At 73.1% G+C, this 111,752-nt stretch carries 105 protein-coding genes and 2 pseudogenes (2 of these 107 only partly in view); 60 read left to right on the plus strand and 47 right to left on the minus strand.

Going from position 1 to position 111,752, the window contains the following annotated elements; translation table 11 throughout:
* Window positions 1-383: the 5' portion of a nitric oxide-sensing transcriptional repressor NsrR gene (gene nsrR / locus AC0VYN_RS19380; RefSeq protein WP_475531943.1), read on the minus strand. Its footprint begins 64 nt before the window's first position; only the first 383 of its 447 coding nucleotides appear in the window; the start codon lies at window positions 381-383; the stop codon falls past the left edge of the window.
* A 148-nt stretch (window positions 384-531) separates the two neighbouring features.
* On the opposite strand from nsrR, the gene AC0VYN_RS19385 reads away from it, so the two are divergent.
* On the plus strand, window positions 532-963 hold the full coding sequence (locus AC0VYN_RS19385; RefSeq protein WP_475531944.1) for a hypothetical protein: 432 nt from the start codon (window positions 532-534) through the stop codon (window positions 961-963).
* A 12-nt stretch (window positions 964-975) separates the two neighbouring features.
* On the opposite strand, the gene AC0VYN_RS19390 is transcribed toward AC0VYN_RS19385, so the two are convergent.
* Together AC0VYN_RS19390 and AC0VYN_RS19395 are read right to left on the minus strand one after the other, a co-directional pair.
* A complete protein-coding gene (locus AC0VYN_RS19390; protein ID WP_475531945.1) occupies window positions 976-1,659 on the minus strand; it encodes an ABC transporter ATP-binding protein in 684 nt (227 codons plus the stop codon).
* Window positions 1,656-2,744 carry an ABC transporter permease gene (locus AC0VYN_RS19395; protein WP_475531946.1) on the minus strand — a complete coding sequence of 363 codons (1,089 nt, stop codon included), beginning with the start codon at window positions 2,742-2,744 and terminating at the stop codon, window positions 1,656-1,658. The genes AC0VYN_RS19390 and AC0VYN_RS19395 overlap by 4 nt, the downstream gene beginning before the upstream one ends.
* Before the next feature lie 242 nt (window positions 2,745-2,986).
* On the opposite strand from AC0VYN_RS19395, the gene AC0VYN_RS19400 reads away from it, so the two are divergent.
* On the plus strand, window positions 2,987-4,153 hold the full coding sequence (locus tag AC0VYN_RS19400) for a sensor histidine kinase (protein ID WP_475536933.1): 1,167 nt from the start codon (window positions 2,987-2,989) through the stop codon (window positions 4,151-4,153).
* A gap of 5 nt (window positions 4,154-4,158) precedes the next feature.
* Complete coding sequence (locus AC0VYN_RS19405; protein ID WP_475536934.1) at window positions 4,159-4,794, plus strand: response regulator; 636 nt, start codon at window positions 4,159-4,161, stop codon at window positions 4,792-4,794.
* An 11-nt stretch (window positions 4,795-4,805) separates the two neighbouring features.
* On the opposite strand, the gene AC0VYN_RS19410 is transcribed toward AC0VYN_RS19405, so the two are convergent.
* Both AC0VYN_RS19410 and AC0VYN_RS19415 read right to left on the minus strand, forming a co-directional pair.
* On the minus strand, window positions 4,806-6,527 hold the full coding sequence (locus AC0VYN_RS19410) for an MFS transporter (RefSeq protein ID WP_475531947.1): 1,722 nt from the start codon (window positions 6,525-6,527) through the stop codon (window positions 4,806-4,808).
* Between the two features lie 63 nt (window positions 6,528-6,590).
* Window positions 6,591-7,049 carry a MarR family winged helix-turn-helix transcriptional regulator gene (locus AC0VYN_RS19415; protein ID WP_475531948.1) on the minus strand — a complete coding sequence of 153 codons (459 nt, stop codon included), beginning with the start codon at window positions 7,047-7,049 and terminating at the stop codon, window positions 6,591-6,593.
* Between the two features lie 129 nt (window positions 7,050-7,178).
* Here AC0VYN_RS19415 and AC0VYN_RS19420 point away from each other — a divergent pair, with 129 nt between their 5' ends.
* Together AC0VYN_RS19420 and AC0VYN_RS19425 are read left to right on the plus strand one after the other, a co-directional pair.
* A complete protein-coding gene (locus AC0VYN_RS19420) occupies window positions 7,179-7,868 on the plus strand; it encodes a GAF and ANTAR domain-containing protein (RefSeq protein WP_475531949.1) in 690 nt (229 codons plus the stop codon).
* A 146-nt stretch (window positions 7,869-8,014) separates the two neighbouring features.
* Window positions 8,015-8,416, plus strand: coding sequence for a hypothetical protein (locus AC0VYN_RS19425; RefSeq protein WP_451689136.1), 402 nt, complete (start codon window positions 8,015-8,017; stop codon window positions 8,414-8,416).
* A gap of 83 nt (window positions 8,417-8,499) precedes the next feature.
* On the opposite strand, the gene AC0VYN_RS19430 is transcribed toward AC0VYN_RS19425, so the two are convergent.
* The 6 genes and pseudogenes from AC0VYN_RS19430 to AC0VYN_RS19455 all read right to left on the minus strand — a co-directional run bounded on the left by AC0VYN_RS19430 (window position 8,500) and on the right by AC0VYN_RS19455 (window position 14,316).
* Window positions 8,500-9,648 (minus strand): enolase C-terminal domain-like protein, encoded by a 1,149-nt coding sequence (locus AC0VYN_RS19430; protein ID WP_475531950.1) that lies wholly within the window; start codon window positions 9,646-9,648, stop codon window positions 8,500-8,502.
* A gap of 113 nt (window positions 9,649-9,761) precedes the next feature.
* Window positions 9,762-10,781 (minus strand): PP2C family protein-serine/threonine phosphatase, encoded by a 1,020-nt coding sequence (locus tag AC0VYN_RS19435; RefSeq protein WP_475531951.1) that lies wholly within the window; start codon window positions 10,779-10,781, stop codon window positions 9,762-9,764.
* 611 nt (window positions 10,782-11,392) lie between these two features.
* Window positions 11,393-12,255: pseudogene (locus AC0VYN_RS19440) on the minus strand (exo-alpha-sialidase); the annotation flags it as partial.
* A 23-nt stretch (window positions 12,256-12,278) separates the two neighbouring features.
* On the minus strand, window positions 12,279-12,941 hold the full coding sequence (locus tag AC0VYN_RS19445) for a hypothetical protein (RefSeq protein WP_475531952.1): 663 nt from the start codon (window positions 12,939-12,941) through the stop codon (window positions 12,279-12,281).
* Window positions 12,942-13,020: 79 nt separating this feature from the next.
* Window positions 13,021-13,290, minus strand: a complete 270-nt coding sequence (locus AC0VYN_RS19450; RefSeq protein WP_475531953.1) for a hypothetical protein — start codon at window positions 13,288-13,290, stop codon at window positions 13,021-13,023.
* A 120-nt stretch (window positions 13,291-13,410) separates the two neighbouring features.
* Window positions 13,411-14,316: a helix-turn-helix transcriptional regulator gene (locus AC0VYN_RS19455; protein WP_475531954.1), complete on the minus strand. Its 906-nt coding sequence runs from the start codon at window positions 14,314-14,316 to the stop codon at window positions 13,411-13,413.
* A 134-nt stretch (window positions 14,317-14,450) separates the two neighbouring features.
* On the opposite strand from AC0VYN_RS19455, the gene AC0VYN_RS19460 reads away from it, so the two are divergent.
* A complete protein-coding gene (locus tag AC0VYN_RS19460; RefSeq protein ID WP_475531955.1) occupies window positions 14,451-15,725 on the plus strand; it encodes an MFS transporter in 1,275 nt (424 codons plus the stop codon).
* 129 nt (window positions 15,726-15,854) lie between these two features.
* Window positions 15,855-16,898, plus strand: coding sequence for a zinc-dependent alcohol dehydrogenase family protein (locus AC0VYN_RS19465; RefSeq protein WP_475531956.1), 1,044 nt, complete (start codon window positions 15,855-15,857; stop codon window positions 16,896-16,898).
* Window positions 16,899-17,066: 168 nt separating this feature from the next.
* Here AC0VYN_RS19465 and AC0VYN_RS19470 read toward each other — a convergent pair whose 3' ends face one another.
* Entirely contained in the window at window positions 17,067-17,951 is an 885-nt protein-coding gene (locus AC0VYN_RS19470) for a DUF1963 domain-containing protein (RefSeq protein WP_475531957.1), read from the minus strand.
* 66 nt (window positions 17,952-18,017) lie between these two features.
* Here AC0VYN_RS19470 and AC0VYN_RS19475 point away from each other — a divergent pair, with 66 nt between their 5' ends.
* From AC0VYN_RS19475 to AC0VYN_RS19490, 4 genes are all read left to right on the plus strand, one after another.
* Complete coding sequence (locus tag AC0VYN_RS19475; RefSeq protein WP_475531958.1) at window positions 18,018-18,995, plus strand: M12 family metallopeptidase; 978 nt, start codon at window positions 18,018-18,020, stop codon at window positions 18,993-18,995.
* An 8-nt stretch (window positions 18,996-19,003) separates the two neighbouring features.
* Window positions 19,004-19,984, plus strand: a complete 981-nt coding sequence (locus AC0VYN_RS19480) for an MvdC/MvdD family ATP grasp protein (protein ID WP_475531959.1) — start codon at window positions 19,004-19,006, stop codon at window positions 19,982-19,984.
* On the plus strand, window positions 19,981-20,322 hold the full coding sequence (locus AC0VYN_RS19485; protein ID WP_475531960.1) for a YbaY family lipoprotein: 342 nt from the start codon (window positions 19,981-19,983) through the stop codon (window positions 20,320-20,322). The genes AC0VYN_RS19480 and AC0VYN_RS19485 overlap by 4 nt, the downstream gene beginning before the upstream one ends.
* Before the next feature lie 277 nt (window positions 20,323-20,599).
* On the plus strand, window positions 20,600-20,839 hold the full coding sequence (locus AC0VYN_RS19490) for a hypothetical protein (protein WP_475531961.1): 240 nt from the start codon (window positions 20,600-20,602) through the stop codon (window positions 20,837-20,839).
* Window positions 20,840-20,875: 36 nt separating this feature from the next.
* Here AC0VYN_RS19490 and AC0VYN_RS19495 read toward each other — a convergent pair whose 3' ends face one another.
* Window positions 20,876-24,226 carry an NACHT domain-containing protein gene (locus tag AC0VYN_RS19495; protein ID WP_475531962.1) on the minus strand — a complete coding sequence of 1,117 codons (3,351 nt, stop codon included), beginning with the start codon at window positions 24,224-24,226 and terminating at the stop codon, window positions 20,876-20,878.
* A gap of 419 nt (window positions 24,227-24,645) precedes the next feature.
* Between AC0VYN_RS19495 and AC0VYN_RS19500 the strand changes: the two genes are divergently transcribed.
* On the plus strand, window positions 24,646-25,446 hold the full coding sequence (locus AC0VYN_RS19500) for a ribonuclease BN (RefSeq protein WP_475531963.1): 801 nt from the start codon (window positions 24,646-24,648) through the stop codon (window positions 25,444-25,446).
* A gap of 21 nt (window positions 25,447-25,467) precedes the next feature.
* Here AC0VYN_RS19500 and AC0VYN_RS19505 read toward each other — a convergent pair whose 3' ends face one another.
* The 5 genes from AC0VYN_RS19505 to AC0VYN_RS19525 form a co-directional block, all read right to left on the minus strand.
* Window positions 25,468-26,502: an SDR family oxidoreductase gene (locus AC0VYN_RS19505; RefSeq protein WP_475531964.1), complete on the minus strand. Its 1,035-nt coding sequence runs from the start codon at window positions 26,500-26,502 to the stop codon at window positions 25,468-25,470.
* A gap of 65 nt (window positions 26,503-26,567) precedes the next feature.
* Window positions 26,568-26,699, minus strand: a complete 132-nt coding sequence (locus tag AC0VYN_RS19510; RefSeq protein ID WP_475531965.1) for a hypothetical protein — start codon at window positions 26,697-26,699, stop codon at window positions 26,568-26,570.
* An 84-nt stretch (window positions 26,700-26,783) separates the two neighbouring features.
* The gene (locus AC0VYN_RS19515) at window positions 26,784-27,950 is read right to left on the minus strand and encodes a helix-turn-helix transcriptional regulator (RefSeq protein ID WP_475531966.1); all 1,167 of its coding nucleotides are present in this window, start codon (window positions 27,948-27,950) and stop codon (window positions 26,784-26,786) included.
* Between the two features lie 121 nt (window positions 27,951-28,071).
* Window positions 28,072-28,593: a hypothetical protein gene (locus AC0VYN_RS19520; protein WP_475531967.1), complete on the minus strand. Its 522-nt coding sequence runs from the start codon at window positions 28,591-28,593 to the stop codon at window positions 28,072-28,074.
* Window positions 28,594-28,762: 169 nt separating this feature from the next.
* Complete coding sequence (locus AC0VYN_RS19525) at window positions 28,763-29,881, minus strand: FAD-dependent oxidoreductase (protein WP_475531968.1); 1,119 nt, start codon at window positions 29,879-29,881, stop codon at window positions 28,763-28,765.
* Window positions 29,882-29,934: 53 nt separating this feature from the next.
* On the opposite strand from AC0VYN_RS19525, the gene AC0VYN_RS19530 reads away from it, so the two are divergent.
* On the plus strand, window positions 29,935-30,627 hold the full coding sequence (locus tag AC0VYN_RS19530; protein ID WP_475531969.1) for a TetR/AcrR family transcriptional regulator: 693 nt from the start codon (window positions 29,935-29,937) through the stop codon (window positions 30,625-30,627).
* 88 nt (window positions 30,628-30,715) lie between these two features.
* Here the strand turns inward: AC0VYN_RS19530 and AC0VYN_RS19535 are convergent, their stop codons facing one another.
* Window positions 30,716-31,783: a LacI family DNA-binding transcriptional regulator gene (locus AC0VYN_RS19535; RefSeq protein ID WP_475531970.1), complete on the minus strand. Its 1,068-nt coding sequence runs from the start codon at window positions 31,781-31,783 to the stop codon at window positions 30,716-30,718.
* A 190-nt stretch (window positions 31,784-31,973) separates the two neighbouring features.
* Between AC0VYN_RS19535 and AC0VYN_RS19540 the strand changes: the two genes are divergently transcribed.
* The 6 genes from AC0VYN_RS19540 to AC0VYN_RS19565 all read left to right on the plus strand — a co-directional run bounded on the left by AC0VYN_RS19540 (window position 31,974) and on the right by AC0VYN_RS19565 (window position 40,588).
* Window positions 31,974-32,900: a carbohydrate ABC transporter permease gene (locus AC0VYN_RS19540; RefSeq protein ID WP_475531971.1), complete on the plus strand. Its 927-nt coding sequence runs from the start codon at window positions 31,974-31,976 to the stop codon at window positions 32,898-32,900.
* 7 nt (window positions 32,901-32,907) lie between these two features.
* On the plus strand, window positions 32,908-33,858 hold the full coding sequence (locus tag AC0VYN_RS19545; RefSeq protein ID WP_475531972.1) for a carbohydrate ABC transporter permease: 951 nt from the start codon (window positions 32,908-32,910) through the stop codon (window positions 33,856-33,858).
* A 105-nt stretch (window positions 33,859-33,963) separates the two neighbouring features.
* Entirely contained in the window at window positions 33,964-35,304 is a 1,341-nt protein-coding gene (locus AC0VYN_RS19550; protein WP_475531973.1) for an ABC transporter substrate-binding protein, read from the plus strand.
* 89 nt (window positions 35,305-35,393) lie between these two features.
* Window positions 35,394-37,439, plus strand: coding sequence for a beta-galactosidase (locus AC0VYN_RS19555; RefSeq protein WP_475531974.1), 2,046 nt, complete (start codon window positions 35,394-35,396; stop codon window positions 37,437-37,439).
* Between the two features lie 129 nt (window positions 37,440-37,568).
* Window positions 37,569-39,608, plus strand: coding sequence for an RICIN domain-containing protein (locus AC0VYN_RS19560; RefSeq protein WP_475531975.1), 2,040 nt, complete (start codon window positions 37,569-37,571; stop codon window positions 39,606-39,608).
* 188 nt (window positions 39,609-39,796) lie between these two features.
* Window positions 39,797-40,588 (plus strand): SAM-dependent methyltransferase, encoded by a 792-nt coding sequence (locus AC0VYN_RS19565; RefSeq protein WP_475531976.1) that lies wholly within the window; start codon window positions 39,797-39,799, stop codon window positions 40,586-40,588.
* A gap of 51 nt (window positions 40,589-40,639) precedes the next feature.
* Here the strand turns inward: AC0VYN_RS19565 and AC0VYN_RS19570 are convergent, their stop codons facing one another.
* The gene (locus tag AC0VYN_RS19570) at window positions 40,640-40,816 is read right to left on the minus strand and encodes a hypothetical protein (protein ID WP_385468670.1); all 177 of its coding nucleotides are present in this window, start codon (window positions 40,814-40,816) and stop codon (window positions 40,640-40,642) included.
* A 169-nt stretch (window positions 40,817-40,985) separates the two neighbouring features.
* On the opposite strand from AC0VYN_RS19570, the gene AC0VYN_RS19575 reads away from it, so the two are divergent.
* From AC0VYN_RS19575 to AC0VYN_RS19605, 7 genes are all read left to right on the plus strand, one after another.
* A complete protein-coding gene (locus tag AC0VYN_RS19575) occupies window positions 40,986-42,179 on the plus strand; it encodes a spore photoproduct lyase family protein (protein WP_475531977.1) in 1,194 nt (397 codons plus the stop codon).
* A 91-nt stretch (window positions 42,180-42,270) separates the two neighbouring features.
* Window positions 42,271-42,834, plus strand: coding sequence for an MSMEG_1061 family FMN-dependent PPOX-type flavoprotein (locus tag AC0VYN_RS19580; RefSeq protein WP_475531978.1), 564 nt, complete (start codon window positions 42,271-42,273; stop codon window positions 42,832-42,834).
* Between the two features lie 103 nt (window positions 42,835-42,937).
* Entirely contained in the window at window positions 42,938-43,798 is an 861-nt protein-coding gene (locus AC0VYN_RS19585) for an ABC transporter ATP-binding protein (protein ID WP_475531979.1), read from the plus strand.
* Complete coding sequence (locus AC0VYN_RS19590) at window positions 43,795-44,778, plus strand: iron-siderophore ABC transporter substrate-binding protein (protein WP_475531980.1); 984 nt, start codon at window positions 43,795-43,797, stop codon at window positions 44,776-44,778. Before AC0VYN_RS19585 ends, AC0VYN_RS19590 begins: the two co-directional genes overlap by 4 nt.
* Window positions 44,779-44,785: 7 nt before the next feature.
* On the plus strand, window positions 44,786-46,855 hold the full coding sequence (locus AC0VYN_RS19595; protein ID WP_475531981.1) for an iron ABC transporter permease: 2,070 nt from the start codon (window positions 44,786-44,788) through the stop codon (window positions 46,853-46,855).
* A 294-nt stretch (window positions 46,856-47,149) separates the two neighbouring features.
* Window positions 47,150-48,475: a lipase family protein gene (locus AC0VYN_RS19600; RefSeq protein ID WP_475531982.1), complete on the plus strand. Its 1,326-nt coding sequence runs from the start codon at window positions 47,150-47,152 to the stop codon at window positions 48,473-48,475.
* Window positions 48,476-48,719: 244 nt separating this feature from the next.
* Window positions 48,720-50,258 (plus strand): MFS transporter, encoded by a 1,539-nt coding sequence (locus tag AC0VYN_RS19605; protein WP_475531983.1) that lies wholly within the window; start codon window positions 48,720-48,722, stop codon window positions 50,256-50,258.
* On the opposite strand, the gene AC0VYN_RS19610 is transcribed toward AC0VYN_RS19605, so the two are convergent.
* Complete coding sequence (locus AC0VYN_RS19610) at window positions 50,222-51,157, minus strand: EamA family transporter (protein ID WP_475531984.1); 936 nt, start codon at window positions 51,155-51,157, stop codon at window positions 50,222-50,224. The genes AC0VYN_RS19605 and AC0VYN_RS19610 overlap by 37 nt on opposite strands.
* A gap of 205 nt (window positions 51,158-51,362) precedes the next feature.
* Between AC0VYN_RS19610 and AC0VYN_RS19615 the strand changes: the two genes are divergently transcribed.
* Window positions 51,363-52,112 carry a hypothetical protein gene (locus tag AC0VYN_RS19615; RefSeq protein WP_475531985.1) on the plus strand — a complete coding sequence of 250 codons (750 nt, stop codon included), beginning with the start codon at window positions 51,363-51,365 and terminating at the stop codon, window positions 52,110-52,112.
* Between the two features lie 5 nt (window positions 52,113-52,117).
* Here the strand turns inward: AC0VYN_RS19615 and AC0VYN_RS19620 are convergent, their stop codons facing one another.
* From AC0VYN_RS19620 to AC0VYN_RS19635, 4 genes are all read right to left on the minus strand, one after another.
* Window positions 52,118-52,606: an MSMEG_6728 family protein gene (locus tag AC0VYN_RS19620; protein ID WP_475531986.1), complete on the minus strand. Its 489-nt coding sequence runs from the start codon at window positions 52,604-52,606 to the stop codon at window positions 52,118-52,120.
* Window positions 52,607-52,734: 128 nt separating this feature from the next.
* A complete protein-coding gene (locus tag AC0VYN_RS19625; RefSeq protein ID WP_475531987.1) occupies window positions 52,735-53,616 on the minus strand; it encodes an SDR family oxidoreductase in 882 nt (293 codons plus the stop codon).
* 31 nt (window positions 53,617-53,647) lie between these two features.
* Window positions 53,648-55,267 (minus strand): phytoene desaturase family protein, encoded by a 1,620-nt coding sequence (locus tag AC0VYN_RS19630; protein ID WP_475531988.1) that lies wholly within the window; start codon window positions 55,265-55,267, stop codon window positions 53,648-53,650.
* Window positions 55,260-55,751 carry an SRPBCC family protein gene (locus tag AC0VYN_RS19635; protein WP_475531989.1) on the minus strand — a complete coding sequence of 164 codons (492 nt, stop codon included), beginning with the start codon at window positions 55,749-55,751 and terminating at the stop codon, window positions 55,260-55,262. The genes AC0VYN_RS19630 and AC0VYN_RS19635 overlap by 8 nt, the downstream gene beginning before the upstream one ends.
* 215 nt (window positions 55,752-55,966) lie before the next feature.
* Here AC0VYN_RS19635 and AC0VYN_RS19640 point away from each other — a divergent pair, with 215 nt between their 5' ends.
* Window positions 55,967-57,121 (plus strand): S1 family peptidase, encoded by a 1,155-nt coding sequence (locus AC0VYN_RS19640; RefSeq protein WP_475531990.1) that lies wholly within the window; start codon window positions 55,967-55,969, stop codon window positions 57,119-57,121.
* A 96-nt stretch (window positions 57,122-57,217) separates the two neighbouring features.
* Here AC0VYN_RS19640 and AC0VYN_RS19645 read toward each other — a convergent pair whose 3' ends face one another.
* Both AC0VYN_RS19645 and AC0VYN_RS19650 read right to left on the minus strand, forming a co-directional pair.
* Window positions 57,218-57,649 (minus strand): hypothetical protein, encoded by a 432-nt coding sequence (locus AC0VYN_RS19645; RefSeq protein ID WP_386926098.1) that lies wholly within the window; start codon window positions 57,647-57,649, stop codon window positions 57,218-57,220.
* Window positions 57,650-58,016: 367 nt separating this feature from the next.
* Complete coding sequence (locus AC0VYN_RS19650) at window positions 58,017-59,294, minus strand: cation:proton antiporter (protein ID WP_475531991.1); 1,278 nt, start codon at window positions 59,292-59,294, stop codon at window positions 58,017-58,019.
* A gap of 1,222 nt (window positions 59,295-60,516) precedes the next feature.
* On the opposite strand from AC0VYN_RS19650, the gene AC0VYN_RS19655 reads away from it, so the two are divergent.
* A complete protein-coding gene (locus AC0VYN_RS19655; RefSeq protein ID WP_475531992.1) occupies window positions 60,517-61,359 on the plus strand; it encodes an MBL fold metallo-hydrolase in 843 nt (280 codons plus the stop codon).
* A gap of 77 nt (window positions 61,360-61,436) precedes the next feature.
* On the opposite strand, the pseudogene AC0VYN_RS19660 reads toward AC0VYN_RS19655, so the two are convergent.
* A pseudogene (locus tag AC0VYN_RS19660) lies at window positions 61,437-61,918 on the minus strand (hypothetical protein); the annotation flags it as partial.
* A 9-nt stretch (window positions 61,919-61,927) separates the two neighbouring features.
* Complete coding sequence (locus AC0VYN_RS19665) at window positions 61,928-62,341, minus strand: SRPBCC family protein (protein ID WP_475531993.1); 414 nt, start codon at window positions 62,339-62,341, stop codon at window positions 61,928-61,930.
* Between the two features lie 108 nt (window positions 62,342-62,449).
* Between AC0VYN_RS19665 and AC0VYN_RS19670 the strand changes: the two genes are divergently transcribed.
* Window positions 62,450-62,716, plus strand: a complete 267-nt coding sequence (locus AC0VYN_RS19670; RefSeq protein ID WP_475531994.1) for a SpoIIE family protein phosphatase — start codon at window positions 62,450-62,452, stop codon at window positions 62,714-62,716.
* A 30-nt stretch (window positions 62,717-62,746) separates the two neighbouring features.
* Here AC0VYN_RS19670 and AC0VYN_RS19675 read toward each other — a convergent pair whose 3' ends face one another.
* Window positions 62,747-63,055, minus strand: a complete 309-nt coding sequence (locus AC0VYN_RS19675; RefSeq protein ID WP_475531995.1) for a hypothetical protein — start codon at window positions 63,053-63,055, stop codon at window positions 62,747-62,749.
* Between the two features lie 139 nt (window positions 63,056-63,194).
* Between AC0VYN_RS19675 and AC0VYN_RS19680 the strand changes: the two genes are divergently transcribed.
* Genes AC0VYN_RS19680 through AC0VYN_RS19690 form a run of 3 tightly spaced genes read left to right on the plus strand, consistent with a single transcriptional unit; the run spans window position 63,195 to window position 64,911 of the window.
* Window positions 63,195-63,893 carry a nucleotidyltransferase family protein gene (locus AC0VYN_RS19680; protein ID WP_475531996.1) on the plus strand — a complete coding sequence of 233 codons (699 nt, stop codon included), beginning with the start codon at window positions 63,195-63,197 and terminating at the stop codon, window positions 63,891-63,893.
* Window positions 63,890-64,186, plus strand: a complete 297-nt coding sequence (locus AC0VYN_RS19685; RefSeq protein ID WP_475531997.1) for a BON domain-containing protein — start codon at window positions 63,890-63,892, stop codon at window positions 64,184-64,186. Before AC0VYN_RS19680 ends, AC0VYN_RS19685 begins: the two co-directional genes overlap by 4 nt.
* Window positions 64,186-64,911 carry a metallophosphoesterase family protein gene (locus tag AC0VYN_RS19690; protein WP_475531998.1) on the plus strand — a complete coding sequence of 242 codons (726 nt, stop codon included), beginning with the start codon at window positions 64,186-64,188 and terminating at the stop codon, window positions 64,909-64,911. Before AC0VYN_RS19685 ends, AC0VYN_RS19690 begins: the two co-directional genes overlap by 1 nt.
* A 12-nt stretch (window positions 64,912-64,923) precedes the next feature.
* Here AC0VYN_RS19690 and AC0VYN_RS19695 read toward each other — a convergent pair whose 3' ends face one another.
* Window positions 64,924-65,565: a GNAT family N-acetyltransferase gene (locus AC0VYN_RS19695; RefSeq protein ID WP_475531999.1), complete on the minus strand. Its 642-nt coding sequence runs from the start codon at window positions 65,563-65,565 to the stop codon at window positions 64,924-64,926.
* Window positions 65,566-65,675: 110 nt separating this feature from the next.
* Between AC0VYN_RS19695 and AC0VYN_RS19700 the strand changes: the two genes are divergently transcribed.
* The 4 genes from AC0VYN_RS19700 (at window position 65,676) to AC0VYN_RS19715 (ending at window position 69,976) form a co-directional block, all read left to right on the plus strand.
* Complete coding sequence (locus AC0VYN_RS19700; RefSeq protein WP_475532000.1) at window positions 65,676-68,165, plus strand: molybdopterin oxidoreductase family protein; 2,490 nt, start codon at window positions 65,676-65,678, stop codon at window positions 68,163-68,165.
* On the plus strand, window positions 68,162-68,653 hold the full coding sequence (locus AC0VYN_RS19705; protein ID WP_475532001.1) for a hypothetical protein: 492 nt from the start codon (window positions 68,162-68,164) through the stop codon (window positions 68,651-68,653). The genes AC0VYN_RS19700 and AC0VYN_RS19705 overlap by 4 nt, the downstream gene beginning before the upstream one ends.
* Before the next feature lie 138 nt (window positions 68,654-68,791).
* Window positions 68,792-69,325: a DoxX family protein gene (locus AC0VYN_RS19710; RefSeq protein WP_475532002.1), complete on the plus strand. Its 534-nt coding sequence runs from the start codon at window positions 68,792-68,794 to the stop codon at window positions 69,323-69,325.
* 87 nt (window positions 69,326-69,412) lie between these two features.
* On the plus strand, window positions 69,413-69,976 hold the full coding sequence (locus AC0VYN_RS19715) for a hemerythrin domain-containing protein (protein ID WP_475532003.1): 564 nt from the start codon (window positions 69,413-69,415) through the stop codon (window positions 69,974-69,976).
* A gap of 57 nt (window positions 69,977-70,033) precedes the next feature.
* On the opposite strand, the gene AC0VYN_RS19720 is transcribed toward AC0VYN_RS19715, so the two are convergent.
* Window positions 70,034-71,044 (minus strand): NAD-dependent epimerase/dehydratase family protein, encoded by a 1,011-nt coding sequence (locus AC0VYN_RS19720; protein ID WP_475532004.1) that lies wholly within the window; start codon window positions 71,042-71,044, stop codon window positions 70,034-70,036.
* A 419-nt stretch (window positions 71,045-71,463) separates the two neighbouring features.
* Between AC0VYN_RS19720 and AC0VYN_RS19725 the strand changes: the two genes are divergently transcribed.
* The gene (locus AC0VYN_RS19725; RefSeq protein ID WP_475532005.1) at window positions 71,464-72,825 is read left to right on the plus strand and encodes an MFS transporter; all 1,362 of its coding nucleotides are present in this window, start codon (window positions 71,464-71,466) and stop codon (window positions 72,823-72,825) included.
* 254 nt (window positions 72,826-73,079) lie between these two features.
* On the opposite strand, the gene AC0VYN_RS19730 is transcribed toward AC0VYN_RS19725, so the two are convergent.
* Window positions 73,080-73,607 carry a hypothetical protein gene (locus AC0VYN_RS19730; RefSeq protein WP_475532006.1) on the minus strand — a complete coding sequence of 176 codons (528 nt, stop codon included), beginning with the start codon at window positions 73,605-73,607 and terminating at the stop codon, window positions 73,080-73,082.
* A gap of 362 nt (window positions 73,608-73,969) precedes the next feature.
* Between AC0VYN_RS19730 and AC0VYN_RS19735 the strand changes: the two genes are divergently transcribed.
* On the plus strand, window positions 73,970-75,295 hold the full coding sequence (locus AC0VYN_RS19735; protein ID WP_475536935.1) for an SLC13 family permease: 1,326 nt from the start codon (window positions 73,970-73,972) through the stop codon (window positions 75,293-75,295).
* A 38-nt stretch (window positions 75,296-75,333) separates the two neighbouring features.
* Here AC0VYN_RS19735 and AC0VYN_RS19740 read toward each other — a convergent pair whose 3' ends face one another.
* Window positions 75,334-75,657 carry a hypothetical protein gene (locus AC0VYN_RS19740; protein WP_385458503.1) on the minus strand — a complete coding sequence of 108 codons (324 nt, stop codon included), beginning with the start codon at window positions 75,655-75,657 and terminating at the stop codon, window positions 75,334-75,336.
* Between the two features lie 92 nt (window positions 75,658-75,749).
* Between AC0VYN_RS19740 and AC0VYN_RS19745 the strand changes: the two genes are divergently transcribed.
* Window positions 75,750-76,613, plus strand: coding sequence for a fructosamine kinase family protein (locus AC0VYN_RS19745; protein WP_475532007.1), 864 nt, complete (start codon window positions 75,750-75,752; stop codon window positions 76,611-76,613).
* A gap of 20 nt (window positions 76,614-76,633) precedes the next feature.
* Here the strand turns inward: AC0VYN_RS19745 and AC0VYN_RS19750 are convergent, their stop codons facing one another.
* The gene (locus tag AC0VYN_RS19750) at window positions 76,634-78,292 is read right to left on the minus strand and encodes a catalase (protein ID WP_475532008.1); all 1,659 of its coding nucleotides are present in this window, start codon (window positions 78,290-78,292) and stop codon (window positions 76,634-76,636) included.
* A 263-nt stretch (window positions 78,293-78,555) separates the two neighbouring features.
* The gene (locus AC0VYN_RS19755; RefSeq protein WP_475532009.1) at window positions 78,556-78,792 is read right to left on the minus strand and encodes a hypothetical protein; all 237 of its coding nucleotides are present in this window, start codon (window positions 78,790-78,792) and stop codon (window positions 78,556-78,558) included.
* Between the two features lie 157 nt (window positions 78,793-78,949).
* On the opposite strand from AC0VYN_RS19755, the gene AC0VYN_RS19760 reads away from it, so the two are divergent.
* The 3 genes from AC0VYN_RS19760 to AC0VYN_RS19770 are packed head-to-tail and all read left to right on the plus strand — an operon-like array spanning window position 78,950 to window position 81,498.
* Window positions 78,950-79,615 carry a TetR/AcrR family transcriptional regulator gene (locus AC0VYN_RS19760; RefSeq protein ID WP_475532010.1) on the plus strand — a complete coding sequence of 222 codons (666 nt, stop codon included), beginning with the start codon at window positions 78,950-78,952 and terminating at the stop codon, window positions 79,613-79,615.
* Between the two features lie 7 nt (window positions 79,616-79,622).
* Window positions 79,623-80,405 (plus strand): SDR family NAD(P)-dependent oxidoreductase, encoded by a 783-nt coding sequence (locus tag AC0VYN_RS19765; RefSeq protein ID WP_475532011.1) that lies wholly within the window; start codon window positions 79,623-79,625, stop codon window positions 80,403-80,405.
* 52 nt (window positions 80,406-80,457) lie between these two features.
* The gene (locus AC0VYN_RS19770) at window positions 80,458-81,498 is read left to right on the plus strand and encodes an NAD(P)-dependent alcohol dehydrogenase (protein WP_475532012.1); all 1,041 of its coding nucleotides are present in this window, start codon (window positions 80,458-80,460) and stop codon (window positions 81,496-81,498) included.
* A gap of 148 nt (window positions 81,499-81,646) precedes the next feature.
* Here the strand turns inward: AC0VYN_RS19770 and AC0VYN_RS19775 are convergent, their stop codons facing one another.
* Window positions 81,647-83,176: a helix-turn-helix domain-containing protein gene (locus AC0VYN_RS19775; RefSeq protein WP_475532013.1), complete on the minus strand. Its 1,530-nt coding sequence runs from the start codon at window positions 83,174-83,176 to the stop codon at window positions 81,647-81,649.
* A 396-nt stretch (window positions 83,177-83,572) separates the two neighbouring features.
* Between AC0VYN_RS19775 and AC0VYN_RS19780 the strand changes: the two genes are divergently transcribed.
* The 7 genes from AC0VYN_RS19780 (at window position 83,573) to AC0VYN_RS19810 (ending at window position 91,039) form a co-directional block, all read left to right on the plus strand.
* Window positions 83,573-85,456 carry an ABC transporter ATP-binding protein gene (locus AC0VYN_RS19780; protein WP_475532014.1) on the plus strand — a complete coding sequence of 628 codons (1,884 nt, stop codon included), beginning with the start codon at window positions 83,573-83,575 and terminating at the stop codon, window positions 85,454-85,456.
* Window positions 85,453-86,466 carry a serine/threonine-protein kinase gene (locus AC0VYN_RS19785; protein WP_475532015.1) on the plus strand — a complete coding sequence of 338 codons (1,014 nt, stop codon included), beginning with the start codon at window positions 85,453-85,455 and terminating at the stop codon, window positions 86,464-86,466. Before AC0VYN_RS19780 ends, AC0VYN_RS19785 begins: the two co-directional genes overlap by 4 nt.
* 34 nt (window positions 86,467-86,500) lie before the next feature.
* Window positions 86,501-87,052 carry an RNA polymerase sigma factor gene (locus tag AC0VYN_RS19790; protein WP_475532016.1) on the plus strand — a complete coding sequence of 184 codons (552 nt, stop codon included), beginning with the start codon at window positions 86,501-86,503 and terminating at the stop codon, window positions 87,050-87,052.
* The gene (locus tag AC0VYN_RS19795) at window positions 87,049-87,759 is read left to right on the plus strand and encodes a hypothetical protein (protein ID WP_475532017.1); all 711 of its coding nucleotides are present in this window, start codon (window positions 87,049-87,051) and stop codon (window positions 87,757-87,759) included. Before AC0VYN_RS19790 ends, AC0VYN_RS19795 begins: the two co-directional genes overlap by 4 nt.
* A gap of 110 nt (window positions 87,760-87,869) precedes the next feature.
* Window positions 87,870-88,490: an L-threonylcarbamoyladenylate synthase gene (locus AC0VYN_RS19800; RefSeq protein ID WP_475532018.1), complete on the plus strand. Its 621-nt coding sequence runs from the start codon at window positions 87,870-87,872 to the stop codon at window positions 88,488-88,490.
* A 122-nt stretch (window positions 88,491-88,612) separates the two neighbouring features.
* Entirely contained in the window at window positions 88,613-89,368 is a 756-nt protein-coding gene (locus AC0VYN_RS19805) for a dienelactone hydrolase family protein (protein WP_475532019.1), read from the plus strand.
* 168 nt (window positions 89,369-89,536) lie between these two features.
* Window positions 89,537-91,039 carry a metallophosphoesterase family protein gene (locus tag AC0VYN_RS19810; RefSeq protein WP_475532020.1) on the plus strand — a complete coding sequence of 501 codons (1,503 nt, stop codon included), beginning with the start codon at window positions 89,537-89,539 and terminating at the stop codon, window positions 91,037-91,039.
* A gap of 12 nt (window positions 91,040-91,051) precedes the next feature.
* Here AC0VYN_RS19810 and AC0VYN_RS19815 read toward each other — a convergent pair whose 3' ends face one another.
* Window positions 91,052-92,029 (minus strand): TauD/TfdA dioxygenase family protein, encoded by a 978-nt coding sequence (locus AC0VYN_RS19815; RefSeq protein ID WP_475532021.1) that lies wholly within the window; start codon window positions 92,027-92,029, stop codon window positions 91,052-91,054.
* Window positions 92,030-92,244: 215 nt separating this feature from the next.
* Here AC0VYN_RS19815 and AC0VYN_RS19820 point away from each other — a divergent pair, with 215 nt between their 5' ends.
* Entirely contained in the window at window positions 92,245-93,075 is an 831-nt protein-coding gene (locus AC0VYN_RS19820; RefSeq protein WP_385458474.1) for an aldo/keto reductase, read from the plus strand.
* A gap of 50 nt (window positions 93,076-93,125) precedes the next feature.
* Here AC0VYN_RS19820 and AC0VYN_RS19825 read toward each other — a convergent pair whose 3' ends face one another.
* The 4 genes from AC0VYN_RS19825 to AC0VYN_RS19840 are packed head-to-tail and all read right to left on the minus strand — an operon-like array spanning window position 93,126 to window position 97,120.
* Window positions 93,126-95,453, minus strand: a complete 2,328-nt coding sequence (locus AC0VYN_RS19825; RefSeq protein ID WP_475532022.1) for a SpoIIE family protein phosphatase — start codon at window positions 95,451-95,453, stop codon at window positions 93,126-93,128.
* Window positions 95,454-95,512: 59 nt separating this feature from the next.
* A complete protein-coding gene (locus AC0VYN_RS19830) occupies window positions 95,513-95,980 on the minus strand; it encodes a peroxiredoxin (RefSeq protein WP_385458472.1) in 468 nt (155 codons plus the stop codon).
* Window positions 95,977-96,357, minus strand: coding sequence for a DoxX family protein (locus AC0VYN_RS19835; RefSeq protein WP_475532023.1), 381 nt, complete (start codon window positions 96,355-96,357; stop codon window positions 95,977-95,979). Before AC0VYN_RS19835 ends, AC0VYN_RS19830 begins: the two co-directional genes overlap by 4 nt.
* 31 nt (window positions 96,358-96,388) lie before the next feature.
* Window positions 96,389-97,120, minus strand: coding sequence for an AraC family transcriptional regulator (locus tag AC0VYN_RS19840; protein ID WP_386926094.1), 732 nt, complete (start codon window positions 97,118-97,120; stop codon window positions 96,389-96,391).
* Between the two features lie 207 nt (window positions 97,121-97,327).
* Between AC0VYN_RS19840 and AC0VYN_RS19845 the strand changes: the two genes are divergently transcribed.
* Window positions 97,328-98,515: an MFS transporter gene (locus AC0VYN_RS19845; RefSeq protein WP_475532024.1), complete on the plus strand. Its 1,188-nt coding sequence runs from the start codon at window positions 97,328-97,330 to the stop codon at window positions 98,513-98,515.
* A 128-nt stretch (window positions 98,516-98,643) separates the two neighbouring features.
* Here the strand turns inward: AC0VYN_RS19845 and AC0VYN_RS19850 are convergent, their stop codons facing one another.
* On the minus strand, window positions 98,644-99,300 hold the full coding sequence (locus tag AC0VYN_RS19850) for a TetR/AcrR family transcriptional regulator (protein WP_475532025.1): 657 nt from the start codon (window positions 99,298-99,300) through the stop codon (window positions 98,644-98,646).
* 229 nt (window positions 99,301-99,529) lie between these two features.
* On the opposite strand from AC0VYN_RS19850, the gene AC0VYN_RS19855 reads away from it, so the two are divergent.
* From AC0VYN_RS19855 to hemC, 4 genes are all read left to right on the plus strand, one after another.
* Window positions 99,530-100,984, plus strand: a complete 1,455-nt coding sequence (locus AC0VYN_RS19855; RefSeq protein ID WP_475532026.1) for an MFS transporter — start codon at window positions 99,530-99,532, stop codon at window positions 100,982-100,984.
* A gap of 99 nt (window positions 100,985-101,083) precedes the next feature.
* A complete protein-coding gene (locus AC0VYN_RS19860) occupies window positions 101,084-102,064 on the plus strand; it encodes an ATP-dependent DNA ligase (RefSeq protein ID WP_475532027.1) in 981 nt (326 codons plus the stop codon).
* Window positions 102,065-102,198: 134 nt separating this feature from the next.
* Entirely contained in the window at window positions 102,199-102,975 is a 777-nt protein-coding gene (locus AC0VYN_RS19865; RefSeq protein ID WP_475532028.1) for an NPP1 family protein, read from the plus strand.
* A 65-nt stretch (window positions 102,976-103,040) separates the two neighbouring features.
* Window positions 103,041-103,976 carry a hydroxymethylbilane synthase gene (gene hemC, locus AC0VYN_RS19870; protein WP_475532029.1) on the plus strand — a complete coding sequence of 312 codons (936 nt, stop codon included), beginning with the start codon at window positions 103,041-103,043 and terminating at the stop codon, window positions 103,974-103,976.
* Window positions 103,977-103,995: 19 nt separating this feature from the next.
* On the opposite strand, the gene AC0VYN_RS19875 is transcribed toward hemC, so the two are convergent.
* Window positions 103,996-104,520 carry a hypothetical protein gene (locus tag AC0VYN_RS19875; protein ID WP_385458464.1) on the minus strand — a complete coding sequence of 175 codons (525 nt, stop codon included), beginning with the start codon at window positions 104,518-104,520 and terminating at the stop codon, window positions 103,996-103,998.
* Between the two features lie 400 nt (window positions 104,521-104,920).
* Here AC0VYN_RS19875 and AC0VYN_RS19880 point away from each other — a divergent pair, with 400 nt between their 5' ends.
* Window positions 104,921-105,712 carry an RNA polymerase sigma factor SigF gene (locus tag AC0VYN_RS19880; protein ID WP_385458463.1) on the plus strand — a complete coding sequence of 264 codons (792 nt, stop codon included), beginning with the start codon at window positions 104,921-104,923 and terminating at the stop codon, window positions 105,710-105,712.
* A gap of 25 nt (window positions 105,713-105,737) precedes the next feature.
* Here the strand turns inward: AC0VYN_RS19880 and AC0VYN_RS19885 are convergent, their stop codons facing one another.
* Entirely contained in the window at window positions 105,738-106,058 is a 321-nt protein-coding gene (locus tag AC0VYN_RS19885) for an ANTAR domain-containing protein (RefSeq protein WP_475532030.1), read from the minus strand.
* Window positions 106,059-106,285: 227 nt separating this feature from the next.
* Here AC0VYN_RS19885 and AC0VYN_RS19890 point away from each other — a divergent pair, with 227 nt between their 5' ends.
* Window positions 106,286-107,089: a VOC family protein gene (locus tag AC0VYN_RS19890; RefSeq protein ID WP_475532031.1), complete on the plus strand. Its 804-nt coding sequence runs from the start codon at window positions 106,286-106,288 to the stop codon at window positions 107,087-107,089.
* A gap of 10 nt (window positions 107,090-107,099) precedes the next feature.
* Here the strand turns inward: AC0VYN_RS19890 and glgX are convergent, their stop codons facing one another.
* Window positions 107,100-109,247, minus strand: a complete 2,148-nt coding sequence (gene glgX, locus AC0VYN_RS19895) for a glycogen debranching protein GlgX (RefSeq protein ID WP_475532032.1) — start codon at window positions 109,245-109,247, stop codon at window positions 107,100-107,102.
* A complete protein-coding gene (locus AC0VYN_RS19900) occupies window positions 109,244-109,759 on the minus strand; it encodes a pep a2 (protein ID WP_475532033.1) in 516 nt (171 codons plus the stop codon). Before AC0VYN_RS19900 ends, glgX begins: the two co-directional genes overlap by 4 nt.
* A 262-nt stretch (window positions 109,760-110,021) precedes the next feature.
* On the opposite strand from AC0VYN_RS19900, the gene AC0VYN_RS19905 reads away from it, so the two are divergent.
* Together AC0VYN_RS19905 and AC0VYN_RS19910 are read left to right on the plus strand one after the other, a co-directional pair.
* The gene (locus AC0VYN_RS19905; protein ID WP_385458458.1) at window positions 110,022-110,345 is read left to right on the plus strand and encodes a DUF5133 domain-containing protein; all 324 of its coding nucleotides are present in this window, start codon (window positions 110,022-110,024) and stop codon (window positions 110,343-110,345) included.
* Window positions 110,346-110,398: 53 nt separating this feature from the next.
* Window positions 110,399-111,752, plus strand: partial view of an alpha-1,4-glucan--maltose-1-phosphate maltosyltransferase gene (locus tag AC0VYN_RS19910; RefSeq protein WP_475532034.1) — the 5' portion only. It continues 647 nt past the right edge of the window; 1,354 of the gene's 2,001 nt are visible here — the first part of the coding sequence; it begins with the start codon at window positions 110,399-110,401; the stop codon falls past the right edge of the window.

Consider the following 111,752-nt stretch of genomic DNA (forward strand, 5'->3'; position numbering starts at 1 on the left):
GCGACGGTCAGCGGGTCAAGCGCGCCGTAGAACGCCTCCTGGGCGTCACGCAGGGCGCCCCGCAGCCGGCAGGCCCCCCGCAGCGGGCACGGCGTCTCGCCCTCGCAGGCGACGACCTCGCCGTCCCCCTCGAGTTCCCGGACCAGCCAGCCGACCGAGGCCCGCCGCCCCAGACCGGTCAGTGTCAGTCCGCCGCCGCGGCCGCGCCGGGCCTCCACCACACCGAGGTGCTGGAGGCGGGTCATGGCCTTCGCCGCGTGCGTGTACGGCACCCCGACGACCTCGGCCACCTCGCGGGTGGTCAGGGGATCGTCGCCGTCCTTCACGACCGCCAGGCGCATCACGGAACGCAGCGCCAGGTCGGTGAACTTCGTCAGCCGCACACCCGGACCCTAACAAACACGCATGTTAGATTCCCCTTTACCCGCGGCTGTGGGCCTGTGGAGTGCGTCACTTGACGGGCCGTGCCAGGACGGCCGCCCAACGGGGCGGCGGGCGGCCGCGGTTGGACACGGCGGACGGTGACATCCGATGGCAGCGGAAGACGGCGGCTCCCCCGCTCCGGACCAGGGGGCTCCCCTCCCCCGGGTGCTGTGCGACACCGCGGAACTGCTCGCCCTCGCCGGGGACGCACCCGCCGGCGCCCTGTGGCGGCTCGCGGAACCGGGACGCCAGCTGGACGCCAACGTCGTCCGCGTCCCCGCGTCCGGACGGGTCGGCACGCACACGGAGCCCGACCTCGACGTCCTGCTGCTCGTCCTCGACGGGGCGGCCACCCTCGAGTGCACCGACGGCGAGCGCCCGCTGCGGCCGGGGCTCCTGACCTGGCTTCCGCACGGTTCCACGCGCGCCGTCCAGGCCGGACCCGACGGGGTGACGTACCTGACGGTCCACCGGCGCCGGCCCGGCCTGCGGATCCAGCCGCCCGGTGCGGCCGCCCGGCTCCGTCCCGACGGCGCCTGAACGGCGGCCCGGTCAGCCGGCCGGCGCGGGCGCGCTCAGGCGCCCGTCCCGCACCTCGGTGACGCGGTCGGCCGCGGCCAGGTGGGTGCGGTCGTGGGTGACCAGCACGGTGGCGGTGTCCCGCTCGCGGGTGAGGCGCGTGATCAGGCCGACGACAGCGGCACCCCGCTCGTGGTCGAGCGCGCTGGTGGGCTCGTCGACCAGCAGCACCCCGGGGTCGTTCATCAGGGCGCGGGCGATGTTGACGCGCTGGCGCTGGCCGCCGGAGAGCTGGTGGGGCCGGCGGTCGGCCTGGTCGGCGAGGCCGACGGCGGCGAGGAGGTCCAGCGCGCGCTCCCGCGCGGCGCGCGGGCTGCGGCCGTCGATGTGCGCCATCACCTGGAGTTGCTCGGCCGCGGTGAGGGACGGCAGGAGGTTGGGCTGCTGGAAGACGATCCCGATGCGGCGCCGGCGCAGGTCGGCCAGCTCGCCGCGGCTCATCCGGCCGGTGTCGGCGCCGTCGACGGTGACCGTGCCGGAGTCGGGGGTGACGAGCGTCGCGGCGACGGCCAGCAGGCTGGACTTGCCGGATCCGGAGGGGCCGACGACGGCCGTGAGGGTGCCTCGCGGCACGTCCAGGGTGACGCGGTCGAGGGCGGTGAGACGGCCGTCGCCGTCGGGGTAGGTCAGGGTGATGCCGGTCAGGTGCAGGCTCATCGGGCGCTCCCCAGGGCGGTCAGCGGGTCGACGGACGTGATGCGGCGGACGGCGAGTGCCGCCCCGAGACCGCCGAGCAGGATCATCACGGCGGCCGGCAGGAGGACGGTGGCGGGAGCAAGGACGAACGGCACGTCGGAGCCGGAGACCGCGGCGCCGATCGCGACGGCGCCGGCGGTGCCGGCGAGGGTGCCGCCGGCCAGGAGGACGACGGCCTGCCCGAGCGCGTCGCGCAGCAGCCCGGCGGTGGTGGCGCCCAGGGCCTTGAGGACGGCGATGTCGCCGCTGCGCTGAATCGTCCACACGGTGAAGAAGGCGCCGATGACCAGGGCGGAGATGGCGAACAGGAAGCCGCGCATCAGTTGCAGGGAGCCGTTCTCGGAACGGTAGGAGCCGATCGCGGCCAGTGAGTCGTCCCTGGTGACGGTCCGGGTGCCGGCCGCCCGGTCCGTGGCCTCCAGGTCGGCGCCGGGGGTGGTGTCCAGGGCGATCACGGTCGCGGTGGGGCCGGCCGAGTCGCCGGTGGGCGGGGCGACGGCCTGCCAGGTCCGCAGGCTCGTCCAGACGACCGGCAGGTGGCTGAAGGAGGCGTCGCCCCCGGCCTCGGCCACGGTCAGCCGCCGGCTGCCCACGGTGGCGGTGTCGCCCGTCCGGACGCCGAGCTCGTCGGCGACGTCGGCGGACAGCACCACCGTACGGTCGTCGATCCGGCTGCCCGCGGGCGCGAGGGGGGAGCCGGGCCGGACGCCGAAGACGGACACCCCGGCGCTGCGGTCGCCCGCGCGGGCCCGGGTGGAGGTGATGCCGAGGGGCTCCGCGCCGCGGACGCCGGGGGCGTCGGCCCACCGGCGCCACTGCGTCCCGGTGACCGTGGAGTCCGCGTACGACAGGTCCTGGCCGCCGCTCGGCGCGGCGAAGGCGATCCGGTCGGCGGGCAGGGACGTGACGGCGGAGACGTTCTCCCGGGCCAGGCCCGCGGTCAGTCCGGACAGCAGCCCGACCAGCAGGGTGATCAGTACGACGACGGTTCCCATCAGGGCGAACCGGCCCTTGGCGAACGTCAGGTCTCTCAAGGCGACAAACACGTCTTTCGCCCGGCCTCTCGATGCGGCGTGGTGGAGTGAGGAGCTGTCGCCGCGGAATCGGCGACGTCCCCACCGTCGCCGTTCGGGACCCTGTCGGGCATCGGCCCTGGGCGGGGACTTCGCGGGCCGAAGGGTGCGGGCCGGCCTCTCACTTTCGGCAGATGCCCGGCCCGCCGGGAGGTCCGTAGGCTGGAACGACCGTGAACGCGCTGACTCCCACCCCCCGCTCCCTCGCCCGGGCCATGCACCTGCTCGTGGCCGGCCTGCTCGCCCTGGTGGCCCTGCGTGCGGTGGCGGACGGCCGGCCGCACGCGCCCGCCGTCTTCGCCGTGGCCGCGGTGCTGGGCGCGGTGTACGCCGTGGGCCCGGCCGTCCCGGCGATCGGCGCGTCCCGCCGGGCCGCGGCCCTGTGGCTCACGGCCGTCGGCGCGGTGTGGCTGGTGCTGCTGGTCCTGTCCGCCGAGGCGGTGTGGCTGGCGTTCCCGCTGTACTTCGTCCAGCTCCATCTCCTGCCGCGGCGGGCCGGGCTGGGCGCGGTGCTCGGCACGGCGGTCGCGGCGGTCGCCGCCTTCTCCGCCCACGAGGGCACGTTCACCGCGGCCACCGCGATCGGCCCGGCCCTCGGTGCCGCCGTCGCCGTGGCGGTGGTGTGGGGCTACCAGGCGCTGTACCGGGAGAGCGAGCGGCGGCGCCGGCTGATCGAGGAGCTCACCGTCACGCGTGCCGACCTGGCCGACGCCCAGCGTGCCGCGGGTGTCCTCGAGGAGCGCGAGCGCCTGGCCCGGGAGATCCACGACACGCTCGCCCAGGGGCTGTCGAGCATCCAGTTGCTGCTGCGCGCCGCGGAGCGGGCGCTGCCCGGCCGGCCGGAGTCCGCCGTCACCCACGTGAGCCAGGCCCGGCAGGCCGCGCTGGACAGTCTCGCCGAGGCCCGGCGCTTCGTCGCCGCCCTCTCCCCGCCCGCGCTGGACGACACCCCGCTGGCCGACGCGCTGGAGCGGCTGTGCGCCACCACCGCCGACCGGCACCGGCTCGGCGTGCGGTTCCGCCTCGCCGGGCGGCCGCGCCCGCTGTCCACGGCGCGGGAGGTGGCCCTGCTGCGCGTCGCCCAGTCGGGGCTGGCCAACACGGTCGGGCACGCCCGGGCCGGCACGGCCGAGGTCACCCTGAGCTATCGGGACGACGCGGTCGTCCTGGGTGTCGTGGACGACGGCGTGGGCTTCGACCCGGCCGCCGTGCGGGTGCCCGGCGCGGACGGGGGTGGCGGGTTCGGGCTGGCCGCGATGCGGGCCCGCGTGCGCGCCGAGGGCGGCACGCTCACCGTCGAGTCCGCCCCCGGGCGGGGCACCGCGCTGTCCGCCCGGCTTCCCCTCGCCTCCACCGACGACGACCCCGAGGACCGGCCGTGACCGAGATCGCCCCAACACCCATCCGGCTGCTGCTCGCCGACGACCACCCGGTGGTCCGGGCGGGCCTGCGCGCGGTGCTGGAGACCGAGGAGGGCATCACGGTGGTCGCGGAGGCGGCGACCGCGGAGGAGGCCGTCGTCCGGTCCGGACTCGGTGACATCGACGTCGTGCTGATGGACCTCCGGTTCGGCAGGGGAATGAACGGTGCCGAGGCCACGGCGGCCATCACGGCGCGTTCGGGCGCCCCGCGCGTCCTGATCGTCACGACGTACGACACCGACGCCGACACGTTGCCCGCGATCGAGGCGGGTGCCACCGGGTACCTCCTCAAGGACGCGCCGCCGGAGGAGCTGGCCGCCGCGGTGCGCACCGCCGCGGCGGGCCGGACCGCGCTCGCCCCCACTGTCGCGGACCGGCTCATGACCCGGCTGCGCGAACCGCACACCTCGCTGACCCGCCGTGAGACCGAGGTCCTCTCGCTGGTCGCCGAGGGACTGTCCAACCAGCACATCGCCGGCCGTCTGCACCTGACCGAGGGCACGGTGAAGTCCCATCTGGCCCGGGTCTACGCCAAGCTGGGCGTCGACTCCCGCACGGCCGCCGTCGCCACGGCCACCGGTCTCGGTCTCATCCGGCGCTGAGCCGGGCCGGTTCAGCCCGCCTCGGCGCGCAGGCCGGGCAGGGTGGCGGCGGTGAGGGGCCGGGGCTCGTCGTCGGGGTCGACGAGGACGACGGTGCAGGCGGCGGCGTGGGTGAGCGCGCTGGTGAAGCTGCCGTCGGCGAACTGGGCGACGGGGCCGCGCGGGGAACGTCCGACCGCGACCGTGCGGGCCCCTGCCTCGGCGGCGTGCCGGGCCAGCGCACGGCCGGCCGCGGCGTGGTCGCCGACGCTGGTGAGGATCTGGCCGGAGGCGGCGATGCCGAGGCCGGTCAGCCGCTCGAGGTGCGCGGTGACCGCCCTGCGGGCCCCGGCGTCGGTCTCGGTGTCGACGGCCTGCCCCTCGACCACGGCGGTCTGCTGGACGTGGACGACTTCGAGGGGGCTGCCGGTGTCCCGGGCGAGACGTGCCGCGGCGTCCACGATGGAGGCGGCCCGGTCGTGGGCGCCCACGGCGACGACGACGGGCGGCGCGTCGGTCGTGGCGGGGGCGCCGACGGCGGTGAGCGCCGGCGTCACGGGCTCGCCGCCGGCGGCCCCGGTCTCGGCCCGGCGGAGCAGCCGGTGGCCGCTGGCCAGTACGGGGACGGCGAGGACGAAGGTGGCGGCGCCGAGGTAGAAGGGGACGCTCAGGTCGGTGGCGTCGGCGAGCCTTCCGGCGGCGTAGGGGGCGAGGCCGCCGCCGATGAAGCGGAGGAAGCCGTAGGCGGAGGACGCCACGGGGCGCTCGACCGGCGCGACGAGCATGACGGCCTGCGTGGTCAGGGTGTTGTTGATACCGATGAAGGCACCGCTGACGACGACCGCCACGATGACCGTGGTGGGGCTGGTGACGCCGGCCGCGATGACCGTCATGACGATGCCGAGGCCGAGCAGGTTGGCGTAGAGGACCGGGGCGGTGCCGTAGCGGGCCTGCAGACGCGGGGCGAAGAAGACGCTGAAGGCGGCGACCAGCAGGCCCCAGCCGGTGAAGACGAGGCCGAGTCGGTGGGCGTCGAGCTCCATGGGGTACGGGGCGTAGCCGAGCATGGTGAAGAAGCCCCAGTTGTACAGCAGGGCCATGATGCCCATGGTGAGCAGGCCGCGGTGGCGCAGGGCCCTGAGCGGGGCGATCGGTGAGGTGCGGTGCTCCGGCCTGGGCAGGTCGGGCACGAAGGCGAGGGTGGCGACCAGTGCGACGGCCATGAGGGCGGCGACGCCGAAGAAGGGGCCGCGCCAGCTGATGCCGCCCAGCTCGCCGCCGAGCAGCGGGCCGACGGCGATGCCGAGGCCGAGGGCGGTCTCGTAGAGGATGATCGCGCCACCGAAGCCGCCGCTCGCGGAGGCCACGATGACGGCGAGGGAGGTGGCGATGAACAGGGCGTTGCCCAGTCCCCAGCCGGCGCGGAAGCCGACGATGCCGTTGATGGAATCGGTGGCGCCGGCGAGGGCGGCGAACACGACGATGATCGCCAGTCCGGTGACCAGGGTCCGCTTGGCGCCGATGCGGCTGGATATCCAGCCGACGATCAGCATCGCGACGGCGGTGACGATCAGATAGCTGCTGAACAGCAGGGAGACCTGGCTGGGCGTGGCGTCGAGGCTCTCGGCCAGGGCGGGCAGGATCGGGTCGACCAGCCCGATGCCCATGAACGAGATCACGCAGGCGAACGCGACGGCCCAGACGGCCTTGGGCTGCCGGAACGGACTTGCGGCCTTGCCGTGCGGTGCGCTCATGGGCGGTTCTCTTTCGGGTGAGGACGGGGACGGAAGAGAGGTGGTCAGGGGGGACGGGCTCCGTCAGGTGGTGTCGTGGCGGTCGCCGAGCACGCGGGCCAGGGCCAGCAGAGCCGTCCTGGTGGCCTGCTGCTCCGGCTCGGTCAGTTCGCCGATGAGCCGTCCGAGCGCGCGGGCGCGTTCGGCCCGGCGCTGTGCGAAGACGTCCTGGCCGGCGGCGGTGATCTCCACCAGCACGCCCCGGCCGTCGCTGCGGTCGGCGACCCGGCGGACCAGCCCCGTGCGTTCCATGCGCGTGACGAGCTGGGTCATGTTCGGCTGGGAGACGCCCTCGCTCCTGGCGAGTTCGGTCAGCCGCTGGGAGCCCTCGCGGCTGAGCCGCGCCAGCGTCGAGGAGGCCGCGGTGCTCAGACCGCCGGTCCGCGCGCTGTGGCGCACGTACCGGATCATCCGCTCGACAGCGATGATCAGTTCCTCCGAGGAGGCGTCGGGCTCCCCGGGGCCGGTGACGGGCGTGTCCATAAGCGCATTATGCATTTAGATGTAGCGTGAAACAAGGTGACCGGGCGCCTCGCCCGGGTGACTCCCCGCCTTTTGCTCCGCTCGCCCTCGGGCACTCGCAGGAGGGTCGGCGCCGAACAGGAGGACGGAATGGACTGGCGAGCGTTCGCCGAGCAGATGGCCTCGCTGGCGCGGGACCTGCTGGCGCAGGAGTCCGTACGCGACACGCTGGCGAGAATCACCGGCTCGGCCACGGAGCTGGTGGAGGGCTGCGACGCCGCCGGCATTCTCCTGCTGCGCGGCAACCGGGTGCAGTCGCTGGCGCCCACCGAGCAGCTGGTGATCGACAGCGACCAGCTCCAGGAGCGCGTCGGGGAGGGTCCGTGCTTCGACGCCGCGCGCACCTCCGAGGGCGAGCGGCACTTCCGGATCGCCGACTTCACCGATGTGGCACGGCGCTGGCCCAAGTACGTGCCCGAGGCCCGCAAGCTGGGCCTGGGCAGCATGATGGGCATCCTGCTGTTCACCGAGGACGAGGACTTCGGGGCGCTGAACTTCTACTCCCGCCGGCCCGGCGCGTTCACCGAGGCCAGTGAGACCGCCGGCTGGCTGCTGGCCTCCCATGCCGCGGTCGCGTTCTCCAGCGCCCGCACCCAGGCCCAGTTGCAGGAGGCCATCGGCACCAGGCACACGATCGGCGAGGCCATGGGCATTCTCATGGGCAGCCACCGTCTCACCGAGGAGCAGGCCTTCGCCACGCTGCGCCGCGCCTCCCAGGACCGCAACGTCAAGCTCCGCGACATCGCCCGCCAGGTCTGCGAGCGGGGCGGTCTCCCCTGAACCCGCAGACCCGCCCCGCCTGAGCGGCACCCGTGGGACGGGAGGGGCGTTTGTCCCTTTCTCATCGGGTAACTCCGGAATTCCGGACGCCGGCCCGACGCGGCATACGGCGTCTACGCTGCTGGACGGCGATTCCAGGAGGCGCGATGTGGAACCGTAAGCGCAGGAAGGACCGCCGGAGCGCGCGGGCCGCCGCCGTGGAGCTGTGCGACCTGTGCGCCAGGGTGTTCCCCGAGGACCGGGCCGTGCGCGGATACGTGCCGGACTCCTCGTCCGCCCATGCCACCCACGCGTACTACGACGGGCTGCGGCTCATCACCGCGTGTTGCGACGACCACTTCGACGTGGTCAAGGACGGTTACCAGGACCGGCCCTTCGTCGAGGAGGAGCTCTGGGCCGCGAAACTGACCCGTGCGCTGTCCACGGGGCCGCCGGCGCTCTCCATGGATCAGCTCGCGTGCCGCACGGGCCTGCACGAACCGCAGATCCGCCGCGCGATCGCCTGGCACAACGAGCAGATGCGCCAGCGGCAGCGCATGGACCCCTGAGCCGGCCCCGGACCTTTCTCCCGCCCCGCCCGGCTTCCGGTGCCGTGCGGGGCTTCCGGTGCCGTGCGGGGCCTCCGGTGCCGTCAGGACGGCCGCGTGCCGTGGACCCGGTAGGGCTCCGCGTCGGCCCACCTGACGTCCAGGCCGAGTCCCGGCCGGCCGGTGTCGGGCCGCAGGGCTCCGCCGACGGGCGGCAGGGTGCCGTCGAACAGCAGGCTCTCGACGCGCACGTGGTCGTGGAAGTACTCCAGATGCCGCAGCCGGCGTACGGCGCAGAAGGCGTGGGCGGAGATGGCCGGAGCGCAGTGCGCGGACAGGTCGAGGTGCCGGGCGGCCGACAGCCCGGCGATCTCCAGCACGCCGGTGATCCCCCCGCACCGGGTGACGTCGGCCTGGAGGCAGTCCACGGCGGGGCCCTCGACGAGGTTCACGAAGTCCTGAGCGGTGAAGCCGTACTCCCCCGCCGCGATCTCCAGGCGCTCCGGTCCCCGGTCACGCAGCATCCGCAGCCCTTCGAGGTCGGCGGACGTGACGGGTTCCTCGAACCAGCTCACGTCCCACTCCTCGTGGAACCTGCGCGCCCAGTACAGGGCCTCCTTGCGGCCGAGCGCGCCGTTGGCGTCGGCGAACAGTTCCGGCCCGTCGCCGATCGCCCGGCGCACGGCGGTCAGGCGCCGCGGGTCGGCCTCCGGGTCGCGCGAGGTCTTCAGCTTGACCCGCGGGATGCCCTGCTCCACCCAGCCGGCGAGCTGGCCGGTGAGGCGGTCCGGGGCGTAGTTGGTGAAGCCGCCGCTCCCGTAGACGGGTACGCGGTCGTGACAGGCCGGAAGGAGGTGCACCAGCGGCAGGTCCAGCAGCCTCGCCTTGAGGTCCCACAGCGCCACGTCGACGGCGGACAGGGCCATGCCCCCGACACCGGGACGCCCGGCGTTGCGGATCCGTACGCCCATCCGCTGCCACAGCGCCGGGGGCGAGGCGGCGGAGCCGCCGTCGATCACCGGCACCAGTTGCGACCGCACGAACGAGGCGACCGAGGCGTCCCCGTAGGTGTAACCCAGCCCCGTCCTTCCGCCGGCGTGCACCCGGACCAGGACCACGGTCGTGGTGTCCCAGTCGAGCGTGCCGTCCTGCTCCCTGCCCTCCGGGCCGTCGGTGGGGATCTCGAAGGCGTGGACGTCGACCGCGTCGACCGTGCAGTCGTCCAGCGCCGTGGTGCCGGCGGCCCGCGTCATCACCCGAACTCCTTCGAAGGCACCTCTGACCTCATCAGTGAGTGACCCGTTCACCGCTCACGCAAACGGGGTCCGCGGCGCCGCCTCTCCGCCCCCGCGGACCGGACCCGGGTTCATTCGTCCAGGGTGGCGGCGAAGAGCGCCGCGTCGTCCTGCAGATCTCCGCCGGTGTGCCGGAGGACGGCGCGGAGCACGGCGTCGAGCACCGCGTCCGGGTCCGCCGGAAGGGGCCGGGACAGGACAGGAACTGGATCGAAGAAGACGCCGTCCGCGTCCCGCGCCTCGTTGATGCCGTCCGTGAACAGCACGAGGGTGGCTCCGGCGGGCGGATCGAACAGGTCGACCACGACGTCGTCGCCGTGCAGAAGACCCAGGCCGAGCGGCAGCGAGGGACTGCTCGGTGTCAGCGGGGTCACCCTGCCGCCGCGGACCAGCAACGGTGCCGCGTGGCCGCGGTTGACGATACGCAGTCCGGAGCAGTCCGGGGGCAGCTCCGCGACGACGGCGGTGGCGAACGACTCGGCCTCCGCACCGCTCGACCGCCTGATGACCTCCTGCATCCGGTCCTCCAGTTGCCGCACGACGCCCGGCAGGTCGGGCCGGTGGTGGCAGGCCTCGTGGAAGGAGCCGAGCAGGGCGTTGACCGTGCGGACCGCCTCGAGCCCCTTGCCCCGCACATCGGCGATGAGCATCCGGATGCCGTGGTCGGTCTCATGGATCGCGAAGAGGTCGCCACCGATGGCCGCCTCCTCGTGGGCGACCTCGTACCGGGACGCCACGGACAGTCGCCCCACCCGTCGGGGCGGATCCGGGAGCACCGCGTGCTGGACCGCGGCGGCCACCTCGCGACTCGTCCTCAGCTGCCGCCGGTTCCATGTGAGCTGGACGTTGAGGACCGCCGCGATGACGGTGAGAAGTACCAGGCTGCTGAACACGGCGACGTCCGCGCGGACCGGCTCCCTCTCCAGGTACACCAGCACGAGTCCCACGAGGATCGTCGCCACGCCGGTGGCGATCGTCCCCCGCAGGGAGAGGACACTCGCGGCCACCCCGGGGGCGGCCGCGAGCAAGGGGAACGTATTGACGCCTCCCCTGGTGGCGACGTCGAGGACGAACGCCCCCGCGATCACCACGGCAGGCAGCCATCGGAGCCACAGCTCCCTCGCCGGCGCTTCCGTGCGGCCGTTGCGCATCCCACATCCCCAACGTGATCGCTTCCGGGCGGCGCCGTCCCGCGGAACATCCGGGAGCCTGCGAGCCGGAACTCCCGAGGACGGCAGGACTCACGCGCCGTCGAGGCGCCCGGCCACGCGCGGCGGGCACCGCGGTCCCCGGCAGTCTCTCCGCCACCCGCGCGCCCGAGCCGTCGTCCGTGCCACCGGGGCGCGCGGTTCCCCCCGGTGGCCCAACCCGGGGGACGGACCGGGCGTGACGACCGTCCCCGCCGCGTCCACGTCCCGCACGGAGGCCCGGCCGGCCTCGAACGGGGCACCGCGACGGTGCCTACAGCCGCCACCGCACACCCCTTGTCATCCGGCGGCCCGGCTCCTACGGTGCTGCGAACGGCAGACATCAGACGTCTACTCTCCAGGCTCGACTCGTTTCCCCGGCGCGGGAGGACGAGGCCGTCGCGGCACGGACCGCGGGCCGGCTGCCGTTGCCCAGGGCCGTCCCGCCGCCCTTCCTCCCGAACCGGCGCACGCCTTCCCGCCCACCGAAGCTCAGGATGGCCATCCGCATGAAACGAGACGCCTGCCGTCGCGGTGCCGTAGGAGTGCGCGTCGCGGACCGAGTGGACGCCCGTGACCTTCTGCGCGCCGCTGGCGGTGAGGGGCACGTCGACCTGCACCTTCACGGTGGCGCCCTGCCCCGGATCGAGGGCCGGTACGTTCACGGAGGCGCCGGTCCATCCGGCGGGGAGGTCCAGCCGCACGCTGTCGGCGGGCAGGGCCCAGTCGTTCTGGTTGACCACGCGCACGTCGAACCGGGCCTGTTCTCCGGCCTTCACCTGCGCCGGTGCGCCGACCGTCACCGGGGCGCAGACCCCGCCGAGCCACTTGAGGTCGAAGGAGGAGTAGGTCATGTGCTGGTAGCCCTCGCGCTCCCAGAGCATGCCGACGCGGGGGTTGGCGCCGGTCCCGTCCGACAGCGGTGTGAGCGTCGAGTACGCGGACGCCCCCGTGTTGACGACCTTGCGGATGGGCCAGGTCCTGCCGTCGTCGCAGGACATCTTCACGGTGAGATCGCGCCGGATACCGGTGTCCTCGGTGTTGCTGAACAGCAGCCACTTGGCGCGGGGGTGGCCGGCGGGCACGTCCGGTGCGAAGCGGGTGACCGACCCGTTGTTCGCCGGGTCGGGGAGCGCGGTGTCCTGCTGGAAGGGCGTGTAGGCGACTCCGCCGTCGGTGCTGAAGGCGACCGTGCGGTAGGGCGCGGAACGGTTGTTAAGCAGGATCCGGCCGTCGGACAGTTCGACGGTCTTGTTCTCGTCCCCGCCCCCGCCGTCGGTGTGCCGGCCCCCCACGTCTCGCCGTGGTCGTCGCTGTACACGCTCACCGCGCGGTTCGCGCCGTCCGCCCGGACCGCGTACTGCTGGATCAGCCTCCCCGGGGCCTGAGGTTGCCTTGCGGTCAGCCGCTGAGCGCGGCGGAGGGCTCGTTGCCGTTCTGGGCCTGCTGGGACCGCTTGGCGAGCATCGTGGCCAGGTCCCGGACACTGTCCTCGTCGATGTCGCCCTTGTGCGCGGCGGACTCCATGGTCCACAGCAGCGTCGTGCCGACCCGGGTCTGGGTCACGGCGCCGGGCTCGCCGTGGAAGCCGGAGGTGCCGAGCCGGGCGTCGTTCTCGTCACCGATCGGGCCGAGCTTCAGAGTCTTGGCTCCCTGGCCCGTCCGGCCGGCCTGGTTGGAGTAGTAGCCGTCCCAGAGCACGTCGTACGCGTCCCTTGCGGCCTGTTCGCTGTCGTAGGCGACGACCTGGAAGGTGACGGAGGCGAGGGGGTTCTCGCGCCGGAAGGTCGCGGCGCCGAAGAAGCGGGAGTTCTCGCAGCCCGCGTTGCCCTTGCTGGGGCAGGCCTGCGAGCGGTAGAGCTTGTTCATCTCGATGGCTGTGGGCTGGAAGGACTGCTTCCAGCCCGTCATGACCTCGCCGTCCGGCAGCGTCTGGCCGACCTGTTCCTTGGTGAGTGCCGCCGCCTTGCCGGCTGTGCTGTCACTCTCCGGTGCGCCTTGGCAACCGGTCAGCAACAGTGCCACCGCGGTCGCCGCATACCACCGGTGCATTCTCATGGCCATGCCACCACCCCCTCGAGTGGGTCATCGTACGCGGACCCGGCCTGATGCGCCGGAGCGCTATGGGACGAACGGCCCCGGATCACGAACCCTCGACGGGCAGCCCCGCAACGAACTCCGAAAGATCCGACGCCTGGGGCGGCACCTGTCCGTGCAGGAACCGCTGGTAGTGGTCGGCGACGAGACGGCGCAGGTCTGCCTCGGCCCGTGCATGACCACCGAGTTCGAGGGCGACCCGATGTGGCTCACCCGTCCTGCGCAACGGTCTGGCCAGGGCGTCGAACCCACAGACGTACTCGTCAGGCATCTCCCACCATGCCTCGGCGGAGGCTCGGTCCCGGAGGACGTACATGTGGTGATCGTCATCGAAAAGGATCACGGGACCTGTCGGCGCGGTCACTCGCGGAGTATGACGCAAGGTGCGGGTCAGGATGCGCACCGGGACAGCGGCACGGAGGAGGGGTCCTCCTGCTCAGCTCAGCCGGTCGCTGGGCTCTGCCGTTCGGGGGGAAGTGGCTGCCAGGCTGGTGAGGAGCTTGAGGCCTTCTTCGGACATGCTGCCCGGTTCGGCGGTGTAGAGGCTCAGGTCGTGCACGGCCCGCTGGGACACGGGCAGGTCCACGGACTGGTAGGTGAGCTCCAGCTCGCCCACGTCCGGGTGTTGGAGCCGTTTGACGCCGTCGTGGCGGATGCGGACATCGTGCGCGGCCCACAGGGTGCGGAAGTCGCGGCTGAGGGTGGACAGCTCGCCGATCAGTTCGCGCAGGGTCCGGTCGTGCGGTTCACGCCCGGCCTCGGCGCGCAGCAGGGCGACGGTGGCCGCGGCGCCGGATTCCCAGTCGACGAAGAAGTCGCGGGAGACGTCGTCGAGGAAGTGGAAACGGGCGAAGTTCGGGCGCCCGCGCCGATCGGTGGTGGGGCTGTCGAACATGGGCGCGTGCAGGGCCCGGCCGAGGGCATTGTGGGCGATGACGTCCAGGCGGCCGTTGCGTACGAAGGCGGCGGACATCGTGATGGAGTCGAGCAGCCACTGGGTGCGGGGCGGTACGGCGACGTCCCGGCGGCGTGAGGGTGTGCGGCGTGCGGGGCGGGCGGCGCGGGCCAGGTCGAAGAGGTAGGTGCGCTCGTCGTCGTCGAGTTGCAGGGCCTGGGCGACGGCGGCGAGGACGTCTTCGGAGACGCCGCTGATGTGGCCCTTCTCCAGGCGGGTGTACCACTCGGTACTCACCCCGGCCAGGACGGCGACCTCCTCGCGACGCAGGCCCGGGACCCGGCGCCGGCCGCTGGTGGGCAGCCCGGCCTGTTCCGGGGTGATCTTCGCGCGGCGGCTGGCGAGAAAGTCCCGGATCTCGGTGCGGTGATCGTGCTGGTCGTCCATGTCTTCCACGGTAGCCACGCTCGCTCGCGGAGGGAGGTTGAGCCTGTACCCCCCATGAACGCGACCTTCCTCAAGGGTGGCGGGGCCGGTTCTCTGGACGACGAACCCGATCACGACCTCCATGGAGATGCACTGTGACTACGCGAGGAGGAACCCTCCAGGCTCCCGCCGGTATACGGACCGAACCGGCCGGGCAGAAACCGGCACCGTCCCGGCTGCCACTCGTCGTCCACATCCTGGCGCTGGGCACGTTCCTGATGGGCACGACCGAGTTCGTCGTGGCCGGCCTGCTGCCCGAGATCGCGGGCGACCTGGACGTGAGCGTGGCCGGGACCGGCCTGATGATCACCGTCTTCGCCATCGGAATGATCATCGGGGCGCCGCTGATGGCGATGCTCACCCTGCGGCTGCCCAAGCGGTTCACCCTGATGCTCGCCCTGGGCGTCTTCGCCGCCGGGCACGTCGTCGTCGCCCTCGGTTCGGACTTCACGGTGCTGCTGGCGGCCCGTTTCCTGACCGCGATCGCCACCGGAGCGTTCTGGACGGTGGCCAACGTGGCCGCCGCGAACGCCGCCGGCCCCGCCGCCGACTCCCGCGCCCTCGGCCTGGTCGGGGCCGGAGCGATGCTCGCCAACGTCGTCGGCGTGCCGCTGGGCGCGTTCGCCGGACAGCTCATGGGCTGGCGCGGCCCCTTCTGGGCCCTGGCGGCCCTCTCCGCCGCGGCCATCGTGCTGATCGCCCGTACCGTCGCGCACGACGGACCGGCCCAGCAGACGGTGTCGGTCCGCTCCGAGCTGACCGCGCTGCGCTCGGGCCGCGTGTGGCTGGTGCTGGCGGCCTGCGCCACCACGACCGGCGGCGTCCTGGCCGCCTACTCCTACATCGCCCCGCTGCTGACCGGCCGGTCCGGGATTACCTCGGGGATCGTGCCGCTGGTCCTGGTCGGCTTCGGCCTGGGCGCCCTGGCCGGCTCTCTCGTCGGCGGCCGCCTGGGTGACCGCCGCCCGCACACGGTCACGATCGTGGCCCCCGCCGGAGCCACCCTCCTGTTGCTGGCGATCTCTCTACTGGCCGGCTACGCCGTGCCCGCCATCGTCCTGGTCGCCCTGCTGGGCTTCTTCGGACTGGGCGCCAACCCGGTGCTGATGGCCCTGGCCGTCCGCTTCGCGAAGCAGGCACCCGTGCTGGCCTCCGCCCTGACCGTCTCGGCGTTCAACCTCGGCACCGCCATCGGCTCCTGGATCGCCGGCCGCACCCTCGACTCCTCGCTCGCTGCCACCGGCCCCGCCGTCGTCGGCACCGTGATCGCCGCCCTCACCCTGATCCCCACCGTCACGCTCGCGCTCCTCCAGCGCCGCCGCACAGCGGCAGCCGCAGTCGCCCAGGCCACAGCGGACACCGCGCGGTAAAGGATGCGAAGACGGATGACGCATATATGAATAATCCGGATCAAACCGTCAAGAGTGGTTGGGCAGGACCTGCTCTCCACGGGCGCTGATCCACAGCATCACTCACCATCTGGAAACGGAGCACCACCCATGCGCGCGACCCTCATGTACGGCGCCGGCGATGTCCGCGTCGAGAACGTCCCCGACCCCGTCGTCAAGCACCCCACCGACGCCCTGGTCCGCATCACCGCCTCCTGCGTGTGCGGCAGCGACCTCTGGCCCTATGCCTCGATGAAGTCCGAGGACGGCCCGGCCCGGATGGGCCATGAGTTCATCGGCATCGTCGAGGACACCGGCTCCGAGGTGACCACCGTCAGGCGCGGCGACCTGGTCGTCGCCCCGTTCGCCATCTCCGACAACACCTGTGAGTTCTGCCGCGAGGGCCTGCACACCTCCTGCACCCACGCGCAGGCCAACTTCTGGGACGGCGAAGCCGAGGAGGGCGGCCAGGCCGAAGCGGTCCGCGTCCCGCTCGCCGACGGAACCCTAGTCAAGCTCCCCGTCGCCCCGGACTCCGCCCTCGTCCCGTCCTTGCTCACCCTCTCCGACGTCTTCGGCACCGGCTACCACGCCGCCGTGGCGGGCGGTGTCAACGAGCGCACCCGCGTCACCGTGATCGGTGACGGCGCCGTCGGCCTGCTGGGCGTCCTGTCCGCCAAACGTCTGGGCGCCGAGCAGATCATCCTGATGGGCCGCCATCAGGAGCGCACGGACCTCGGCCGGGAGTTCGGCGCGACCGACGTCGTCTCCGCACGCGGCGACGAAGGCATCACCCGGGTGAGGGAGCTGACCGGCGGGCACGGCACGCACGTGGTCCTGGAGTGCGTCGGCGCCATGCCCGCCTATCAGCAGGCCACCGGGATCGTCCGCCCGGGTGGCGTCATCAGCCGCGTCGGCGTACCGCAGTACGAGGAGGCACCCGTCGGCTTCGGCAGCCTCTTCCGCCACAACATCCGGCTCGCCGGGGGACCCGCACCGGTCCGCGCCTACATCGAGGAACTGATGCCCGACATCCTCGACGGCACCATCGAGCCCGGAAAGGTCTTCGACGCCACGACCAACCTCGACGGCGTCCCGGCCGGCTACCGGGACATGGCCGACCGCAAGAGCCTCAAGGTCCTCGTCAAGCCTTGACCCGGCTGGTGGTCAACCGGTCCCGTGCGAAGATCCGCGCATTCGTCGAGCAGGCCGTGGCCACTCAGAGCCTGGAGGCTCCTCCGCAGACTCGGTGCGGACGTCTGGACAGCCTTTGTGAACAGCCTTCGCCGGCCCCTCCCAGTGGTAGAGGTGCGTCGAACCTGGTCACGGGGCCTCGAATCTGGTCACGGCTAGTGCCTTGTCCACCCGAGCGGCGGCCAAGTCGTCGTGGCGGATCACGAAACTCGTGCAGTACTCCTCGTAGACCCTGGCTTCACTGGCGAGCGATATCCACTCGCTCGTCAGCCGGTGCTTTTCCTTCTCCAGGTGGGAAAACCATTCCGCGATCGGGATGGCTGGGATCTCGCCTGCCTTCTCGCGTCCCGCGAGAGTCTGTTCCGCGATGCTGTTGATCACCTCGTCATCGGCATACCCGCCGATGAAAACGCCGGCGCCGGACGGCCAGAGGTCGTGGGCCAAAGCCCGGAGTTCGTCCAGGTGCGGCAGGTCATGCTCCATGTACCTGAACAACTTCTGCTGGAAGGGCGACATGTCCTCCCACTCGAGATCCTCCCAGAACTCGTGCCAGTCCTCGTCGCCCTCCTGGAGCCAGAGGGGCAGTTCGGCTCCGAGCTCGGCGCTGACGTCGAACTGTTCGCGGACACACTGTGAGCTGGGGGCTTCCGCGACCGCGGTTTCGGTGCCGTCCGGTACATACACGACTCGCGCGTACCTACCGGAACCATCCTCATGGTCCATCTCCTGGTGCACGAAGAAGAGCAGCGTCCCGTCCGCCGGCGGATCGAAGCCGTCGACTCTCGGCAGCGCCCCGCAATCGACGGAAAGGAGCAACGGCAACGGAATGTCCCCGGCGGACGGCCACTTCATGCCCACCGGCAGCCGGGGCAACCCACCGACCTGCCCGACCGGAGAACCACCGCCCACGGACAGTCCGATCGACAAACGAAGGTGCCGGCTGAATCTGCCGATCTCGTCGCCCGGGATGCCCAACTCAAGCGCTGCCCGACGGAACTCTCCCCGATGATCCATGCCCGAGAAGATAGGCCCTTTCCAACCCGGTTGTGCCCTCGGGGTGTTGGTGGGCATGGGCCGTACGTGGTGGAGCGAGCGGCCGGTCACCATGGATCACCCCAGCGGATCAGCCTCCAGGAAGCCGCTCAGCTCACCGCCCACATCGTCTGGCCCAACGCAACGGTGCCGTTCGAGATCGACCCCAGCCTGCCCGACCCACAGCGCGTCACGGACGCCATCGCCCACTGGCAGTCCCGCACCCGCATCCGGTTCGTGGAACGCACTCCTGCCAACGCGGCACAGTTCCCGGACTTCGTGCGCTTTGTGCCGGGCGGCGGCTGCACGTCCAACGTGGGCCGGCGCGGCGGCATGCAGAAGGTGACGCTGGGCCCCAACTGCTCCACTGGCAACGCCATTCACGAGATCGGTCACACGGTGGGGTTGTGGCACGAGCAGAGCCGCGAGGACCGGGACCAGCACGTCACGATCGCGTTCACGAACATCCAGCCGGACATGCAGCACAACTTCCTGCAACAGATCGCGGACGGTGACGACCTGGGGCCGTACGACTTCGGCTCGATCATGCACTACCCGGCGACGGCCTTCGCGATCGACCCGAACCAGCCGACCATCATTCCCCGGGAGCCGCTGCCTCCTGGAGTGACGATGGGACAGCGCTCGGGACTCTCCCAGGGCGACATCGACGGTGTCCACATGATGTATCCGGCCCCGCAGGCTCCCACGGTCAAGGAGATCTCCAAGGACCCCGTCGTGGACACGACCCTCAAGGAAATGTCCAAGGACCCGGTGTTCGAGGGCACGCACAAGGTTCCCTGGCACGACCTCATGAGCCCGCCCGCGCCGAGCAGTCCGTTCGTGCTGGCGACGCCCCATCAGTCTCCGGCGATGACCGGACAGCCGGACGGAGTGTCCGAGCAGATGCGCCAGTTGGGCCAGATGGTCGCTTCACTGCAGCAGGGGCTGTCCGCGGTGCAGGCCGGTTACAACCTCCTGCTGGCTCAGGTCGGCACCCAGCCCGGTGTCGCTGGGCGGCCCCAATGATCCTGGTCGTGTCCCACGACGAGGACCACACGCGCGCAGTCGTGCGCAGGCTGGAGGCAGCCGGACGGGAGGTGGTCCGTCTCGACCTGGCCGACTTCCCCGCCCGCGGCGACGTCACGCTCGACTACGCCGCGGGCGGGGACCCGGTGTGCACGGTGCGCACGCCGACGGCACACACCCGCCTGGAGCACTGCCGGGCCGCCTGGTGGCGGCGCGTGCGCCCTTTCACCGTCGACCGCCGGCTGGGCACCTTCCGCGATCAGCGGTTCGCGATCAGCGAGACCGGCGAGGCGCTGCACGGCATGTTCCACTCGCTCGACTGCGCATGGGTCAATCCGCCCGCGCTGGACGCGATCGCCCACCACAAGCCCTACCAGTGGCATGTGGCTCGCCGCTTGGGGCTTTCCCTCCCCCGGACACTGGTCACCAACCAGGCGGAGCAGGCCCGCCGTTTCATCCGCGAGACCGGCGTCGGCCGAACCGTCTTCAAGGCCTTCGTCGCCTCGGCCGACGCGTGGCGGGAGACCCGGCTCGTACGGGCGGAAGACCTGACGGTCCTGGACGCCGTACGCTACGCGCCTGTCATCTTTCAGGAGTACGTGCCGGGGAGGGATCTGCGGGTAACCGTGGTGGGCGACCGCTTCTTCCCCGCGGAGATCGACGCCTCGCAGACGAAATATCCGGTGGACATGCGCATGGTCGTCGACGAGGCGCGGGTACGACCGGTCGATCTGCCCACGGCCGTCACCGATCGCATCCTGCGTCTCATGCGGGCTCTCGGCCTGGTGTTCGGTGCGGTCGATCTGCGTCGGCGAGCCGACGGGGAGTACGTGTTTCTGGAGGTGAACCCGGCGGGTCAGTGGTTGTTCGTGGAGGAACGGACCGGATTGCCGATCACGGCGGAGGTGGCCGCGCTCCTGTCGCGCCTCGACGAACGTGAACCGGATCCGGCCGTGGCAGAAGACTCACTCGCGGCAGGGGCGCGATGACGGCCACCATCCAGGGTTTCGTGTCCCTGCCGTCCGACACTCCGGACGGAACGGCCGCCTCTCTCCTGGTGGAGGTTCATGACGTTTCCTTGGCCGACGCGCCTTCCACCGTCGTCGGTGCGCAGGTGCAGACGGACGTCCGGCTGTCTCCGGGAGGCCGGGTTCCCTTCCGTGTGAACGTGCCCGAACTCGACGCCTCGGCATCCTACGGACTGCGCGTGCACATCGACCGCTCAGGGAGCGGAACGCTCGAATCGGGTGACCTCATCAACACTCAAGCCGTACCTGTTCGGTCAGCGTCCGCCGAAGGTCTGGAGGCACCAGTCACTCTCGTCTGACCCGCTGGGACGCGCGTGGGTCCCAGTTGGTCGGGTCCTGCTGGAGCCCTTGTCGCGTACAACCGGCGGCGGTGGAAGTGCACGCACAGACTGGGTACAGGGGTGGCCTCCAGCGGCAGTCCGATCGGGAGGAGACTCAGGGTGTTCGGGCAGGTGCGAGCGATTTCTGACAACAGTCCGATCAAGATGATCAAGGTCAGCGTCTATCGCAGCGAGAGAGCGATCACGTCTTCACCGACGCCTCACGAATGCCGAGGACTGGCAGCCGTCAGTGGTCGTGAACGCAGTCACCAGCGACTCGACCTCCTTGGACCGGTTACTGGTTCCAACGGGTCAGGATTTCGGTGCGGCATCGAACATGGACGCTCTGAACGGGTACGTGATCGCGGCGGCAGTGGTTGAGGGGGAGGAATACGCCGCTACTGCGGTTCGGCGCCTTGCCATGCTCAAACAGTCGAGCCTGGTGCTCCAGGGACTCCAGCAACGGCTCATGGACCACTTCGGCGGAACGGCGTAGCGCTGTGCGGGGCAGCCCGCCCAGGGACGGCCTCGGTCAGCGTCCATTCGGGCTGCCGCGGGAGCGTTTGCTCATCCGCTCCCAGAACAGGCGCAGTTGCGGCAGGTCCGTCTCCCGCTGCCAGGGTGCCGCGGGGCGCAGCAAGGACCAGGAGCGCGACAGCAGGGTGAACTGGGCGCGGCAGAAGGCTTCGGACAGCGCCGGACGGTGTCCGCTCGCCCCCAGGGGCGGGTACGGACAGAGTTCGAAGGCGCAGTCGTCGCGGCAGTTGGAGCCGGCGTGGGCCGCGGCCGTGCGCATGAGGCTCCCGTCCGGATCCAGGGGGCGGCGATCCTTCATCAGGCACGGCGGCAGGTCCGGGCGATCGGTCCGGTGCAGGCGCTGCTGCCGGTCCCTGGGCCAGTCACCGCGTTCGGCGAGATTGAGTAACAGCAGGATGTCCGCGAGGAGTTGCCGGGCCAATGGGTGCAGCGTGCTCCAGCCAGTGGACGGCGGGATCCACAACCGGTGCCTACGCGCCTCCCGGTCGGTCGACCTGGAACCGACCTGCGCGGTCACGCCGCACTCGTCGATCCACAGATAGCGCTCGGGCCGGCCCGTCTCCAGGGCCCGGACGCACAGTTCCGCGGTGGCCTCGACGAACGGGTGCTGCGGGTCGCCGTCCCGCAGGCCGAGCCACTGGCGGATCTGTGCAGCCGGGTCGGCGCCGTGCCCGGACCGGCCGCCGGCCGCCGAGCCGTCGTCGGGCAGTTCCCACAGCGTCAGCGCGTGCAGCAGTGTGAGCCGGGTGAACCAGAACCGGGAGCGTTTGAGCATGTCCCAGGCCTGCTCGATGAGGTACTCACGGGCCTGCGGTCGGGCGTGCGGGTGCCGGGCCCTGCGGTTGGCGGCGTACTTGAACCCCTGGGCCAGGGCGATCTCCAGCGTGAGGTCCAGCGGTCTGCGGTCGGGGCCGTTCGGCACGCCGACGCGCTCCACCCAGCCCGCCAGGATCTCGTACGGCGTGTCGTGGTGGCGGCGGACGGTGACGGAGCCCACGAGCAGCGGGATCAGCCAGGCGCACATCGTGTCGTGCCGCCATGCGCGTTCCTCTTCCTCGCGTTCCTGCTCCTCCAGCCGACGCAACCGTGCGAGGTCGCGCGGCGCCCGCGTGCGTCCGGCGTCCTCGCCCGCCCGGACGGTCCGCGGCTGCTGGCTCTCCCACATGTCCAGCATCCACTCCGGTCTGCGCTCCATCGGCTGCTCCGGCTCCGTCCGCGGGGCGAGCAGCCGCGCCTGGAGCAGTGCGAAGGCGCTGTCGCCGCCCGCGCCGATCTCCTGTGCGATGGCGACCCGCACACCGTAGGAGGGCTCCAGGCACCCGATCTGCAACAGCTCCGCGTACGCCGGGTGCACGCCGTCCCGGCGATCGAGGCTGCGCAGGGCTTCGCCGAAGCGGGAGACGAGCAGTTCCTTGGCCACTCCCAGCGAGTGAGGATCGCGGGCATGGAGGTCGGGCCACGCCGTCGTCAGCTCCATCGCGATGCGGTGCTGCTCCGACGCCGCGTCGACGCTGTCGATCTGCAGGGCCGCCGCGTAGAGCTGGAGCGCCTTGGTGTGCAGGGTGCGGCGGAAGACCTGCCTCGGGTCGGCCGGGTCGCGTGGTGCCCCGGCAGCCCGGCGGCCGCCGGGCTGCCGGTCCCCGTCCTGACGGTGGGCGTTGTTCTGCTGCGCCTGGCAGGCCGCGTTCAGGACCAGGTCACGCGCCGCGGCCACCGGGCACCAGCCGTCGTGGCCGCCCCGCGCTCCCGGGTGCGTACAGGAGCCCTTCGGTGTGCGGGAGTGCAGAACCATGGCGATCAGCAGTTCCCGTCCCGGGTTCTCCAGCGCCGCGGGGAAGTACCGGTTCTCCGTGGTCTCCCCGGACGCCGGCGGCTGGATCACCGCGCCCATGAAGCGGGCGCCGAGATGGGCCTGGATCACGCTGTGCTGGAAGCGGACCCGGTCCCCGGCGAGCTCCACCAGCTCCATGCCGGCACCCCAGTCCGCGGCGAGCCGGACGTCCAGCTGGCTGCCCTGCACACGCCGCGCGAGCTCCGTCATGATCTCCGGAAAGCGGGACCGGGTGGGGTCGCGTTCGTCGACGACGTCGCCGATGCGGACCTCTGCGGAGTCGTCGGCCAGACCCGCGCACGCGAGGGCGGACAGGTACTCCAGCGCCATCCGGCGTTCGTCCTGGCCGAGCGGCAGGTACGGGCACAGCCGTCCGGTGACGACGGCGCTGAGCCAGGTGTCCACCAGGTGCAGCCGCAGCGCCGCCCGGTCGCCGCCGCGGGTCTCCACGCCTTCCTCGAACCGGCCGCTGAGCGCCCGTTCCAGCAGCCCCTCGTCGTGCAGTTCCCGCGCCACCTGCAGGTACGTGGGCGCCTCGGCGATCGCCGCCTTCTCCACGATCCAGTCGAGCCGCTGCCGATCCTCCCAGACGGCGCCGGAGGAGATGTACGCGAGCGCGGCCTCCTCGCTCAGCGGCTCCAGGTCGGTCAGCGAGGCGTCCAGCCCCCGCAGTGCGTCGTGCGGACGCGAGGCGATGACGAGCGGCAGCCGTTCCTCGTTGGCCCGGCGGACGGCCAGTCGGATGAGGGTGTCGCGCTCCTCCGTCAGGGTGTCCCCGGCGAGAGCGTCCTCCAGACCGTCCGCCAGGACCACGATGCGGCCCTGCTGACTGAGGTGGCGCCACACCTTCTCCGCCTCGTCGCCGGAACGGATGTGCCCCTGCACCTCCAGCCTGAACCGCTCGAACGCCAGCTGCCGGAAGTCCAGGTCCCCCGACACACCGCGCAACCGCAACGGCACGGGCACCGCGCCCCGCCGGGCAAGTCGCTCGGTGAGCAGCACGAGCAGGGCGGTCTTGCCCGTCCCGATGCCGCCGACCACCACATGCGTGCGGCGGAACCGGCTGTCGCGCAGGTCCTCCATGAGGACCTCGCACAGCTGGTCGCGTCCCACCACCCGCCCGAAGATGCCGCCCGCCGTCGGCACCATGTCCCGCGGCACCTCCCTGGCCTTGCGGAGGTAGGCCCGGCTCACCCGGGTGAACCGGAAGAAGAGGTACGCGACGGTGGCCAAGGCGATCGTGAGGAAGGGCATCACGATGCCCTGCAGCAGGGAACAGGCGAAGCGACCCTCACCGTCGCACTGCCCCTCGATCCACCGGAGCGGAGCGTGCAGCGGCGACGGTCCCACCATCCTGGCCACTGCCATGGCGATCAGGAACACCTCGGCGAAGGCGCCGAGAAACGTGAGCCCCAGCAGCGGGAAGTACCAGCGGCTCTTGCGCACCCGCCAAGTGCGGGCCCGGTCATGGCCCTGGTGCACGAGCCGGGAGGAGGGGTGCCTGCGCAGCTTCACCTCACTTCAATTCCATACCCGCCGCGGGGCGATGCCCGCCGGGCGGATGCTTCATTCTCGTCCCCCGCGTGTTCACCCGGCCGCAGCAACCATGTCCTGCCCCGTCCAGGGCGCGGGAACGGGGGCGGCTCCGGGCGCGGACTGTGCCCCCGGGCCGGGATGCCTCGGGCGCTGCGATGTGTCGAGCCGAACTTGCCTTTCGGACTCGGCGCCTCGGGGCCCACCTCTGTCCGGGCGCCGCGGAGCATCGGTGGGTGGGGCGCCGTACGGCCCCGAGGAGGAGCGCGCGCGGGTTCCCCGTTTCGCAGTCCGGCCCGGTGCGGACCCGGGCGCATACTGGTGTCACGTTTGTCCCGCCGGCCACGGGTCACTCAGTTCCGCAGCGGCGAGTCAGTCCCAGGACCGCCCGAGGAGCACCCGTGAACCGGTACCGGCGCCCCTTCGTCCGTCTGTGGGACGGGTTGGCCGCGTCCGCGCTGGTCCGGCGGGGCCGGGAACTCGAGCTGATGCACCGGGCCATGGGCTTCGCCACCCTCGCCCTGGTCACGCTGGCGCCGCTGCTGATCGTGGTGGCGGCCGCCGACCCCCTCGGGAAGGGCGGGTTCGCCTCCTGGCTGGCGGACGGCATGGGGCTGTCCGGCCGGTCCGCCAAGGTGCTGACGGACATCATCAGCCCGCCGACGAAGGTGGTCGGCACCACGAGCGTGTGGGGCGGTATCGCCCTCGCCGTCTTCGGCGTGTCCTTCGCGGCGAGCATCCAGAACGGCTATGAACGCATCTGGGGTCTGCCGTCCGGCCCCTGGCACCGCGTCTGGCGGCAGATGACCTGGGTGATCGCCCTGACCGCGTACCTCTACCAGGAGGTGCAGACACGGACCGCGCTGCACGGCTCGGCGCGGATCGCGCTCTCCACGTCGGTCGGCACGCTGTTCTTCTGGTGGGGGCAGCACTTCCTGCTGGGCGGCCAGGTCCGCTGGCGCGACCTGCTGCCGGGGGCGCTGGCCACCATGATGGGCCTGGTGGGGCTGCGCGGCTTCTCCTACCTCGTCTTCAGCCCGCTGATCCTCGACAACGCGATCAGTTACGGCGCGGTCGGCATCGTGCTCGTGGTGGAGTCCTGGCTCATCGGGGTCGGCTTCGTCGTCTTCGGCGGCGCGATGGTCGGCCACTGGTTCTGCGAGCACCACTGGTGGACGCGCACCATCGACCGCGAGCGGTGACCCGACCGGGGGCCTCTCGCGTCAGCCGCGCGACGCCCTCCCCCGGCCTCCCACGCACGCGTTCCGGCCGGCGTCGCCGCGCCCGCCGGTCAGGCCCGCGGCGAGGGCTCCGGCGGCCGCCGCGGCCAGCGCCAGGGGCCGGCGGTGGCGTGAGAGCCAGAACTGCAGGCTGCGGGGGTGCGACTCGTCGTCGAAGAGCCCGTGGGCGCCGTAGTCCACGGGCGCGGCGTCGTCCACCGGCGCGTAGAGGTTGACCGGCCGGGAGGGGTCCACGGGGTCGTCGGTCTGCTGCGCGTCGTAGCCGGTGCGGGCCAGGTAGCGGTCGATCAGGCCCGGGGCGAGCTTCTGCCCGAGGAGGGTCGCGACGGTGGAACCGCCGACCCAGTACTCACGCCGCCCGGGGTGGTCGGCCGCGTGCAGGACGGCCTCGGCGGCGACCTCGGGCTGATACACCGGCGCCACCGGGCGCGGATGCCGGGGAAGCCTGCTGAGGACCCAGCTGAACTGGGGCGTGTTCAGGCCGGGCATCTGGACCATGGTGACCCGCACTCCGCTGCCGTCGTGCAGCAGCTCGCAGCGCAGGGACTCGGTGAAGCCCTGGATGGCGTGCTTGGCACCGCAGTACACGGCCTGGAGCGGGACACTGCGCCGGGCCAGGGCCGAGCCGACCTGCACGATGGTGCCCCGGTCGCGCGGCACCATCCGCCGCAGCGCGCTCTGGGTGCCGTAGACGAAGCCGAAGTACGTGACCTCCGTGGCCCGCCTCAGTTCCTCGGGCGCCACGTCCGGTACGGGCGCGAAGACGGTCGTGAAGGCGGCGTTCACCCAGACGTCGATCGGGCCGAGCTCGTCCTCCACCCGGGTCGCGGCGGCGTCCACCGCCTCCGGGTCCGAGACGTCCACGACGAGGGGCAGTGCCCGTCCGCCCGCCTCCCTGACCTCCTCGGCCGCCCGCTCCAGGGCGTGCTCGCCGCGTGCGAGCAGGGCGACGGCGGCGCCGCGTGCGCCGAAGGCACGGGCCGTGGCCCGGCCGACGCCGGCGGTCGCGCCGGTCACGACCACCACCTCGGCGCCGTCCGCCCTGCGCCGTCGCCCGCCGCGCCCGAGGCGGCCGGTGCCCTTCACTTCCCGCCCCGGGCGGACAGGTGCTCGGTGAGTCCACCGGGCAGACCGCCGCCACCCGGACGGCCGTGGACCCTCTCCGCGCCCCACTCCTGCCGGCGCGGCAGTACACGGTCGGCGACACGAGTCATGGGCACTCCAGGGACGAGGAACGGTGTGCCGGTCCCGAGTGCCTTCCCCGGCGACGCGTAAACCGTGCCGTACTCAACCGTCCGTCACCCACGCCCGAAGCCGCCGTCCGGACGTGCGGCGGGCCGGGACCGGATGCGCGGCCCGGCCACGGACGGCGCCACGTCCGGCAGGTAGTGACGGGCGAAGAGGGTGGCGACCAGGTCACGCCGGCTGCGGACGCCCGTCTTGTCGAACACCGCCTTGAGGTGGTCCTGAACGGTGTGCGGCGACAGCCCGACGTCACGGCTGATGTCGGCCGTGGACCGCCCCCGCAGCACCAGGGCCGTGATGTCCCTCTCCCGAGGGGTCAGCCCGTATGCCGCGACGATCAGTGCGATGTGCTCGGCGGGACCTGCCTGTTCGACGACGACGGCGGCACGGGCCGGCGACTCCGCGGTTCCCTCCAGGCGCCAGGCGTGCAACCGGACCCGTCCGTGCCGCCGGCTGTGCATCCACGAGGTGTGGGAGGCCGGGGCTCCCGGAGCCTGCACCGCCGCCGCCACCGCGTAGACGGCGGGGGGCAGCCCACGGCGACCGCCCGACGGCGGGCCGCCGGCGGGGGCCGGCTCGTCGAACCACTGGGCCGCGGTGGGCGTCGCATGGACCACCTGGTGGTCGCCGTCCAGCAGCACCAGTCCGGGCGCCACCGCCGATGCGGCCTCGTCGGCGAGCCTCGTCAGGTGCAGCCGGCGCAGTGCGGTGCCCAGCGGCTGGACCAGCGACGCCGCCGCGGCCAGGTCCGGGGAGCCGAACGGAGGCATGTCGTTGCCGCGGCCCATGATCAGGGCACCCCACGTCCCGTGGCGGTCCCGCAGCAGCACACGCAACTCGTCGCGGAATCCGAGGGGCCGCATGATGTCCCGGTACCGGGGGCTGCGGTCGAGGTCACCGCCCGTCTCCCGGCTGAGCAGGCCGACCGGTGTGTGTCTGGCCGCGAGGTCCGACAGGTCGTTGGCATCCCCCTCGCGGTACTCGATGTCGAGCATGCGCGGCATCATGGCCGCCGGGAGGCCGTCCTGGTAGTCGCCCCCGGTGTTCATCAACGTCTGCGGATCCACGGTCACACAGGCACAGACGTCGAACCGCAGCACGGGCCTCGTCACCTGTTTCACCGCTGAGAAGAAATCCTCGACGGTCCGCGCGGAGCGCACCGCCCGCGCCGCCGTGTCCCCCATCCCGCTGATCCGCGTTACTCCCCCGTAGCGCTTCATGGTCCGAGGCTAGCGCCTGCCGCGGCTCCCGGGACCGGTCCGTGCAGGTGGCAGCGCCTGCGTTCGCCGTGCCCGGGAGCCGGGTGTGCCCGAGGCGCGCGACCGGCGCCTCGCTTCGGTGTCAGCGGTCGTTGCGCAGGACGAGGTTGAGCTTCGCCCAGTCCTTGCCGCCGTTCTCGCCGTTGCGGAGCGTGATCTCGGCGACCGTCGAGCTCTGTCCCGCGGGGACGTAGCGGTTGAAGCCGTACTCGGCGTCGAGGTCGGTGTTGGTGTCGTTCGTGCCCTCGTAGAACCGCAGGGTCACGTAGATCATGACCCCGCCGGTGGCGTCCGTCTGGGCGGACACGTGCTTCTCCACCCGGATCTCGCCCCCGCACGTGGTCTCCCACCACAGCGACGGCGTGCGGACCTCGTTCACCCAGCCCTCGGAGGCGACGTTGCCGTTGCAGTACGTGCCGGCGGCGAAGATGCCCTCGTCGTCGCGGATCGTGTACGTCCCCGTCAGGGCGATGTTCCGCCACACGGACGCCGCGAGCGCGGTGCCCGTCGGGGACGGGGCCGCGACAGCGGCCGGGGCCCCCGCCACCGTCAGACCGGCGGCGGCTGCGACCAGGATCCCGACGGCTTTTCTTCGCATGGACATGTCTTCCCCCTCGTGTCGTCACGGATGCGCCGGAGGCGGCTCACCGCCGCCGGCGAGGTAAAGAATGCTGTGGCCGGCCGGCACATCCCATCCCAGAAAGGTGGGGGGTTGCGTCCCGCTCGCCGTGTCCTCCCCTGGAACCCCGCCGTCGGGCTCCCGGGCGCGGCGTTCAGGACGGCTGGACCTGGTCGAAGAGGGCGAGGGCTTCGGCCGGGTTCGGGCTCACCAGGCGTTCCAGACCGGCCGCCGTGATCTTCGCCCAGCGGCCGGCCCGTGCCCACATCCGTTCCTCGAAGGCGCGGACGGCCTCGTCCAGATCCCCACGGCAGGCGGCGACGGACTCGGCGAGCTCGGCGCCCTCCAGCAACGCGAGGTTCGCGCCCGCTCCCAACGGGGGCATCAGATGGGCTGCGTCGCCCAGCAGCGTGACCCCGGCCACGTGGGTCCAGGTGTGGGACTCGGGCAGGACATGAAGAGGCCGGTGGGCGAAGGCGGTGCCGTGGTGGAGGAGGTCGAGGACGGGGGCGGCCCAGCCGTCGAACAGCGCCAGCAGCGCCGACCGCACGGCCTCGGCGTCGGTCGGGTCCAGGTGCGCGTGCCAGTCCAGCGGCGCGCGGAACTGGGCGTACACCTTGACGTGGCCGCCGCTGCTGCGCTGGGCCACGAGGGCCCGGTTCACGCCGTACACGGCCACGGATCCGTCGCCGACGAGGCGGGCGAGGCCGGGGTGACGGGTGTCGACGTCGTCCAGGGAGGTCTCGACCAGGGTGACGCCGGTGTAGTGCGGAGTCACCGGCGAGACCGCCGGGCGGACCCGGGACCACGCGCCGTCCGCGCCGACGACGAGGTCGAACGTCTCCTGCCGTCCATCCGCGAACCGGACCACTGTGCCCTCCCGGGTCCCGGGCACCACCTGTGTCACGTCTCGCCCCCACCGGATGTCGAGCGGGCCGAGCAGCAGGTCGCGGAGTTGCCCGCGGTCGATCTCGGGATTGGCCCGGTCGTCCGGACCGGGTCGCCAGTCGCGCAGGACGGTCCCGTCCGTGTCCAGGATGCGCATGGCCTGCCCCTCGGGACGGGACGCCGCCCGGAACTCCGCCAGCAGCCCCGCCTTCTCCAGGGCGAGTTGGCCGAGTCCCTCCTGCAGGTCCAGCGTGCCGCCCGGCGGGCGGGCGTCGGGGGCGGTATCGCGTTCGAGGACGGCCACGGGGTGGCCGTGGCGGTGCAGGACGCGGGCGAAGGCCAGGCCGCCGGGACCGCTCCCCACCACGGCGATGCGATGTCTCATGGCTATACAGCGTATTGAGACTGGACGGCGTATCACAACAGTACGATGTCGCCATGACTGTCTGGGACCGCCCGGAACCACCGGCTCGCCCCGTGCCGCTCGACCGGGAGCGCATCGTCGCCGCCGCCGTCGCGCTGGCCGACGAGGGCGGACTGGATGCGGTGTCGCTGCGCAAGGTCGCCGCCCGGCTGGGAGCCGGCCCGATGCGGCTGTACGGCTACTTCGCCGCCAAGGAGGAGCTGATCGACCTCATGGTGGACGCGGTCCAGGCCGAGATCCTCCCCGCCGAGCGGCCCGGTGACTGGCGGGAGGCGCTGGGCACCCTCGCCCACCGCACCCGGCAGGCCGCCCTCCGGCACGAATGGCTGGCCGACCTGCTCGGCGGCCGGCCGGCCCTGGGCCCGAACGGCCTCGCCGTGACGGAGGCGACGCTGGCGGCCCTCGACGGCCTCGCCGACGTCGACACCGTCCTGCGCGCCGTGGAGACGGTAGGCGCCTACGTCAACGGCGCGATCAGGCGCGAGATCGCCCACCTGCGGGCCGAGCGCGCCACGGGCCTGTCCGAGCGCGACTGGCAGCGCTCCTCCGGCCCGCACGTGACGAGGATGCTGGCCACGGGCCGCTTCCCGGCGCTCGGCAAGGTCGTGCACGACGGTACGGACGTGGACGCCGGGACGTCCTTCGCGACCGGTCTGGACTGGGTCCTCGACGCCGTGGCCGCCAAGCTCGCCGTTCCCCCGGCGTGACGCTCGGCCCTCGCCTGCTGCGGGCGAGGGCCGGCCGTATACCCACGGGGCTCGCGCCGTCACCACGCCGCCCGGCGGAACCGCGCGCTCAGCGTCCGCGCGCCGGGGGCGGTGCGGTGCTCGTGCGGACCACCAGCCGGGTGGGCACGAGCGTCGTCCCCCGCTCCGGGCCGTCCTGGCGCATCTTGCGCAGCACGGCCCGCACGCAGAGCCGTCCCACCTCGGCGAAGTCCTGGTGGACGGTCGTCAGAGGCGGCTGGAAGGAACCGGCCTCCGGTATGTCGTCGAACCCGATGACGCTGACGTCCTCCGGGACCCGCCGGCCGCGTTCGTTCAGGGCGCGCAGCAGACCGAGGGCCATCTGGTCGTTGGCCGCGAAGACGGCCGTGCAGTCCTCGCGGGCGGCGAGCTCGAGGCCGGCCCGGTGACCGGACTCGGCCGACCAGTCGCCCCGGGCGAGGGGCGGCGCGGTGCGGCCCGCCTCGGAGAGCGTCCGGCGCCAGGCGTCCGCGCGACGCTGGGCGGCGAAGGAGTCCTCGGGTCCGGCCAGGTGCCAGACGGTGCCGTGCCCCAGGCCGAGCAGGTGCCGGACGGCCGCACGGGTGCCGCCGGCCTGGTCGGTGTCGACGACCGTGTAGTGGTCACCCGCGTCGGAGTCGACCACCACGACCTGGACGTGGGGCGGCAGCGTGACGGTGGCCGCGTCCAGCAGGTGGACCTCCATGATGACGATCACCGCGTCGACGGCGAGCTCCTCCAGGCGGGAGAAGGCGCCCCGCACCTCGTCCTGCGTGGGCACGGCGACCGGGAGCAGCGTCACCGCGTACCCCTCGCTCGCCGCGGAGGTCGCGATGGCCTCCAGGGTGCGCACGTTTCCGGTGGTGGAGAGCGAGAAGGTGATGACGCCGATGGTGCGGAACTCACCGCGTTTCAGCGCCCGGGCGGCGCTGTTGGGGCGGTATCCGAGCTCCTTCATGGCCGCCAGCACCTGCTGCCGCGTCTCCTCGGTCACTCCGGCGTACCCGTTGGAGACGCGGGAGACGGTCTGCGAGGAGACCCCGGCCAGCCGTGCCACGTCCGCCATGGAGGCCGTGCGCTCGCGGCCGCGGCGGGACCGTGCGGGTGCGCTCGTCGGGACTTCCTCAGCCGTGCTCACTCGAGGTCAGCCGCCTCTCTGTCGCTGCCGGGCCCCGGTGCGCAAGGACCCTTGACCGTCGTCATCGGGGCAGTGTAGACATGCCGCCATCAGATGTTTACGTAAACATAACAGCCCGGGGGTCGTTTCGCGGCGCTCGATGTTTACGTAAATATCGGGAGGCTCCGCACGTGGACGAGCGAGGAACGACATGACGACGCTGCAACCGCCGGCCGCTGCCGAGCCGCGGCCGGCCCCGCCCCCGGCGAGACGGGATCGCCGGTCCTGGACGGGGTGGGGTTTCCTCGGTCCGTTCGTGGCCGTCTTCGCCCTGGTCTTCCTCGCCCCGATCGCCTACTCGGTGTACCTCAGCCTCTTCCGCGACCAGCTCATCGGCGGTACCACCTTCGTCGGCCTGGACAACTACACGCAGGCCCTCCAGGACGACCGGTTCTGGGCCTCGCTCGGCCGGGTCGCGCTCTTCCTGGCCGTCCAGGTGCCGATCATGCTCGGCATCGCGCTGCTGGTGGCGCTGGCCCTGGACAGCGGACGCCTCTACGGCCGGGACTTCTTCCGCATCTCGGTCTTCCTGCCGTACGCCGTGCCCGCCGTGGTGGCCACCCTGATGTGGGGCTTCATGTACGGCACCCGGTTCGGGCTGGTCGGCGACATCAACGACGCGCTGGGCGTCACGCTGCCCGACCCGCTCTCCCCCGATCTGGTGCTCGCCTCCATCGGCAACATCGTGACCTGGGAGTTCGTCGGCTACAACATGCTGATCTTCTACGCGGCCCTGCGGGTGGTCCCGCACTCGCTGTACGAGGCCGCCGAGATCGACGGGGCCGGACAGCTCCGCGTCATCACGGCCATCAAGCTCCCGGCCATCCGCGGGGCACTGGTCATCGCGACGATCTTCTCGATCATCGGCAGCTTCCAGCTCTTCAACGAGCCGAACATCCTGCAGCCGCTGGCCCCCAACGCCATCACCACCGACTACACCCCGAACTTCTACACGTACTCGCTGTCCTTCAACGGGCAGCAGTACAACTACTCCGCGACGGTCGCCATCGTCATGGGGCTGATCACCATGGTCATCGCCTACGTCGTCCAGCTGCGCGGCATGCGCAAGGGAGTGTGAAGCAGCGATGACCAGTTCTGTCGTCACCGTCTCCGACCGTCCCGCGCCCGCGCCGCCCGGCACCCGCCGCGCCGCACCGAAGCTGCGCGCCGCCCGCCGCCGGCACTCCCCGGGCAAGCCGCGGCGCAGCGTCCTGCTGACCGTGCTCACCGGGCTCGTGGTGCTCTACAGCCTGGTGCCGCTGCTCTGGCTGGTCATCAGCGCCACCAAGACGCAGGCCGGCCTGTCGGACTCCTTCGGCCTGTGGTTCGACGACGACTTCGCCCTGTGGGACAACGTCAGGCAGACGTTCACCTACAACGACGGCGTGTTCACCCGCTGGCTGCTGAACACCCTGCTGTACGTCGGGCTGGGCGCGGGCGGCGCCACCTTCCTCGCCGTCCTCGGCGGCTACGCGCTGGCCAAGTTCGACTTCCCCGGCCGGCGCGGGGTCTTCGCCGTCGTCATCGGCGCCGTGGCGGTGCCGGGTACCGCACTGGCGGTACCGACCTTCCTGATGTTCAGCAGGATGGGGCTCACCGACACGCCCTGGGCGGTGATCATCCCGTCCCTGATCTCGCCGTTCGGCCTGTATCTGATGTGGGTGTTCGCGAGCGAGGCCATCCCGACCGAGCTGATGGAGGCCGCCCGCATCGACGGCGCCGGCGAGGTGCGCACCTTCTTCCGGGTCGCCCTGCCGCTGCTGGCGCCCGGCATCGTCACCGTCCTGCTGTTCACCATGGTGGCCACCTGGAACAACTACTTCCTGCCGCTGATCATGCTCAAGGACCCGGACTGGTATCCGCTGACCCTGGGCCTGAACAGCTGGAACCAGCAGGCCCAGACCGCCGGCGGCGAGGCCGTGTTCAACCTGGTCGTCACCGGTTCGCTCATCACGATCCTGCCGCTGATCGCCGCGTTCCTGCTGCTGCAGAAGTACTGGCAGTCCGGACTGGCCGCCGGAAGCGTCAAGGAGTAGCCGCCCGGCACCCCTCCCCCGCGCTCCGCCCCCGTCCCGCCTCCTTTCTCCTCTCCGACCCTCGACTGCGCCGGTCCCCGGCCACGAAGAAGTGGAAGCTCGCCCATGCACAAGCAATCCCGCCGCCTGCTGCGCGGCATCGGTCTCGTCTGCGCCCTCGCCCTGGGAGCGACCGCCTGCGGCGGCGACGACGGCGGATCGAGCGGGAAGCCGGTCTCCCAGGAGGACGTCAGGGCGGCTCTGGAGAAGGGCGGCACCCTCACCGTCTGGGCGTGGGAGCCCACCCTCAAGCAGGTGGCCGCCGGCTTCGAGAAGGAGCACCCCGGCGTCAAGGTGAACCTGGTCAACGCGGGCACCAACAACGACCAGTACACGGCGCTGCAGAACGCCATCTCGGCGGAGAAGGGCGTGCCCGACGTCGCCCAGATCGAGTACTACGCGATGGGCCAGTTCGCGCTGACCGAGCAGCTCACCGACCTCAAGGGATTCGGCGCCGAGAAGCTCGCCGCCCGCTACTCGCCCGGCCCCTGGAACGGCGTGAAGGCGGGCGGTGACGGTGTCTACGCCCTGCCGATGGACTCCGGGCCGATGGCGCTGTTCTACAACAAGAAGGTCTTCGACACGTACGGCATCAAGGTGCCCACCACCTGGGACGAGTACCTCACCGCCGCCCGCGACCTGCACAGGAAGAACCCCAAGGCGTACATCACCGCCGACACCGGTGAGGCCGGCTTCGCCACCAGCATGCTCTGGCAGGCCGGTTCGCACCCCTACACGGTGAACGGCACCAAGGTGAAGGTCGACTTCTCCGACGCGGGCGCCGCGAAGTTCACCGGCGTGTGGCAGAAGCTCATCGACGAGAAGCTGCTCGCTCCCGTCACCAGCTGGAGCGACGAGTGGTACAAGGGCCTCGGGGACGGCAGCATCGCGACTCTCGCCACCGGTGCCTGGATGCCCGCCAACCTGGAGTCGGGCGTGAAGAACGCCTCCGGTGACTGGCGTGCCGTCCCGCTGCCGCAGTGGGCGGCGGGCGACAAGGCCGGGGCCGAGAACGGCGGCAGCGCGCTCGCCCTGCCCGAGCTCGGCAAGAACGAGGCGTTGGCGTACGCCTTCGTCGAGTACGCCAACGCGGGCAAGGGCGTGCAGACCCGCCTGGAGAACGGCGCCTTCCCGGCGACCACCGCTGACCTGCAGTCCACCGCGTTCCAGGACACGAAGTTCCCGTACTTCGGCGGCCAGCAGGCCAACAAGATCTTCGCCGAGGCGGCCGCGAACGTCGCCGACGACTGGTCGTACCTGCCCTACCAGGTGTACGCGAACTCGATCTTCAACGACACCGTCGGCAAGGCCTACGTCTCCGGCACCACGCTCGCCGAGGGGCTGAAGTCCTGGCAGGACGCGTCGGTCAAGTACGGCAACGAGCAGGGCTTCACCGTCGAGCAGTAGCACCAGCACGCGATGCGGCGGCCCGCACGGGGCGGCGCGCGGCATCCGCGCCGCCCCCGCGCCGCACGCACCACACCGGAAGGACCGCCATGATCTCCACCCTCCTGTCCCGCCTCGGGCGCGGACCGGACGGCGCGCCCGCCCCCCGTCTCGCCTACGGCGCCGACTACAACCCCGAGCAGTGGCCCCGGGAGGTGTGGGAGGAGGACGTACGGCTCATGCGCGCGGCCGGCGTCAACATCGTCTCCGTCGGCATCTTCTCCTGGGCCCGCATCCAGCCCGGCCCGGACACCTGGGACTTCGCCTGGCTCGACGAGGTCATGGACCTGCTCCACGAGAACGGCGTGGGCGTCGACCTGGCCACCGCCACCGCCTCCCCGCCGCCCTGGCTGACCACCGCGCACCCGGAGATCCTGCCGGTCACCGACCGGGGGGAGACGCTCTGGCCGGGAGCACGGCAGCACTGGCGCCCGACCTCCCCCGTCTTCCGGGAGCACGCCCTGCGGCTGGTCCGGGAGATGGCGTCCCGCTACGCCGGCCACCCGGCACTGGTGGCCTGGCACGTCAACAACGAGCTCGGGTGCCACAACGTCTACGACTACTCGGACGACGCGGCCCGCGCCTTCCGGCAGTGGCTGCGCGCCCGGTACACCACGCTGGACGCCCTCAACCACGCCTGGGGAACGGCGTTCTGGTCGCAGCGCTACAGCGACTGGGAGCAGATCCTGCCGCCGCGGCTCGCCGCCTCCCACCCGAACCCGACCCAGCAGCTCGACTTCAAGCGCTTCTCGTCGGACGCGCTGAAGGAGCACCTGCGGGCCGAGCGCGAGGTGCTGCGGGAGCTCACGCCGGACGTTCCCGTCACCACCAACTTCATGGTGATGCCCGGCACCAAGGGCATGAACTACGCGGACTGGGCGGGCGAGGTGGACTTCGTCGCCAACGACCACTACGTCGTCCCGCACCCGCAGGCCCGCGACGAGCTGTCCTTCTCGGCGAACCTGACCAGCGGCATCGCGGGCGGCCGGCCCTGGTTCCTGATGGAGCACTCCACCAGCGCGGTGAACTGGCAGCCGGTCAACCTGGCGAAGCGCGCGGGTGAGCTGGCCCGGGACTCGCTGACGCACGTGGCGCACGGCGCCGACGCGGTCTGCTTCTTCCAGTGGCGCCAGTCCGCGGCCGGTGCCGAGAAGTACCACTCGGCGATGGTGCCGCACGCCGGCGCCGACAGCGAGCTGTTCCGCGCGGTCACCGCGCTCGGCGACACGCTGAGGACCCTGGCGCCGGTCGCCGGGAGCGAGCGGGAGCCCGCCGAGGTCGGCATCCTCTTCGACTGGGAGTCGCGGTGGGCGAGCGAGCAGGACTCGCACCCGACCTCGCTGCTCGACTACCACCAGGAGGCGCTCGACTGGTACTCCGCGCTCCTCGCCCTCGGCGTCCGCGCCGACGTGGTCACCACCGGCGCCGACCTGACCCGCCACCGGGTGCTGATCGCACCCGTGCTGCACATGGTCCCCGCCGACCTCGCCAAGGAACTCACCCGGTTCGCGGAGCAGGGCGGGCACCTGGTCACCACCTACTTCTCCGGCGTCGTGGACGAGAACGACCACGTCTGGCTCGGCGGCTATCCGGGCGCCCTGCGGGACCTGCTGGGCGTCCGCGTCGAGGAGTTCGGCCCCCTGCCCGCGGGGCAGACCGTGCAGCTGGACGACGCGACGACCGGCGCCCTGTGGACCGACCACCTCACCGTCACCGCGCCCGAGACCGAGGTGCTCGTCCGGTACCGCACGGGCGCCCACGCGGGCCGCCCGGCCGTCACCCGGCGCCCGGCGGGCAGCGGTTCGGCCGCCTACGTGTCCACCCGGCTCGGTGCCGAGGGGCTCACCTCGCTGCTGCCGCGACTGCTGGAGCCGGCCGGCGTGGCGAGCGGCCTGCCCGCCGAGGTACGCGGGCTGGTCGAGACCACCGTGCGCCGCGGTCCCGGCGGGCGGTTCGTGTTCCTGGTGAACCGGACCGACGAGACGGTCACCGTCCCGGGCCCGGCCGGAGACGTCCTGGTCGGCGCCACCGACGACTCCGGCGCCGTCGTCCTGGCGCCCAGGGCTGTCGCCGTCGTGCGCACGCCCACCGCCTGACGGGCCCCTGCCGCACACCACCCACGAGTCCCCGGAGCGGCACGCGCCCGCTCCGGGGCGTCCCCTCCTGCCCGCTCACGGGCGGCAGGGGCCACCGCAGCGACCACACCTTCCCGTTGGGAGCACACGATGGCACGCCGTACCCGCAGCAGACGCCTTCTCGGGGCCGCTGCGCTCACCGCCCTGGCCACCGGGGCCGCTCTGATCAGTGTCCCCGCACAGGCCGAACCCGCCGCGGCCGCCGCCTCCGTCACCGTGCGGCCGGACCCGTCGTACCAGCAGGAGGCGTTCGAGGGCTGGGGCACCAGTCTGGTCTGGTTCGCCAACGCCACCGGCGACTACCCGCCCGAGATCCGCGAGAAGCTGGCCCGCCTCCTCTTCGGCGACGACGGCCTCGGGCTGAACATCGCCCGCTACAACATCGGGGGCGGCAACGCGCCCGGCGTCGGGGACTACCTGCGCGCCGGCGGTGCCGTCGAGGGCTGGTGGAAGGCGCCCGCGGGCACCACCCGCGAGGACACCGAGTGGTGGAGCGCCGACGACCCGGCCGACTGGAACGAGGATGCCGACGCCACCCAGCGCTGGTGGGTCGAGCGCATCAAGGACGACATCGACCACTGGGAGACGTTCAGCAACTCACCGCCGTGGTTCATGACCGTCAGCGGCTACGTCTCCGGCGGCTTCGACTCCTCCGCCGACCAGCTCAGGACCGACTCGGTCGACGACTTCGCCGCCTATCTGGCGGGAGCGACCAGGCGGCTGGAGAAGGCCGAGGGCATCGAGGTCGACACCGTCGACCCGTTCAACGAGCCCAACACACCGTACTGGGGGACTCAGTTGGGGGCCGACGGCGAACCCGTCGGCGGCCGGCAGGAGGGGGCCCACATCGGCCCCGAGCTCCAGCGCAAGGTGATCCAGGCCCTCGCCCCCGCGCTGAGGAAGGAGAAGGTCAAGGCGGACATCTCGGCGATGGACGAGACCGACCCCGGCACCTACGCGAAGAACTGGAGCGCGTACTCCCAGGCCGACCGCGACCTCGTCGGCCAGATGAACGTGCACACCTACGGCACCGGCCAGCGCACCACCGTGCGCGACCTGGCCAAGGCCGCCGGCAAGCCGCTGTGGATGAGCGAGGTCGGCGGCGACTGGGGCGACGGGCAGGACTTCGAGGACATGCGGCCCGGCCTCGGCCTCGCCCAGCAGATCGTCGACGACCTGCGTGAACTCGAGCCCCGTGCCTGGGTGTTCTGGCAGCCCGTCGAGGACTACGACAACATGAAGCCCGGCGGCGAGTCCGCGAAGGGCGGCAACTGGGGCAGCATCCAGGTCCCGTTCGGCTGCACCGACCAGGACACCCTGGAGACCTGCCCGGTCCGGACGAACACCAAGTTCGACACGGCACGCAACTTCACCCACTTCATCAAGCCCGGCGACCGGCTGATCAGGACGGACGACACCTCCAGCGCCGCCGCGGTCACCCGGGACGGCAAGGGCGCCTCGCTCGTCCACGTCAACCGAACGACCGAGGCCCGCACGGTCACCGTCGACCTGTCGAAATTCCGCAGCGTCGGCCGCGGGGCCACCGTCACCCCGGTCGTGACCAGCGCCGACGGCAGACTCGCGAAGCAGGCCCCGATCAGGGTCCATGACCGCGCGGCCACCTTCACCGTGCCCGCGCAGTCCGTGACCTCCTTCGAGATCAAGGGCGTCTCCGGTGTCGCCCAGGACGCCCCGGCTCTCCGCAAGGGCCACACCTACACGCTGACCGGAGTGCAGAGCGGCAGGGCCGTCAACGTCGCGGACGACGGCACGAGCCTGGTCCTCGGCCCGGGGACCGGCACGGCCGCCCAGCAGTGGCGGCTGAGTGCGGTGCGCCCCGGCAGCGGAGTCCGCGACCGCTACGTCTTCACCGACCCGCGGGCCGGCACGCGGCTGGCCGTACGCGACGACGTCCCGGTGGCCGAACGGGACACCGGGAGGCGCGACGCGGCCGCCGAATGGCTGCTGTCGACCACCGGCGACGGCACCTGGACACTCGTCAACGCCGCCACCGGACGCCTGCTGGAGGTCGGCGGGCAGGCGACGCACCAGGGCGCGGCCGTCACGACCTGGCCGCCCAACTCCGGTACCAACCAGCGGTGGACGGTGACGGACGTGTCCGCCGGCTGACCCGCCCACCCGGGCCAACTGCCCCTTCCCCGCTGACGGGAGGGACCTGTGCCCCGGGAGCCCGTCGGGCTCCCGGGGCACAGACGACCTCAACTCCAGTCATACACACCGCACATGGCACGATCGCCGGGCAGTACGATGATCGAGATCAGCGGCGAGGCCTCACCTCCCGGACGACGGAGCGTGCCATGACGACGGACCATTCCCAGCCCCCTCGCCTCGACACCAGCCGGGCCCATCCCGCGCGGGTCTACGACTGGCTGCTGGGCGGCAAGGACAACTACCCCGTCGACGAGGCGGTGGGCGAGACGCTGCCGCCCGAGGCTCGGGACGCGGCGCGGCAGAACCGCGCGTTCATGAACCGCGCCGTGGCCCATCTCGCCGCTCAGGGCATCGACCAGTTCCTGGACATCGGCACGGGCATCCCCACCGAGCCCAACCTGCACCAGATCGTCCAGCGCACGGTGCCGGCGGCCAGGGTCGTCTACGCCGACAACGACCCGATCGTGCTGCGGCACGCGGAGGCGCTGCTGGTCAGCAGCCCCGAGGGCGCCACGGACTACATCCAGGCCGACGTGCGCGAGCCGCAGGAGATAGTGCGGCACGCCCGCGAGATCCTGGACTTCGACCGGCCCGTCGCGTTGTCGCTGATCGCCCTGATGCACTTCGTCCCGGACGACCAGGACGCCCACGGCATCGTCCGCGGCCTGGTGGCCACCCTTCCGCCGGGCAGCCACCTGGTGCTCTCGCACGCCGCGATCGACCTGTTCCCCGAGCTGGCGGAACAGGTGATCGCCCAGTACGCCAAGGGCGGCATCCGGCTCGGCTTCCGCACCCGGGCGGAGGTGGCCCGGTTCTTCGACGGACTGGAACTGGTGCCGCCGGGTCTGGTCACCGCCACCGAGTGGTACGGCGCCGGCCAGGAGCCGCCCGTCGCGAAGGAGAGCGGCATCTACGCGGGCGTGGCGCGCATCCCCTGACGGAGGCGGGCGCCGCGCGTGTCCTCCGGCCCGGGGCGCCGGCCGGTTGGCTCAGCGGCGGCGCCCGCGCGCCGCCAGGCCGCTGCCTATCCCGGCGACGTGCAGGGCCAGCAGGGCGAGGCCGATGAGCATGACGTTGGTCGAGGTGAAGACGTCGTTGGTCGAGATCTCCGCCGCGTTGATCAGCCAGGCGATGAGGAACAGGACCGCCGCGATGATGGCGAGCACGGTGTACACCCCTTCGGATAGGTGGCACCGGGCCGGTGCCGTGTCACGCGTATGCCCCCGACGGGACGGGAGACACCGCGCGCTTTCGTACAGTGGAGGGACCGGGACCGTCCCGCGGCACACCGAGGCCCGAGGCGGTCCGTCCTGGCACTCGCGCACCGGAGCTCTCATGCACGACCCGTCCACCGCACCGGACGACGGCTCCGGCACCCTGTTCGGCCTCGACGCCCTGCCGCCCCTGCCCCCGGCCGCCGCGCCCGCCTCCGCACCCGGCGCCGGGCCGCTGTTCCGGGACTCGGCGGCGGCCCGCCGGCTGCTGCCCGTGCGCGAGATCCACGCCGAGCCCGCCGCCGCCGCGTCCCCGCGCGGCCGTCAGGTGATCGCCCGGTTCCCCGAGGCCCGGGTGGTCGAGGTCGGCTCCCACTGGCGCATCCCCGGTCTGCACGGCAACGAGGGCAACGTCGAGCGCTGGGTGCGCGTCAAGGGCGAGACGCTCGTCCTGGGCGATAGGAAGACGCTGACCACGCGCCCCAACGGCCGCTCCGCGGACTGGATCGCACCGGGCGCCTCCAACGGCTGCGCGATGGCCTGCGCCTACTGCTACGTGCCCCGGCGCAAGGGGTACGCCAACCCCGTCACCGTCTTCACCAACATCGACCGGATCATCGCCCATCTCGGCCGGCACATCGCCCGGCAGGGGCCCAAACCCGAGCCGAACCAGTGCGACCCCGAGGCCTGGGTGTACGACATCGGCGAGAACGGCGACTGCTCGGTGGACGCCCTGATCAGCGACAACACGGCGGACCTGGTGCACGCCTTCCGGCATTGGCCGACGGCCAAGGCGTCCTTCGCCACCAAGTTCGTCAACCCGGACCTGCTCGCCCTCGACCCGCGGGGCCGGACCCGGATCCGCTTCTCGGTGATGCCGCCGGACGACTCCCGGCTGCTGGACGTGCGCACCTCCCCGGTCGCGGAACGCATCGCCGCGGCGGCCGACTTCCTCGACGCCGGGTACGAGGTGCACTTCAACCTGTCCCCCGTGGTCGTGCGGCCCGGCTGGGAGGATGCCTGGGCGGAGCTGCTGAGGCACCTCGACGACGTCCTGCCGGACCGGGTGAAGCGGCAGGCCGCCGCCGAGGTGATCATGCTGACGCACAACCGGGAGCTGCACGAGGTCAACCTGGGCTGGCACCCGCGGGCGGAGGACACCCTGTGGCGGCCGGAGCTCCAGCAGGCCAAGCGCTCCGAGAACGGGGCGCTCAACGTGCGCTACCGCACCCGCGTCAAGGCGGACGCGGTCGCCCGGCTCCGCGCGCTGGCCGACGCCCACGCACCCTGGCTGCGCATCCGGTACGCCTTCTGACCTCGCCAGTCGGTTAGGTAAGCCGAACCTAAGTCAGTTAAGTGCTGCGTGCAACCATTCGCTTCGGACGCACACCTGTGGGGAGCCGGCCTTGCCGCACACGATCGACACGACCGAGGACCGGCCCGGCGCCGTCACCGACAGGGGCTGGACCGAGGTCGGCTCCCGCGCCGAACTCCGCGAGCTGCTGGGCGAGCCCTGGCCCGTCGTGATCGACAAGGTCCATGACCGTCTCACCGACGAGGACCGGGACATGCTGGCCCGCTCCCCCTTCTGCCTGCTCGCCACCTCGGACGCGGACGGCAACTGCGACGTCTCCCCGCGCGGCGACGCCCCGGGCTTCACGCGGGTACTGGACGCCGCCACCATCGCCCTGCCGGACCGGCCGGGCAACCGGCGGGGGGACAGTTTCCACAACGTCCTCGACAACCCGCACGCCGGGCTCCTCCACCTGATCCCCGGCGGCAAGGAGGTGCTGCGGATCAACGGCCGGGCCCGCGTCCTCACCGACGCGCCGTTCTTCGACGCGATGGCGCGGGACGGCCGGCGTCCCGACCTGGCGCTGCTCCTGGAGATCGACGAGATCTACCTCCACTGCCCGCAGTCCCTGAACCGCGCCGGATTGTGGAAGTCCCACGCCCTGCCGGTGAGTTGATCAAGCCCCCCCAGGAAGGCAGACCGGGCGCGCGACTCCGCGGCCCGCGGCGTCCGGCACCCCCCGCTACCAGCGCTTCTTAGGTTAGGCTAACCTTAGTTACGTGAGATCTGGTGAAGACGCAGCCGGCACCCCGCGCCTGCGGGGCCATGAGCTGTCGGCCGTGGGCGTGACCGTGTCGTACGACGGTGTCGATGTCGTGCACGACGCCGCGGTCGGGCTCAGGCCCGGTGAAGTGACCGTCCTGGTGGGTCCGAACGGCAGCGGGAAGTCGACGCTGCTGCGGACGATCGCCCGGCTGCAGCGGGCCCGCAGCGCCACGCTCAGCATCGACGGCACCACCGACGGACTGGCGCTGACGGCGCGTGAGTTCTCCCGCCACGTCGCGTTGCTGACGCAGGGGAGGCCGACGCCCGGCGGACTGACCGTACGGGACGTCGTCGAGTTCGGCCGCTATCCGTACCGGGGCCGCTGGGGGCGGCCCGATCCGGACGGTCCGGCCGCCGTGGACCGGGCGCTCGCGCTCACCGGGGTCGACGGTCTCGCCGACCGCGGCGCCGACCACCTGTCCGGCGGGCAGTTGCAGCGGGTCTGGCTCGCGAGCTGTCTCGCCCAGGAGACCGGCGTACTGCTCCTCGACGAGCCGACGACCTACCTCGACCTGCGCTACCAGATCGAACTCCTCGACCTCATGCGTGATCTGGCGGACGACCACGGGATCGCCGTCGGCGTCGTCCTGCACGACCTCGACCAGGCGGCGGCCGTCGCCGACCGGATCACGCTGCTCGAAGCGGGCCGGATCGTCGCCGACGGCCCGCCCGAGGACGTCCTGACGCCGGAACGCCTGACCGCCGTCTACGGCATCCGGATCGACGTCGACACCGACCCCCTGACCGGCCGTTTGCGCACCCGCCCGATCGGCCGCCACCACATACGAACCGAAAGGCTCGGCACCACCTCATGAGACGCCTCCTGCTCACCGCGGCAGCCACCACCGCCGCGGCGCTCACCCTCGCCGCCTGCGGCACCACCGAACCCGCCGCCGACAAGACGGAGAAGAAGGCCTCCGAGGCCGTCACGCTGAAGGACGGCAAGGGCACCGAGGTGAAGCTCGACGGCCCGGCCACCAAGGTCGTCGCCACCGAGTGGAACGTCGTGGAGAGCCTCGTCTCGCTCGGTGTCGACCCGGTCGGTGTCGCCGACGTCAAGGGCTACCGGACCTGGGACACCGCCGCCCCGCTGAAGAACGAGCCCAAGGACATCGGCACGCGCGGCGAGCCGAGCATGGACACCGTCGCCTCGCTCGCCCCCGATCTGATCGTCGCCACCACGGACCTGCCGCCGGCCGCCGTGAAGCAGCTGCGCGAGGTCGCCCCGGTGCTGGAGGTCACGTCCGCCGACGGTGCGGACCAGATCGGGCAGATGCTGGAGAACGTCGACCTCATCGCCAGGGCCACCGGCACCGCGGACCGGGCGAAGACGGTCCGCGACACCTTCGAGGCGAAGATCGCCGAGGGCAAGAAGGCCCTGGCCGATGCCGGAATGGCCGACAAGGAGATCGCCTTCGCCGACGGCTACGTCACCTCCAACCAGGTCTCCGTCCGCCCCTACACGGCGACGTCGCTCATCGGCGAGGTCAACGAGGCGGTCGGCCTGAACAACGCCTGGAAGGTGAAGGGCGACGAGGCCTACGGCCTCGGCTCCACCGACGTCGAAGGGCTGACCGAGCTGCCCGCGGGCGTGCGGTTCGCCTACATCGGCAACGACGACGACCCGAACGCCACCCCGTTCACCGGCGCGCTGGCCAAGAACTCGGTCTGGAAGTCCCTGCCGTTCGTGAAGGCCGGCGACGTGCACCGGCTCGACGACGGCATCTGGATGTTCGGCGGCCCGGCCTCGATGTCGGCGTACATCGACGCCCTCGTCGGCGCGCTGACGAAGTAGCGGGGCCATGGCCGTCACCGCAACGAAGCCCGCCGCCCGTCCGTCGACGGCTCCCACGTCCCGGCCGGGCGCGGCCGCGGTGACGGCCGGGCTCGTCCTCCTGGTCGCCCTCCTCGCGGTCGTGGACATCACCCAGGGCACCGCCGCCGTCGGACCCGCCGAGGTGTTCAAGGCCCTGACCGGGCGGGCCGCCCCCGACGACGCGTCCGTCGTCGTCGCGTCCCGGCTGCCGCGCATGACCGCCGGTCTCCTGGTCGGCGCCGTGCTCGGCACGGCCGGCGCCGTGCTCCAGGCGGTCAGCCGCAATGTCCTCGCCTCGCCCGACACCCTCGCGGTGAACGCCGGTTCGTACCTGGCCCTCGGGCTGGTCGGGGCCGCGGGCGTCTCGCTCCCCGTGATCGCCTCCTCCGGTGTCGCCTTCGCCGGCGGTCTGGCGGCGGCGGCCGTGGTGCTCGGCCTGTCCGGCCTCGGCACGGGCACCGTCCGGCTCGTCCTGGCCGGCACCGCGCTGATGCTGGGGCTGAACTCCGTGACCGAGGGGCTGCTCCTGCTGTTCCCGGAACGGACCGAGGGCCTGTACCAGTGGAACCAGGGCAGCATCGCCCAGAACGGGTTCGACGGCGTCCTCCAGATACTGCCGGTCGCTCTGGTCGGCCTGGCGGGACTGATGCTGACCGCCCGTCGGATCGACGCGCTCGCCCTCGGCGACGACGCGGCACGCGGTGTGGGCGTCCCGGTGCGGGCCACGCGTGTCACGGTGGTCGTCCTGGCGGCGCTGCTGTCCGCGGCTGCGGTCACGCTGGCCGGCCCCATCGGCTTCGTCGGCCTGGCCGCGCCCGCCCTGGTGCGTCCGCTCGCCCGCCGGTTCCGCGGGTTCGCCCGCTCCCGCGCGACCCTGCCGGTGGCCGCGCTCAGCGGCGCGGCCCTGGTGCTCGGGTCGGACGTGCTGCTGCGGGCCCTGGTGCCGGACGACCTGTCGGTGGCCGTGCCCACGGGCGTCGTGACGAGCCTGGTCGGCGCCGTGTTCCTGGTCGTGACGGCAGTGCGGCTGCGGGACACCGCGGGGGCCGGGGCGCCGGACCGGCTGCGCATCCCGAGCCGGGCGGTGTTCCTCGCGACGGTGGCGGTTCTCGTGGCCGTCCTGCTCGGCCTGGTCGTGGCCGCCGTCCTGGTGGGCGACAGCAAGCTGCTGCTCGGTGACGTCGTGAACTGGGCCCAGGGGAAGGCCGGGCGAACCGTCTCCTTCGTCCTGGACACCCGGGTGCCGCGGGTGCTCGCCGCGCTGGGCGCGGGTGCGGCACTCGCCCTGTCCGGCACGCTGGTGCAGGCCGTCACCCGCAATCCGCTGGCGGAACCGAGTGTCCTGGGCGTCTCCGGCGGGGCGGCGCTGGGTGCCGTGCTCCTGGTGACGAGCGCGCCCGTCGCCGGCGGCTGGGAGGTCGCCGGAGCCGCGTTCGCGGGGGCCGGTGTGACGGCGGTCGTCGTCTTCGGGCTCGCCGCGCGGGGCGGTTTCCGGCAGAACCGGCTGGTCCTCGTGGGCATCGGTGTCGCCGCCGCGACGACGGCGCTGATCAGCCTGCTGATCGTGCTCACCGACCCGTTCAACGCCACCAAGGCGCTGACGTGGCTGTCGGGTTCCACCTACGGGCGCACCCTGCCGGACGTGCTGCCGGTCGCCCTGGTGCTGGCCGTGGGCACGGTCGTGGCGGTGGCCCGGCGCACGGAGCTGGACCTGATCTCCCTGGACGAGGACACGCCCCGTCTGCTCGGCCTGTCGCTGGGCCCGGGGCGCCTCGGCTTCCTGGTGCTGAGCGTGCTGCTCAGCGCGACCGCCGTGGCCTGCGCGGGCACCATCGGCTTCGTGGGCCTGGTGGCACCGCACGCGGCGCGCGCCCTGGTGGGCCGGCGGCACGTGCGGGTCGTCCCCGTCGCGATCCTGCTGGGCGCGGCGCTCGTCTGCACGGCCGACCTGCTGGGCCGCACGGTGATCGCCCCGGCCCAGCTCGGCGCCGGGCTCATGACGGCGGTGATCGGAACGCCGTACTTCCTGTACCTGCTGGTGCGCAGCAGGCGCTAGCTGTATTGACCGCTAGCGGCACGGGGGCCGGGTACGGAACCGACCGGTGGGAGGGATGGGTCACGATCTGTCGCCGCGTGGACGTGGTGACGGATCGTCAACCTGTGCGGCAGCACTCGTCGGGTGACCGCTGTTAGACAGATCGTCAAGTTACTGAACCGTAATCTACCGGCTGCTACCCGCGGTAACTCCTGGCCGGTTACGGTCCCGACACCCACAGCAGCAGCGCGACCACGGCCTCTCACCCACCCGGACCGGCGGACGACCGGCCCGGCCCTTCCCCAGGAGTTCGCCATGCCCACACGTCCACGCATGCTCGCCGCGGCCGTCGCCGCGGCGCTCGCGCTCGGCGCCCAGGCCGTACCGGCGGCCGCGGCGGACGGTCCCGCCCCGGTGGTGTCCCGCGGCGTCGAGATACCCGCCTTCTACACCCCGCCCGCCACGCTGCCCGACGCCGACGGCGCCCTGATCCGCAGCGAGCCGCTGCGCCTCGCCCTGAGCCTGCCCAGCCTCGGCGGCCCCCTGCCGGGACGGGCGACCCGGCTGATGTACAAGTCCACGGACTCGAACGGCGAGCCGGTCGCCGTGACCGGCGCCTACATCGAGCCGACGGCCCGCTGGCACGGCGGCGGGCCGCGCCCGCTGGTCGTGGTCGCCCCCGGCACCATGGGCCAGGGCGACCAGTGCGCCGCGTCGATGGGCCTCGAGCACCCGTTGCGGCTGGGCACCGACACCGTCTCCATCGGGTACGAGGACCTGTCGGTCTACCGGCTGCTGGCGCGCGGCGTCGCGGTCGTCGTCACCGACTACGCGGGCCTCGGTGCCACCGACCGGCTGCACACCTACGTCAACCGCGTCGACGAGGCCCATGCGGTGCTGGACGCCGTGCGTGCCGCACGTGCCCTGGACTCGGCGTCGGTCACCGCCGGCTCGAGGGTGGGACTGTTCGGCTACAGCCAGGGCGGCGGGGCCACGGCCGCCGCGGCCGAACTCCAGCCGTCCTACGCCCCGGACGTGGAACTGGCCGGCACCTACGCGGGCGCCCCGCCCGCGGACCTGGCCAAGGTGATGGAGGCGATCGACGGCAGCGACCTCGCGGGCGCACTGGGCTGGTCGCTCAACGGCTTCCTCCAGGCCGAGCCGTCCCTGCGGCCCATCGCCGACCGGTACGTGAACGCCGAGGGCGAGAAGGCGCTGGAGGACCTGTCGACCATGTGCATCGGCGACGCGCTCTTCTCCTACGGCGGCGACGAGAGCACGTCCTGGACGAAGGCCGGACAGTCGCTCGGCGACATCGTCCGCGCCGAGCCCAGCCTCCGGGACTTCCTCGACGAGCAGCGCATCGGCACCTCGAAGCCGAGCGGGCCGGTGCGCGTGGCCACGGGCGTCGGCGACGGCCTCGTCCCGCACGGACAGGCCCGTCAGCTGGCCGTCGACTGGTGCCGCAGGGGCGGCCGGGTCACCTACGCGCCGGTCCTGCTCCCGGGCGTGGGCAGCGGGCTGCTCGACCACGCCGCTCCGCTGCTCACCGACCAGGGAACCGCCATCTCCTGGCTCACCGACCGGCTGGACGGCAAGCCGGCCGGTTCCAACTGCTGGACCATGCCCGCACAGCCCTGAGCGGCCTCGCACCGAACCGCGCGCACCCCGGCGACCCGCTGCCGGGGTGCGCGCCCTCGTTCGCCCAGGCGTTCGACGTCGCAAACGCGGCGGGCGTCATCATGGAGGCCGGACGGCCCGGACACGCACATGCGGCGGTGTGACCCGCGTGAACACGGGCAGCAGCTCTGACATGCGCCGGTCGATCACTGCGGCGCAGAATTCGCTGAGGCGAAACGTGGTGCAGTCACAGAAAGGCGGCAGCGTGACGGACGCGAAGCCTGACGGTCCGACCGGCCCCCGCGGCCGGACGAAGACGCCGAGCACGGTCGCGGCCCTGCCACGGCAGGTGCGGGAGGAGCTGGCCGGCCGGCTCCGCCGCTCCAAGCGGGCCTTCCGCGAGGAGGACATCCAGGTCGTCGAGAAGCCGCTGCTCAAACGCGCGGTCGGCGCGTCGGCGCTGGGCAACTGCATGGAGTGGTTCGACTTCGGCGTCTACAGCTACCTGGCCGCCACCATCGGCAAGGTGTTCTTCCCCGGCGCCTCCCCGGCCGCCCAGGTCATCTCGTCGTTCGCCACCTTCGCCGCCGCGTTCGTGGTGCGCCCGCTCGGCGGCCTCGTCTTCGGTCCTCTCGGGGACCGCATCGGCCGGCAGAAGGTGCTCGCCACCACCATGATCATGATGGCGGCCGGCACGTTCTCCATCGGACTGATCCCCAGTTACGCCACCATCGGCCTCGCCGCCCCGGTCCTGCTGCTGCTCGCCCGGATGGTCCAGGGCTTCTCCACCGACGGTGAGTACGGCGGGGCCACCACCTTCGTCGCCGAGTACTCGCCCGACCGGCGGCGCGGCTTCCTCTCCAGCTGGCTCGACTTCGGCACCTTCGTCGGCTACGCCCTCGGCTCGGCGCTCGTCACCGGCCTGAACCTGTGGCTCACCGACGCCCAGATGCTGTCCTGGGGCTGGCGGCTGCCGTTCCTGATCGCCGGTCCGCTCGGCGTCATCGGCCTGTACATGCGGCTCAAGCTGGAGGAGTCCCCCGCCTTCCAGCAACAGCTCGACGAACACGAGAAGAGCCTCGCCCAGGAGTCGGCGGGCAGCGAGTTCAGGACCATCGTCAGGGAGCACTGGCGCCCCCTGCTCGTGTGCATGGGCATCGTGCTGCTCTACAACGTCACCAACTACATGGTCACCGGCTACCTGCCGACCTACCAGACCGAGACCCTGGACCGCTCCAGCACCTTCGCCGACGTGCTGGTGCTGATCGGCATGCTGTGGATCGTCGTCCTGATCACCTTCCTCGGCCGGCTCAGCGACCACGTCGGCCGCCGTCCGCTCTACGCCGTCGGCGCGGCGGCGATGATCGTCCTCGCCGTGCCGGCGTTCCTGCTCCTCAGGGCGCACGGCACCGCGGCGCCCGTCCTCGGGGTGCTACTGCTGTCCACGCTGCTCGCCTGCTTCGCCGCGCCGAGCGCGGCCACCCTGCCCGCGCTGTTCCCCACCGCCGTCCGCTACGCGGCCATGGGGATCGGCTTCAACTTCGCCGTCGCCGCCTTCGGCGGCACCACTCCGCTGGTCACCGAGGCCCTCGTGAGCATCACCGGCGACGACCTCATGCCCGCCTACTACCTGATGGTGGCCGGCGCCATCGGCCTGGTGACGGTGAGATTCCTGCCGGAGAGCGCCCAGGTGCCGCTGCACGGTTCGCCGCCCATGGTGGGTTCCCGCGGGGAACAGCGGGAGCTGATCACGACGTCCGAGGACCTCTACAGCTTCTCCAAGGAGCGCTCCGCGAACCCGTGACCCGTCCCGGCGCGGCGGCGTCGGGCGAACCGGGGCAGGGCGCCCGATCCCACGGCCACCCCGGCGAAGACCAGGGCGCTGCCCGCGGCCTGCGCGGCACCGTAGGCACCCGTGCCGACGAGCGGGGCCGTGCAGGCGGCGGCGACGGGGATCAGGCCGGAGAACAGGGTGGCACGCTCGGCCCCGATGCGCTGCATGCCCATGTACCAGCACACGAACCCGACGACGGTGACCACCACGGCCTGCCACAGCAGCGCACCGGTCTCCGCCGCGTCCGGCCGCCGCAGCCACCCGGCGCCGTCGGCCGACACGCCGGCCACGGCGGACTCGACGGCGGCGATCCCGCACACCACCGCGGACAGCAGCCGCGGGCCGAGGGGCCGTAGGACGGGCACGGCGAGCACCGCGAATCCGACCTCGCCGGCCAGGGCGCACACGGAGAAGGCGAGGCCCGCGCCGTCGGTGCGTCCCCAGCCCTGGACCGTGAACGCCCCGACGGCCACGAGCGTGGCGCCGTGGAGCACGGCCCGTTGCGGCCGACGTCCGTCGAGGAGCGGGACGAGCACGGCCACGACCACCGGCGCGCAGCCCACGAAGACACCGGGGACCGCCGGTTCGGCGGTGCGTTCGGCGGCGAGGACGGCCAGGTTGAACCCGACCATGCCGACGGCGGCCAGCAGCGCCAGCCGGAGCCACCGGCCGGCCCCGAGGGTGCGCAGCCGGGCTCCGGCGCCCGGACCGGCGAGCGGGAGGAGCAGCAGGAAGGCCAGTGCGTAGCGCAGGAACTGGCCGCCCGCGTACGGGTAGTCGCCGAGCAGGCTGTTGGCGGTGAAGGAGCCTCCGACGAGGACACAGGCGAGCGCGGCGAGCAGGGTGCCGCGCGTGGTGGTGGCGTTCATGGACACGACGTTAGGAAGCCCGGCGGTCCGTCGAGAGGTCCACTTCCCGGCCGCTGTCGGGGACCACTTCGCGCAGGGACTCCTTCACGGAAGGATCACGAATCCGTCATCACGTGAGGGACGAGGGAATCGGGGTAATCGGAACGCTCCGGCGTCAACAGGCCGGGTTCGCAAGGGAATTGGCGTTTCGAAGAGGGGATCGACTGTGCGCACCAGCAAAGTGGCGACCGCCGTGGCGACCGCGAGCGTCTCGCTCGCCCTACTCGCCGGCTGCGGCGACGGCTCCGGTGACGACGGCAAGCCCTTCGAGGGGCAGAGCGCCGACGCCGTCGCCGCGAAGGCGGTCGAGGCCACCCGCCAGGCGAAGTCCGTGCACATGAAGGGCGACACCCGCCTGCCCGACGGCAGCACCCTCGCCGTCGACGTCGCTGTGGACCAGGAGAAGAACTGTCAGGGCACCATCGACACCGGCAAGGGGAAGGCGGAGGTGCGGCACACCGACGCGACGCTCTTCCTGCGCGGTGACGAGCAGTACTGGCGCACCGCCCTCCAGCAGCAGCCCGCCGCGGCCCAGCAGATGGTGCCCAAGCTGCGGGACAAGTGGGTGAAGATGCCCGCCGACGACGCGTCCCTGGCCGGTGTCTGCGACAAGCAGGGCTTCATCGCCGCGCTGGACGAGGACAAGTCCGAGCGCAAGGACCTCAAGCGCGGCTCCACGACGGAGGTGGACGGCGAGGAGGCGCTGCAACTGACCAAGAAGACCGCGGAGGGCGAGCAGCTGAGCCTGTACGTGGCCACCGAGGACGAGCCCTACCTCCTGCGCACCACGACCGAGGGCGGCAAGAACCCGGGCAGCATGACGTTCAGCGACTACAACGAGCCGGTGCGGCCGGAGCAGCCGCCGGCCGGTGAGACCGTCGACATGAAGCAGCTCGCCGGCGGCCAGGCGTCCTGACGGTCCTACGCGGTGGTGTCCGCCTCCCCCGGCTCGCGGTCCGAGGCCGGCCACATGTAGGGCAGGTCGTCCGGAACCCCGGGGAACTGTCCGGCGTAGGCCTCCGGGTCCTTGCGCACCAGCGCCGAGCGGTGGCTGAGGTGGAAGGCGTCGTCGCCGAGCCAGGGCGGCAGTTCCCCGGCGCCCGCCAGCTCCGGCTGGCAGCGCACCGGGGTGCCGGGACGGGACTCGGCGAGGCCGGCGACGAGCTGGGCGGCGCAGCCGTCCTGGTGGCCCTGTTCCCGCCAGACCCGGCATATCTCCAGGCCGTAGCGGACGAGGGCCTCCTCGTAGCCGGTCCACATCCGCACCGCCGGGTGCCGGCGCCAGCCGTAGCCGGGCACGGTGAGTCCGCGCAGCACCTGGAGCGCCTCGACCCGCTGCTTGCCCAGCCGGCGGCGGTCCAGTGCGAGCGCCGACTCCCGGAAGCCGGGGTGGGGCAGGAAGGTCTGCATGACGGTCTCCTCCGGTCGGCCGACGCCGGGCCGCGGCGGCGCGGTCCGGCGTCGGCGAGCTGGCCTGCCTCGGGCGGCCGGGGCGCGGTCCGCGCACCGGCCGCCCGAGGGACGCGCCGTGCGCACCGCTATGTCCGGGGTTCGTCCACCGTGCGGTCGGCCCGGCCGCCCGCACCGAGCGGGCCGGTGGGGTTCATGTCGCCCGCGGCCTCCAGCCCGGGCAGGTCGCGGCGCGACACCCGCATCACCGCGGCCGGCAGGGCGGCGCGCACCGGTTGCGCCAGGCGCAGCCATCCGGGCACGTACACGGCCGGCCGGCGGCGTTCCACGGCGCGCACCAGGCGGGCGGCGACGAAGTCGGCCGGGTAGGTGCGGCGGGCCGGTGCGGGCATGTGGGCGCGCAGCTCGCGCAGGACGGCGTACCGGTCGGCGTCGCGGATCATGTCGGTGTCGATCCAGTTGAGGTAGGCGATGCCCACGCCGACCCCGTGGTGCGCCACCTCGGCGCGCAGGGCGTGGGTGAAGGACTCCACGCCCGCCTTGGAGGCGCAGTAGGCGCTCATCATGGGGGCGGCGCCGAACGACGCGGTCGAGGCGATCTGGAGGCTGTACCCGGACGTCCGGAACAGGTCGGGCAGGAACGCGCGCGCGGTCTGGGCGCTGCCCGTCAGGTTCACGTCGATGACGCGGCGCCACTGGGCCGGGTCGGACGCGGCGAACGGGCCGCCCTCGGCAATGCCGGCGTTCGCCACCAGGACCGACGGCAGTCCGAGGCGCGCGCGCACCTCGTGCGCGGCGGCGTCCAGGGCCGCGGCGTCGGTGACGTCGACGTCGAGGGCGAGCGCCGGAACGGGCAGGGACGCCGCCAGGGTGTCCAGCCGGGGCTTCTCGTGACCGAGCAGGGCGAGCCGGGCACCCCGGCCCGCACACTCGCGTGCCAGTGCGGCGCCCAGTCCGCGCGCGGCGCCGGTGATCACGACGGTGCGGCCGTGAAGGGGACTGGCGTTCACCGGTGACCCCTCCCTTCCTTCTCCGGGGCGGTCATCGCCGGTCGCCCGTCCGGTCGCGGCGGGTCAGGACGCGCTGGACGCGGGTGAGGCCGGCCAGCCGGTGCTGACGCAGGGCGGCCCGCGCCGCGTTGGCGCCGGGGGCGCCGTGCACGCCGCCCCCCGGGTGGGCTCCCGCGGAGGCGAGGTAGAGGCCGGCGACCGGTGTCTCCGGCCGGCCGGTGCCGGGCACGGGCCGGAAGAAGAGCTGCTGGTGCATGGCCGTGGTGCCGCCGTTGATGGCGCCGCCGTGCAGATTGGCGTCCATCGACTGGAGGGTCGGCGGGGCCAGGATGCGGCGGGCGCGGACGAGGGACCGGAAACCGGGGGCGAAGCGCTCCACCTGGCGCTCGACCCGGTCGGCCATGAGCTCCTGCTCCCTGGCGTCCCAGCTGCCGGTGATGCCCTCCTCGCCGGCGTCGGCCCGGATGTCCTGCGGGACGTGGGTGTACGCCCAGGCTGACTCGGTGCCCTCGGGTGAGCGGGAACGGTCGGAGGTGGTCATCTGGCCGAACAGCGCGAAGGGGCGGTCGGGGACCTGCCGCATGGCGATCTGCGCGGCGAAGCGGGTCAGTTCGTCGAGGCCGTCGGCCAGGTGCACGGTCCCCGCCCCGGCCGCCCGGTCGCACTGCCAGGGCACGGGGCCGCTCAGCGCCCAGTCCACCTTGAAGGTGGCGAAGTCCCACTGGAAGCGCTCGAGGTCGGCGAGGACCTGGCCGGGCAGGTCCGCCGGGTCGACGAGCGTCCCGTACAGGGCGGGCACGGACACGTTCGCGAGGACGGCGCGCCGGGCGGCGATCGTCTCCCCGCCGGCCGTGCGCACGCCCACCGCGCGCCGGCCGCGGACGACGACGCGGTTCACGCGCTGTCCGCAGCGCAGGGTGCCGCCGAGGGAGCGCAGCCGGCGCACGAGTGCCTCGGTGAGGGCGCCGGAACCGCCGACCGGCACGGGGAAGCCGTAGGTCTGGCCGAGCATCGACATCAGCCAGCCGAAGCCGCCGCTGCCCGCGGCCTCGGGCGCGAGGTCCGCGTGCAGGGCGTTGCCCGCCAGGAGCAGTCTGCCGCCCTCCCCGCGGAACTCCTCCTCGCCCAGCCGGCGCACCGGCAGCACCAGCGTGCGGGCCAGCCGGAGTCCGCCCGCGCCGCGCAGGCGCAGGGCCAGCCGGGCGGCGGCCTTCACCGGCGGGAAGGGCGTGAAGAGGGCGTCCAGGATGTCGGCCCGGTAGCGGTCCCACACGTCGTGCAGGCGCTGCCAGGCGGCGCCGTCCCCGGGTGCGAAGACGTCCAGGGAGGCGGCGGTGGTGCCGACGTCGCGGTCGAGGACCGCGCACGTGCCGTCGGTCAGGGGGTGGGCGAGTACGTGGGGCGCGTGCGCCCAGCGCAGGCCGTGCTTCTCCAGGTGAAGGCCGGACAGCACCGGGGAGGCCGCGGCGAGCGGGTAGAAGGAGCTGAACAGGTCGTTCACGAAGCCGGGGGCGACCTCGCCGTCGTGCCGCACGGCCCCGCCCGGCTCGGGCTGCTCCTCGAGGACCTCCACGCTCCAGCCCTCGTCCGCGAGCAGGTTCGCGGCGACCAGTCCGTTGGGGCCGGAGCCGATCACGACGGCGTCAGGCATGACCGGCTCCCGGTTCGGGCGCCGGAGCCGCGTCCGGCCGGCGCTTCTCGCCGGCCTCCTCCTCGCACAGTCCGGCCAGCCGGGCGAGCATGGCCCGGTGCCTCAGCTGGATCAGCGCCTCGACGCCCATGTTGTGCAGCATTCCGCCGGCGCCGCGCAGGGGGTGTTCGTCCACGATCACCAGGCACTGCTCGCCCCACGGCCGCAGCTCGATGGCGATCCGCGCCGTGCCGAGCGGGCCGGCGATCGCCTCGAGCTCCAGCACGGAGCCCTCCACGCAGCGCCTGACGACCGTCTCGTTGGTCAGGCTGACCGGGCCGAGGGACACCTCGTAGTCGATCGCCGCGCCGACCTGCGGCCACTGTCCCCGCTTGGGGGTGGAGGACGATGTACCCACGACCCAGTCCGCGTACTGGGTGCCGTCCGCGAGGACGTCCCACACCGCCTGCGGAGTCGTCTTGATCAACCGATGCCGAACCGCCACGCACGCCTCCACGTCAGAGAGCTTGGCCAGGACTCAGCACTGAGTGCCCCGTCAGCGGGCGGCCAACCAGGGCGGACGGGGCACTCCGGAAAAGTCACTGCATTGGCATGGACCTGATAACCGAGCCTGGCTAAGCTCGATACGACCCCGATGAGAGCGCTCTCAGACCGCGGTTGTTCCACCCCCACCTCGCTGGAACGACGAAGGGCACCCCCATGAGACGCAGCAGACTCAGGAACGCCGGTCTGGCCACCCTCCTCGTCCTCGGCAGCTGGACCGCCGCGGGCACGCTGCCCGCGGCGGCGACCGGCTCGTCCGCGGACTCCCCCACCGCCTCCGCCGGTCTCCTCCGGGCCATGCAGCGGGATCTCGGCCTCACCCCGTCCCAGGCCGAGGACCGGCTCGCGGCCGAGCGCCACGCCACCGAGCTCGCCCCCGCCGCCCGCCGGGCCGCCGGGGACGCCTTCGGCGGCTCGTGGTTCGACGCCGGCCAGGGGCGGCTGACCGTGGCCGTCACCTCGGACGCCTCCCCCGCCACGGTCCGGGCGGTCCGCTCCACGGGCGCCGGCGTCCGCACCGTCACGCACAGCGCACGGCAGCTCGACGCCGCCAAGCAGCGCGTCGACCGCATGAGGGCGCCGGCCGGCGTCAGCGGCTGGCACGTCGACCCGGAGGCCAACACCGTGGTCGTCGACGTCGTCGGCGGCGAACGCTCCGACAACGATGTCCGGAGCTTCGTGGCCCGGGCCCGAGCGGCGGGTCCGGTGACCGTGCGCACGGTTGCGTCCGCCCCGCGCACCTTCGCGGCCGGCACGGTCGGCGGCGACCCGTACTACACGGGCAACGTCCGCTGCTCCATCGGCTTCTCGGTGTACGGCGGCTTCGTCACCGCCGGGCACTGCGGCGGGGCCGGCGCCGGCGTCAGCGGCTGGGACCGGTCGTACGTCGGCACGTTCCGGGGCTCCTCGTTCCCGGACAACGACTACGCCTGGGTGAGTGTGGGCAGCGGCTGGTGGACGGTCCCGGTCGTCCTCGGCTGGGGCACCGTGCCCGACCAGCTGGTGCGCGGCTCGGCCGAGGCGCCGGTGGGCGCGTCGGTGTGCCGCTCCGGCTCCACCACCCACTGGCACTGCGGCACCGTGCTGGCCAAGAACGAGACGGTCAACTACAGCCAGGGCGCCGTGCACCAGATGACGAAGACCAGCGTCTGCGCCGAGCCCGGCGACTCGGGCGGCTCCTTCATCAGCGGCGACCAGGCCCAGGGCGTCACCTCCGGCGGCTGGGGCAACTGCTCCGGCGGCGGGGAGACCTGGTTCCAGCCGGTCAACGAGATCCTGAACCGCTACGGGCTGACCCTGCACACGGCCTAGCGGATCCACCGGCACACGAAGGGGCTCGCCGGGCACCCGGTGAGCCCCTTCCCGCACCCGGGTCCGGCACCTGCCGCCGCGTCACGTGCCGTCGTGTCACATGTCGCCCGGCGCCGTCGTCCCGGGACCGCGTGCCGTCGTGAGCCGGCGGTAGGCCGCACGGGCGTGGACCAGCCGGGCCAGGGCCGTGCCGACCAGGGCCGCCCCGAGCAGGCACGCCAGCCAGACCGCGTCCCGCCGCCCGGCCCAGGTGAGGGTGCCGGCGGGCGGGATGGCGAAGCCGTTGAGGGACAGCCAGCACAACAGGGCCGTCCCCGGGGCGGCGGTGAAGCGGGCGCAGAGCCCGAGCAGTGCCGCGAGGAGGGAGAGGACGACCAGCGCGAGTCCCGGACGGCCGGATCCCACGGTGCCGTTGAGGAGCGCCACCAGGACGAGCGCGCCGGCGAAGGCTCCCGCCCACACCAGCGGAGCCGCGACGGGCCGGGGAACCGGTCTGGCACCGCTGCCCAGAGGCACCCACTCGATCATGCTCACGGCTCCTTCCGCTCCCGGACGGCCACGACCACGGTGCCGCCCCTGCGAGCAGATTGTCCCACTGGCGGAAGGGGCTTCCCCCGGGCCGGGGGGGTGCTCCGGCTTCCGTCGGAGCACGGGGGCGGACCGGAGCGCGGCGCGGCCTGTGCCGGAGAACCGGGCGAAGGGCAGGAACCGCTGCGGTCGTGCGATGTGCGGCGCCGGCCGCCTGTGGGCGACGAGCCGTCAGGGACGCCGCCCGGCGGGGAGGCGGGCCGTGCCGTTCACGTTCCCGCGGCCTCGTCTCGGTCGCCCCGGGCGGCGGCTCCGGACGGTGCCGGGATCCTGCCGCCGCCCGGGGCGGCCGTGAGTCGCCCGGGTCCTACCGTTCGGCGTCCGCGTGGGCCGGCACCGACGCGACGTCGTCGTCCGCCGTGTCCTCGCCCGGCCGGTCGCGCGCCGGCCGCTCCGGGGCGCCGGCGCCCGGCAGCAGCCGTCGTCCGGCCCGCAGTGCGGCGGCGAGCACGTACGCCCTTCCCGCGACGACGGGGCCGAGGACGGCGAGGACGAGGACGTAACCGGCGATGAAGGGGGCGAGCCGGGCGTCGAGTCCCGCGCCGGCGGCCATGGCGGCCAGGATCAGCGCGAACTCGCCACGCGCCACCAGGGTGGTGGCGATCTCCGCCGCCGGCTCCGAGCCGTAGCGGTACACGCGGGCGACGCACAGCCCGGCGACGACGTTCATGACGATGGTCAGCCCGGCCGCCGCGGCGACCGGACCGGCGACGGAGGCGAGGTCGCCGGGGTCGATGGCCAGTCCGAAGGCGAAGAAGAAGATCGCCGCGAAGGCGTCGCGCAGCGGATGCACCAGTTCCCGGATCCGTGGCCCCGACGGGGTCCCGGCGAGGATCAGGCCGACCATGAAGGCGCCGATGGCGTCGGCGACGCCGAGGAGTTCGGAGACGCCGGCGACGAGAACGGCGGCGCCGAGGAAGCTGATGACGAGCAGCTCGTTGTCACGGGTCTCGATCAGGCGTCCCACGAGCCGGGTGCCCCAGCGGGCCGCGGCGGCCAGCACCAGCAGGAACCCGAATGCCTTGCCGGCCTGCAGCGCCATGTCCGCGACCCCGTGGGCGCCCGCGATGATCGGCTGGAGAGCGGCCAGGTACAGCGCGAGGAAGATGTCCTCCACCACGATGACGCCGAGGATGAGCCGGGTCTCGGGACGGCCGATGCGGCCCAGGTCGATGAGGATCTTGGTGACGATCGCGGACGAGGAGATGCCGAGTACGCCCGCGAGCACCAGCGCTTCCCGCACCCCCCAGCCCAGCGCGAAGCCGAAGCCGAGGCCGGCGCCGACGTTGAGCAACAGATAGACGCCGCCCGCGGTCAGCAGCCGTCTGCCGCCGCTCTTGAGGTCGTCGAGGTGGAACTCCAGTCCCAGGTAGAAGAGCAGCAGCACCAGTCCGAGCGCGGAGAGCATCTCGAAGTCGTGCGCGTCCTCGACCAGGACGAAGCCCGGCGTGTGGGGGCCGAGCAGAATGCCGGCCAGCATGAACAGGGGAATCGTCGGAAGTCCGATCCTGCCGCCGAGGCGGGCGAGGAACGCGGCGGCCAGGAAGGCACCACCCATGGCGAGCAGGGTGTCAGCGTGTCCCACGGGACACCGCCTCGGGCCGCGTGAAGGGTCGGAAGGGCTTCAGTCGATGGTATGGAATGCGCGTTCTCCTTCGTGTGTGACGCGGTCGGCTGTCCTGCGCTCGAACGCCGTCGGCCGCCGGCGTGAGGCGGCGCCGCTCCCGGACCCGCGGATTCGTGGACGAGACGACGGGGTACGGGCGTCCGGCCCCGAGGCGGTTTCTCCGGTCCCCCGCTCCGGTCCGCCCCGGCCACCCGGCCATCGCCGGGCGTTGCCGACGCCCGGGTGTGCCGACGGGCCCGGACCGGGCCGCGCGGCACCATCGCGAACGGGCGGCGGGGCCGGGCTCCCCCGTGATGTCCCCGGCCCCCGGAGGCCCCCGGGGCGCGGCGCTGTTCCACGGTCACACGCGGCGCCCGGGTGCGGCCATCGGGGACGGCACCCATAACCCGCGGTGGCCGACACCCATCACGGCCGCCCGCCCCGACGGTGGCGCCGGACGCCCTACGGCCGGTCGCGGGAGCATCCCGGCCGTGCCGGACGCGGGAGGACCGCGTCCGGCACGGCCCGCGCCTTCCCCGGCCGAACGATGTGACACTGCACCATCCGAGTGGTTCCGGGAACCCCCCGGTGCGGTACGCCGACCGCCCCGCCGCGGGATGCGGCGGGGCGGTCGACGTGGCGGACGGTCCGTCAGCACGGCGTTGCTGTCATGAGCCTCTCGAACGAAGCCATGCAGTCGGGGCAGTGACGTGCTCTCTCACCGTCGGCTGCCTCGATACGCTCGCGGAGCTTCTGTCCGCACAAGGTGGCCGCGGCCTGCTTGGCCATCACGTGCCACACCAATGCTCCGCCCGTCTTTTCCGGGCCCACGCACATTTCGTACATGACCGGCCTCCCAGCCTGGACGCCGCTGACATACTCCAGGAGACACCGGATCGGCCGTCACCCCTAGCGCGCGGGGGCCATTCGGGTGACGGCCGATTCGCCCCGGCGGACGCCACGAGCACCCGGACGGATAGAAACGATCAGCCAACCGGCCCTGCACGGGTGGGCGCGTGACGTGCCGTCGACGCAGCCGACGGCCCCGGTGGGTGACGGCACCTCAGGGGGCTACGCGGTCGGGCCGGGACGCGGCGCGGGGAGACGCCCGGGTGAACGCGTGCCCGGTGGGTACTCCCCCGCTTCCACGAGGACCCGGCCGGACCGGGTCCGGCGAGCACTCCCGGACAGGAGCACGCGGATGTCCCCGTCCCCCGACGACTCCCTGCGGATCCACTTCATCGGCACCGCCACCGTGCTGCTCCGGTACCGGGGGCTGAGCCTGCTGACCGATCCGAACTTCCTCCACCGCGGGCAGCGCGCCTACCTCGGTCACGGCCTCACGAGCCGGCGCCTGACCGAGCCCGCCCTCGACCCCCGGGATCTGCCGGAACTGGACGCCGTGCTGCTGTCCCATCTGCATGGCGACCACTGGGACCGGGTGACCCGACGGTGCCTGTCCCGTTCCCTGCCGATCGTCACCACGCCGCATGCCTCCCGCCGGCTGCAGGGCGTGCACGGTTTCCACCGGGCCGTGGGACTGCGCACCTGGCAGGAGGAGACCGTACGGCACGGGGACGCGCTGGTACGCGTCACGGCGCTGCCGGGCCGCCACGCCGGCCACCCCGCGCTCCGGCGCCTGCTGCCCCCGGTGATGGGCAGCCTGCTGGAGTTCGGGCCGGCCGACGGGCCGCCGCAGCACCGGCTCTACGTGTCCGGGGACACACTGCTCTTCGACGGGCTGGACGAGATCGCCCGCCGCTTCCCCGACGTGGACCTGGCGGTGCTGCACCTGGGCGGCACCACGCTGCCGGGCGGCTTCGTGGTGACCATGGACGGACGCCAGGGCGCGGAGCTCGCGCGGCGCCTGAACCCCCGGCACATCCTGCCAGTGCACTACGACGACTACACGGTCTTCCGCTCGCCGCTCGACGCCTTCCTCGCCGAGGCCGACCGCAGGGGACTCGCCGACCGTGTAGTGCACTGCCGGCACGGTCAGCGGGCCACGTTCCGGCCGGGTGGCGGGGCACCCGTCGTGAGGTAGCGCGGGCAGATGCCCGGCCGGCCGGTTCCCCGGCCCACGGAGACGTCCAACACCCTCTCAGTTGACGGGAGTTCGTGTCAGTACAGCTTGTCCACGGCCGTGACGGTGGTGGCTTCGAAGTCGGCCACCTGCGCGTGCGCGAAGGTGCCCATCTGCCCCCACTGCACGACGGTCACGGTGGTGCCGTCCCGGCCGACCGAGAACAGGCCGATGTCGGAGGCGCCCCACGCGGAGACCGTGTGGACGCCGTAGACGTGGGCGCCGTCCTCCACGTTCAGCCGCCCGTAGTACTTCTGGGTGGCGTAGATGTCGGGATACCGCTCCTGCACCGTGCGCGCGCAGCCGGGGCGAGGTCCTTGCGGAGCAGGGCCGCGAACTCCTTGGCCCGCTTCGTGCTGCGCTCGACCACGGTGACCTGGAGGGCGCCGGTGTCGTACTCGGTCCAGTACCGGCGGTGGGAGGCGATGGACGGCGGCGCCTCGCCCACACACATGGGAAGCGGGTCCGGCTGCCCGGCGGTGACGGGACCGGCGTACCAGTCGGAGGCGGGGTGCGGCGGCGGGGCCGGTCAGTCTGCCGCGTCGCCGGTGCGCGGCCGTACCTGTTCCTCCAGGCGCCGCAGGCTGGTGTCGAGGGCGTCGGTCACCGCCCGGCCGCCCGGGTCGTGGCTGTCGTCGAAGAACGACAGGTGCACGGTGACCTCACTGGCCCCGGCGTCGAGGCCCGCGACCTGCAGCCAGCCGGCGTAGCTGCCCTGGTCACGGGTGCCCCACTCGAGCCGCATCTGCTCGGGCCGGGCGCTCAGCAACGCGGAGGTGTCGCGGTCGCTGCCGTCCTCGTGCACGGTGACGGCCGGCGGTTCCTCCATCTCCACGTGCAGCTCCCGCGGGAGCCACGCGTCCAGCCGGCCGACGTCCGCGGCCCGGTCGAAGACCCGCTCGGGCGATGCGGGCATGGTGCGGGAACGCTCGTACTCGGTCATGGGGACCACTCCTCGGCGCTCGGTACCGTCCGACGGACCGCGTGCCCGGTCCGCGGCGGCCGAAGCGTCCCGCGGACGATCCGCCCGGCGCGCGCGCCCCGGTGCGCGGTGCCGGACTGCTGCGCAGGGCGCCCGACCCGGCAGTCACTCGACGAGGGGAGACGAGGTGCCGACGTCAGAGAGGCCCGCACCCGGGAGGCGAAGCTGCTCGGTCTCGAGCGGTTCGCCGACTACGTCATCCGGGCCACGGCGGGCGGGGAGCCGGCCCCGGAGTCGATGCGCCGCCTGATCCACTCGATCCTGGACACGCAGGAGGGCCGGCTGCGGGACGACGCGACCCTGCTGATGTTCGAGTGGCGGCCCCGGGCCGACTGACGCCTCGGGGCCCCCGTCCCGCCGGGCGGGTCAGAGCGCGTGACCGTGGGCCCGCAGCCAGTGGTGCACGGTGTCCTTGTCCGACGGGCTGATGCGCACGGGGCCTTCCGTGTACGGGCCCTCGTCCTCGGTGAAGCCGGTGTCCGTGATCCTCGCGGTGACCCAGGTGGCCAGGTCCTGCGCGGCCCGCTCCGGCAGGGCACCGCGCTCCCAGCCGGCGCGGGCCTCCCGGGCCGCGGCGGGATCGTGCCGCTCCGTCTCCTCCAGCCACGCCGCCACCAGCCGCTCGACGTTGCGGCGGTCCGCCCGGCCCTGCTGTCGCTCGTCCCTGTCGTCCATGCCGTCCGGGTGCCCGGAATCGGCCGGAGGTCCCCCCTGATGGCGAGCGGTTGCGGTCCCGTGTCGGCGATGCCGCGCCGGGTACCCGAAACGGGGCGACGACCGGCCCGGTCCGCGCAATCGGAAGAAGGGGACAACGATGACGCAGCCCGCCGACGATCACGCCCTCGACCGGCGCGCCGGCGTGTCCGAGCTCCACCCGGCGGCGGGGGAACCCAAGCCGGGCGGCCGGGACGGAAGACTCCACGAGGAACTCCCGGTCGACCGCAACCAGGCCATCCTTCAGGCGGCCAAGCAGGTGGGCGCGATCCTGAAGAAGGAGGGGCATCCGTTCGCCCTCGCGGGCAGTGTCGCCGTGTACGCGCACGGAGGCACCCAGAACCTCCAGCACGACGTCGACTTCTGCATCCGGCCCGACGACGCGGAAGCCGTCGCCCGCACGCTGCGCGGAGCGGGTCTCGACGTCTACACGCCGCCCGAGGACTGGCTGCTGAAGGCCAACTGCCTGGGACAGCAGGTCGATCTCATCTTCGAACTGGCGCACCAGCCGGTCACCGCGGGGCTGCTGGACCGGGCCGAGGAGCTGTCGGTCGACTCGGTGCTCATGCCGGTCCTGTCGCCGACCGACCTGCTGCACGGTCTGCTGGCCGCCTTCTCGGAGCACCACTGCGACTTCGGGGCGGTGCTGCCCATCGCCCGCACCCTGCGGGAGAAGATCGACTGGGACGAGCTGCGCCGCGACTGCGGCGACGACCCGATGCCGGCCGCGTTCTTCTTCATCCTCGAACGGCTGGAGATCATCTCCCCGGCCTCCCCCGCGAAGGAGGAGCACCGATGAGCGACCCCGTCGCACACCAGGGACCCGCCGCGAGCGGTCCCGTACCCGCCGCCGAGAACGTCGAGTACCGCGTCGCCCACCTGCACGAGCGGCTCGCCGCGGAGGAGCTCGGTGAGCTCGGGGTGCGGGCCGAGATCCGGTCCGGGTCCGTCGCGGTCACCGGCACGGTGCCCTCCGCGCAGTGCCGCGAGACCGTGCTGCGGCTCGTGCGCGAGGAGCTGGCGGGCCTCACCGTGCACAGCGACATGGTGGTGGCCGACACCTCCCGCCCCGACCGTGCGGAGGAACTGTGATGATCCGCGTCGCCGCCGTCGGAGACATCCACATGGGCCTCGACAGCCAGGGACTGCTGCGGCCCGCCTTCGAGACCCTGCCCGAGTGCGCGGACCTGCTGCTGCTCGCCGGGGACCTCACCCGGCACGGCACGCCGGAGGAGGCCCGGGTGGTGGCCCAGGAGGTGCGCGGCCTGCCGGTTCCGGTGGTGGCCGTGCTCGGCAACCACGACCACCACGACGAGCAGCCCGAAAAGGTCACCGCACTCCTCCAGGACGCCGGCGTGACGGTCCTGGAGGGCGAGGCGACGGTCGTGGAGTGTGCCGGAACACGCGTCGGGATCGCCGGGACCAAGGGGTTCGGCGGCGGCTTCGTGGGACGCAGCGCCGGGGAGTTCGGCGAGCCGGTCATGAAGGAGTTCGTCCGCACCACGCGCCGCTCGGCGGACAGCCTGCACGCCGCGCTCGAGGAGCTGGGCGGGAAGGACTGCGCGGTGCGCGTCGCCCTCACCCACTTCTCCCCCGTGGCCGACACGCTCGCCGGTGAGCCGCTGGAGATCCACCCGTTCCTCGGCAGCTACCTGCTGGCCGAGGCCATCGACACGGCCGGCGCGGATCTCGCGGTCCACGGGCACGCGCACCTGGGCTCGGAGCACGGCATGACCGCGGGCGGCGTGCGGGTGCGCAACGTGGCGCAGCCGGTGATCCGCCGGGCCTTCAACGTCTACCAGCTGGGGCCGGCCTGACCGCCCCGCGGCTCAGGGGCGGCCGGCGAGGTCCTCGGTCGTACGGCCCAGACAGGTGACGTCCGCGGGGTCCAGGGCGGCCGCCCGGATCTCGTGGAAGCCCATGCGGTCGTAGAAGGCGCGGGCGGGGACGTTGGCCGTCGCCATGACCAGGTGGACGGCGGGCACCCCGCGCTCGCGCAGCGCCCGCCACAACGTGCGCATGAGCTCCCGCCCGTGTCCGCGGCCCTGCCACTCGGGCAGCAGGTCGATGTGCAGATGGGCGGGATGAGCGGTCAGTTCGGGCACGATCATGCGCTCGGGGTCGTGCAGCAGCGTGGCCATGAACTCGTCCGGAGTACGGGGCGGCCCGTCCGGCGCCGGGTAGCGGCCGGCGACCCGCGGCAGCCACTTCGCACGGAACTCCTCGGCGAAGCGCGGGGTGTCCGCGGTGCCGAGGATGTAACCCACGGCCCGGCCCTGCCCGTCGTCCAGCACGAAGGCCAGGTCCGGGTCCAGATGGACGTAGGGCGCCGCGAAGATCACGGGCAGGATGCCGGGGTCGGCGTAGACGGGCCGGCTGTCACGGCCGTTGTGGGCGGTGCGGATGCAGATGTCGTCGAGGGCCGGTGCGTCGGCAGGGCGGTAGGGGCGTACGGCGGCAGTCGAGGTCACCGCAGCATCCTGCCGGTTTGGGAGCGCTCCCACAAGCCCTGGGCGTCGGGCGGGCGCGAACGGGTACCCGCCACCCGCCAGTGCGGCGGAACCTGGATGGAGGAGAGTGCATGGAGGAGTCCGCGGACCGCATCGCGCACCCCTGGGGCGGCAGGACGCCCTACGGACGGCACGAGACGTGGCCGGCCCGGGTGGACACGTTCCTCGCGGAGGGGCAGGACCCGGGGGCGGTGCAGCGGTGGGTCCAGTCCGCGTCGATCCTGCACTCCGACGGCGACGCCATGGACGTGGCGGTGGCCGACGGCCGGATGGTGGGCGTGCGGGGCCGCGCCACGGACCGGGTCAACCGGGGCAGGCTGGGCCCCAAGGACCTGTTCGGGTGGCAGGCGAACGCCTCCCCGGACCGGCTGACCCGGCCGCTGGTCCGGCGGGACGGGCGCCTGGTGGAGACGGACTGGGACACCGCGCTGGACCTGGTGGCCGCGCACTCGCGCGAGCTGCTCGAGCAGCGGGGTCCGGGCTCGATCGGCTTCTACACCAGCGGTCAGCTCTTCCTGGAGGAGTACTACACGCTCGCCGTCATCGCCCGGGCCGGCATCGGCACCGCCCACCTGGACGGCAACACCCGGCTGTGCACCTCGACGGCCGCGGAGGCGCTGAAGGAGACGTTCGGCTGCGACGGACAGCCCGGCAGCTACGACGACTTCGACCACGCCGATGTGGTCGCCCTGTACGGACACAACATCGCCGAGACCCAGCCCGTGCAGTGGATGCGGCTGCTGGACCGCCTGGAGGGTGCCGATCCGCCGCGCCTGCTGTGCGTGGACCCGCGGCCGACCCGGGTCGCCGAGCATGCCACCGTGCACCTCGCGCCCCGCGGCGGGACCAATGTCGCGCTGCTCAACGCGTTGCTGCACGAGACCGTCCGGCACGACAGGATCGACCGCGACTTCATCGCCGCGCACACCGTCGGTTTCGAGGAACTGGCCGGCCGGGTCGCGCACTGCACTCCCCGGTGGGCCGCGGACATCTGCGACGTCCCGGCCGCCCGGATCGAGGAGGCCGCCGAACTCGTCGGCACCACCGACGCGTTGGTGTCCACCGTCCTCCAGGGCGTCTACCAGTCCCACCAGGCCACGGCCGCGGCGGTACAGATCAACAACCTGCACCTGATCCGCGGCATGCTGGGCCGCCCGGGCGCCGGCCTGCTCCAGATGAACGGCCAGCCCACCGCCCAGAACACCCGCGAGTGCGGCGCCAACGGCGACCTGCCGGCCTTCCGCAACTGGCAGAACGACGACCACGTCGCCGACCTGGCGAGGGTGTGGAACGTGGAACCGGAGACGATCGCGCACTACGGTCCGCCCACGCACGCGATGCAGATGTTCCGGTACGCCGAGCAGGGCTCGATCCGCATGCTGTGGATCAGCGGCACCAATCCGGCCGTCTCGCTGCCCGAACTCGCCCGCATCCGCTCCGTCCTGTCGCAGGAACGGCTGTTCACGGTGGTGCAGGACCTGTTCCTGACGGAGACCGCCCAGCTTGCCGACGTGGTGCTGCCGGCCGCGACCTGGGGCGAGAAGACCGGCGCGCTCACCAACGCCGACCGCACGGTGCACCTGTCCGAGAAGGCCGTCGACCCGCCCGGCGAGGCACGGCCCGACCTGGACATCCTCCTGGACTACGCGCGGCGCATGGACTTCCGGGACAAGGACGGCGGTCCGCTCGTCACCTGGCGGGACCCGGAGTCCGCGTTCGAGGCGTGGAAGCGGTGCAGCGCGGGGCGCCCCTGCGACTACACCGGCATCACCTACGCCAAGCTGCGCGGCACCAGCGGCATCCAGTGGCCCTGTGACGAGCACGCCCCGGAGGGCACCGCACGGCTCTACACCGACGGCATCTCCTGGGCCCACCCGGACGTGTGCGAGAGCTACGGCAAGGACCTGGAGACCGGGGCGTCCGTCGAGGTGGTGGAGTACCGCTCCCTCAACCCGGACGGGAAGGCCGTGCTGAAGGCCGCCGCCTATCTGCCGCCGCACGAGGAACCGGACGAGGAGCACCCGTTCCAGCTCACCACGGGACGGACGATCTACCACTTCCACACCCGGACGAAGACCGGCCGGGCCCCGCAGCTCGCCGACGCCGCCCCCGACGTGTGGGTGGAGATCTCCGCCCGGGACGCGGACCGGCTCGGCCTCGGCGAGGGAGACCTGGTCGAGGTCACCAACCCGCGCGGCTCGCTGCGGGGGCGGCTGCGGGTGACCGGCATCCGGCCGGGGCTGTTGTTCGTGCCGTTCCACTACGGCTACTGGGACACCGAGGGCGGGTCCGGGCCCGGCCCGGACACTCCCGGCCGGGCCGCCAACGAGACGACCGTCACCGACTGGGACCCGGTCTCCAAGCAACCGCTGTTCAAGACGTCCGTCGCCGCGCTCACCCTGGTCGAACGCGGCGACGGCCGCCCGGCGCCGGCCCCGACCACCACCGCGTCGGCACCGGTCGTGCCCGGCACGGTGCCCGCCACGACCGGCGGACCGGCGGCGCACACGACGCAGGCACCGGCCCGGTTCCCGCACGAGCGCGAGGAGGGCGCCCAGTGAACGGCATCACCCTGACCCTGCGCACCCTGCACCGGGGCGAACGGCGACTGGCGCACGACCTGACGACCGCCGCCGAGCGGCACCGCGCCGAGCACGAGGTACACCACGTCGCGACCGACCTCGCCCGCTGGTCGCGCGAGCACGTCCGGCGGCTGGCCGAGACCGCCGGACACCACGGCCTCGACCTCGCCGGCCCGCCGGACGACGCACCGGACGGCGTGTTCGCCACCCTGCGCGAGAAGGCGGCGCAGGCCGTGGCACACCGGCCCGAGCCCGGCCTGCTGCTCCTGCGCGACCTGCGGGAACTGCACCTCGCCGCCGCGGAGAACTCACTGCACTGGGTGATGCTCGCCCAGGTCGCCCAGGCGTCGAGGGACAGCGGTCTCCTGGAGCTCGCCTCCGACTGCCATCCGCAGACGCTGCGCCAAATGCGCTGGACCAACACCATGATCAAGAACTTGTCCCCGCAGCTCCTCACCAGTCTGTGACCTGCGGGAAACCCGTACCGGGCGGCGCCATCCGGCGCCCGGTACCGGCCCGCCGCCGAATGGCGCCGCCCGTCCGGGGCACCTGATGATCCCGGTAGACACACCCCAGTCGATCCCGTCAACCATGGAGAGAGCGTCATGAGTCTTCTGCGCATGGCCGGCCGGCCGATGCTCGCCTCGATGTTCGTCGCGGGCGGCCTGCACTCGCTGCGCCGTCCCCAGGACGTGGCGCCGGCCGCCGAGCCCGTCGTCCGGCCCGTGACCGAACGCGTGGCCGCGCTGCCGGACAGCACCGAACAGCTCGTGCGGCTCAACGGGGCCGTGCAGGTGGTGGGCGGCATCATGCTCGGACTCGGCCGGTTCCCCCGGCTGTCCGCACTGGCCATCGCCGCGACCCTGGTGCCCACCACGCTGGCCGGTCACCGCTTCTGGGAGGCGGAGGACCCGGGCGACCGGGCCCAGCAGCGCATCCACTTCCTGAAGAACCTGTCGATGCTGGGCGGCCTGCTGATCGCCGCGGACGACACCGGGGGCGCGCCCTCGCTGGTGTGGCGCGGCCGGCACGCCGTCAAGGGCTTGCGGCACGAGGCCCGCACGGTGCGGCGCTCGGTCCGGGCCACGGCACGCCCCGCCGCCGCGGTCGGCGGCGTCCGGACCAAGCTGGGCGTCTGACCTGACGTTAGCCGGGCGGGTGCGAGGGGACCCGGCGCACGTGGCGGGGCGGTCCCGCAGCCGTCACGATCCGACTGGAGGTGGAACATGGGACACGGTGGGAACGTCATCGACGAGCTGACGACCGATCACCGCGAGGTCGAGGAGCTCTTCGGGAAGATCGAGGCGCTGCCGGCCGGTCACAAGGACCGCAAGCTGTACGCCGACCAGGTGACGATCGAGCTGGTCCGGCATTCGGTGGCGGAGGAGGCGTACCTCTACCCGGCCGTTCGCGAGCACGTGGCGAACGGCGGCGCGCTCGCCGACAAGGAGCTCGAGGACCACGCCGAGGCCGAGCAGATCATGAAGGACCTGGAGGGCTGCGAGGCGGACGACCCGCAGTTCGACCGGTTGATCGGCAAGCTCATGAGCGAGATCCGTTCCCATGTCGCCGACGAGGAGGGAAACCTCTTCCCCAGGCTCCGCGAGGCGTGCCCGGCCGGGGCCCTGGACCAGTTGGGCGACAAGGTGCGGCAGGCGAAGAAGACGGCGCCGACGCGGCCGCATCCGTCCAGCCCGGACAGGCCGCCGATGAACAAGCTGATGGCCCCGGGCGCGGGCATGGTCGACCGGGTGCGGGACGCCCTGACGGGGCGGGGCAAGTCCGGCTGACGAACGCGTCGCGTCATGGAGGAAGGGGCCCGCCGGTGGCGGGCCCCTTCGCGACGCTCACCACTCCCCCGCGGGCTCCCTGGGCTCCCCCGTCACCGTCGGCGCCGGTTCGGGCCGGTCCCGGAAGGCGGCGACGGTGCGCTCCAGACCGTCCTGCCAGCTCACGCCCGGCAGCCAGCCGAAGATCTCGCGGGCGAAGCCGGTGACCGGGCGGGGCGGCAGGGGCCGGTCGCCCGGCGGGGCGACGAAGACGAGCGGCGAGCCGGAGCCGGTCAGGCCAATCACGCGCCGCGCGATCTCCACGGCCGCCGGCTCCTCGTCGCCGCCGAGGTCCACGGGCCGTACCGAGCGGCCGGCCGCGATCAGCAGCACACCGTCGACCATGTCGTCGACGTAGCACAGGGGGTGCGTGAGGCTGCCGTCCCCGTCGACGGTGACCGGCCGGCCGGCCAGCGCCTGCTCGATGAAGGCGGCCGGCATTCCGCCGTCATCGGTCCGCATGCCGGGCCCGTAGCCCTCGAAGAGCCGCACGATCCCGGCGTTGGCGCCGTGGGCCCCCGCATGCGCCGCTACCAGGGCCTCGGCGAACCGGACTGCCTCGGCCCGGGCGCCGTGCGGGCCGACCGGATCGGCGTCCCGGCCGGACGGCGGGAACGGCGGCGAGGAGGCGAGCAGGAACCGGGCGCCGTCCCGGGCCGCGAGGCCCAGCGCGACCCGGGTGCCGAGGCTGCCGGCGTCGAGCAGCTCGACGGGCCGGTCCGGCCAGGCCGCGGCGGACGCGGGGCCGGCCAGATGCAGGACCAGGTCGTAGGGGCCCTCGAGGACCTCGGCGCAGCCGGGCTCGGAGATGTCCCGCTCCAGGAAGCGGAAGCCCGGGCGGCCGGCCAGATGGGCCACCTTCTCGGCCCGTCCCGTGGAGAGGTTGTCGAGGCAGTCGACTTCGACGCCCGAATCGAGCAGGCGGGTGCACAGGTGGGAACCCAGGAAGCCCGCGCCGCCGGTCACCAGGGCCCGGTTCCATGGCGCGCGGGCCCTGTCGTACGTGGTGAACGTCGCCATCGGCATCATGAGGAGACCGTCCTTCCTCCGCGCTGCGCCGGCGGACCGCGTGACGAGCGTGCCCCGGGTGCCCCACCGAGTCGCTTTCATACTCCGACGACTGCCGCCGGGCGGGCAGCGTGCGAACGTCCCCCGGGACCCGGGACGGCGGCTGTGGCGGACGCCACGGGCGCCGGGACGTCTCCTCCGCACGGTCCGGCCCCTGTGATCAACCACACGTTTGGCGCCAATTCCACCAAGCGGCAGGCCACTTGCCGTCCGGCGGACCGGCGTCGCGGGGCCGGCCGGCACCGACTCGGCCACCCCTTCTGCCACGATGGTCGGCGCCGTCTCCCGGCTCGTCGGAGTGGCCGCGCAACGCAGCCGGCGTCCTCACTCCCGTGTTCCTGTCCCTACGGGTCCTACGACCCGCCTTCGAGTGGCGCACTGTGTCTTCCTCTTCCGCCCCCGCTCCGCCGGCGCCTGCCCGGCCCTCCGCACCGGTCCCTTCGGAGGCCGGCTCCCGCTCGCCGTGGCGTTCCCTGCGGTACCGCAGCATGCGCTGGTGGTCCGTCGCGAACTTCGTGTCGAACGCCGGCACGTGGATGCAGCTCACGGTGCAGAACCTGCTGGTCCTGCAGATCACCGGGTCTGCCGCCGCGACGGGCCTGTCCATGTCGGTGCAGGCCGCGCCCGCGCTGCTGATCAGCGTGTTCGGCGGCGCGGCCGTGGACCGCTGGCCGCGGAAACTGACCGCCGCGGTCAGTCAGACGCTGCTCGGCGCCGTGGCCTTCACGACGGCCCTCCTGGTGGCGCTGGACCGCCTCGACCTCACCTCGCTGATGGTGCTGGCCGCCGTCACCGGCGTCGTCGCCACCGTCGACGGCCCGGCGTGCTCCCTGCTGGGCAACGACCTGGTCCCGCCCGAGGACATTCCGTCCGCGCTCGGGGTGGGCGCGCTGGTGCACCAGTCGGGCCGCCTCACGGGCGCCGCGCTCGCCGGCGTGACGGTCGGCTTCCTCGGCACGGCGGCCGCCTACGCGGCGAACGGGCTGTCGTTCCTCTTCGTGGCGTCGGTCATCCCCTTCCTCCGGCCCGCCCGCGGGGCGGTCCGGACGGCCGGGGCGGCGGTGCGCGGCCGGCGTGCCACGGACGGCGCCATGAGCGTGCGGGAAGGTCTGGCCTTCTTCGCACGCCGTCCTCGGCTGCTCGCGCTGGCCGGCGTGACCGGCGTCAGCGCCGTCTTCGGGCGCAACTACCAGCTCACCCTGGCCGTGCTCGTCACCGGTCCGCTCGCGGGCGGCGCCGGCTCGTTCGGCACGGTCTCCACCGTCCTGGCGGCCGGCGGCATCGTCGGCGCGGTCCTGGGTGCCCGGCTGCGCCGGCCCTCGGTACGGGTCGTGGGCGCGCTGGCGGCCGCGGGCGGTCTGCTGCAGGTGGTGGCGGGGCTGTCACCGTCGCTGGCCGTGCTGCTGGTGATGGTGCTGCCGATGGCGGTGGTGGAGTCCGTCTCCGACACCGCGGGAACGGCGGTCCTGCAGACCGACCCGCCGCCGCACCTGCGGGGCCGTGTGCTCGGCGTGTGGGGCAGCGTCGGCACGGTGTGGAGCCTCGGCGGGCCGCCGGCGCTCGGCCTGCTGATGGAGCTGGCCGGGGCGCGGGGCGCGCTGATCGCGGGCGGCCTGATCATCGCCGGCAGTATCGGGGCGGGGTACGCACTGTGTGCCCGTAGGCCTGCGGAGGCGGTGCCGGTGGATCCCCCCGCGGCGCCGGAGGCGGCGACGCGGGCGGCGCTGGGGACCGCCGCCTGACCCTGCGGGGCGGGGCGGGCGTTGTCTCGGCGCCCGGGGGCGGGGGTCGGTCGCGTGGCCCGGCGCAACGGGGTGCCTCCCCCCACTCTCGGCTTCGCTCGAGCGGGAGGGACCCCCACCGCCCACCCGTGCCGCCCTGGGGGTACCTCCCAGGCCGTCCAGGCACTGGGGGCGGCACGACTGCCCGCAACTGGGGACGCACCCCACCGAACCCGCGCGGGCCGCCGCAGGCATCGCCCGCCCGCCGGCGCCGGTCAGGCGACCAGTGCCTGCCCCGGGCCGAGCCTGTCGACGAGCTGGTCCAGGTGCAGTTCCGCCACGGAGGCGAGCAGGTCGGGGTGGCGCAGCAGCGCCGCCGCCCGCCGGTCGCTCGCGTCGGGCGCGAGCAGGCGGCGGAACTCCACCGGCGTCCCCGCGGCGGGACCGGCCTCGGAGAGCGCCGCCACGGCCAGGGCGGCCAGTTCCGGGTCGGTCAGCAGACAGGCCGCCCAGCTGGTCACCACCTCGTCCACCCAGGTCCGCCACGCGTACTCGTCCGTGTCGGCGGCCGGCGTGCCGTCCGCGCCGGTGATCCAGTCGAGGCGGGCCGAACCGCCCGGACCCGACATGGTCATCAGGGCAGCGTCCATCGGGGTGGGGTAGCGCAGCCGGGCCGCGACCGTCACGGCCTGCCGGGCCTGCGCCTCGCACAGGGCGGAGGCCAGCGCGCCGCCGGACGCCGGATAGGCGCTCGTGAGCCACTGGGTGGTCGCCGCGATCACGGGGGAGAGATCTGCTTGCACTGCCGGACCGTCCGAACTGCTCGTCGTGGGGACAGGACGCGGGGTCCCGGGACGGGAAGCCCGCGAAAACCGTAGCCCGCGGCGCACCGCGCGGGACATGGCCCGGCTCTCGTCCACGGCGTGGCCTCGGACACATCCGCCCCGGCTCCATCCAGCCCCGCCCCGTCCAACCCGGCCCCTTCCAGCCCGGCCCATCCGGCACCGCCCGTCCGGTCCGGCGTGCCCGACCAGCCCGCATCCGGCCGGCCCCAGACCGACCGGACATGGGCGACCGGGCGTGACCGCCCCCTGCCCGCGGGTGCCATCCTGGGAGCCTGCCGATCACCGGGTGCCCGCCCGGTCTCTGGTGTGGAGGAGAACCCCTGAGTACCGCCCTCGCCCCCGAGGCCCTTTCGGCCGCCCTGCTGCTCGCCGTCCTGGCCTTCGCCGTGCTGCGCCCGCGGGGCCTGCCGGAGGCCGCGGCCGCCGTACCCGCCGCCGCGCTGGCCGTGGTGCTGGGCACGGTGACGCCGCACGAGGCCTGGCAGCAGACGCGCACGCTGCTGCCGGTCGTCGGCTTCCTCGCCCTGGTGCTGATGCTGGCGTACCTGTGCGCGAAGGAGGGCCTCTTCGAGGCCGTCGGCGCCGCGGTGGCCCGCCGGTGCGGCGACAGTCCGCGACGGCTGCTGACGGGGGTGTTCGTGGTGGCCTCCGTGGTCACGGCCGTGCTCAGCCTGGACGCCACCGTGGTCCTGCTCACCCCCGTGGTTCTCGCCACCGCGGCCCGCTCGGGTGCCCGGGCACGCCCGCACGTGTACGCCACGGCACACCTGGCGAACTCGGCGTCCCTGCTGCTGCCGGTCTCGAACCTGACCAATCTGCTGGCGTTCACGGCCAGCGGCCTGAGCTTCACCCGCTTCGCGCTGCTGATGTCGCTGCCCTGGCTGGCCGCGATCGCCGTCGAGTACGCCGTGTTCCGCCGCTTCTTCCGCGCCGATCTGGAGGTGCCCGCGCCCCTCCCCGCTCCGGCCGCCGCTCCCGCCGCGGGGCCGCCGGGACCCGGGGCCGGTCCGGACGGTGCGCCGCGTGTCCCGGCCCCGGCGCCCGCCGTGCCCCGGTTCACGGTCGTCGTGCTGGCCCTGACCCTGGCCGGGTTCGCGGTGGCCTCGCCGGCCGGACTGGACCCCGCGTGGGCGGCGCTGGCCGGGGTCCTGGTGCTCGGGGTGCGGGCGCTGTCCCGGCGCCATGTCACCCCCCGGGAGCTGGTGGGCGCGGCCTCCCCGCTGTTCTGCCTGTTCGTGCTGGCCCTCGGCGTCGTGGTGCAGGGTGTGGTGTCGAGCGGCCTGGCCACGGGGCTCGGGCACCTGCTGCCCGCGGGGCACTCGCTGACGGCGCTGCTCGGCGTGGCGACGCTGGCCGCGGTGCTGGCCAACGTCATCAACAACCTGCCGGCCGTCCTCGCGCTGCTGCCCCTGACCGCGCCCGCCGGACCGGGCCCCGTCCTCGCCGTGCTGATCGGCGTGAACCTGGGCCCCAACCTGACCTACATCGGCTCGCTCGCCACCCTGCTGTGGCGGCGGGTACTGCACCGGCACGGCGTCGAGGCGGACCTCGGCCTGTTCACCCGGCTCGGTCTGCTCACCGTCCCGGCCACGCTGGCCGCCTCGACCGTGGCCCTGTGGGGCATGCTGCGCCTCGTCGGCACCTGACCCGCCCCGCGGCCCGGCACGCCGGCCCGCGGCCTCGTTCACCAGGCTCCACCGGAGAGATGGGGGCGCCGTACGGCCTCGGCGGCGTCCCGCAGGTGCAGGGCCACCGTGATCAGGGCGCGCAGGGCGGAGGGGCGCAGGCTCTGGGCGCTCTCGGCGGCCAGCACCAGCAGACAGCCGGCGGCCTGCTCGACCACCGGGACGGAGAACGCGAAGTCGTCGCCGTCGGCACCGCGGAAGGCGCGCCAAGGGGTCGCGGCGCCGTCGATGGCCTTCTGGACCGCGTGCTCGAGATGCTGTGCGGCCTGTTCGCACACAGGGGCCGGCAGGACGATGGTGCGATGGAATGCTGAACTGGTCATAGTCCCACTGCTCCCCCGCTCCCGGGGTGTTCGATCGACGCCGTGAGCGTTTTTCACCAGGTCGGCGGCGCCCCGGCCGTAGTCTGACCGCCATGTCCTGCGCACCCTCGCCGTCGGCCGTCGCGGCCCGGCTCACCGGCCGGACGGTCAGGGGTGAGCGCCGGTTGTCCGGGACGCTCGCCGAGGTCGACCTCGACGACGGACGCACGGTCGTGGTCAAGCGCGGGGAGGGCGCCGGGGCGGCCCGGGCCGAGGCCGCGGGGCTGCGCTGGCTGGCCGGGGCGGGCGCCGTCCGGGTCCCTTCGGTGCACGGCGACGACGCGCACTGGCTGGTCACCGACCGGGTCGTGCAGGGGCCGCCGAGCTGGGCGGCGGCGGCCCGGTTCGGCCGGGATCTGGCGGCCCTGCACGCGGCCGGGGCACCCGCGTTCGGGTCCCCGCCGCCCGGCGGACCAGTGGAGGCGTACATCGGGCTCGCCCCGATGCGCAACGTCACGGCGGACGCCTGGCCGCGGTGGTACGCCGAGCACCGGGTACTGCCGTATCTGCGGCGCGCGGTCGACGCGGGCACGGTGCGCGGCGCCGAGGCGGCCGACGTGGAGCGGGTGTGCGAGCGGCTGCCCGGGCTGGCCGGGCCCGCCGAGCCGCCCGCGCGCCTGCACGGCGACCTGTGGAACGGCAACGTGCTGTGGGGTGCCGACGGTCATGTCCGGCTGATCGATCCGGCCGCGCACGGCGGGCACCGTGAGACCGATCTGGCGATGCTGCGCCTGTTCGGCTGCCCGCACCTGGAGCGGATCGTGGAGGGCTACCAGCAGGCGGTGCCGCTCGCCGACGGCTGGGCCGGCCGCGTCGGCGTGCACCAGCTCTTCCCGCTGCTGGTGCACGCCGTGCTGTTCGGGCGCGGCTACGCGGAGCAGGCCGTGGCGGCCGCGCGGTCGGCCCTCGCCGGGTAGCGGAGCGACCGCGGCTGTCGTCAGCGGGTCACGACGTGCCGCTCGTCGGGGACGCAGTGGGTCATGGTCAGGCCCTCCACGTCGCGCGGCGGGTTCTTGCCGAGGTTGGCCAGGCGTTCGCGGTCCTCGTCGGTGAGGGTCTGGCTCGCCAGCGGTTCCAGGTGCCGCACGTCCTGCGGGCTGATGCCGATGCCCTCGCCGACCCGCAGGCCGAGGTCGTTCTCGACCAGAAGGAAGTGCCACACCATGCGCTCCTGCACGGGCCGGTCGCACTGGGAGAGCAGGTTGACGAAGTTCGTCACCAGGTCGTCGCGCTCCCAGTCCTCCAGCAGCAGATAGCGCTGGCCGGCCTGCTGGTAGTCGTTGGTGCGCGGGATGCGCTTGCGGGTGAGCCGGCCGCTGATCTCCGGTCCCTGCTCGTCGTGGGTCGGGTACTGCGCCTCGCGGAGACCGCCCATGATCGACGGCTCGTAGTTGACGAGGGGGTTGTCGCCGCCCCCGTCCTGGTCGAACGCCATCAGGCCGTCGCGCTGGTTGGTGCGCACCTGCGCGTTCTTGGCCTGGTTGACGGGGAGCTGAAGGTAGTTCGGGCCGACCCGGTAGCGCTGGGTGTCGCTGTAGGAGAAGGTGCGGCCGACCAGCATCTTGTCGTCGGAGAAGTCCAGCCCGTCCACGAGGACGCCGGTGCCGAACGAGATCTGCTCGTTCTCGGCGAAGTAGTTCTCCGGCATCCGGTCGAGCACCATCCGGCCGACCGGCTTGGGCGGGAAGTCCTGCTCCGGCCAGGTCTTGGTGTCGTCGAGCGGATCGAAGTCGAGCTCCGGGTGGTCGTGGTCGTCCATCATCTGGACGAGCAGCTCCCACTCGGGGTAGTCGCCGCGCGTCACGGCGTCGTAGAGGTCCTTCGTCGCGTGGCCGAGGCTGTTCGCCTGGACGTTGGCGGCGTCCTCCTCGGTCATGCTGCGCACGCCCTGCTTGGGCATCCAGTGGTACTTGACGAGCTTGGTCTCGCCCGTCGCGTTGACCCACTTGTAGGTGTTGACGCCGAAGCCCTGCTGGTGGCGGTAGTCCGCCGGGATGCCGCGCGGGCTGAACAGGTTGACCAGCATGTGCATGCACTCGGGTGTCTGCGACATGAAGTCGAAGATGCGCCGCGGCTGCTGTTCGAAGGTCACCGGGTCCGGCTTGAGGGCGTGGATGACGTCCGGGAACTTGATCGCGTCCCGGATGAAGAAGACGCCCAGGTTGTTGCCGACGAGGTCCCAGTTGCCGTCCTCGGTGTAGAACTTCACCGCGAAGCCGCGGGGGTCGCGGGCCGTCTCGGCGGAGTCGCGCCCGCCGATGACCGTGGAGAAGCGCACCGCCAGGTCCGTGCGCCTGCCCCGCTCCTGGAACAGCTTGGCCCGCGTGTAGCGGTCGATGGGCTCGTCGCCCCAGGCTCCGTAGGCCTCGAAGTACCCGTACGCGGTCACCCCGCGGGCGTGCACGACGCGCTCGGGGATGCGCTCCCGGTCGAAGTGGCTGATCTTCTCCAGGAACTGGTAGTTCTCCAGCGTGGCGGGGCCGCGTGCGCCGACCGTGCGCTGGTTCTGGTTGTCGTAGACGGGGTGTCCCTGCCGGTTGGTGAGCACCTTCCGGTCGTCGCCCGGGGCCGGCCCCTGGCTCGATACGTCCGTCATGTTCGTGGGCTCCTTCGACTCGTGGCCGCCGTGGGACGCGGCCCTGAGCTGCGAGGCGGCCGTCGGCCGCGCACATGGGCGGCCCGGGTACCCGGGCGCACGGTGGCCGTCACACCCCAGTTTGCGCAGCTTCGCCGACCGCTGTCGTGCGGGCCGGTGCGACAGGGCGAGGGCCGCACCCCGCGCGCCGGTCCGGGGCCCGCAGAGGGCCCGGTCACCGGGTCGTGCCGGTGTCCGGGCCCGGTGGGGCGGGCGGGTCGCCGTCAGCCGCCGTCCAGGCGGGCGCGCAACAACTCCTTGCCCAGTTCGGCTCCCTTGCGGCTGTCCGCCTGTGCCTTGCGGAACAGCTCCGCGACCTCGGTGTCCTTGTCGCGCTCGGCGTCCTGGATGTACGTCTCCAGGCGCAGCGCGTTGCTCAGGCACGACTCGACGTACCAGATGAGGTTGTAGTCCTTGTCCTGCGTGCCGGTCACGCCGCCGGTCTCCGTGCCGCTGGCCATCCGGGCCTCCTCCTCGATCGGTTCGTTCCGGGATCCGGCCCCGGGTACCCGGGGCCTGCCGGGGCACACGGCGCCGCGGAACCGGACCCCACGGACCAGTCATGTCCCAATGGGCTACATGTCCCACTGGGACATTTCCGGGTGTACGCTCGGAGGCATGACGGCAGCGAAGCCCTCCCCCGCCCCCGAGGACCGACGGCAGCGCAAGGCGCGGCAGACCCGCGCCGCGCTGGCCGCCGCCGCCTGCGACCTGATCCTGGAACAGGGCCTGGCGGCGACCACGGTGGAGGCCATCGCCGAGCGGGCGGACGTCACACGCCGCACGTTCAGCCGCCACTTCGCCGGCAAGGAGGACGCCGCACTCGACTTCGTCCGTCGCGACGGCGACCGCATCAACGCGATGCTGCGCCGCCGCCCGGTAGGCGAGCCGCCGCTGCTCGCCTATCGCAGGGCGGTGCGCGACTGGCTGGCCGACCGGGACGACCCGGCCTGGCACGTGCGTCCGCGGATGCGCCGGCTGCTGTCCCTGGTGGACGGCGAGCCCGACCTGTTCGCCGCCTACCAGCGCATCCGCGTCGACGCCCAGGAGGAGTCGATCCGCATCGTCGCCGGCCGGCTCGGCACCGACGGCGCCCGGGACGTGCGCCCGGCCGCGATCGTCGACGCCGCCGCCGGAGTCCTCGTGGCCGCCCTGCGCCTGTGGGCGCGCGGCGCCGGCGAGGACCCGGGAGCCGCAGACCTCGCCGCCCTCGTGGAGCGGGCCTACGACGCCCTGACCTCGGAGGCCGCGACCGCGGTCCCCGACAGCACCACCGAAGAGTGAGAGCACCATGAGCACCACTGGCACCACCCCCGCCGCCGACGTCGCCGAGTTCGCCGGCCGCACCGCCCTCGTCACCGGTGCCGCCTCCGGCATCGGCCTGGCCACCGCCCGCCGCCTGGGCGCCGGCGGGGCGAACGTCGTCATCGCCGATCACAACGCCGAGGGCGCCGAGAAGGCCGCCGCCGAACTGACGGCGGAGGGCATCCGGGCCGCCGCCGTCGCGCTGGACGTGACCCTCCCGGAGTCCGTCGAGGCCGCCGTCCGCTTCGCCGTCGACACCTTCGGCGGCCTGGACCTCGCCGTGAACAACGCCGGCATCGGCGGTCCGAGCGCCCCGACCGGCGCGTACGACGTCGAGGCCTACCAGCGCGTCGTGCGCACCAACCTGGACGGCGTCTTCTACTCGATGCGCTACGAGCTGCCCGTCATGGAGGCGGCCGGCCGGGGTGCCATCGTCAACGTCGCCTCCATCCTCGGCTCGGTCGGCTTCGCCGGCTCCCCCGCCTACGTCGCCGCCAAGCACGGCGTGGTCGGCCTGACCAAGACCGCCGCCGCCGAGTACTCCGCCAAGGGCATCCGCGTCAACGCGGTCGGCCCCGGCTTCATCGACACCCCGCTGCTGAGGACCATGGACGAGGCCGCGTACAACGGCCTGGTCGCGCTGCACCCGGCCGGCCGTCTCGGGCGCTCCGAGGAGGTCGCCGAGCTGATCGCCTTCCTGCTGTCGGACCGGGCGTCCTTCGTCGCCGGCGGCTACCACCTGGTGGACGGCGCCTACACCGCCGTCTGATCCGTCCCGCACACCGGGAGACATCACGGGGGCAGAGCAAAGGAGTCCGGCCGTGAACGCACTGCAATACCGCACCATCGGGGCGCCGCCCGCGGTGGTCACCGTCCCCGACCCCGAGCCCGGTCCCGGCCAGGTGCTGCTGAAGGTCACCGCCGCCGGGGTCTGCCACTCCGACATCGCGGTGATGAGCTGGCCCGCCGAGGGTTTCCCGTACGAGCTGCCGCTCACCCTCGGTCACGAGGGCGTCGGCACGGTCGCCGCGCTGGGCGCCGGCGTGACGGGCCTCGCGGAGGGCGACGCGGTCGCCGTGTACGGCCCCTGGGGCTGCGGCACCTGCGCCAAGTGCGCGGAGGGCAAGGAGAACTACTGCCTGCGCGCCGACGAGCTGGGCATCCGCCCGCCGGGCCTAGGCCGGCCCGGCTCGATGGCCGAGTACCTGCTCATCGACGACCCGCGGCACCTGGTCCCGCTGGACGGACTCGACCCGGTCGCGGCGGTGCCGCTGACGGACGCCGGGCTGACGCCGTACCACGCGATCAAGCGGTCGCTGCCCAAGCTGGTCCCCGGCTCGACGGCGGTGGTCATCGGCACCGGCGGCCTCGGCCACGTCGCCATCCAACTGCTGCGCGCCCTGACGTCCGCACGGGTCGTCGCCCTCGACGTCAGCGAGGACAAGCTGCGCCTCGCCCGTGAGGTGGGCGCGCACGAGGCGGTGCTGTCCGACGCCAAGGCCGCGGACGCGGTGCGCGAGCTCACCGGAGGTCTCGGCGCCGAGGCCGTGTTCGACTTCGTCGGTGTGGCGCCGACCGTGCGGACCGCCGGCGCCGTCGCTGCCGTCGAGGGCGACGTCACGCTGGTCGGCATCGGCGGCGGATCGCTCCCCGTCGGCTTCGGCGTGCTGCCCTTCGAGGTGTCGGTCAACGCCCCCTACTGGGGCAGCCGGAGCGAGCTGATCGAGGTGCTGAACCTGGCCCGTTCGGGCGCCGTCTCGGTGCACACCGAGACGTACTCCCTGGACGACGCCCCGCTCGCCTACGAGCGGCTGCACTCGGGTCTGGTGAACGGCCGTGCGGTGATCCTGCCGCACGGCTGACCGGGCGCGCGGCCGGGTGGGAGATCGAACGGCCGCAGGGAGCGCGACCGGTCCCCCGTTCCGGTCGTGCCCCCGCGGCTCGTCGAACCTACGTGGACCGATGGCCGGTTGTGAATCGTCTCGGTGCCCGCTGCCGGGCCGTCCGGACTCACCCGTGCACAGGTGAGTCCGGATGGCCCGGTTTCGTCCCGTGCAGGCACGGCCGGTCGAGTTCTCCCACCGCCAGATGGGCCAGCACCACCTCGTAGAGGTCGCTGCCGGCGGCGAGCAGCTGGCGTTCCAGGACGGGTTCCGCGCTGCGGACGTGCTCCCGCACGGTCTGGGCGTGGACGCCGAGCTCCCGGGCGGCGCGTTCGGCGTTGCCGCCGGCGGCGATCCAGGCGCGCAGGGTGCGCCGCACGTTCCGGGGGTCCGGCTCCAGCCGGCCGAGCAGGTCGCCGGCCCAGGTGCGCAGCGCGGGCCCGGCCAGCAGGTCGTCGAGGCCCGCGCGGCCCGGTCCGGCCGTGTTGCCGCCGGGGCCCGCGTCGAGGGCGGCCTGGGCGTTCAGGGCGAGGTGGACGGTGGCGCGGACGGTCAGGTCGGCGAAGTCGGTGCGCAGCAGGCCCTCGACCCGGTCCATGCGGGCACGGACCGTGTTGCGGCTGACCCCGAGGACCTTGGCCGTGTTCACGGCGGTGAACTCCAGGCCGAGCCGGGTGGTGGCGAGCAGTTCGGCGCGGGTGTGGTGCGGAAGCCCGTCCAGCGGGCGCAGTACGCGGGCCGTCCACCCCCACAGGGCGGCCGGGTCCATGAGGCGCTCGGGGCGGGTCCGCTCGGCGTAGACGGCCGCCTTCCCGGGACGGAACCGGGCCACCGCCAGGGCACTCACGGCCTGCCCGTAGGCGACGGCGGTGCGGGCGAGGCTCTGCCGCGCGCTGCCGCCGAGGAAGACGCCGGGGGTGCGCCCGACGAGCGACCGCAGCGCCTCGCCGGACGCGTCGCGGGGCGTCAGGACGATGACGTGCCCGTCCATGGCGGGGCAGCGCACCACGAGGGCCCGCTCCCCCGTCGCCGACAGGCACTCCTCGGCGAGGCGGTCGCGTTCCTCGGGGACGCTCTCCACGACGTAGACGCACGCCGTGTCGGTGTCCAGGAGGCCGGGCCAGAGGCCGGCGGCCACGCGGCGCGCGGAGACGGCGTCCTCGACCATCAGCAGTTGCAGGATGGCCAGGCGCAGGTCGGATGTGGCCCGCCGCAGCCGTCGTCCGGCGAGGCCGGACTCGTGTTCCGCCAGCAGGAGCCCGACCACCTGGGCGGTGTGCGTGACGATGTCGGCGGCCCGCCGGTCGAAGGGGGCGTCACGGGCCACCGCGAGGACGGCGGCCGGTGCCGGGTGCGCCCGCTCCACCCGGACCAGGCGCAGGTGGCGGCCCCGGTCCTCGAGGGCGGCGGAGGCGATCCGGCCGGCGGTGATGTCCGCGACCAGGTACTCGTCCAGCGGAGTACGGGTCCCGGCCAGGAGGCCGCCGGTGCCGTCCCGCAGCGTCACGGAGGCGTCCACGGCTCGGGCCAGCCAGGTCACGACTCTGCCTACGTCGCGTCCGGCGGGTCTCAGGTGGTCGAGCAGTTCCTCCGCCCACCCCGCGTGCCCGCCGGCCCTCGTCTCCCGCTGCCGTGTCCCGTCCTCGCGGCCCGCCACGTCGGCCTGCTCCTCGTCCGTCGCCCCGCCTTCGGCCCTGGCCGGGGACGTTACCGCATGCCCGCCCGCGGCACGGAGCGCGCGGGTGCCGGGCTCCCGTACGGATAAAATCTTGCCGAACCGCCATCCCCCGAGCGAGATGACACGTATGTCCTAGTGAACCGTCCGCCAAGAAGGGAAAGACCATGTCGCTCTTCAGCCACCTGGCACCCGCCAAGAGGCACTCCAAGGGCAGGAACCACACCACTACTGGGAAGGGGAGGACGTCCCACCAGCGCAAAAACCGTCGCCGTACCTCCAGCACCGGCATGCGCAAGTGACGTCGTCGTTTCCCTTCGGCGGCCGGTGGGCGCGACCCTCCGGTCGCCGGGGGCCGACGTCCGGTGACGTGGTTCCGTGAACCTCCGCCGTCATGCCGTTCGCGGCGTCGCCCGGCTCTCGGGGCTGCGACGGCTGCTCACCGTGGCCGAGCCGGAGAGCGAACAGGTCGTCGCCGCCGCACCGGCCCTGCCGGTGCGACAGATCTTCCGCCGGTTCTGGCCGTACACGCACGGCGGACGGAAGTGGCTGCTGCCGCTCGTGGCGTTCTGCATCGTGGGCCCCGCCATCGACGCGGCCGAGATCTGGCTGTTCAAGGTGGTCGTGGACGAGGTGCTCGTCCAGCGCGACCTCAGCGCCTTCCTGCCGATCGCCCTGGCCTACGTCGGACTCAGCCTCGCTTCCGGCATCCTGTCGTTCGCCGACGACGTGACCTCCACCTGGGTCGGTGAGCGGTTCCTCCTCGCGCTGCGGGCGGACGTCTTCCGCCACGTGCAGCGTCTCTCGCTCGGCTTCTTCGAAAGGCGCCGGCTCGGCGACGTACTGGCCCGGATCACGGGCGACGTCGACGCGGTCGAGACGTTCCTGCTCTCGGGCGTGGCCGAGGCACTGTGGTACCTGGTGCGGCTCTGCATCTTCCTGGGCATGCTCTTCTACCTGAGCTGGGACCTGACGCTGTTCGCCCTCGTCATCGTGCCGCTCTTCTATTCCGCGGCCCGGTACTTCTCCCGTCTGGTGAAGGCCGCCTCCCGGGAGCGCCGGCGGCGCAGCGGTTCGGTCAGCGCGGTCGCCGAGGAGGTGCTGGGCAACATCGCCCTGGTGCAGGCGTACAACCGCCAGAAGTGGGAGCAGGGCAGGTTCCAGCGCGAGATCGTCGGGCGGTACCGCGCCACCATGACCTCGACCAGGATCCGTGCCGTCTTCGGGCCGCTGGTCGACCTGGTCGAACTGAGCGGGGCCCTGCTGGTGATGGGCCTGGGCACCTGGCAACTGGCCCGTGGCCGTCTCACCCTGGGTGAGCTGCTGGTCTTCCTGGCCCTGCTGAGCAAGCTCTACAGCCCGATCCGGGGCATGTCCCATCTGACCAGCACCTTCTACGCGGCCGCCGCCGCCGCGGAGCGCATCGTCGAGCTGCTCGACCAGCGCCCTCAGGTGAACGAGCTCCCGACCCCCGTCCCGCTCGGGCGCGCTCGCGGGCAGGTGGAGCTCGACGGCGTCGGCTTCACCTATCCGGAGACCGACCGGGCCGCGCTGAGCGACGTGTCGTTGCGGGTGGAGCCCGGGCAGACCGTGGCGCTGGTCGGGCCCAGTGGCGCGGGCAAGTCCACCGTCGCCAAACTCCTGCTGCGCTTCTACGACCCCGATCGCGGCGCCGTCCGGCTGGACGGCACGGATCTGAGGACCCTGGGCCTCGCCGAGGTCCGCGACAACGTGGCCGTGGTGCTCCAGGAGACGCTCGTCCTGCACGGCACGGTGCGCGAGAACATCCTCTACGGCCGTCCGGACGCGAGTGAGCGGGAGGTCGTCGCGGCGGCCCGCGCGGCGGACGCGCACGACTTCGTCACCGCCCTGCCGGAGGGTTACGACACCGTCGTGGGCCAGCGCGGCAACCTGCTGTCCGGAGGCCAGCGCCAGCGCCTGGCGATAGCCCGGGCCATGATCCGCGACGCGCCCGTGCTCCTCCTGGACGAGCCGACCACCGGCCTGGACGCCGAGTCGGGCCGGCGGGTCATGGAGCCATTGCGCCGGCTGATGGCCGGACGCACCACGATCGTCATCTCCCACAACCTGCTCACGGTCCGCGACGCCACCTGGATCCTGGTACTGGACCACGGCCGGGTCGTCGAGCAGGGAACGCATCCCGACCTGCTGCTGAGCGGAAAGGCCTACGCCCGGCTGCACCGGCTCCACGCCGCTGCCGACCCCGCTGCCTCGGCTTCCGCGTTCGAGGCCTTCCCATGAGTTCGCCCGGCCTCCCCGCGCCGCGAGCCGTCCCCCGGCACCGGTCCACCGGGCCGGCCCCGCCCCTGCCGCCGGGAGCGGTACCGGCGGCCGGTTACGAGGTCCTGGCCCACCTGACCCGGACCGGCTGGCTCGACGTGTACGACGCCTGGAGTCACGAGCGGGACTGCCGCTGCCTGGTGAAGACGCTGCGGCCGGACCGGCGGCAGGAACCGCACCTGCGCGAACGGCTCCTGAGCGAGGGCCGCTGGCTGCAGTCCTTCAGCCACCCGCATCTGGTCCGCGCGTACGAGACCGTCGAGGCGCCCGAGCCCCTCGTCGTCCTGGAGACCCTGGCCGGCGAGACCGTCACCCACCTCATCGAGCGCCTGCGGCGCCGGCTCGCCGCCCCCGACGTGGCGTTCCTGGGCCTGCACCTGTGCTCCGCACTGCACTACCTGCACGGCCGGGACCTGCTGCACCTGGACGTGAAGCCCTCGAACGTGATCATCGACTGCCGGCGTGCCAAGCTCCTCGACCTCAGCGTGGCCCGCCCGCCGGGTCCCGCGCCCGCCGGCATCGGCACCCGCTGCTACCTCTCGCCGGAGCAGGCACGCGGCGGCGACCTGTCCGCGGCCGCGGACGTGTGGGGCGTGGGCATCACCCTGTACGAGGCCGCCACCGGCGACCTCCCGTTCCCCGAGGTCACCTCCACGGCGACGGACGGGGAGCCGTCCGGTGGCCCCCGCGCGCCCTCGGCGTCCGCGGGCCCCGGCGACACCGGCGGCCGACAGCACCGCTACCCGCAGCTGGAGGGCAGGGCCGCACCCGTGGGCGCCCGGCGCCGCCTGCCGCGGGCGCTCGCCACGGCGATCGACGCGTGCCTGGAACCGGACCCCGCCGCCCGGCCCGGGATCGACTCCCTCGCCGCGGCGTTCGACGCGCTGCTGCCCTGCCACCGCAAGGACGTGGAACCGGCGCCGCCCGAGCCGGGGCTCGGACAATCCCTCCACGAGGATGCTACGTATTGAAGATATGCACCCTTTGGGGCTTTCTCTGGAGCGGATGCCCGACGACGCGCTGCTGGCGGGGCTGACGACCGGCGACCCCGAGTTCGCGGTGGCGTTCGTCCGCCGGTTCCAGCACAAGGTCTTCGGGGTGGCCATGACGGTCACCGGCGACGTCCAGATCGCGGAGGACGTGGCCCAGCAGACCTTCGAGCAGGCCTGGCGCCACGCCCAGGTCTACGACTCGCGCCGCGGCTCGGTCCGCACCTGGCTGACGGCCATCGCACACAACCTGGCCGTCGACGCCGTGCGCTCCCGCAGGGCCGTCCCCGTGGACCCCACCCGGATGGCACCGCTGATGGACGCGATCACCGACACCCCCGAACGGCATGCGGTGGCCGACGAGGAGTCGGCCGAGCTGCGGCGGGCGATCGCGGAGCTGCCGACGGGCCAGGCCCGCGCCATCGTCATGGCCGGCGTCTACGGGATGACCGCGCGGCAGGTGGCGGAACTGGAGCAGGTCCCCCTCGGCACCGCCAAGACCCGGATCAGGACGGCGCTGGCCAAGCTGCGCGACGCCCTGACGCACAGGCAGGACACGAGATCATGACCGGCGACGACACCTTCGTGTGCCCCCGGCTGCGGGAGGTCGCCGCCGAGGTGGCACTGGGAGTACTGCCCGCCCGGGAACGCGCCGCGGCCCTGGCCCACCTGCAACGCTGTCCTTCCTGTCTGGAGGGCGTCCGGGAACTGGCGCGCACGGCCGACGGACTGCACCACCTGATCCCCGGACGCGAACCGCCCGCGGGGTTCGAGACCCGCGTGCTCCAGCGCCTCGGACTCTCGCCCCAGCGCCGTCGCCGGACACTGCGCCGGCGGTTCGCCCTCGGCCTCGCGTCGGGTGTGGCGGCCGCGGCGCTGGGCCTGGGCGGATGGGCGATCGGCGTCACCTCCGCGTCCTCCCCGACCACCGACGGCCCGGCCCGGCCCGACCGGGTGCTCAGCGCCGACCTCACCTCACACCGCCAGGACGTCGGACGCGTCTTCGCCTACACGGGGCCGCCGCACTGGGTGTACATGTCGGTGGACGCCGACGACCTGCCCGCACACGCCCGAGCGGCCTTCCACGGCACCCTGACCTGCCAGATCGAACGGGCGGACGGCTCCACCGCCACCATCGGCACCTTCTCCGTGACCGCCGGCTACGCCCAATGGGTCGCCCACTACCCCGCCGGGTCGGCACCCGTCACCCAGGTGCACCTGCTCGCGGCCGACAACTCGGTCGTGGCCAGCGCCACCCTCCACCCGTCCGGCTGAGCCACCCGGTCAGGGCGGGTCCGCGACCGGCGTCCCCCGAGCCCGCGCGTCGCCGTGGTGTCGACCGGGTCCGCTCCGCCCCGGGTGCCGGCTCGGCATAAGCTCGGTGAATGGCGAAGTACTTCGACGTGCACCCCGACAACCCCCAGCCGCGCAGCATCGCCCAGGTCGCCGACAGCGTCCGCGCGGGCGCGCTGATCGCGTACCCGACGGACTCCTGTTACGCGCTGGGCTGCCGGCTGGGCAGCCGCGACGGCACCGAACGCATCCGCTCGATCCGGCACCTGGACAACCGGCACCACTTCACCCTGGTGTGCCAGGACTTCGCGCAGCTCGGCCAGTTCGTGCAGATCGACAACGACGTGTTCCGGGCGATCAAGGCGTCGACCCCGGGCAGCTACACCTTCATCCTGCCCGCGACGAGGGAGGTGCCGCGCATGCTCCAGCATCCGAAGAAGAAGACCGTCGGCGTGCGCATCCCCGACCACGTCGTCACCCAGGCGCTGCTGGCCGAGCTCGGCGAACCACTGCTGTCCAGCACCCTGCTGCTGCCCGACGAGGAGGAGCCGCTGACGCAGGGCTGGGAGATCAAGGACCGGCTCGACCACGTGGTGGACGCGGTGATCGACTCCGGGGAGTGCGGCACCGAACCGACCACGGTGATCGACTTCTCCGGCGGGGAGGCGGAGATCGTGCGACGGGGCGCCGGCGACACGACGCGGTTCGAGTAGCGGGCCGGCCACCGCCCCCACGGGTGCCCCCCGCGCCCCGTGGGGGCGGCGTGCCACGATGACCGTGGTCCGCCGCCGCCCGGCGGACCGCACGCCGGTACCCGACCGAGAGGCAGCCCGCCATGACCCCCGTAGAGGGCGACGTCGTCGACATCCCCACCGACGACGGAACCGCCGACGCGTACCTCGCCCGTCCCGGCGACGGGCGCGCGTATCCCGCGGTCCTCTTCTACATGGACGCCTTCGGGCTGCGGCCGCGGCTGAGGGAGATGGCCGACCGGCTGGCCGGCGCGGGCTACACCGTGCTGGTGCCGAACGTGTTCTACCGGCACGGGCGGGCGCCGGTCGTCGAGCTCCCCGACTTCATCGACCCGGGTGCGCGTCCGGAGATCTTCCAGCGCCTCGGCCCGGTCATGCGCTCGCTGACGCCGGACCGGGCGGTGCGGGACGCGGGGGCCTACCTGCGGTGGCTCGCGGACTCCGCGGCTGCCGCCGACGGCCCGGTGGGGGTGACCGGCTACTGCATGGGCGCCGCGCTCGCCCTGCGTACCGCGGGCTCCCACCCGGACCGGGTCGCCGCCGCGGCCGGCTTCCACGGCGGGAACCTGGCGACCGAGGGGCCGCAGAGCCCGCACCTGGTGGCCGGGGACGTCACCGCCGAGCTGTACTTCGCCCATGCCGACCAGGACCCGGGCATGCCCGCCGAGCAGCAAGCACGCCTGGAGGCGGCCCTGACCGAAGCGGGCGTCCGCCATCGCTGCGAGGTCTACGCGGGGGCGCACCACGGCTACACGCAGGCCGACACCGCCGCGTACGACGCGAAGGCGACCGAGCGGCACTGGGACGAGCTGCTCGCTCTGCTGAGGCGGACGCTGTGACCGGCGCCGGCCGCCGGAACCCTCACCCGGGCCGGTGACGCGGTACCGGGGGAAGACACTGCCGCCGCGGCCGCGGAACCGAAACGCCGTCAAGGATCCGGAACGGGCGGGAAGTTGCCGCCGCTCCCCCGCTCCGCGCCCCGTCCAGCCGGTTGTTACCGTTCCCCGGTGTCCGACTCCTCACGTGATACCGCCGAAGGCGCCGGCTGGGGCGCCGCCGAGCACGGTACCTACCGAGCCCTCATGCCGGCCCGCACCGAGCAGCTGTCCTGGCTGAGCCCGAAGACGCTGTGGGCGGCCCGCAACGGCGTGCTGGCCTCCCTGTTCGGGGACCCCACGGGCCGTACCCGCGCCCGCTGGGTCGCCCAGCGGGAGGCGGCCGGCGCACCGGCCGACAAGGTCGTCCGGCGCGACGATCCGGACCACTTCTCCTTCCTGGTCATCGGCGACACCGGGGAGGGCGACGACCCTCAGTACGCGGTCGTGCCGGGGCTGCTGAAGGAGGGCCGCGACACGCGGTTCGCCGTACTCGCCAGCGACGTGATCTACCCGGTGGGCAGCGCCGACGACTACGCCACGAAGTTCTTCCGCCCGTACCGGTACTATCCCGCGCCGGTCTACGCGATACCCGGCAACCACGACTGGTACGAGGACCTCGGCGGTTTCATGCGGGTCTTCTGCGACGACGCCCCGCCGCTGCCGCCCGAGCCCGCCCCGCGCCCCCTCACCGGGGCCTGGCTGCGGACCCGGCTGTGGCACCGGCCCCGCCCGGACGACGGCCGGCACCTGGACGAGGCCCGCGCGATGCGCTCCGCGCCCGCCCAGCAGGCCGTCCAGCCCGGCCCGTACTGGGCGATCGACGCCGGCCCGGTGCGGATCGTCGGCATCGACACCGGACTGCTGGGCACGCTCGACGCCGAGCAGGGCGCCTGGCTGCGCGAGGTGTCCCGGGGGCCGCGCCCGAAGATCCTCGTCACCGGCTCGCCCCTGTACGTGGACGGCGAGCACCACCCGTGCGCCATCGAGGGCGGCGGCACCGTGGACGACATCGTCCGTGACCCCGCCCACCGCTACGTCGCGGCGATCGGCGGCGACATCCACAACTACCAGCGCTATCCGGTCGACGTGGACGGCCGCACCGTCCAGTACGTGGTCGCGGGCGGCGGCGGTGCTTTCATGCACGCCACCCACACCATCCCCCGCGTCTCGGTGGCCGGTGTCACCGAGGACGACTTCCGCTGCTATCCGCTGCGCGGTGACTCCCTCGCGTTCTACAGCGGGCTGTACGGGCGCCGGCTGCGGCTGCGGCGCTTCTTCACGCTCACGGAGGCCGAGGCGACGTCCGTGATCGCCGAACGCCTCGGCATCCGCCCGGCCCGCGCCCCGGGCCCCACCGCACGGGTCACCCGGCGCACCCGGCTGGTCGCCGGGCTGCTGGGCACCGGGCGCCGCCCCGATCGCCGCAAGCGGTTCCGGCTGCCCGTGCGCAAGATCTACACGCAGTTGTTCTCGCCGGGCTCGGCGACGTACGACCCGCCCTTCTTCAAGTGCTTCCTGCGTCTGGACGTCGCCCCGGACGCGGTACGGCTGCGCTGCTACGCCGCCACCGGCAACCGGGCGCAGGAGGTGGACCCGCCGGTCGAGGACGAGGTGACGATCCCGTTCCTCTGACGGACGCCCGGGTCACCAGCGTCCCGGTCCCGGGCCCGCGAGCGGCGTCGAAGCGGCGCCGTCCACGCCGACGGGCACCTCACCCGCCAGCATCACGCGGTGCATGATCCTGGGGTGGTCGAGGTGGGCGTTGTCGCCGGGGGCGAGGTGGACGGTGGCCCGGTTGTCCCAGAAGGCGATACTGCCCGGCTCCCAGCGGAAGCGCACCGTGTACTCGGGCCGGGTCGCCTGCTGCAGCAGCATCTCCAGGATCGCCGCGCTCTCCGGGCGGGAGAGTCCGGCGATCTGCTCGACGTAGTAGCCGTTGACGAACAGCACCCGCTCCCCCGTCTCGGGGTGGACGCGGACCAGCGGGTGCACGGTCGCGGTCCCGTGGTCCAGCAGGTGCCGGACGTAGGCGTCGTCGCCCGGCCGGGGCTGGTAGCCGACCCCGAGCCGGTGCTCGGCCCGCAGGCCGTCGACGAAGGCGCGGACCGGGCCGGACAGTCCGGCGTAGGCGGCGGCCAGGTTCGCCCAGGTCGTGTCCCCGCCGTAGGGCGGGACCGTCTCGGCGCGCAGGATCGTGGCGGCGGGCGGGTCGACGCGGGCGCCGTGGTCGCAGTGCCAGCCGCGCAGCAGCGTGTGGCGCCGGCGGTGCAGCCACTCCTCGTGCTCCATCCCGAACCGTCCGCCCAGCTCCAGCCGGTCGGCCGTCGTCTCGACCTCCGGGTGCCGAGGGGGTGACGCCCTGCCGCGCCGGGGCAGGACGACCGGATCGCCGAAGCGGCGCGCGAACGCGACGTGTCCGGCGTGGTCGAGGCGCTGGCCGCGGAAGAACACCACCTTCCAGCGCAGCACCGCCGCGCGGATCGCGGCGACCTGCGCCTCGTCGAGACCGGCGGCCAGGTCGACGCCGCCGATCTCGGCGCCGATGTGCCCGGCGACCGGTCTCACCTCGATCCCCGCGTCCCGCGTCGCCGTGGATTCCGCCGTGGGCCTGTCACTCGTCATGCGCACTCCGTCGGTCGGTCGTTCCGATGCGGCTCCCGGCAGAGATCGTGGCAGCTTCGGCGGACGTGGCGACAGGGCGCCGTCGCACACGGGGGAGACCGCGGGGTGCCCCACCCGGCCGCCCGCGTCGCGCCCGTCCGGTTGATCATTGCCCACCCCGTCCGTGACGCTGGAGGGGCGGCACACGGTCGCGACAGTCAAGGGAAGGTCCGGCAGTGATCAGTATCCCGACGCACACGCTCGACGACGGCACCACGCTCCCCGCCCTGGGCCTGGGAACCTGGCCGATGAAGGACGACGAGGCCGAGCGGGCGGTCCGCGACGCACTGGAGACGGGCTACCGCCTGATCGACACGGCCACGAACTACCGCAACGAGACCGGCGTCGGCCGGGGCGTGGCCGGCAGCGGCGTCCCCCGCGAGGAGATCGTGGTGACGACCAAGCTGCCCGGCCGGCACCACGGCTACGAGGAGACGCTCGCCTCGTTCGAGGAGTCCCGCGCCCGGCTGGGCCTGGAGTACGTCGACCTGTACCTGATCCACTGGCCGCTGCCCCGGGTGGACCGGTACGTCGACTCCTGGAAGGCGATGATCAAGCTGCGCGACGACGGTCTCGTGCGCTCGATCGGCGTCTCCAACTTCACGGCGGAGCACATCGAGCGGCTGGAGAAGGAGACGGGCGTCCTGCCCTCCGTGAACCAGATCGAGCTGCACCCGCTCCTCCCGCAGGACGAGCTGCGCGCCTTCCACGAGCGCAAGGGCATCCGCACCGAGAGCTGGAGCCCGCTGGGCCGCGGCAGCGACCTGCTGGACGACCCGGCCGTCGCCGCCGTCGCCGGGGCGCACGGGGTGACGCCGGCCCAGGCGGTGCTGCGCTGGCACACCCAGCTCGGCGCGGTGCCGATCCCGAAGTCGGCGGACCCCGGACGGCAGCGCGCGAACCTCGACGTGTTCGGCTTCACCCTGGACGACGCCCAGTTGCGCGCCGTCGCCGACCGTCCGCACCGGCGGATCGGCGGGGACCCGGAGGTGCACGAGGAGTTCTGACGGCGGTACCCGGCACCGGCCGGGCGCGCGAGGCCGGGAAGGAGCCGCGGTTACCGCGGCGGCAGCGGCTGTTCGGCCCAGATGGTCTTGCCGATGCCGGTCTGGCGGCTGCCCCACCGCTCGGTGAGCTGGGCGACCAGCAGCAGTCCCCGGCCGCCCTCGTCGAAGGCGTGCGCCCGGCGCAGGTGCGGCGAGGTGGAGCTGCCGTCGGAGACCTCGCAGATCAGGGCGCTGTCGCGGATGAGTCGCAGTTGGACGGGCGGCGCGCCGTACCGGATCGCGTTGGTGACCAGCTCGCTGACGACGAGTTCGGTGATGAACGCGATCTCGTCCAGGCCCCAGGCCGCCAGCCGCTCGGTGGCGGCCTGCCGGATCGCGGCCACGTTCGCGGGGTCCGGCTGGACGTCCCAGGTGGCGACCTGGTCGCTGCCGAGCGCCCGGGTGCGGGCCAGCAGCAGCGCCACGTCGTCGCCGGGTTCCACCGGCCGCACGGCCCTGATGACGCCGTCGCACAGCGCCTCCAGCGAGTCGGCGGGCGCGGTCAGCGCGCGGCACAGCTCCGTGGTGTCTTGGTCGCGGTCCTCGAGGAGACCGTCGGTGTACAGGGCGACGACGGAGCCCTCGGGCAGGACCACCTCGGTCGCCTCGAACGGCAGTCCGCCGACACCGAGCGGCGGCCCGGCGCTCACGGGGACGATGCGGGTGGTGCCGTCGGGAAGGACGAGGGCCGGCGCGGGGTGGCCTGCGGTGGCCAGGGTGAGGCGGCGGGAGACGGGGTCGTAGACGGCGTAGAGGCAGGTGGCGCCCAGTTCGGCGACCTCGTCGCCGTAGTCGTCGGCCGCGAGGTGGCCGACGAGGTCGTCGAGGTGGGTGAGGAGCTCGTCGGGGGACAGATCGACGTCGGCGAGGGTGCGGACGGCGGTGCACAGCCGGCCCATGGTCGCCGTGGAGGGGATGCCGTGGCCGACGACGTCGCCCACGACGAGGGCGACCCGGCTGCCGGACAGGGGGATCACGTCGAACCAGTCGCCGCCGATGCCGGCCGCCGAGCCGGACGGCAGGTAGCGGTGGGCCACCTCGACGGCCGACTGACCGGGCAGGCCCCTGGGCAGGAGGCTGTGCTGGAGGGCGAGCGCGGTGGAGCGCTCGCGGGCGAACCGGCGGGCGTTGTCGATGCAGACGGCGGCCCGGCTGGCCAGTTCCTCGGCGAGGACGACGTCGTCGGCGGCGAACGGTCTGCGGGGTGCGATGCGCATCGCCGTCGCGATGCCCATGGTGGTTCCGCGCGCCCGCAGGGGAACCGCGATGGTGGAGCTGACGCGGTCGCGGAAGGCCCGGTTGGCGGGGGCCAGCTCGTTGCGCACCCGCATCCACCGGTCGAAGTCCGGGTCGCCCGGACCGGTGAGGACCGGTTGCCCCTCCCGTAGCGCCCGCGCGGGTGCGGAGTAGGGCGGGTACACGTCGGTGTCGCCCAGGCGCACGGAGATCCTGGGAAACCCTTCGGCGGCGGGTCGGTGGGCTATCCGGCGCAGCACGACGTCCTCGGCCGGCACCGCGAGCGGTTCGTCGGTGCCGAGGACCCAGTCGAGCAGGTCCACGCTGGCGAAGTCGGCGAACCGCGGCACGAGGACGCCGACCAGTTCCTCGGCGGTGCGCACCACGTCCAGGCTCGTGCCGATCGCGGCCGCGGCCTCGTTCAGCAGGGCCAGCCGTTCCTGGGCCCGGTGCTGCTCCGTGCTCTCGAACCCCGCCACGGCCACGGCGGCCACCTCGCCGGACAGGTCGCGGACCGGCCACATCTCGATGGTCCAGGCGAACTCGCCGAGCCTGGAGGAGGCGGGCGTGTACGTCTCGTAGCGCTGGGGCCGGCCGGTCCGGGTGACCTGGTGCAGATGGCTCAGGAACCCGGTCGCGTCGGCGTCGATCTCCGCCATGACCTCCGGCAGCGGCCGTCCGATCAGGTCGTCCTCGGGCATTCCCAGCATGCGCCGCGCGGTGTCGTTGATCCGCAGGTACCGCTGCCGGGTGTCGTGGACGGACATGGACAGGGACGCCTGCTGGAAGGTCTCCCCGGCCAGCACCGGCGTCGGCCCGTTCTCCGGGGCCGCCGTCACCGTGTACCCGGCCGGCGTGCCGTCCGCGCCCAGCAGCGGGCATCCGCGCAGCGACAGCGCCAGGGTGGAGCCGTCCCGGTGGCGGATCAGGGCCACGCCGGACAGCACGGCCACGGCTCCGGGCGGCGCCGCGTGGACCAGCAGGTCCCGCGCGGGCCGTCCCACGACCTCCGCGGCCGGGTAGCCGGTCAGTCGCCGGGCGCCCTCGCTCCACCCCGTCAGTGTGCCGTCGGCGTCCAGGGCCGCCACGGCGGAGACATCCATAGCGTCCAGGATTGACCCCATACGAAAGGGTTTCAATCGCGGACGGGTGGAGGGGCCTGTTACCCGCGGTGAGCGCGCAGCGCGGCGAGGGCGCGGTCGGCGTGCGTGTTCATGCGCAGTTCGCTGCGGACGACCTCGAGCACGGTGCGGTCCGGCCCGATGACGAAGGTGACCCGCTTGGTGGGCGCGAGGCTCAGTCCCCGTTTCACGCCGAAGCGCTCGCGGACCGCGCCGTCGGCGTCGGACAGCAGCGTCATGCCGAGGGTGTGGCGCCCGGCGAACTCCTGCTGGCGTTCGACGGGGTCGCCGCTGATGCCCACCGGCCGGGCGCCGGCCGCCGCGAACTCGGCGGCGAGGTCGCGGAAGTGGCAGGCCTCCGCGGTGCAGCCGGGGGTCAGGGCCGCGGGGTAGAAGAACAGCACGACCGGCCCGTCGGCGAGCAGTTCGGACAGGCGGCGCGGAGTGCCGGTCTCGTCCGGCAGCGTGAAGTCCTCGGCGGTGTCGCCGACGGCGGGGATGCGGCTCATGACCGGCCCTCGCAGTCCTTGGCGACGCTGCGGGCCCAAAGCACGAGCGGCAGTTGGACCGGCAGCCGGCCGTAGGCCGCGGCCTTCTGCGGGGCGGGGCGGTGCCGCCAGTCGACGGCCATCTTCACGTTGGCGGGGAAGACGCCGACGAAGAAGGCGGCGGTGGCCAGCGCGGCGGCCTTCCGGGTGCGGGGGGCGGCGAGGCTTGCGGCCAGGGCCAGTTCGGCCACACCGCTGGCGTACGTCCAGGCCCGGGGGGTGCCCGGCAGGCTGCGCGGCACCGTCGCGTCGAAGGGGCGGGGCTGGGCGAAGTGGGCGACACCCGCGGTGGCCAGCAGGCCGGCGAGCAGCAGGGGTGAGCGTTCGGACCGGGACACGGTTCCTCCTCTGGGGGCCTGCCGCGCGATATTAACGGACCGTCTCGACGCCGGTGCCGCCGGTCCGGTCGCGGCGGTCGCGCTTGCCCGGGGTGCAGCCGAACGAGCGGCGGAAGACGTCGATGAACGCGCTGGCCGAGGAGTAGCCGCAGCGGTGGGCGACCGTGGTCACGGGCAGGTCGTCGGCGAGCATCCGCAGGGCGTGGTAGAGGCGCGACTGGGTGCGCCACTGCGGGAACGTCATGCCGAACTCGCTGCGGAAGAGGCGGCTGAGGGTGCGTTCACCGGTCCCGGTGGCGGCTGCGAGCGCGGCGAGGGTACGGGTGTCGGCGGGGTCGGCGTGGACGAGCGCGCAGACCGCGGCCAGCCGGGGGTCGGCCGGGGCGGGCAGGCGCAGGGGCTGCTGGGGGGACGCGCGCAGTTGGTCGCGCAGGACGCCGAGGAGGCGGCGGCGTTCGGGTCCGGCGTCGGCGGGGTCGCGGGTGTAGGCGAGAATCAGTTCGCGCAGCAGCGGTCCGACGGCGAGGACGGCGGGGGTGTCCAGGCCGAGCGGATTGTCCCCGGCGGGCAGTCCGACCAGGTGCAGGTCCAGCCGGCCGTGGGCCCGGTGGGCGTGGACGGTGCCGGCCGGGATCCAGATGGCCCGGGTGCCCGGTGCGAACCAGGTGCCGGCCTCGGTGGTGACGGCGACGACGCCGGAGCCCGCGTAGACGATCTGGTGGTCGTCGTGCCGGTGCGCGTCGATGCGCTGCCCGGCGGCCAGGTGCTGGGCCCGGGTGGGCGCGGTCGGCGTGTGCCGGACGGCGCCGGGGTCACGGCGCGGGGCCGCCGGGGCGCGGTCGCCCGCGGCTCCGGGGGCGCGCTGCCCGGCCGGCGGTGACGGGGTGCCGGGAGGCCGGCGGCGGGTATTCGACACAATGCGGCAGATTATCGGAAGCGGGCCATGCCCGGCGGGCGTGACGATCGACGGGTGATCCTCAACCGCAACCGGCCCGTCGTGCTGCTGTCCCTCGGGCACGCCTGCGTCGACCTCTACCAGGGCGCGGTGGCCGCCCTGGTCCCGTACTTCGTCGCCGAGCGCGCCTACACCTACGCCGCCGCCTCCGGCGTCGTACTCGCCGCCTCGCTGCTGTCGTCGCTGGTGCAGCCGCTGTTCGGGGCGCTGACCGACCGGTGGGCGCTGCCGTGGCTGCTGCCGCTGAGCACGCTGACCGGCGGGGCCGGGGTCGCCCTCGGCGGCGTCACGGACTCCTACGCGCTCACCCTCGCCGCGGTCGCCCTGGGGGGCGTCGGCGTCGCCGCCTACCATCCGGAGGCGGCCCGCGCCGCACGGGAGGCGGCAGGCGGCAGCAACACCGCGATGGGGTGGTTCTCCCTGGGGGGCAACGTCGGTTTCGCGCTGGCCCCACCGCTGGTCTGGGCCGTCGTCGCCACCGGCGGGCTCGGCGCCTCTCCCCTGCTCGCCGTACCGGCCGTCGCCGGCGCGGTCCTGTGCGTGGCGGCGACGCGCTCGGCCGGTGCGGTGCGCGCGGGGGGTGTCCGTGCGGTGACGGCCGCGGGGTCCGACGACTGGGCGTCGTTCCTCCGTCTGACGGGTGCTGTCGTCTGCCGTTCGGTCGTCTTCGTCGGGCTGAGCACGTTCGTGTCGCTGTACGTCCGCGAGCGCACCGGCGGGGGCGCCGCAGCGGGGACGGCCGCGCTGTTCGTGCTCTACCTGGGCGGCGCGGTGGGCACGGTGGCCGGGGGCCGGCTCGCCGACCGGTTCGGGCGGCTGAGGGTGGTGCGCCGCTCGTACGTCCTGACGGTTTTCGCCGTCGCCGGGGTCGTCCTGGTGCCCGGGCACGCGGTGTACCTGTTCGTCGCGCTGGCCTCGGCCGGGCTGTACGTGCCGTTCTCCCTGCACATCACGCTGGGCCAGGACTTCCTGCCCCGGCGGGTGGGCACGGCGAGCGGGGTCACGCTGGGGCTGACCGTGAGCGTCGGCGGTCTCGCCGCTCCCGCGGTCGGCGCGCTCGCCGACGCCACGTCGCTGCGGGCGGCTCTGCTGCCGCTGGTGCTGCTGCCCGCGGCGGGCGGCCTGCTGCTGCGCGGCCTGGACGAACCGGTGCCGCCGACGCCCGTCGTGCGCACGGCGACGGACCGCGGACTCAGGGACTGAGCCACCTCGCCGTGCCGGCCGTCGCCGGTCCGGTCGGCGTGGGTGGCGGCGACGCCCCCGGCCGCCCGCGGTGGGCCGCAGACGCTTCGCGTGCGCGCGGTTCCGGCCCGGCGTCGTCGCCGCGCCCGTCAGGCCCCGCGCCGGGGCGTGACCGGCGCGAGCCACATCCCCACGATCGCGTCGGCGAGTCCGTCCGCGGCCTCCCGCCAGCTGGCGCGCGGGGTCGGACGCCCTTCGGCGAGGGCGCGTTCCCGCTCGGCCGCCGTGTGCACGATGAGGTGGCGCGCCATGTCGCCCCGCTCGGCCCGGACCTCGTCCGGCAGCGCCGGCATGCACCGGTTGCGGCCGGCGATGATCTCGCGCAGCGACGCGGAGCCGCGGGACTCGTCGACCATGATCTGCCGCAGCGCCGGGTCGGTCATCACCTGGGCGCAGAACCGCGCGTACCAGGTCGGGCTGCCCAGTGCCGCCAGGTGGTCGAACTGCGGCCGGACCAGGCAGTCCACCCAGTCGCGCAGGTCCGGCGCCTCGCCGAGCGCGGCCAGCTGACGGGCCCGCAGGTCCTCGACGCGCTCGGAGTGCCGCTGGGCGATGGCGCGGACCAGATCCGCCTTGGTGCCGAAGTGGTAGCCGACCGCGGCGTTGTTGCCCTGGCCGGCGGCCTCGCTGACCTGGCGGTTGGAGACCGCGTACACCCCGTGCTCGGCGAACAGCCGCTCGGCCGTGGTCAGGATCAGCTGCCGGGTCGCGCTGACCTGTTCCGCCCGTGCCGTCCTGCTCGCCATGCTCACCGCCGTGCCGGGACTCTGACCTTCCTCACGGCCCGCGGCGGCCAGTCCCATGAGTCGCCGCAGGTCCGCCGTCGTGCGGCGCCTTCCCACGCAGCCTACGCAACGGCGGATGCCGGGCGGTGCGCGGCCCTGACGGGGCGTGCCCTCCCGGCGCCCCCTAGAATACTTCAAGCGACTGACTTAATTTGTCGCCGGATCCACACTCTCCCCGAAAGGCATGTCCATGCCCCCTTCCCCCGCCGCGCCGCGGCCGAACGCCGTGGTGGCGGTACTGGCCCTGGCCGGGATCGTCGTCTCGCTGATGCAGACGCTCGTCATCCCGATCGTCCCGGAACTGCCGAAGCTCCTGGACGCTCCGGCGTCGGACGCGGCATGGGCGGTGACGGCCACCCTGCTCGCGGCGGCCGTGGCCACCCCGGTCGTCGGCCGCCTGGGCGACATGGCCGGCAAGCGGCGCATGCTGCTGTTCAGCCTGGTGCTGCTGATCGCCGGTTCGGTGGTCTGCGGACTGAGCGACTCCCTGGTCCCGATGGTCGTGGGCCGGGCCATGCAGGGCCTGTCGGCCGCGGTGATCCCGCTCGGCATCAGCATCATGCGCGACGAGCTGCCCGCCGAGCGCCTCGCCGGCGCCACCGCCCTGATGAGCGCCTCGCTGGGCGTCGGCGGCGCTCTCGGGCTGCCCGCCGCCGCGCTGATCGCGGACAACCTCGACTGGCACATGCTGTTCTGGACCTCCGGCGCGCTCGGCGCCGTCGCCCTGGCGCTGGTGCTGGCGCTCGTGCCCGAGTCGGCGGTGCGCACCGGTGGCCGCTTCGACCTGCTGGGCGGCATCGGCGTGGCGGCCGGCCTGGTGTGCCTGCTGCTAGCGATCTCCAAGGGCGCCGACTGGGGCTGGACCAGCGGTCCGACCCTCGGCCTGTTCGCGGCGGCCGTGGTGATCCTGCTGGTGTGGGGCCGCTGGGAGCTGCGCACCCCGCAGCCGCTGGTGGACCTGCGCACCACGGCGCGCCGCCAGGTGCTGTTCACCAATCTGGCGTCCATAGCCGTCGGCTTCTCGATGTTCGCGATGTCCCTGGTCCTTCCGCAGCTTCTGCAGTTGCCCGAGGCGACCGGTTACGGGCTCGGCCGTTCCCTGCTGACCGCCGGTCTGGTGATGGCGCCCTCCGGCCTGGTGATGATGGCGTTCGCCCCGGTCTCCGCGAAGGTGTCCAAGGCCAGGGGACCGAAGGTGACCCTGATGATCGGGGCCCTTATCGTGGCGTCCGGTTACGGGCTGAACATCGTGCTGATGTCCGAGGTCTGGCACCTGGTGCTGGTCTCCTGCGTCATCGGCGCGGGCATCGGCTTCACCTACGGCGCCATGCCGGCCCTGATCATGGGTGCCGTGCCGGCGAGCGAGACGGCCGCCGCGAACAGCCTCAACACCCTGATGCGGTCCATCGGTACGTCGGTCGCCAGCGCGATCGCGGGAGTGATCCTGGCCCAGATGACCATCAGCCTCGGCGGCTTCGCCCTGCCGTCCGAGAACGCCTTCAAGGTGGTCATGGGCATCGGCGCCGGCGCGGCCGTGCTCGCCTTCGTCATCGCCTCCTTCATCCCGAGGCACCGCCCCGCCGCCGCGGTGACGCCCGCGGCGTCCGACGGCGGCGTCGAGACGCAGGCCGCCTCCGCGCGCTGACGGCGACGGCGCCGGTCCCCGCGGCGGGGACCGGTGCCGTTCGGGCGAACCTGGCGGACCGCGCGCGTGAGGGCGCGCGGGCGCGTCGAGAACTGAGGCGTGGAGCTGCCGCTGATCCCACCCATGCTCGCCACCCCCGGCGTCCTGCCGGCCCCCACGCAGGACGCCCGCTGGGCCTACGAGACCAAGCAGGACGGCCAGCGGGTGGTGGTCTACCTGCCCGGCGACGGCAGCGTGCTGCTCCGCGCCCGCTCCGGCCAGGACATCACGGCCGCCTACCCGGAGCTGGGGCCGCTGGGCACCGCCCTGGGCCCGACGCCCGCCGTACTGGACGGCGAGGTGCTGGCCCTGGACGAAGAGGGCCGCGCCGACTTCCAGTTGCTCCAGTCCTGCATGGGCCTCGCCCACTCCCCCGGCCGGGCCGCGCACCGGGCCGCCAGGGTACCCGTGCACCTGGTGCTGTTCGACGCCCTGCACCTGGGACCCCGGCCGCTGCTCCGCCTGCCCTACACCCGCCGGCGCGGGCACCTGGAGGAGCTCGGTCTCGACGGGCCGTCCTGGTCGACCCCCGCCGCGCTGGTCGGCCACGGCGAACAGGCCCTGCGGGCCACCCGCGAGCACGGTCTCGAGGGCCTGGTGTGCAAGCGGCTCGACTCGGTGTACGAGCCGGGGGTCCGCTCCCGGGCCTGGATCAAGATCCGCAACATGCGCAGCGAGGACGTGGTGGTGGGCGGCTGGCTGCCCGGCAGGGGGCGGCTCACGGGTCTGCCGGGTGCCGTCCTGGTCGGCCAGCGCGCCGCGGGCCGGCTGCGCTACGTCGGCGGGGTCGGCACCGGCTGGAGCGGGACCGAGCGCACCGAGCTGGCCGCGCTGCTGCGGGCCGCGGCGACGGACGTGTGCCCCTTCGACCCGGTGCCGCGGCTGCCGAAGGCGCGCTGGGTCGTTCCGCGGCTGGTCGGCGAGGTCCGCTACAGCACCCGCACCCGGGAGGGGATGCTGCGCCAGCCGTCCTGGCTGAGGCTCCGCCCGGACCTGGCGCCCGAGGAGTCGGCCGCGGACCTGCCGGACGACATGGTGTGACGCGCGAGTCGGCGTCCGCCCGCCCTTCACCGGCGGTACGCCCGTGCCCCCTTGGCACCGGGGTGAATTGACGGGACCCTGAACTCCCCTTCCCCCCCAGCCGTTGGGCTGCGCCCGGACCCAAGGAGGCCCCGGTGTCGTCGCGTACCGCCCGCACCCGCCGCAGGAGATGGCTCACCGTCCCGCTCGGCGCCCTCGCCCTCGTCGTCGCCTTCCCCGCCACCGCCTTCGCCGCCCCGCCGCCGGGACTGCCCGGCAACGCCGACAGCCAGGAGCGGGCCTACCAGCCCGCCTTCGACTACGACACCGACGGCTGCTACCCGACGCCGGCCATCGGCGCCGACGGCACGGTCAACGGCGGCCTGAACCCGACCGGAGCCCTCAACGGCAACTGCCGGGACGCCTCGGACCTGGACAACACCAACAGCTACGCGCGCGCCAAGTGCGACCACGGCTGGTGCGCCTACCTGTACGGCCTCTACTTCGAGAAGGACCAGGCTCTGCCGGGCACCGGCCTCGGCGGTCACCGGCACGACTGGGAGCACGTCGTGGTGTGGGTGCGGGACGGCGCCGTCGAGTACGTCTCGGCCTCGAACCACGGCTCGTTCAGCGTGCACGCGCGCTCGGCGGTCCGCTTCGACGGCAGCCATCCGAAGATCGTCTACCACAAGGACGGCATCGGCACCCACTGCTTCCGGCTCGCCACCTCGGGCGACGAACCGCCGGAGAACCACCGGGGCAGCTGGCAGTACCCGGCCCTGGTGGGCTGGAACGGCTATCCGGCCGGGCTGCGCGACAGGCTGAGCGCGTACGACTTCGGCAGCGCCCACTTCGGCCTGAAGGACGGCAGCTTCGCCTCCCACCTGGCGGCGGCCGAGCCCGCCGGCATCCCCTTCGACCCCTACGCCTGACAGGAGGAGCGGCAGTCGGGCGAACCGGGCGGCCCTCACACCTCCGGGGGCACTATCGTGTCCGCATGTCCGCCCCCGAACTGATCCGTGTCGTCTCCCGCGACTCCCCCATGGCCCTCGCTCAGGTCGAGCGCGTCCGGGCCGAGTTGACGGCCCTCCACCCCGGCGTGCGCACCGAGGTCGTGCCGGTGAAGACCACCGGCGACAAGTGGCTCGGCGACCTGTCGCAGGTGGAGGGCAAGGGCGCCTTCACCAAGGAGGTCGACGCCGCGCTGCTGTCGGGCGAGGCCGATCTCGCGGTGCACTGCGTCAAGGACGTGCCCGCCGACCGCCCGCTCCCCGCGGGCACGGTGTTCGCCGCGTTCCTGAAGCGCGACGACATCCGGGACGCCCTCGTCCACCCGGGCGGGCTCACCCTGGACCAGCTTCCGGACGGGACCCGCATCGGCACCTCCTCGGTGCGCCGGGTCGCCCAACTGGCCGCCACGCACCCGCACCTGACGTGCGTTCCGTTCCGCGGCAACGCCAACCGGCGGCTGGCGAAGCTGGCCGCCGGCGAGGCGGACGCCCTGCTGCTGGCGGTCTCGGGCCTGGAGCGGATCGGCCGCGGCGACGTGATCAGCGAGGTCCTGTCCACCGAGACGATGATGCCGCCGATCGGCGCGGGCGTGCTGGCGCTCCAGTGCCGGGAGGACGACGCGGAGCTGATCGACGCGGTCGGCGCCCTCGGACACGCGGACACCCATCGGGAGGTCACGGCGGAACGCATGTTCCTGCACGTGCTCCAGGGGCACTGCAACAGCCCGATCGCCGGGTACGCCCGCGTGGACCGCAGCGGGGAACTCGCCCTGCGGGCCTGCGTGTTCACCCCCGACGGCAAGGTGCGGCTGAACGCCCACGAGTGGGCCGGCCGGCTCGACCCGGCCACGCTCGGCACGTCGGTCGCCGTGGCGCTGCTGCGTCAGGGCGCCCGGGAGGTCATCGACGGCATCGCGCACTGAGGCGCCGCCGGCCGGCGGATCAGGCGGTGCCCTCCTCCGCCTGGTCCCGCAGGAAGGCGCTCACCTGGTGCGCGAGACCGTCGTCCCGCACCGCGCCCGACAGGGCCCCGGCGGCCGGCTCGTGCAGCCCGATACCGCCGGTCCACAGTCGGCGGTCGGCCCACTCCTCGTCCACCCGCAGCTGCACCTGGACGTCCACCTGACCGAGGCTCTCCTCCGGACCGGCCGCGTAGAGGACGGCGGTGGCACGGCGCAGCGGATGGACGTCGAAGCCCTCGACGAACTGCGAGTTGCGCCAGTCGAGGAACGCGCCCTCTCCGTCGCGGCCGGTCCGCACGTCGATCTGCCCGTCCTCCAGGTGGATGCCGAAAGGCCGGCCGCCCCGGTTCTCGACGGTCACCCGGACACGGAAGTACGTCAGGCCCTCGGCGGCGTCGTCACGGCCACGCGGCGGCTCGGCCGCCTCCAGACGGTGGACGCGGACCCGCAGACCGGCGTGTTCTTCGTACTCCTGCCAGTCCCCGACCACGTTCGGCTCGTACACAGCGCACCTCTCGACTTCCCGAAGCTGCTTCCTATCCGTGTGCTCAGTGCACTGTCAAATGGGCGGAAAGCGCCGTGGCCAGGGCCTTCACCCCCATTGATCGGTGATCAAGCGCTGCCCAGGGACGATCCGCCGCACGCCCGCCCGACGATCACAGGGAGCGTGCCGCACATCACGTTCCGCACCGGTGTCCGCCGGGAGCGCCGATGGACCCGTTCGGGCGAGCGCTTCGCTCCCACAAGGCTTAATGTCCCTATATATGAGGATTCGCTTTGGAATCGGTCCGACAGGGAAAGCCCCTGTCAGCGCTTCGGACAGGAGGCATGTCCGCGGGCGCCGGCGCGTCCGGCACCCCGGTGGTCCGACCACCAGGCACTGCTGCTGAGGGAGGTGCGCACACATGCGTATCGCCGGCAGAACCAAGCCCCACCCGCACGACGACGCTCCCGACACGGCCGCCGCGTTCGAACGGCTCGCCGCACTGCCCGACGGACCGGAGCGCAAGGCGCTGCGGGACGAACTGATCCAGGTCTGGCTCCCCATGGCCGAGCGGATCGCGGTCCGCTTCCGCGGCCGTGGTGAGAGTCTGGACGATCTCTACCAGGTGGCCGCCCTAGGGCTGGTCAAGGCCGTCGACCACTACGACCCCGCACGCGGCCACGCGTTCGAGGCCTACGCCGTACCCACCGTCACCGGCGAGATCAAGCGGCACTTCCGCGACCACATGTGGACGCTGCACGTGCCGCGCCGCATCCAGGACCTGCGCAACCGGGTGCGCCGCGCCGCGAAGGAGCTGGCGCAGACCACGCCGGGGCGCGCCCCCACGATCGAGGAGATCGCCGAGCACGCGCATCTCACCACGGCCGAGGTCCGTACCGGCATGGAGGCGCTCGAGTGCTTCTCCGCCCTGTCGCTGGAGGCGGAGATGCCGGGCACCGACGGGTACGCCCTCGGGGACGCGCTCGGCGGTCCGGACCCGGCCTTCGACACGGTGATAGACCGGGTGGCCGTCCGTCCCTGTCTGGAGGCGTTGCCCGAGCGCGAGCGCACCATCCTCTACCTGCGCTTCTTCGGCGGGATGACGCAGAGCCGCATCGCGCAGCAGCTCGGCATCTCCCAGATGCACGTCTCGCGGCTGCTCAGCGGCTGCTTCGACCGGATCCGCGAGGAGATCCTCGCGGAGGCCCGCTGACCCGGCCCCCGCCGTCGGGGAAATCTCACCCCTGCGGCGGGGCGCCGGGGATCTGCGTCGGGCCGTGCCGGTCCAGGGCGTCCTCCAGGGCGATCCGGATCTCCGCCGGCATCACTCCTGTGCGCCCCCAGATGAGTATCAGTTCCGCGACGTTGCGCAGTTTGATGTTCGTATGCTGGGAAACCTCCTTCAGTACCGCCCACCCCTCGTCCGGTGCCACCCGGCCGAGCACGACGACCATCCCTATGGCCTGGTCGACGACGGCGTGCGAGACCACCGCCTCCTTCAGCTGCCGGATCTGCTCCTGCAGCCGGAATATCTGGTCCGGGCCCCCGTCCGTGGGCATGGTCACCTCCGGATCCGGCGTGTCACCGCCGTTCGTGCCGCGCGGTACCGCTCCGACGCCTCCATCGTCGTCACACGTGCCGCCCCGCGCCACCGGACCGTGCGGGGCGCGCCCGCCACCGTTTCGGCGGCGCCGCCGGGGTACTCGGCAGGCGCCCCGCACCCTTCCGGTCGGACACTGGTGTGGAACCGGTGACTGCCGGTGGACGAGACCAGGACGCGACTGCCATGAACCACGACATGCCCTCCGCCGCCGCTACGGACAGCGCTCTGCCCACCCGATCCGTGTACGGGGCCCCGTGCTGGGTGAGTCTGACCAGCCGTGATCTCAAGGCCACCGAGGAGTTCTACTCCGCCGTGCTGGGCTGGCGGTGGCGGCCGGCGAAACTGGGCGAGCCCTTCCGCATCGCCCTCGCCGACGAGGTGCCGGTCGCCGGGATCGCCGCGGTCGCCGGAATGTGGCAGATGGCGGTGGCGTGGACGCCGTACTTCGCCGTGCGCAGCGCGGACGACGCCGTGTCGCGGGCGGCCGAGCGGGGCGGCACGGCCGCGGTCGGGCCGATCTCCCTGCCGCCCGGCCGCGCGGCGCTGCTCGCCGACCGGGACGGCGCGACGTTCGGGATCTGGGAGGGCGAGCTCTTCTCGGACTGGGAGACCTGGCGCACCTCGCGCCCCGCCTTCATCCGGCTGCACACGCGTGACGCGTTCGACGCCGCGATCTTCTACGGCGAGATCTTCGACTGGGCGTCGTCGAACGGCTGCTGCGAGGTCCAGTACGAGGGTGACGAGGTGGTGCTGCGCAGCCAGGGCGACGTCGTGGCGCGCATCGAGTCGGGCGCCCTGGGCGCCGCCCCCGACCCCGCCGTCCGGCCGCACTGGCAGGTGCACTTCGCGGTGGACGACGTCCGGGCCTGCGCCCGCGCCGCCGAGCGGCACGGCGGCAGCGTCCTGGCGCTGACCGACGACGAGGCCGTGCTCCGCGACGCCGACGGCGCGCAGTTCACGGTGACCGCGCGCCGCCTCGGACAGTGACCCCACCGGCTCAGCGGCCGGTGCGGGACGGCCGCGAGAGCAGCACCAGGCTGCGTGGCTCGACGGTCAGGCTCGTGCCCGCCTTGCGCTCCGCCTCGTCGGGGTCGCCCTCCGGATCGGCGGTGTCGATCAGGACCGCCCAGCGCTCACCGTAGGCGGCACGGGGCAGCCGGAAGCGGGCGGACTCCCAGTGGCTGTTGAACAGCAGCAGGAAGGAGTCGTCGACGACGGGCCGCCCGCAGGGGTCCGGTTCGGCGATGGCGTCGCCGTTGAGGAAGACGGCGACGGCGTGGGCGTCGGAGCGCTGCCAGTCGTCGTCGGTCATCTCCCGCGCGTCCGGCAGCAGCCACACCAGGTCGGGCAGCGGCTGGTCCACGTTGGTCACCGTCTCGCCGCGGAAGTAGCGGCGCCGGCGCAGTACGGGATGGGCGGCGCGCAGGGCGATGACGCGCCGGGCGAAGTCCATCAGGCCGCGCTGCTCCCTGTTCAGCCGCCAGTCGATCCAGGAGATCTCGTTGTCCTGGCAGTAGGCGTTGTTGTTGCCCCGCTGGGTGCGGCCCAGCTCGTCGCCGTGGCAGAGCATCGGGATGCCCTGCGAGAGCAGGAGCGTGGCCAGGAAGTTGCGCTGCTGGCGGCCGCGCAGCTCCAGCACGGCCGGATCCCTCGTCCGCCCCTCGGCGCCGCAGTTCCAGGACCGGTTGTGGCTCTCGCCGTCCGCGTCGTCCTCGCCGTTGGCCCTGTTGTGCTTGTCGTTGTACGAGACGAGGTCGCGCAGGGTGAAGCCGTCGTGCGCGGTGACGAAGTTGACGCTGGCGCGGGGGCGGCGGCGGCTGTGCTGGTACAGGTCGGGGGAGCCGGTCAGCCGGGACGCGAACTCGCCGAGCGTGTGCTCCTCGCCGCGCCAGAAGTCGCGCACGGCGTCCCGGTACCTGCCGTTCCACTCCGACCACAGCTGCGGGAAGTTGCCCACCTGGTAGCCGCCCTCGCCGAGGTCCCACGGCTCGGCGATCAGTTTCACGCGGCTGATCACCGGGTCCTGCTGGATGAGGTCGAAGAACGCCGAGAGCCGGTCCACCTCGTGGAACTGCCGGGCCAGGGTGGCCGCGAGGTCGAAGCGGAAGCCGTCGACGTGCATCTCGGTGACCCAGTACCGCAGCGAGTCCATGATCAGCTGGAGTACGTAGGGGTGCCGCATCAGCAGGCTGTTGCCGGTGCCGGTGGTGTCGTAGTAGTGCTGCCAGTCGCCGTCCACCAGCCGGTAGTAGGAGGCGTTGTCGATGCCGCGGAAGGAGAGGGTGGGGCCCTTCTCGTTGCCCTCGGCGGTGTGGTTGTAGACCACGTCGAGGATCACCTCGAGGCCGGCCGCGTGCAGGGCCTTGACCATCGACTTGAACTCGGTGACCTGCTGCCCGCGGGTGCCGAGGGCGGCGTAGCCGTTGTGCGGCGCGAAGAAGCCGATGGTGTTGTAGCCCCAGTAGTTGGACAGGCCCCGGTCCGTCAGGACGCCGTCGTGCACGAACTGGTGCACCGGCATGAGCTCGACGGCGGTCACGCCGAGGGAGGTCAGGTGGTCCACGACCGCCGGGTGCGCCAGGCCTGCGTAGGTGCCGCGCAGTTCTCCGGGCACGTCCGGGTGGGTGCGGCTGATGCCGCGGACGTGGGCCTCGTAGATCACGGTCTCGGAGTACGGGCGCCTGGGCGGGCGGTCGTCGCCCCAGTCGAAGAAGGGGTCGGTGACCACGCCGAGCATGGTGTGCCCGGCGCTGTCCGCCGGGTCGGGTCCGCCCTGGGCGCGTTCGAAGAGGGACGGGTGGTTGTCGACCATCCCGTCCACGGCCCGGGTGTACGGGTCGAGGAGGAGCTTCGCGGGGTTGCAGCGGTGGCCCAGGGACGGGGCCCACGGCCCGTGGACCCGGTAGCCGTAGCGCTGCCCCGGGCCGACGCCGGGCAGGTAGCAGTGCCAGACGAAGCCGTCGACGTCGGGCATCGGGACGCGTCCGTGGGTGCCGTCCTCGTCGACGAGGACGAGCTCGACGCGCTCGGCGACCTCGCTGAACAGCGCGAAGTTGGTGCCCTGTCCGTCGTAGGCGGCCCCCAGCGGGTAGGGGTGCCCGCTCCACACGGGCGACCCCTTCCGCTTCGGCCCGGCGCGGGTCACCGGGCCTCCTCCAGGACGCCGTGGGTGGTGCTGCCCGGACCGGCCACCCGGCCCACCGGCAAGATCTCTCGCGGCACTTCCAGCCCCTCCTGGGTGATCGGTTCCGGTGCCGTCGGCACCAGCGGGACGCGTTCGCCGGCTCGGGCGCGCTGCGAGAACCAGATGACCTTGGCGCCGGTTTCGGTGGCGCAGCAGCCCCAGCCGTCACTGTTGGCGGCGAGGTGCTGCAGACAGGTCCGCAGGTCCTGGTCGGGACGGAGCGCGTGGTCGTTGCCCCCTACCGCCGTGATGAGGTGGTGGCGGTTCCACCACATCTCGATCGACGTGTTCTTGTCGCTCGCGTGCTCGTCGATCGCCCGCAGCAGCATCTCGGTGCCCGAGCAGACGGGTTCGACGAGGTTCTCCAGGTCCCAGAACCTGAGGTGAGCGGCCAGGATGCGCCTGACCTGTCCGACCCGCTCCGGGCTGACTTCCACGTCGAGGTGGTAGTAGCAGGGCACTGCGGTCTTCATCGTCGTGGCTCCTCACCGCGAAAGCTCGCGCTTCTCCGCGTCCCTCGGAGGACGGGCTCCTGATACACGAAGCGTGAGCACTGGTCGCTTCTGAGTCACTCCAGAGTGGGATCAGTAGTCCATTCGTGCAACACGAGCGGACACCGACCGACTTCACCCGAAAAAGCAGTTGAAGATCCAACAAGACGGGAAGTCACTGTCCGTGCACCATGTGTGAAGAATCAGATCGTCCGTACCGGACCGTCCCGAAAGGTGACCGGCCATGCTGCTTCCTGCGAAGACAGAAGTCGCCCGGCAGCTGCGGCGTTACCGCGCCTGGGAACGGATGACGCTCGCGTCCCCCGCGGACGTGCGCGTCCGGGCCACCTTCGAGGACTCCGGCTACACCCTCTGCGTGCTCATGGGGAAGCGGTGCGCACGTGAGGCGGCGGACGCCGCCGAACGGTATCTGCGGACGAACCTGGTCACCTATTTGCAGGAGCAGAACGAGCGGCCCCTGACCGCCCGAGCGGTCCGGCGCGGCCCGCCGGCGACGGTGGACCGGCTCACCCCGTCGGGGCGGAAGACCCCCTCCGGCGCGGCTTGACCCATCGGCCGGGCCCACGGGCCCGGCCTCGAGCACGGCGGAGGTGAGAACGGATGAGCGCGACCGTGGAGATCGGGCGTATCCCCGTGCGGGACGTCCACCCGGTGGTGGAGTGCGGCAGGCGCCCGGCGAAAGCGGTGGCGGGGGAGACGTTCGAGGTCACCGCGTCCGTGTTCCGCGAGGGACACGACGCGGTGGCCGCCAACGTCGTGCTGAAGGACCCCGAGGGCCGGTCCGGTCCCTGGACGCCGATGCGGGAACTGGCCCCGGGCACCGATCGCTTCGGCGCCGAGGTCACCCCGGGTGCGCCGGGCCGGTGGACCTACCGGGTGGAGGCCTGGAGCGACCCGGTCGCCACCTGGAAGCACCACGCGCGCATCAGGATCCCGGCGGGCATCGACACCGGCCTCGTGCTGGAGGAGGGGGCCGAGCTGTACCGGCGGGCCGCGTCCGGCGTGCCGAAGGACTCCGGCCGGGACGTGGTGCTGGCGGCCGCGGCGGTGCTGGCGGACGACACGCTGCCGGTGGCGACCCGGCTGGCGGCGGCGTTGACGCCGGAGGTGGACGCGGTGCTGGCCCGGCACCCGCTGCGGGAGCTGGTCACCACCTCCGACCCGCTGCCCCTGCTCGTCGAGCGGGAACGCGCCCTGTACGGCGCCTGGTACGAGTTCTTCCCCCGCTCCGAGGGCACCGCCGAACAGCCCCACGGCACCTTCCGCACCGCCGCCCGCCGGCTGGACGCGATCGCCGCGATGGGCTTCGACGTCGTCTACCTCCCCCCGATCCACCCCATCGGCACCACCCACCGCAAGGGCCGCAACAACACCCTCTCCGCCGGCCCCGACGACGTCGGCGTCCCCTGGGCCATCGGCTCCCCCGAGGGCGGCCACGACGCCGTCCACCCCGACCTGGGCACCCTCGACGACTTCGACGCCTTCGTCACCCGCGCCGGCGAACTCGGCCTGGAGATCGCCCTCGACTTCGCCCTCCAGTGCTCCCCCGACCACCCCTGGGTCGGCAAACACCCCGAGTGGTTCCACCACCGGCCCGACGGCACCATCGCCCACGCCGAGAACCCGCCCAAGAAGTACCAGGACATCTACCCCATCGCCTTCGACGCCGACCTGGACGGCCTGGTCACCGAGACCGTCCGCGTCCTCCGGTTCTGGATGGACCACGGCGTGCGCATCTTCCGCGTCGACAACCCCCACACCAAACCCGTGGTGTTCTGGGAACGCGTCATCGGCGAGATCAACCGCGCCGACCCCGACGTCGTCTTCCTCGCCGAGGCCTTCACCCGCCCCGCGATGATGCACACCCTCGCCCAGATCGGCTTCCAGCAGTCCTACACCTACTTCACCTGGCGCAACACCAAACAGGAACTGACGGAGTACCTCACCGAACTCA

The organism is Streptomyces sp. 63XJN7_1_ISO-PGPR-S23-121 (assembly GCF_056173025.1).

Excerpts from the sequence above, each read along its gene's own strand:
- AC0VYN_RS19385 (WP_475531944.1), top strand. The coding sequence starts at position 532 with ATGGCAGCGGAAGACGGCGGCTCCCCCGCTCCGGACCAGGGGGCTCCC.
- AC0VYN_RS19390 (WP_475531945.1), bottom strand. The coding sequence starts at position 1,659 with ATGAGCCTGCACCTGACCGGCATCACCCTGACCTACCCCGACGGCGAC.
- AC0VYN_RS19400 (WP_475536933.1), top strand. The coding sequence starts at position 2,987 with ATGCACCTGCTCGTGGCCGGCCTGCTCGCCCTGGTGGCCCTGCGTGCG.
- AC0VYN_RS19410 (WP_475531947.1), bottom strand. The coding sequence starts at position 6,527 with ATGAGCGCACCGCACGGCAAGGCCGCAAGTCCGTTCCGGCAGCCCAAG.
- AC0VYN_RS19415 (WP_475531948.1), bottom strand. The coding sequence starts at position 7,049 with ATGGACACGCCCGTCACCGGCCCCGGGGAGCCCGACGCCTCCTCGGAG.
- AC0VYN_RS19420 (WP_475531949.1), top strand. The coding sequence starts at position 7,179 with ATGGACTGGCGAGCGTTCGCCGAGCAGATGGCCTCGCTGGCGCGGGAC.
- AC0VYN_RS19425 (WP_451689136.1), top strand. The coding sequence starts at position 8,015 with ATGTGGAACCGTAAGCGCAGGAAGGACCGCCGGAGCGCGCGGGCCGCC.
- AC0VYN_RS19430 (WP_475531950.1), bottom strand. The coding sequence starts at position 9,648 with ATGACGCGGGCCGCCGGCACCACGGCGCTGGACGACTGCACGGTCGAC.
- AC0VYN_RS19445 (WP_475531952.1), bottom strand. The coding sequence starts at position 12,941 with ATGGCCATGAGAATGCACCGGTGGTATGCGGCGACCGCGGTGGCACTG.
- AC0VYN_RS19450 (WP_475531953.1), bottom strand. The coding sequence starts at position 13,290 with ATGTACGTCCTCCGGGACCGAGCCTCCGCCGAGGCATGGTGGGAGATG.
- AC0VYN_RS19455 (WP_475531954.1), bottom strand. The coding sequence starts at position 14,316 with ATGGACGACCAGCACGATCACCGCACCGAGATCCGGGACTTTCTCGCC.
- AC0VYN_RS19465 (WP_475531956.1), top strand. The coding sequence starts at position 15,855 with ATGCGCGCGACCCTCATGTACGGCGCCGGCGATGTCCGCGTCGAGAAC.
- AC0VYN_RS19470 (WP_475531957.1), bottom strand. The coding sequence starts at position 17,951 with ATGGATCATCGGGGAGAGTTCCGTCGGGCAGCGCTTGAGTTGGGCATC.
- AC0VYN_RS19485 (WP_475531960.1), top strand. The coding sequence starts at position 19,981 with ATGACGGCCACCATCCAGGGTTTCGTGTCCCTGCCGTCCGACACTCCG.
- AC0VYN_RS19510 (WP_475531965.1), bottom strand. The coding sequence starts at position 26,699 with ATGACTCGTGTCGCCGACCGTGTACTGCCGCGCCGGCAGGAGTGGGGC.
- AC0VYN_RS19515 (WP_475531966.1), bottom strand. The coding sequence starts at position 27,950 with ATGAAGCGCTACGGGGGAGTAACGCGGATCAGCGGGATGGGGGACACG.
- AC0VYN_RS19520 (WP_475531967.1), bottom strand. The coding sequence starts at position 28,593 with ATGTCCATGCGAAGAAAAGCCGTCGGGATCCTGGTCGCAGCCGCCGCC.
- AC0VYN_RS19525 (WP_475531968.1), bottom strand. The coding sequence starts at position 29,881 with ATGAGACATCGCATCGCCGTGGTGGGGAGCGGTCCCGGCGGCCTGGCC.
- AC0VYN_RS19530 (WP_475531969.1), top strand. The coding sequence starts at position 29,935 with ATGACTGTCTGGGACCGCCCGGAACCACCGGCTCGCCCCGTGCCGCTC.
- AC0VYN_RS19540 (WP_475531971.1), top strand. The coding sequence starts at position 31,974 with ATGACGACGCTGCAACCGCCGGCCGCTGCCGAGCCGCGGCCGGCCCCG.
- AC0VYN_RS19545 (WP_475531972.1), top strand. The coding sequence starts at position 32,908 with ATGACCAGTTCTGTCGTCACCGTCTCCGACCGTCCCGCGCCCGCGCCG.
- AC0VYN_RS19550 (WP_475531973.1), top strand. The coding sequence starts at position 33,964 with ATGCACAAGCAATCCCGCCGCCTGCTGCGCGGCATCGGTCTCGTCTGC.
- AC0VYN_RS19555 (WP_475531974.1), top strand. The coding sequence starts at position 35,394 with ATGATCTCCACCCTCCTGTCCCGCCTCGGGCGCGGACCGGACGGCGCG.
- AC0VYN_RS19560 (WP_475531975.1), top strand. The coding sequence starts at position 37,569 with ATGGCACGCCGTACCCGCAGCAGACGCCTTCTCGGGGCCGCTGCGCTC.
- AC0VYN_RS19565 (WP_475531976.1), top strand. The coding sequence starts at position 39,797 with ATGACGACGGACCATTCCCAGCCCCCTCGCCTCGACACCAGCCGGGCC.
- AC0VYN_RS19575 (WP_475531977.1), top strand. The coding sequence starts at position 40,986 with ATGCACGACCCGTCCACCGCACCGGACGACGGCTCCGGCACCCTGTTC.
- AC0VYN_RS19590 (WP_475531980.1), top strand. The coding sequence starts at position 43,795 with ATGAGACGCCTCCTGCTCACCGCGGCAGCCACCACCGCCGCGGCGCTC.
- AC0VYN_RS19595 (WP_475531981.1), top strand. The coding sequence starts at position 44,786 with ATGGCCGTCACCGCAACGAAGCCCGCCGCCCGTCCGTCGACGGCTCCC.
- AC0VYN_RS19600 (WP_475531982.1), top strand. The coding sequence starts at position 47,150 with ATGCCCACACGTCCACGCATGCTCGCCGCGGCCGTCGCCGCGGCGCTC.
- AC0VYN_RS19610 (WP_475531984.1), bottom strand. The coding sequence starts at position 51,157 with ATGAACGCCACCACCACGCGCGGCACCCTGCTCGCCGCGCTCGCCTGT.
- AC0VYN_RS19620 (WP_475531986.1), bottom strand. The coding sequence starts at position 52,606 with ATGCAGACCTTCCTGCCCCACCCCGGCTTCCGGGAGTCGGCGCTCGCA.
- AC0VYN_RS19630 (WP_475531988.1), bottom strand. The coding sequence starts at position 55,267 with ATGCCTGACGCCGTCGTGATCGGCTCCGGCCCCAACGGACTGGTCGCC.
- AC0VYN_RS19640 (WP_475531990.1), top strand. The coding sequence starts at position 55,967 with ATGAGACGCAGCAGACTCAGGAACGCCGGTCTGGCCACCCTCCTCGTC.
- AC0VYN_RS19645 (WP_386926098.1), bottom strand. The coding sequence starts at position 57,649 with ATGATCGAGTGGGTGCCTCTGGGCAGCGGTGCCAGACCGGTTCCCCGG.
- AC0VYN_RS19655 (WP_475531992.1), top strand. The coding sequence starts at position 60,517 with ATGTCCCCGTCCCCCGACGACTCCCTGCGGATCCACTTCATCGGCACC.
- AC0VYN_RS19665 (WP_475531993.1), bottom strand. The coding sequence starts at position 62,341 with ATGACCGAGTACGAGCGTTCCCGCACCATGCCCGCATCGCCCGAGCGG.
- AC0VYN_RS19675 (WP_475531995.1), bottom strand. The coding sequence starts at position 63,055 with ATGGACGACAGGGACGAGCGACAGCAGGGCCGGGCGGACCGCCGCAAC.
- AC0VYN_RS19680 (WP_475531996.1), top strand. The coding sequence starts at position 63,195 with ATGACGCAGCCCGCCGACGATCACGCCCTCGACCGGCGCGCCGGCGTG.
- AC0VYN_RS19685 (WP_475531997.1), top strand. The coding sequence starts at position 63,890 with ATGAGCGACCCCGTCGCACACCAGGGACCCGCCGCGAGCGGTCCCGTA.
- AC0VYN_RS19690 (WP_475531998.1), top strand. The coding sequence starts at position 64,186 with ATGATCCGCGTCGCCGCCGTCGGAGACATCCACATGGGCCTCGACAGC.
- AC0VYN_RS19700 (WP_475532000.1), top strand. The coding sequence starts at position 65,676 with ATGGAGGAGTCCGCGGACCGCATCGCGCACCCCTGGGGCGGCAGGACG.
- AC0VYN_RS19710 (WP_475532002.1), top strand. The coding sequence starts at position 68,792 with ATGAGTCTTCTGCGCATGGCCGGCCGGCCGATGCTCGCCTCGATGTTC.
- AC0VYN_RS19715 (WP_475532003.1), top strand. The coding sequence starts at position 69,413 with ATGGGACACGGTGGGAACGTCATCGACGAGCTGACGACCGATCACCGC.
- AC0VYN_RS19720 (WP_475532004.1), bottom strand. The coding sequence starts at position 71,044 with ATGATGCCGATGGCGACGTTCACCACGTACGACAGGGCCCGCGCGCCA.
- AC0VYN_RS19740 (WP_385458503.1), bottom strand. The coding sequence starts at position 75,657 with ATGACCAGTTCAGCATTCCATCGCACCATCGTCCTGCCGGCCCCTGTG.
- AC0VYN_RS19745 (WP_475532007.1), top strand. The coding sequence starts at position 75,750 with ATGTCCTGCGCACCCTCGCCGTCGGCCGTCGCGGCCCGGCTCACCGGC.
- AC0VYN_RS19750 (WP_475532008.1), bottom strand. The coding sequence starts at position 78,292 with ATGACGGACGTATCGAGCCAGGGGCCGGCCCCGGGCGACGACCGGAAG.
- AC0VYN_RS19755 (WP_475532009.1), bottom strand. The coding sequence starts at position 78,792 with ATGGCCAGCGGCACGGAGACCGGCGGCGTGACCGGCACGCAGGACAAG.
- AC0VYN_RS19760 (WP_475532010.1), top strand. The coding sequence starts at position 78,950 with ATGACGGCAGCGAAGCCCTCCCCCGCCCCCGAGGACCGACGGCAGCGC.
- AC0VYN_RS19765 (WP_475532011.1), top strand. The coding sequence starts at position 79,623 with ATGAGCACCACTGGCACCACCCCCGCCGCCGACGTCGCCGAGTTCGCC.
- AC0VYN_RS19785 (WP_475532015.1), top strand. The coding sequence starts at position 85,453 with ATGAGTTCGCCCGGCCTCCCCGCGCCGCGAGCCGTCCCCCGGCACCGG.
- AC0VYN_RS19790 (WP_475532016.1), top strand. The coding sequence starts at position 86,501 with ATGCCCGACGACGCGCTGCTGGCGGGGCTGACGACCGGCGACCCCGAG.
- AC0VYN_RS19795 (WP_475532017.1), top strand. The coding sequence starts at position 87,049 with ATGACCGGCGACGACACCTTCGTGTGCCCCCGGCTGCGGGAGGTCGCC.
- AC0VYN_RS19800 (WP_475532018.1), top strand. The coding sequence starts at position 87,870 with ATGGCGAAGTACTTCGACGTGCACCCCGACAACCCCCAGCCGCGCAGC.
- AC0VYN_RS19805 (WP_475532019.1), top strand. The coding sequence starts at position 88,613 with ATGACCCCCGTAGAGGGCGACGTCGTCGACATCCCCACCGACGACGGA.
- AC0VYN_RS19815 (WP_475532021.1), bottom strand. The coding sequence starts at position 92,029 with ATGACGAGTGACAGGCCCACGGCGGAATCCACGGCGACGCGGGACGCG.
- AC0VYN_RS19825 (WP_475532022.1), bottom strand. The coding sequence starts at position 95,453 with ATGGATGTCTCCGCCGTGGCGGCCCTGGACGCCGACGGCACACTGACG.
- AC0VYN_RS19830 (WP_385458472.1), bottom strand. The coding sequence starts at position 95,980 with ATGAGCCGCATCCCCGCCGTCGGCGACACCGCCGAGGACTTCACGCTG.
- AC0VYN_RS19850 (WP_475532025.1), bottom strand. The coding sequence starts at position 99,300 with ATGGCGAGCAGGACGGCACGGGCGGAACAGGTCAGCGCGACCCGGCAG.
- AC0VYN_RS19855 (WP_475532026.1), top strand. The coding sequence starts at position 99,530 with ATGCCCCCTTCCCCCGCCGCGCCGCGGCCGAACGCCGTGGTGGCGGTA.
- hemC (WP_475532029.1), top strand. The coding sequence starts at position 103,041 with ATGTCCGCCCCCGAACTGATCCGTGTCGTCTCCCGCGACTCCCCCATG.
- AC0VYN_RS19880 (WP_385458463.1), top strand. The coding sequence starts at position 104,921 with ATGCGTATCGCCGGCAGAACCAAGCCCCACCCGCACGACGACGCTCCC.
- AC0VYN_RS19885 (WP_475532030.1), bottom strand. The coding sequence starts at position 106,058 with ATGCCCACGGACGGGGGCCCGGACCAGATATTCCGGCTGCAGGAGCAG.
- AC0VYN_RS19890 (WP_475532031.1), top strand. The coding sequence starts at position 106,286 with ATGAACCACGACATGCCCTCCGCCGCCGCTACGGACAGCGCTCTGCCC.
- AC0VYN_RS19900 (WP_475532033.1), bottom strand. The coding sequence starts at position 109,759 with ATGAAGACCGCAGTGCCCTGCTACTACCACCTCGACGTGGAAGTCAGC.
- AC0VYN_RS19905 (WP_385458458.1), top strand. The coding sequence starts at position 110,022 with ATGCTGCTTCCTGCGAAGACAGAAGTCGCCCGGCAGCTGCGGCGTTAC.